The 93,993-nt window shown below is 37.9% G+C and carries 76 protein-coding genes (1 of these 76 only partly in view); 27 read left to right on the forward strand and 49 right to left on the reverse strand.

The annotated features are described in order from the left end of the window. The 13 genes from WG904_RS10450 to WG904_RS10510 all read right to left on the reverse strand — a co-directional run. On the reverse strand, nt 1-623 hold the start of the coding sequence (locus WG904_RS10450; protein WP_339579254.1) for a capsule assembly Wzi family protein. 1,057 nt of this gene lie to the left of the window's left edge; the window shows 623 of its 1,680 coding nt (coding positions 1-623); it begins with the start codon at nt 621-623; the stop codon falls past the left edge of the window. Between the two features lie 50 nt (nt 624-673). After that, on the reverse strand, nt 674-1,270 hold the full coding sequence (locus tag WG904_RS10455; protein WP_339579255.1) for a sugar transferase: 597 nt from the start codon (nt 1,268-1,270) through the stop codon (nt 674-676). Beyond that, nucleotides 1,254-2,483: a DegT/DnrJ/EryC1/StrS family aminotransferase gene (locus WG904_RS10460; RefSeq protein ID WP_339579256.1), complete on the reverse strand. Its 1,230-nt coding sequence runs from the start codon at nt 2,481-2,483 to the stop codon at nt 1,254-1,256. Before WG904_RS10460 ends, WG904_RS10455 begins: the two co-directional genes overlap by 17 nt. A gap of 212 nt (nt 2,484-2,695) precedes the next feature. Further along, nucleotides 2,696-3,304, reverse strand: a complete 609-nt coding sequence (locus WG904_RS10465; RefSeq protein WP_339579257.1) for an acyltransferase — start codon at nt 3,302-3,304, stop codon at nt 2,696-2,698. Continuing rightward, nucleotides 3,301-4,320 carry a 3-oxoacyl-ACP synthase III family protein gene (locus WG904_RS10470; RefSeq protein ID WP_339579258.1) on the reverse strand — a complete coding sequence of 340 codons (1,020 nt, stop codon included), beginning with the start codon at nt 4,318-4,320 and terminating at the stop codon, nt 3,301-3,303. Before WG904_RS10470 ends, WG904_RS10465 begins: the two co-directional genes overlap by 4 nt. Next, nucleotides 4,317-4,550: an acyl carrier protein gene (locus WG904_RS10475; RefSeq protein ID WP_339579259.1), complete on the reverse strand. Its 234-nt coding sequence runs from the start codon at nt 4,548-4,550 to the stop codon at nt 4,317-4,319. Before WG904_RS10475 ends, WG904_RS10470 begins: the two co-directional genes overlap by 4 nt. 63 nt (nt 4,551-4,613) lie before the next feature. Continuing rightward, nucleotides 4,614-5,858 carry a glycosyltransferase gene (locus WG904_RS10480; RefSeq protein ID WP_339579260.1) on the reverse strand — a complete coding sequence of 415 codons (1,245 nt, stop codon included), beginning with the start codon at nt 5,856-5,858 and terminating at the stop codon, nt 4,614-4,616. Beyond that, nucleotides 5,858-6,649, reverse strand: coding sequence for a hypothetical protein (locus tag WG904_RS10485; protein WP_339579261.1), 792 nt, complete (start codon nt 6,647-6,649; stop codon nt 5,858-5,860). Before WG904_RS10485 ends, WG904_RS10480 begins: the two co-directional genes overlap by 1 nt. Further along, nucleotides 6,646-7,839, reverse strand: coding sequence for a hypothetical protein (locus WG904_RS10490; RefSeq protein WP_339579262.1), 1,194 nt, complete (start codon nt 7,837-7,839; stop codon nt 6,646-6,648). Before WG904_RS10490 ends, WG904_RS10485 begins: the two co-directional genes overlap by 4 nt. After that, complete coding sequence (locus tag WG904_RS10495) at nt 7,836-8,564, reverse strand: hypothetical protein (protein WP_339579263.1); 729 nt, start codon at nt 8,562-8,564, stop codon at nt 7,836-7,838. Before WG904_RS10495 ends, WG904_RS10490 begins: the two co-directional genes overlap by 4 nt. Beyond that, nucleotides 8,554-9,852 (reverse strand): O-antigen polymerase, encoded by a 1,299-nt coding sequence (locus WG904_RS10500; RefSeq protein ID WP_339579264.1) that lies wholly within the window; start codon nt 9,850-9,852, stop codon nt 8,554-8,556. Before WG904_RS10500 ends, WG904_RS10495 begins: the two co-directional genes overlap by 11 nt. Beyond that, entirely contained in the window at nt 9,759-10,766 is a 1,008-nt protein-coding gene (locus WG904_RS10505) for a Wzz/FepE/Etk N-terminal domain-containing protein (RefSeq protein ID WP_339579265.1), read from the reverse strand. The genes WG904_RS10500 and WG904_RS10505 overlap by 94 nt, the downstream gene beginning before the upstream one ends. Before the next feature lie 3 nt (nt 10,767-10,769). Further along, on the reverse strand, nt 10,770-13,280 hold the full coding sequence (locus WG904_RS10510) for an SLBB domain-containing protein (protein ID WP_339579266.1): 2,511 nt from the start codon (nt 13,278-13,280) through the stop codon (nt 10,770-10,772). A gap of 401 nt (nt 13,281-13,681) precedes the next feature. Here WG904_RS10510 and WG904_RS10515 point away from each other — a divergent pair, with 401 nt between their 5' ends. Next, nucleotides 13,682-14,407: a tyrosine-protein phosphatase gene (locus WG904_RS10515; protein WP_339579267.1), complete on the forward strand. Its 726-nt coding sequence runs from the start codon at nt 13,682-13,684 to the stop codon at nt 14,405-14,407. A gap of 347 nt (nt 14,408-14,754) precedes the next feature. On the opposite strand, the gene gmd is transcribed toward WG904_RS10515, so the two are convergent. The 25 genes from gmd to WG904_RS10640 all read right to left on the reverse strand — a co-directional run bounded on the left by gmd (nt 14,755) and on the right by WG904_RS10640 (nt 41,558). Then, nucleotides 14,755-15,891 (reverse strand): GDP-mannose 4,6-dehydratase, encoded by a 1,137-nt coding sequence (gmd, locus tag WG904_RS10520; RefSeq protein WP_339579268.1) that lies wholly within the window; start codon nt 15,889-15,891, stop codon nt 14,755-14,757. A 46-nt stretch (nt 15,892-15,937) separates the two neighbouring features. Then, nucleotides 15,938-16,639, reverse strand: coding sequence for an outer membrane beta-barrel protein (locus WG904_RS10525; RefSeq protein WP_339579269.1), 702 nt, complete (start codon nt 16,637-16,639; stop codon nt 15,938-15,940). A gap of 97 nt (nt 16,640-16,736) precedes the next feature. Continuing rightward, nucleotides 16,737-17,597 (reverse strand): glucose-1-phosphate thymidylyltransferase RfbA, encoded by an 861-nt coding sequence (gene rfbA, locus WG904_RS10530; protein ID WP_339579270.1) that lies wholly within the window; start codon nt 17,595-17,597, stop codon nt 16,737-16,739. Beyond that, nucleotides 17,594-18,472: a dTDP-4-dehydrorhamnose reductase gene (gene rfbD / locus WG904_RS10535; protein WP_339579271.1), complete on the reverse strand. Its 879-nt coding sequence runs from the start codon at nt 18,470-18,472 to the stop codon at nt 17,594-17,596. Before rfbD ends, rfbA begins: the two co-directional genes overlap by 4 nt. Next, nucleotides 18,465-19,013, reverse strand: a complete 549-nt coding sequence (rfbC, locus tag WG904_RS10540; RefSeq protein ID WP_339579272.1) for a dTDP-4-dehydrorhamnose 3,5-epimerase — start codon at nt 19,011-19,013, stop codon at nt 18,465-18,467. Before rfbC ends, rfbD begins: the two co-directional genes overlap by 8 nt. A 10-nt stretch (nt 19,014-19,023) precedes the next feature. Then, nucleotides 19,024-19,587: a DUF3109 family protein gene (locus WG904_RS10545; RefSeq protein ID WP_339579273.1), complete on the reverse strand. Its 564-nt coding sequence runs from the start codon at nt 19,585-19,587 to the stop codon at nt 19,024-19,026. A 92-nt stretch (nt 19,588-19,679) separates the two neighbouring features. Then, on the reverse strand, nt 19,680-20,453 hold the full coding sequence (locus tag WG904_RS10550) for a DUF3108 domain-containing protein (protein ID WP_339579274.1): 774 nt from the start codon (nt 20,451-20,453) through the stop codon (nt 19,680-19,682). A 129-nt stretch (nt 20,454-20,582) separates the two neighbouring features. Continuing rightward, a complete protein-coding gene (locus WG904_RS10555; protein ID WP_339579275.1) occupies nt 20,583-21,098 on the reverse strand; it encodes a DUF2480 family protein in 516 nt (171 codons plus the stop codon). A gap of 9 nt (nt 21,099-21,107) precedes the next feature. Beyond that, the gene (locus WG904_RS10560) at nt 21,108-21,428 is read right to left on the reverse strand and encodes a type II toxin-antitoxin system PemK/MazF family toxin (protein ID WP_339579276.1); all 321 of its coding nucleotides are present in this window, start codon (nt 21,426-21,428) and stop codon (nt 21,108-21,110) included. Further along, the gene (locus WG904_RS10565) at nt 21,422-21,673 is read right to left on the reverse strand and encodes an AbrB/MazE/SpoVT family DNA-binding domain-containing protein (protein WP_339579277.1); all 252 of its coding nucleotides are present in this window, start codon (nt 21,671-21,673) and stop codon (nt 21,422-21,424) included. Before WG904_RS10565 ends, WG904_RS10560 begins: the two co-directional genes overlap by 7 nt. A gap of 196 nt (nt 21,674-21,869) precedes the next feature. Then, nucleotides 21,870-23,966, reverse strand: a complete 2,097-nt coding sequence (locus WG904_RS10570) for a peptidylprolyl isomerase (protein ID WP_339579278.1) — start codon at nt 23,964-23,966, stop codon at nt 21,870-21,872. 217 nt (nt 23,967-24,183) lie between these two features. Beyond that, nucleotides 24,184-24,744: an LPS export ABC transporter periplasmic protein LptC gene (locus WG904_RS10575; RefSeq protein WP_339579279.1), complete on the reverse strand. Its 561-nt coding sequence runs from the start codon at nt 24,742-24,744 to the stop codon at nt 24,184-24,186. Next, on the reverse strand, nt 24,744-26,075 hold the full coding sequence (gene bamG / locus WG904_RS10580) for a BamG family beta-barrel-assembly machinery protein (RefSeq protein WP_339579280.1): 1,332 nt from the start codon (nt 26,073-26,075) through the stop codon (nt 24,744-24,746). The genes WG904_RS10575 and bamG overlap by 1 nt, the downstream gene beginning before the upstream one ends. Further along, nucleotides 26,056-26,790, reverse strand: coding sequence for a type III pantothenate kinase (locus WG904_RS10585; RefSeq protein WP_339579281.1), 735 nt, complete (start codon nt 26,788-26,790; stop codon nt 26,056-26,058). Before WG904_RS10585 ends, bamG begins: the two co-directional genes overlap by 20 nt. 843 nt (nt 26,791-27,633) lie before the next feature. Next, nucleotides 27,634-28,614: a DUF6427 family protein gene (locus WG904_RS10590; protein WP_339579282.1), complete on the reverse strand. Its 981-nt coding sequence runs from the start codon at nt 28,612-28,614 to the stop codon at nt 27,634-27,636. A gap of 431 nt (nt 28,615-29,045) precedes the next feature. Continuing rightward, nucleotides 29,046-30,032 carry a glycosyltransferase family protein gene (locus tag WG904_RS10595; protein ID WP_339579283.1) on the reverse strand — a complete coding sequence of 329 codons (987 nt, stop codon included), beginning with the start codon at nt 30,030-30,032 and terminating at the stop codon, nt 29,046-29,048. Between the two features lie 27 nt (nt 30,033-30,059). Continuing rightward, nucleotides 30,060-30,911: a UDP-2,3-diacylglucosamine diphosphatase gene (locus WG904_RS10600; protein WP_339579284.1), complete on the reverse strand. Its 852-nt coding sequence runs from the start codon at nt 30,909-30,911 to the stop codon at nt 30,060-30,062. A gap of 212 nt (nt 30,912-31,123) precedes the next feature. Further along, nucleotides 31,124-33,610, reverse strand: a complete 2,487-nt coding sequence (locus WG904_RS10605; RefSeq protein WP_339579285.1) for a YfhO family protein — start codon at nt 33,608-33,610, stop codon at nt 31,124-31,126. A gap of 184 nt (nt 33,611-33,794) precedes the next feature. After that, nucleotides 33,795-34,502: a DUF4397 domain-containing protein gene (locus tag WG904_RS10610; protein ID WP_339579286.1), complete on the reverse strand. Its 708-nt coding sequence runs from the start codon at nt 34,500-34,502 to the stop codon at nt 33,795-33,797. A 122-nt stretch (nt 34,503-34,624) separates the two neighbouring features. After that, nucleotides 34,625-34,876 (reverse strand): DUF4834 family protein, encoded by a 252-nt coding sequence (locus WG904_RS10615; RefSeq protein WP_339579287.1) that lies wholly within the window; start codon nt 34,874-34,876, stop codon nt 34,625-34,627. A gap of 83 nt (nt 34,877-34,959) precedes the next feature. Next, complete coding sequence (locus WG904_RS10620; RefSeq protein ID WP_339579288.1) at nt 34,960-35,157, reverse strand: YwbE family protein; 198 nt, start codon at nt 35,155-35,157, stop codon at nt 34,960-34,962. Beyond that, the gene (locus tag WG904_RS10625) at nt 35,154-36,419 is read right to left on the reverse strand and encodes a DUF3472 domain-containing protein (RefSeq protein ID WP_339579289.1); all 1,266 of its coding nucleotides are present in this window, start codon (nt 36,417-36,419) and stop codon (nt 35,154-35,156) included. Before WG904_RS10625 ends, WG904_RS10620 begins: the two co-directional genes overlap by 4 nt. Nucleotides 36,420-36,465: 46 nt before the next feature. After that, on the reverse strand, nt 36,466-38,502 hold the full coding sequence (uvrB, locus tag WG904_RS10630; protein WP_339579290.1) for an excinuclease ABC subunit UvrB: 2,037 nt from the start codon (nt 38,500-38,502) through the stop codon (nt 36,466-36,468). Between the two features lie 40 nt (nt 38,503-38,542). Next, nucleotides 38,543-40,960 (reverse strand): M1 family metallopeptidase, encoded by a 2,418-nt coding sequence (locus tag WG904_RS10635; protein ID WP_339579291.1) that lies wholly within the window; start codon nt 40,958-40,960, stop codon nt 38,543-38,545. 13 nt (nt 40,961-40,973) lie between these two features. Continuing rightward, nucleotides 40,974-41,558, reverse strand: coding sequence for a HupE/UreJ family protein (locus tag WG904_RS10640; RefSeq protein WP_339579292.1), 585 nt, complete (start codon nt 41,556-41,558; stop codon nt 40,974-40,976). A gap of 67 nt (nt 41,559-41,625) precedes the next feature. Between WG904_RS10640 and WG904_RS10645 the strand changes: the two genes are divergently transcribed. The 3 genes from WG904_RS10645 to purD all read left to right on the forward strand — a co-directional run bounded on the left by WG904_RS10645 (nt 41,626) and on the right by purD (nt 45,275). Continuing rightward, a complete protein-coding gene (locus WG904_RS10645) occupies nt 41,626-42,138 on the forward strand; it encodes a DUF6702 family protein (protein ID WP_339579293.1) in 513 nt (170 codons plus the stop codon). Between the two features lie 9 nt (nt 42,139-42,147). Then, the gene (locus tag WG904_RS10650) at nt 42,148-43,455 is read left to right on the forward strand and encodes a polysaccharide deacetylase family protein (RefSeq protein ID WP_339579294.1); all 1,308 of its coding nucleotides are present in this window, start codon (nt 42,148-42,150) and stop codon (nt 43,453-43,455) included. Between the two features lie 545 nt (nt 43,456-44,000). Then, nucleotides 44,001-45,275, forward strand: coding sequence for a phosphoribosylamine--glycine ligase (purD, locus tag WG904_RS10655; RefSeq protein WP_339579295.1), 1,275 nt, complete (start codon nt 44,001-44,003; stop codon nt 45,273-45,275). A 69-nt stretch (nt 45,276-45,344) separates the two neighbouring features. On the opposite strand, the gene WG904_RS10660 is transcribed toward purD, so the two are convergent. The 3 genes from WG904_RS10660 to WG904_RS10670 form a co-directional block, all read right to left on the reverse strand. Then, nucleotides 45,345-46,499: a DUF4369 domain-containing protein gene (locus tag WG904_RS10660; RefSeq protein WP_339579296.1), complete on the reverse strand. Its 1,155-nt coding sequence runs from the start codon at nt 46,497-46,499 to the stop codon at nt 45,345-45,347. Between the two features lie 2 nt (nt 46,500-46,501). Continuing rightward, the gene (locus WG904_RS10665; protein ID WP_339579297.1) at nt 46,502-47,659 is read right to left on the reverse strand and encodes a redoxin domain-containing protein; all 1,158 of its coding nucleotides are present in this window, start codon (nt 47,657-47,659) and stop codon (nt 46,502-46,504) included. 207 nt (nt 47,660-47,866) lie between these two features. After that, the gene (locus tag WG904_RS10670; protein WP_339579298.1) at nt 47,867-49,048 is read right to left on the reverse strand and encodes a formimidoylglutamase; all 1,182 of its coding nucleotides are present in this window, start codon (nt 49,046-49,048) and stop codon (nt 47,867-47,869) included. A 67-nt stretch (nt 49,049-49,115) separates the two neighbouring features. On the opposite strand from WG904_RS10670, the gene WG904_RS10675 reads away from it, so the two are divergent. The 4 genes from WG904_RS10675 (at nt 49,116) to WG904_RS10690 (ending at nt 53,498) form a co-directional block, all read left to right on the forward strand. Continuing rightward, nucleotides 49,116-50,078, forward strand: a complete 963-nt coding sequence (locus WG904_RS10675) for an NAD-dependent epimerase/dehydratase family protein (protein ID WP_339579299.1) — start codon at nt 49,116-49,118, stop codon at nt 50,076-50,078. Between the two features lie 3 nt (nt 50,079-50,081). Continuing rightward, nucleotides 50,082-51,380 (forward strand): HAD-IB family phosphatase, encoded by a 1,299-nt coding sequence (locus WG904_RS10680; RefSeq protein ID WP_339579300.1) that lies wholly within the window; start codon nt 50,082-50,084, stop codon nt 51,378-51,380. Nucleotides 51,381-51,393: 13 nt separating this feature from the next. Continuing rightward, on the forward strand, nt 51,394-52,347 hold the full coding sequence (locus tag WG904_RS10685) for a tryptophan 2,3-dioxygenase family protein (RefSeq protein WP_339579301.1): 954 nt from the start codon (nt 51,394-51,396) through the stop codon (nt 52,345-52,347). Between the two features lie 86 nt (nt 52,348-52,433). Continuing rightward, complete coding sequence (locus WG904_RS10690) at nt 52,434-53,498, forward strand: branched-chain amino acid aminotransferase (protein WP_339579302.1); 1,065 nt, start codon at nt 52,434-52,436, stop codon at nt 53,496-53,498. Here WG904_RS10690 and WG904_RS10695 read toward each other — a convergent pair. The 3 genes from WG904_RS10695 to WG904_RS10705 form a co-directional block, all read right to left on the reverse strand. Further along, nucleotides 53,495-55,288 (reverse strand): hypothetical protein, encoded by a 1,794-nt coding sequence (locus WG904_RS10695; protein WP_339579303.1) that lies wholly within the window; start codon nt 55,286-55,288, stop codon nt 53,495-53,497. The two genes, WG904_RS10690 and WG904_RS10695, sit on opposite strands and share 4 nt — an antisense overlap. An 80-nt stretch (nt 55,289-55,368) precedes the next feature. Next, nucleotides 55,369-57,111, reverse strand: a complete 1,743-nt coding sequence (locus WG904_RS10700) for a hypothetical protein (RefSeq protein WP_339579304.1) — start codon at nt 57,109-57,111, stop codon at nt 55,369-55,371. Between the two features lie 24 nt (nt 57,112-57,135). Beyond that, nucleotides 57,136-58,179 (reverse strand): redoxin domain-containing protein, encoded by a 1,044-nt coding sequence (locus WG904_RS10705; protein WP_339579305.1) that lies wholly within the window; start codon nt 58,177-58,179, stop codon nt 57,136-57,138. 177 nt (nt 58,180-58,356) lie between these two features. Here WG904_RS10705 and WG904_RS10710 point away from each other — a divergent pair, with 177 nt between their 5' ends. The 8 genes from WG904_RS10710 (at nt 58,357) to WG904_RS10745 (ending at nt 66,599) form a co-directional block, all read left to right on the forward strand. Beyond that, nucleotides 58,357-59,892: a MiaB/RimO family radical SAM methylthiotransferase gene (locus tag WG904_RS10710; RefSeq protein ID WP_339579306.1), complete on the forward strand. Its 1,536-nt coding sequence runs from the start codon at nt 58,357-58,359 to the stop codon at nt 59,890-59,892. Between the two features lie 101 nt (nt 59,893-59,993). Then, a complete protein-coding gene (locus tag WG904_RS10715; RefSeq protein ID WP_339579307.1) occupies nt 59,994-61,226 on the forward strand; it encodes a sigma-54 interaction domain-containing protein in 1,233 nt (410 codons plus the stop codon). Nucleotides 61,227-61,457: 231 nt separating this feature from the next. Further along, nucleotides 61,458-61,967 carry an LptE family protein gene (locus WG904_RS10720; protein WP_339579308.1) on the forward strand — a complete coding sequence of 170 codons (510 nt, stop codon included), beginning with the start codon at nt 61,458-61,460 and terminating at the stop codon, nt 61,965-61,967. A 35-nt stretch (nt 61,968-62,002) separates the two neighbouring features. Continuing rightward, nucleotides 62,003-63,106, forward strand: coding sequence for a DUF8458 domain-containing protein (locus WG904_RS10725; protein WP_339579309.1), 1,104 nt, complete (start codon nt 62,003-62,005; stop codon nt 63,104-63,106). A 13-nt stretch (nt 63,107-63,119) separates the two neighbouring features. Then, a complete protein-coding gene (secG, locus tag WG904_RS10730; RefSeq protein WP_339579310.1) occupies nt 63,120-63,470 on the forward strand; it encodes a preprotein translocase subunit SecG in 351 nt (116 codons plus the stop codon). Between the two features lie 330 nt (nt 63,471-63,800). Next, complete coding sequence (gene groES, locus WG904_RS10735) at nt 63,801-64,094, forward strand: co-chaperone GroES (RefSeq protein WP_048907794.1); 294 nt, start codon at nt 63,801-63,803, stop codon at nt 64,092-64,094. A 106-nt stretch (nt 64,095-64,200) separates the two neighbouring features. After that, nucleotides 64,201-65,841, forward strand: coding sequence for a chaperonin GroEL (gene groL / locus WG904_RS10740; RefSeq protein WP_339579311.1), 1,641 nt, complete (start codon nt 64,201-64,203; stop codon nt 65,839-65,841). An 89-nt stretch (nt 65,842-65,930) separates the two neighbouring features. Continuing rightward, the gene (locus WG904_RS10745) at nt 65,931-66,599 is read left to right on the forward strand and encodes an MgtC/SapB family protein (protein ID WP_339579312.1); all 669 of its coding nucleotides are present in this window, start codon (nt 65,931-65,933) and stop codon (nt 66,597-66,599) included. On the opposite strand, the gene WG904_RS10750 is transcribed toward WG904_RS10745, so the two are convergent. Further along, the gene (locus tag WG904_RS10750) at nt 66,596-67,993 is read right to left on the reverse strand and encodes an alpha-L-fucosidase (RefSeq protein WP_339579313.1); all 1,398 of its coding nucleotides are present in this window, start codon (nt 67,991-67,993) and stop codon (nt 66,596-66,598) included. The two genes, WG904_RS10745 and WG904_RS10750, sit on opposite strands and share 4 nt — an antisense overlap. Then, a complete protein-coding gene (locus WG904_RS10755; protein ID WP_339579314.1) occupies nt 67,990-68,988 on the reverse strand; it encodes a TonB family protein in 999 nt (332 codons plus the stop codon). The genes WG904_RS10750 and WG904_RS10755 overlap by 4 nt, the downstream gene beginning before the upstream one ends. A gap of 76 nt (nt 68,989-69,064) precedes the next feature. Here WG904_RS10755 and WG904_RS10760 point away from each other — a divergent pair, with 76 nt between their 5' ends. Continuing rightward, nucleotides 69,065-70,492, forward strand: a complete 1,428-nt coding sequence (locus WG904_RS10760; protein WP_339579315.1) for an L-serine ammonia-lyase — start codon at nt 69,065-69,067, stop codon at nt 70,490-70,492. A gap of 70 nt (nt 70,493-70,562) precedes the next feature. On the opposite strand, the gene WG904_RS10765 is transcribed toward WG904_RS10760, so the two are convergent. The 3 genes from WG904_RS10765 to WG904_RS10775 form a co-directional block, all read right to left on the reverse strand. After that, complete coding sequence (locus tag WG904_RS10765) at nt 70,563-71,189, reverse strand: SGNH/GDSL hydrolase family protein (RefSeq protein ID WP_339579316.1); 627 nt, start codon at nt 71,187-71,189, stop codon at nt 70,563-70,565. An 84-nt stretch (nt 71,190-71,273) separates the two neighbouring features. Beyond that, the gene (gene lipB, locus WG904_RS10770; RefSeq protein ID WP_339579317.1) at nt 71,274-71,966 is read right to left on the reverse strand and encodes a lipoyl(octanoyl) transferase LipB; all 693 of its coding nucleotides are present in this window, start codon (nt 71,964-71,966) and stop codon (nt 71,274-71,276) included. Nucleotides 71,967-72,085: 119 nt separating this feature from the next. Continuing rightward, nucleotides 72,086-72,730, reverse strand: a complete 645-nt coding sequence (locus WG904_RS10775) for a 4'-phosphopantetheinyl transferase family protein (RefSeq protein WP_339579318.1) — start codon at nt 72,728-72,730, stop codon at nt 72,086-72,088. A 67-nt stretch (nt 72,731-72,797) separates the two neighbouring features. Between WG904_RS10775 and dcd the strand changes: the two genes are divergently transcribed. From dcd to WG904_RS10825, 10 genes are all read left to right on the forward strand, one after another. Beyond that, nucleotides 72,798-73,334: a dCTP deaminase gene (dcd, locus tag WG904_RS10780; RefSeq protein WP_339579319.1), complete on the forward strand. Its 537-nt coding sequence runs from the start codon at nt 72,798-72,800 to the stop codon at nt 73,332-73,334. Between the two features lie 83 nt (nt 73,335-73,417). Continuing rightward, nucleotides 73,418-76,099, forward strand: a complete 2,682-nt coding sequence (locus WG904_RS10785) for a TonB-dependent receptor plug domain-containing protein (protein ID WP_339579320.1) — start codon at nt 73,418-73,420, stop codon at nt 76,097-76,099. Next, the gene (locus tag WG904_RS10790) at nt 76,086-78,761 is read left to right on the forward strand and encodes a TonB-dependent receptor plug domain-containing protein (protein WP_339579321.1); all 2,676 of its coding nucleotides are present in this window, start codon (nt 76,086-76,088) and stop codon (nt 78,759-78,761) included. The genes WG904_RS10785 and WG904_RS10790 overlap by 14 nt, the downstream gene beginning before the upstream one ends. 14 nt (nt 78,762-78,775) lie before the next feature. Then, nucleotides 78,776-81,202 (forward strand): TonB-dependent receptor plug domain-containing protein, encoded by a 2,427-nt coding sequence (locus WG904_RS10795; protein ID WP_339579322.1) that lies wholly within the window; start codon nt 78,776-78,778, stop codon nt 81,200-81,202. Beyond that, nucleotides 81,203-83,638, forward strand: coding sequence for a hypothetical protein (locus tag WG904_RS10800; protein WP_339579323.1), 2,436 nt, complete (start codon nt 81,203-81,205; stop codon nt 83,636-83,638). Between the two features lie 2 nt (nt 83,639-83,640). Then, entirely contained in the window at nt 83,641-86,034 is a 2,394-nt protein-coding gene (locus WG904_RS10805; RefSeq protein WP_339579324.1) for a TonB-dependent receptor, read from the forward strand. A 6-nt stretch (nt 86,035-86,040) separates the two neighbouring features. Next, nucleotides 86,041-86,805, forward strand: a complete 765-nt coding sequence (locus WG904_RS10810; protein ID WP_339579325.1) for an enoyl-CoA hydratase/isomerase family protein — start codon at nt 86,041-86,043, stop codon at nt 86,803-86,805. Between the two features lie 68 nt (nt 86,806-86,873). Further along, complete coding sequence (locus WG904_RS10815; protein ID WP_339579326.1) at nt 86,874-87,749, forward strand: SDR family oxidoreductase; 876 nt, start codon at nt 86,874-86,876, stop codon at nt 87,747-87,749. A gap of 95 nt (nt 87,750-87,844) precedes the next feature. Beyond that, the gene (locus WG904_RS10820) at nt 87,845-90,634 is read left to right on the forward strand and encodes a hypothetical protein (RefSeq protein ID WP_339579327.1); all 2,790 of its coding nucleotides are present in this window, start codon (nt 87,845-87,847) and stop codon (nt 90,632-90,634) included. A gap of 260 nt (nt 90,635-90,894) precedes the next feature. Beyond that, a complete protein-coding gene (locus tag WG904_RS10825; RefSeq protein WP_339579328.1) occupies nt 90,895-93,753 on the forward strand; it encodes a hypothetical protein in 2,859 nt (952 codons plus the stop codon). Nucleotides 93,754-93,993: the final 240 nt, after the last annotated feature.

Genomic DNA, 93,993 nt, shown 5'->3' on the forward strand with positions numbered 1-93,993 from the left:
TTAGAAATCCCTATAGCTGCCGATCCAAAAGTTAATTTAGCAGAGCTTTGTCCCCAATTTAGTTCGTTATAACTACCCTCTGAATAGTTTGTTGGCGCATCTACTCTATTTTGATAGCCATAATAATTAGTTACCAAATTTGCGGGTTGATTATAATCCGTCAAAACAGGATATTTACTGTCTTGGGCAAAAACATATTCCGGTCTAAATTGCACCGTTAATGGCCCTGCTTTTAAAAATACACCAGCAGAAAACATCGTTTCGTATCCTTTAGATGGAATCATTGCTCCATCGTTTATTCCATAAGGATGATGACTATTAAATTGTTGCTGCCAAGCAATAGGCAAAGCATACAGCTTAAACTTATCGTTGTTACTCGCCCAAAGCTGTGTGCGTAACTTAATAGAAGATGCCGAATCACCATAATTCAAATCGTCAGTCTCACTCATGTATAATGGCCTAACCATAAACGACCGCTTCGAAGTATCATTACCTAATAATTGCTGGCGTCTAAAGTTATCTTCAAGATTTGGCAACAGCCCCAAGGGTAAGGTCTGTGCGGCTAAAAAAGTAGCCTTTAAGCCAAATAATAGCGCGAAAACTAAAATTTTCAATAATTTCATAATTCAGGTAATTTGGTTTATGTACGAAAGCAATATAAATATAGTTTTAATTACTTCCTTTGCAAAATAGACGTTATGGTAAATCCAATAATCTTTATAGAACCCCATGCCGACTGGCTTAAGCCTGCTGATTCGATGTTAATCTTAATCTTATCGGGCATAATCACATCAATATAAGCTTGCTCTGGATTTTCGTATCGTGCTAAAATAACATTCTCGTCTACATATTTAATTGAAGCCATATCGGTAATTCCTGGCTTTAGGTCTAATACTTTCAATTGCTCATCACTATAAAGCGCCACGTATTTACGCACCTCTGGTCTTGGCCCAACTAAACTCATTTCGCCTTTTACCACATTTATCAGCTGTGGCAGTTCATCAAGCTTAAACTTACGTAAAAAAGCACCAACCGGAGTAATACGGGAATCGTTTTCCCCCAAAGTAAGCAAACCCGCTCTATCGGCGTTTGCATACATGGTTCTAAATTTTAACAACTTAAAATCTCGGTTATATTGCCCTACCCGAACTTGTTTATAAAAAACACTCCCTTTAGTGCCAAAAAAAAGCAGGCCATAAATGAGAATAAAAAAAGGAAGCAAAAGCAGTAGGCCAAAAAATGCAATTAAAAAATCAAGCAATCTTTTCACTCGTCTTCACAATATGGTAGGCTTGTTCTACAGTACTACAAATAAAATCAACCTGTTTAGTAGTTAACTGGGGGTAAATGGGCAACGAAATCTCTCGAGCATAATTATCATAAGCAATTGGAAAGTCGTCAATAGAAATCCCCTTATTAATGAAAGTGGTTAACATAGGTAATGGCAAGAAATGCACATTGACGCCAATTTCCATCGCAGTAATACATTCTATCATGGCATCACGTTCTGCCTCGCTAATATTGTTAATGCGCAGGGCATAAATATGATAACACGATTCCCTGTCATCATCCAGTAAAATAGGCATTTGTGCCCAAATTTTATTTTTAAAAAAATCTTGATAGTGTAAGGCAATTCGCTTCCTGTGTTGAAGCAATTGCTGATCATATTTTCTAATCTGTGCAAGCCCAATGGCCGCACAAATATCGGGCATGTTTACTTTTAAGCCGTCGAACAAAATATCGTAACGCCAACCACCTCCTGTACTTTTGCTAAAGGCATCTTTGGTTTGCCCGTTTAACGACCATAAACGCATCAACTCATATACTTCTCTTGGATTAAAGCTAATCGGCAAGTTTAAACTAATGGCACCTCCCTCTGCTGTAGTAATGTTTTTAACAGCATGCATCGAGAATATGTTCACATCAGCACATACGCCAGAGTTACGCCCCTTGTAAGTAGCGCCAATAGAATGGGCAGCATCGGCAATAATTAGTATTCTGCCCATCTTTACCTGCACCTCGCTCTCGGCAATAAATTTCGATAATACCGAAGGCTCAATAACCAGTCTTCTTAATTGATCGTAATGGCACATTAAGCCAGCCACATCTACCCCAATAATGGCCTTCGTTTTTGAAGTAATTACCTTAGCAACCGCCAATGGGTCGATCGTAAAATCTTCTAACACATCTACAAGAACAGGCGTTGCGCCACATTGAATTACGCACAGAGCTGTTGCGGCATAAGTATAAGCTGGTATAATTACTTCATCTCCTGCTTTTACACCCAACCATTTAAGGGTAAGAATAGCCCCAGACGTCCACGAATTTACACATAGCGTTTGTTGACAACCCGTAAGTTTAGTAATCTCTTGCTCTAAAGCTTTAACTTTTGGACCAGTGGTAATCCAACCAGACCGTAAAGTATCGGCCACTTCGTTGAGCACGTCATCATCTACATATGGAGGCGAAAAGGGTATTCTCATAGGGTTAATTGCTTGTGATATAAATTCATTTCTCGCTTACCTTGCAAAGATTTACAAAGATATAATTGTTATATTGATAAAACCGATTTACCGGAATATTATTATGTGCATCTGTAAACAATATTAACGATTTGCGACCTAATATTAATAGTCCATCTTCAAAAATCTTCAGCAAATAGCCAAAAGTAGGAGAGCATTTGTAAAAAAAGAGCTTAAGGATTATAATAATTCTCGTTATCCGATACTTCTCTTAAAAAAAACTTATCAATTTTTTGGGTATTGCCAGTAACTACAGCTGGATTCCCAGAAATCACACTGAAATCAGGAAATGACTTATTTACTACAGAACCTGCCGCTACAATACAACCCTTACCCAATTTAACGCCTGGCAGTATAATCGAAGATGCACCAATGAATGTATATGCACCAATTTCGACCCCTTCAATTGCGTAGCCCAAACGCTCATTTACGGATTGTTCGAAGTATTTACTGCCATTTAATCGAATTGCATTATGACTGCTATGTGTAAATATCCCAACCCAAGCACCTATCTGCGCTCCTTCACCAATAACAACCCCTCCAGTAGCATCAATGATAGAATAATGCCAAATCCATACATTATCACTAATATCTGCAGCACCCTTATTTAATAGTTTTACAGTATTGGATATCCTAGTTTTATAGTTAAACGTTTTCTTAACCTTGTTATAATATCCATAAACCATAAACGGCCTATTAATAGCCCCAATTAGCCTCATCAATGACGAACCCATTCTGCCAAACCAAGTAAGATATAATTTTAATAGGATCGATTTTTTCAATCTTGTTCAATGTTTATTATTGTTGCACCATAGGATAAGCCAACACCAAAACCAGCTAAAACTATTACCTCACCATTTGAAATGTCCTTATTCTCTATTAATTTTTTTAGAGAAATGGGAAGGGTTGAAGAAACAGTATTACCCACCTCTGCCGAATTAAAAATAAACTTTTCTTCGGGAATAGCTAGTTTGGCTCTTATTTTTTCCAACATAAATTTATTGGCTTGATGAAAAACAAATTTGCTTATTTCTTCAATTGATAAACCCTGCTTATCTAAAATAGCATGAATTAATTTTGGCACAACCGTATTCGTAAACTGAAAAACTGCTCTACCATCCATAAACAAATGGTTGTCGTTCCTTACAAAATCTTCTCCATCATAGATATCAACGTCCTTTGTTAATTTATTTCTTACACCACCATTTTTTACAATTAAACTTTCGTAACCAGCACCATCAGTGCCATATACAAAATCATTTACTTTAGCACCCAGTCCAATTGCCTCGTTGGTTACTAACACGGCAGCTCCACCATCTCCAAATAGGGTTTTATTACTTTTATCTTTCGGATGAATGTATTTGGTATACGTATCAGCAGTGATAACCAGAACTTTTTTTGATTGACCTGAAGCGATTAATCCTTTAGCTAGACCTAAGGAATAGATAAAACCAGAACAGCCCTGGTTTACATCTATTGCTCCTGTAGAATTTGGAAGACCTAAACGATCTTGCACGATACATGCGGTGGTAGGCAAAAAATAATCGGGGCTCTGGGTACAAAGAATAAGATAATCAATCTCACTCCTATTTATAGCATTTTCAGTAAAAAGCATTTCTGCTGCTTTAATGGCCATATCACTAGCAAATTCATCTGTAGCAGACAGGTGCCTGTTATGAATTCCTGTTTTGGAGGCAATCTTCTCTATTGTCCATTCGGGATGCTCACGGCCAATATCTGCATTTGATAAAGTTTGGCTCGGCAAATAATAACTTATATAATTAATATAGGCATTCATATCCCTTTTTGTTCTTTGATATAGTTGAAAATATCAGAAAAGGTAGCAAAAGATTTAAAGGCTTTATCACTTATTGAAACATCGTAATTTTCCTCCAATAAAACTACGATAGACATTCCCGCTAGCGAATCCCATTCTTCTAATTGTCTAAAATTTGTATCTGCAGTTATTAAATCCTTCGATTCGGGTAATTCTGTCTTAACCAGTTCCAATAAATCTTCGATTAGCATATGTCAAATATATTTATTTAAAGCTTTCCTTCAATGTTTTTATTTCCTCACTGCGCTTCTATCTCAAACTAAGTGCCAAATTTGTTCAGCAACCTGTACCACTTTCTGATATTGAATTTTTGCGTCAAACTGATCAGACAAAGCTAAAGCATTACCACCCATTTTGTGTCTTAATTCGCTATCTGTTGCTAATGTTAGAATTGAGGCTGCCATCGAATTTACATCTTCAGCAAGATACGGTAAACCCACCACTTCTTGCACCACAAATGTTCCTAAATCGCGCCCCAAAGAATTAATTAAAGGTAAACCAGAAGCCAAGTAATCATAGGCCTTGATTGGCATCGATACCGTAGACGCACCTACATAACTAGAAAGGGCCATATCACATTTGGTGTACAATAAACTTACATCGGCACTAGTTAAACTTCCAACATATATAAGATTTGCTTGGGAGTGGCTTACCAAATTACGCAAAGGGCCGTCGCCAGCAACGATAATTTTAACATGGGGGGCAGTTTTAGCCAAAAGCTTTGCACAAGCAACAATGGTTTTAATATCGTAGTTAGGCCCTAATGTACCTGCATACACTACCCAAATCTCGTTCTCTTGCTTCTGTAGCTGCTGCAATAATGGGCTTACAAAAGCATTGCTAGTTAAACTTTTTACTTCACTCACCTCTAAACCCCAATATACTACATCGTTAGGCACCTGAGGATTTGCTTTTAAGGCTAGTTTTAAATAATCTTTCGCAACTGCAATAATACCGTCAGCCTTTTTTAAAAGTTGCCTTCTTCTATAATACAAAGGAAAGAACAAAATTTTATCTATAAAAGTAAACCGCTTTGGTAATAAAATTGAAAAGAGTTCTGGCCAAAGATCAATTATATCAACAAGCAATTTACATTTTTTTTGCTTTACCACATCGAGTATAATGTCTGATAAAAATAATGCTGGCTCGGCCAAAATAATTAAATCAGGTTCATCCAGATGCGCATTTCTCCACTCACCCAAACCAAGCGCCCTTTCCCTTAAATTCTTTGCATAGGTACGCTCATATTGAATTCGCGCAAATGAAATATGGCTTGAATACGGTACAGATGGAACTATTTTAATTAAATAATTTGGATTTACTTGTACATCTTTCCAGGTTTCGGCTCGTCTTTCTTTAGAACGATGTTGGATATTCGATACCCACGAAACCACCTGATGCCCATTTTCAACAAAAGCATTAGCAATCAACGTTGTGCGATAAGTTCGCCAACCCTCGCCCGGAATGTTACCATAAGGATTAATGATCCAAATTTTCATTATTTACCTCTCATCCCTCTATAAAACACGTATGGATTCTTAACCAGTTTTAATCCTGTTTCTAATTTACGCAGTAAATAAGGCTTTTCTTTATAAATACCTCTTTTGGTAAAATCCATTTCAATTTTATGTGCTTCAAATAAAGCTGGCATCGCGGGATGCCATTTGCCTTTAATTATACCCGTGTGGGTATACAAAAGTGCCGGCGCATGCTTTCTATGCACTGTTAAAAATAAATCATCGCGACGTTTGGCGCGTTGCGTACCAAAAATTTCGAACATCCAGCCATTTTCTTCTGGCTTAAGGTAGCTTAGCAACGTCTCTTTTCGCCAGATGCCAGCTTGGGTTGATACCCGATATCGTGTGTTGAGCACCTTTTGTAGCCTACGGTCGCCATCCCAGGCACCGAAAGGCGGAAAATTGCCCAAATGAGTGAGCCCAATATATTTGATACTTTTATCGGCTAACATGGTATTCACCATATCGTTTACCAGTTCGGCACAGACTTCTTTCTCCAAAAAATAATCTTCCTGCATATACAATACCAAATCGGTATCAATTTTATGTAAGGCATTTATTAAACATTCACTCCAGGTAAGCCTCCGATCGGGATTTCGGGCGTTGGCTGCGCTACACCGAATGGGTAAATGGCCATAGGTGTAGTCGGTTTTGAACTCAGTATTGAGCACGATCGGCAGGTTTGCTGAACTCCAGTATTCGGTATACAGCTTAAAAAAAGGATCCCAACAATCTTCAAAATTATCAGATGAATTTACTAATAGTGTTATCATTTATCGAGTGCTAAGCTGGCATTTGGTAAAACTACCCCAGCCACAGTTAAAAGTAAACCAAAGCCAATAGCCGTTAAAAAGAAATAACTTACGCTTACGAAAAAAGGCATCGCTACAAAAGCAAGGCCAGCAGCAGCCATAAGTAGCAAGGTAGGTAATAATTTATACTTAGTATAGTCGAACCGCTTTTGGTAAATTAAGCACGCCAAATATATAGCATTGGCAAAACCATAATACAAAATGGCATTTCTATTTAAGTCGTTTAGCAGTTTAAAGTCGCTGAAGGCCCAGGTACACGCATAAATAGGGAGAGTAATTCCAATGCCACCCAACAACGTTAACCAAGTATAGGTGTTAAGCTGGCGATGAAATTTTTTAATTTCATTACTCCTAATTAAGCCACCAAGCTCGCTCGAAACTTTGGTGTTTAATGGAAATAGTACACCATTACCCACCTTGGTCAACTGATCAGCAGTGTAGGCAATATTAGCGCTTTGCGGGCTAGCTTGAGATACAATCATGCTCCTATCGTTAGCAATCACAAATTGTGCCAACGCATTAAATGATCCAAAACTAAAGCCAAAAGCTAAGTCAGGCCGTAACCTAGCATGCAAATACTCAACAATACCAAGCTGCTTACCTGGGTAGGTTAATAACATTACCCGAATAAAGTAAAAAATACCAATTACGTTGCCAAAGGTTAAAAGTAACATTACGGTATTAACGCTTAATGACGTAAAGCCAATGGCTAGTATAAGTAAAGGAATTAAGGTACGGCTAATTTCGACACCCGCCATTTGAGTAAAAGCTTGCTTTAATTGAAGATGTACCAACACCACTGCACACAACAAATGGCTAAACATGAATAGATACACCGTAAACCGCGTAAGCTGGGAAAAGGCATTGATATAAAAGGCTACCTCGATAGGAATTATCATTAACACCCCAAAAAAGGCGGTATAAAAATAAACCAAACGATGATGAGCGGTACCGAATTGAAAGGCATTCTTTAAAAGTAATCCTGCCAGCACACCCCCTGCAAAGGCAGAAAGCAAGGTAAGGTTGGCATAACTGCTCGAAAAAAGATCGTATCTGTTATTATCGATTACTTTTTTAAGTAATAGAAACAACAAAAGACCAAAAACGCCATTTATTAATCTACTTCCAATTAAGATAACGATATTCTTCATCCTTTAAATTGATACGCATAAAAGCCAAATTTAGCGATAAATTTAAATACACTTTCTTTTAATCGATAGTCGAAATCGGCAGTACTGCGGCCTGATGATAAAAAGTCGGCATCGAGCCTAGGATAAGGTACCTTAATAAAGCGATGAGGAACCTGTTGTACAAAGCAATACAGATAATATTCTAAAGGCTTTGTATTTGACATATCGGCTAAGTTATCTAAAAAAAAATCACACATGTTAGCAAAATGAGTAACCGGTAAAATGTAAAAGCTAGTTAAACAAAATTTAATCTTTGTACGAAAAGGGTTTCCCATTCTAAAAACTACCCCGTTTTGTGCCTTTGCTAAAATAGGTTGAAGGTTTTTAACTTCATAACCCGCACTAAGTTTAAGTATATGCGTAAACTTAACTAATAGCGGCTTTAGGTAAGCAAGGCTTTGACCTAAAAGCACAGTCTCTAATCGTGAGGGACCATTTAATTCAAACTCATTATCTGCAAAAGAAATTGGGCTAGTACTTAATGTGGCAATCTTTACAAAATCTAGTTTAAATGTAGCTGGAATGGTATTATCCAATACTCTAATGTGATCGAAGCCTAATTGAGTAACAGCCGATATTGTTTTATGTAGGCGTTTTAATCGATGAGCCGCTGGCGCTGTTAATATTTCACCTTTAGGTCCAATAAAAAGTGCCGAAGTAATTAGAACTAAGGTCTTATCTTTCATCAGCATTTAATTTGTCTTGATCGAGTTTAAACATAAAATGAAAAAATAAGCAAATCCAAGTACCTATCATATAAAAGAAAATATCAGTAAATAAACTATAGCAACTAAATAAAAAGAAAACACCAAATAAGAAGGGTGCCTTATCAATGCGATCTATTAGTCCTACAATAACACCAATTAACAGATAATAGATAAGTGACCCTATATAACCAAAAGCAGCTAGTGAATCGGCAAATGCCGTAAAAACATTAAATGGATGAGGAATATTTACAATCTGCTGATCGATAGTGCGTGGAATAGTAATGCCACCTATGCTCGCAAATTCTCTTACAATAGAAAGTTGATCAATATTAAAATCAACCCATTGCACATTGTTAATCTCTATCCATTGGGAAAATGACGGAATTGAACTCGCGAAATATCTGTTAATAAGCTCCACCGAATCCAACAACGAAAAACCATCCTTAGCTTCGGAACGGGTAGCTCCTATCAGGTAAAAAAAGCCAACAAGTACGACTACGAGTAAGATAACTGATCCCTTTAAAACAAGTGGAACAGCATGCCCTTCGCGAATACACATATAAGTTACACCCCCAACTAAGAGTATAACTACAATTAACAAATTACCTTTACCACCATTAGAGAAAGAGAGTAGTGCCCCTAATACTACCACCACAATTAAAATAAGAATGTTGCGATTTTTTCTGAAAAAATAAACAGGGGCAATAACTGCCAATGGATACACCATATTACCCATTATTTTATAATATTTATTGACCACAATTTTTTGACCTAACAAGTCTCCACGTAATTCGGCTAATTGGTTTTGTATGTAAAATGTTAACACATCGGTTGTGTACAGCATCATTAAAATTCCAAAACCTGCAATAATTAAGCAACCATAAAATAAATACTTACTGGGAATAGAAATCCATTGAAAACTGAAAGATTTTTCAAAAAAAGAATAGGCAAACATTGCGCCCGCTACTAAGCAAAAAAAATGTCCATAAATTACTGCAATACTCTTATAAGTCATAAAAGGCAATGAAAGTGGACTTAGAATAGCTAAAAGATAAATGGTAATTCCCCACACCGAACAATAAAGTGTAGCTGAAAACCCCATTAATTTGTTAAGCTTTAAAAGGATAACAAAGCCAAGGAATAGGGTATTGATGACTACAATCTCCATTTTACCTAACGTAATTTCTCCAGCACTGTTTTTCGAAGCAGTAAAATAAGAGTCATAAATGCCAATGTACCCAAAAAGGCCCCTAGGCCATATGCCCATAAATAAATTTTTTCTCGTTCTAAGGGAAACACGGGCTCGTCGATAACCTGTATTAAGGGGGTTTCTTTATTTAAATTAATTTTCGAGAGTTCGAGATTCTTTAACAACTCTTCCAGTACCGCTTTATTGGCTTCGGCAGTAAATTGAGCACGTTGTACAGGCGCCATGCGTTGCGTTTGCCGGGTAGGATTTAAGTTTGGGGTAGCATCGTTTACCTGAGCAACGCTAGAAATAGCTCCATTCATTACCGCCCTTACCGAATCTGTTTTATGTTGTAAGATCTTTACATTAGCTAGCGCCTTTTTGGTCTTGGTTTGAACATAAAAATCGTTTACATTTTTTACCATCTGGTTGTTAAACTCTTTGGCAAAAAGTTCGTCTTTTGAGCTCACATCTACCCTTATTACATCTAAACGTTGATTGGGCTTACCCACTCTTAAATTGTACTTGTTAATTTTTAACACCACTTCGCTTAGGATGCTATCCTGCAAACGACTTAAACTTGGCGTTTTAAAAGATACATCTGCACCCTTAATTTTGGTGAATTGCAGATAACGATCAATCAGTAGCTGGGTGCTATCTGCCTGTAATTTACTTAGCAGTGCCTTTTGAATCATCTGCCTCGATTTATACAATTCGAAAATGTTATCGCCATTAAAAACGCCACCACCACCGCCAACATCGATACCAATCATGGAGGCAATACCAAGGTACTGTCCTAAACCACCTCCTTCACTACCACCATTTTCGAGCACAAAAGAAGTAGACGCCGTATACATCGGCTTTTTAAAATAACCATATACCAAGGCCAATAGAGCTGCAACAATGGCAACCAATAAAATGGTTTTAAACCTGGCCTTTAAATAAGTGGCCCAATCGCTAAAAATAAGTAGGGTTCCCTTTAATGAGCTCATAACTTATCTGAACAAAGTAATAATAAGCGCTGCCATTGAGGCAACAGCTGTACTTATTGCAATCCATGCTTGCGTGGTCATGGGTTCGCGCTCGGCACGCTTAGGCACAAAAATCTCGGCCCCCGGTTTAATATCTGGATAACTTCTAAAAAACAAAAACCGGTTCGCCGCTTCTGCCGAGCCGTTGGCATATTTAATGTAGACGTTTCTTTTTAGTGCATTGGTCGTAAACCCACCTGCACCATGGATATATTGTTTTAAGCCTTTTCCTTTTCGATAAACAATGCCATTGGGGTTAAGCACCTCACCGGTAACCTTAACAATTTGAAGCATTTTAGGCACCCGAATTACATCTCCATCTTCCACAATCAAATCCCAAGTGCCCAAAGGTTGCATTAAAATCTTCTTTAAATCTATCCCCACTAAATCAGACTGGAGCAATTCTTTCTCTACCGCCAACGAAAGGGTATCTTTTACACCTGACTGTTGAACACGCTTTAAGTTCAATAGTCTCTTGTCTTCCTCTTCCTTATTGTTGATGGCATTTTTATTGGTTGCACTGTTATTCTCGTTACCCGGCCTTTTTAACGAAGCCCCATCGGCATAAGCCAAACTGGTTAAGCCTCCAGCCCGTTTAATCAGGTCAGAGATCCGCTCGTCTTTACGACTAATGGTGTAAAAGCCCGGTGTTAAAACCTCTCCCTCCAGCTTTACCTGTTGTTGTATCGCATAGCCCTCTGCATTGCGAACCGATACAATATCAAAGGGTTCTAACACAAACTTTTGATCGAGCACCTTTAGATTTTGATCTACATTAACAATAAAGATTTCGGCAGTACGTGCACCCCTTGCATTTGCATCACTATTTTTTACCCTTCTTGATATTTCAACACGATTTGGTGTTGCCCCTTCTTTAAAACCACCAGCCATCTGAATAAGATCTTCTAATTTCATCTGCCTAGAAAAATCGTAATCTCCTGGCTCGCGTACTTCGCCCTGAATGGCCACCTTGTACTCGTCGCGCAAATCGAAAATAGACGAAATAATTACCTTGTCTTCTCGTTTCAAAGGAATATCGCTAACGCTACCCTCTAAGATTTTCGAAACATCGAAAGAAATTAAACCTGCACTATTATCTGCATTTAACCTGTTAATATACCCCCTGTATAAAAAAGCATCTTCGGTTAAACCCTCTGCCTTTTTTATAAGCTGCTTTAAGGTTAAGCCCTTATCGAGTTCAAATGATCCTGGCCTAAATACTGCTCCTTCAATACTTACACGGTTCTCGAACCGATTTAAAATAGGCTCAATCACAAACTTATCGCCATTAGTAGGCTTAAACTTCTCGAAGGTACTGGCATCTATATCTACAATGCGACGTTCAGTATTCGTATTTTGCAACACTTTAACCTTTGCACGATAAGCCTCACTACTAAAACCACCTGCAAAATTTAAAACATCAGCAAAGGTTTCTCCTTCTACCAACTCATAAAGTGCAAATCGCTTTACCTCACCAGTAACCTCAACGCGCGTTTTAAAAACTGGAATATGAATAACATCTTGATCCTGCAAACGGATATTTCCCTTCTGAATTCCATTGATCAAAAAATCATAGGTATCGATGCTACGAATAACTTCATTATTACGAATAACCTGTATGTTACGAAAAGTACCATTTTCGCTTGGCCCACCGGCGGCATACAAAGCATTAAAAACGGTAGCTAATGAAGGTAATGTATAAGTGCCTGGCTTTACCACTGCGCCCGTTAGAATTACGTTGATACTCCTGATGTTACCCAGATTAATAGAAACCTGGGTTCTACCGGTACGCATGGCAGGGTAAGTTGCCATCATTTCTCGCTTAATTTTAGCTGCAGCCTGCTCTACCGAAAGCCCGCCTACCGCAATTAAACCAACATACTCCATGCGTATGCGCCCATCCGGACTAACCTTTAATTGATAGTCCTTTTCGTTGTCGCCGGTAAGATCGATCAATAACTCGTCGTCTGGGCCGATAATATAATTCTTTGGTGTAGCCATTCTTAAATTAGGCTCGAACGTAATGTTGCCATTTTTAAACAAATCTGACCCAAAAATTTTAGGCTTTAAACCCTCAAACAATTCTTGAATTTCTAGGCGAAACTCGTCTTTTGGCGAGGTTAACTTTTCCTTTTCACCCTTTTTGGTGGTATCTGATTGATTGTTGTATGTTCGCGAACGATCGGGGGCTTTATTTGTTGTTGGAGCGCCTTGATCGCCCTCCATTTTTCTTATTTTCTCTACCCTAATGCGTAATTTCTTGATTTCCGAATCTTTCATGCCCTGCGCAGCAGCCATCTGCTCTAATTGCGCGTCATCATAACCGATAGACTCGGCACGTTGCATCAGCTGTTTAATCTGGGAATCAGTTAAATCATCTACTTTAACATCGGCATAATTAGTTTGAGCCAAGGCCGGTTTAACTACGAAAAAAGTGATGAAACAAAGAAATAGATATAATTTTTTAAACTTCATGTAATGGCAGCTATCGTGTATAAACAAAGATACGGAATTATTTGCTTATCCAAACGTACCTGTTTGTTGTACAACGAGGACACCAATAAATGCGAATAGGTAAAAAGCTGAACACAGTCTTTAACAGAAACCCTCGAGGAACCTGATAGTGAAAATCACTTTTACATCTCCGACATTTATTATCTTTATAACTCATATTTAATTTGTATGTTCTTTGAACAAAAATCACTCCAATTATGTTTACGAGAATTATTTGCAAATGGTTTCTTCCGCTACGCATTTTATTTCTGTGTTAAAATAACTATCTTGCATATAATTCCGATAAATAATTATCGGCTGAGACTAATAAGCGGGGTACAATTTCCCCATAATTACCTAAATATCGCCTTACAAACTTTAAAATGTTATTTTTTCGAAAGCGAAGCAAAAATTCAGATTTTTCGGCCATTGGTACCGATATGCATTCGCATTTAGTACCCGGTGTAGACGATGGCGCAAAAGATATTGCCGATAGCATTAACCTCGTTACGGGCTTAAAAGAACTTGGTTTTGCACAGTTGTATACCACTCCACACACTTTACAAGACATCCATCCAAATACTGCCGAAACCTTGCAACAAGGTTTTTCGCTGCTGAACGGCAAATTGCCTGAGGGAATTTCCATCAACCTATCTTCAGAATATTATTTAGACGAGCAGTTTCAGGGCCAGGTGGCTGCTGGTGCAGTGTTGCCATTGCCGGGCAATCGCTTGTTAATAGAATTTAGCCAGATTGCCAGGCCGCACGACCTTGAAGAGCAGATTTTCGATCTCGGCATAAAGGGATATCAAATCATATTGGCACACCCAGAACGCTATTTATTTTTTCACAAACAGTTTAATTACTACACCCGCATCAAAGAAATGGGCGTAGAGCTACAAGTAAACGCACTCTCGCTAACCGATCATTACGGAAAAAACATCAGAGCAATTGCCGAAAAATTAATCGAGAAAGACATGATCGATTTCATTGGCACGGATATTCATCATGTAAAACACTTAGAAACCTTAAAACAAGTTCCATCGAGTAAGTTCTTTACACGATTGGCAGAAAGTGGATTACTGAAAAATGAAAATTTAATACGATAAGCTAATAGGCTTTCGTAAAATTCCAAGCCCAGAAATAACTTTTAGAATCGCACTTATGGCACCAATAAATTTGGATGGCTGCCACTTTAAGAATTAGACTGGTGGGCATTTGATAATACAGATTATCGTTACCACATTGTTTGCAAGTAGAAAGCTTATTGCTCATGGTCGGTGAGGGTTAGGTACGATTTAGCTACGCAAACTTTAATCCAAAGAAAAAAATTCAAGTCGCTAATTCTAATTTGCTTTCGGAAATATAGATATTAATACTAGCATTAACGATAAATTCATCGGCCAATTGAAAATAAATTTTTAGCCCTGGGGAAAATTGAGAAAAAGAAGCACAATTACTCGAAATAATTCAACGTTTTATATCCCCCATCTTTCAAATACTCATCCTTTTTCATCAGGTTTAAATCGGATAGAATCATATCCTTAACCAAAGCCGCTAGATCATATTTTGGCACCCAACCCAACTGGGTTTTCGATTTTGTTGGATCGCCCAAGAGTAAATCTACCTCCGTAGGTCTAAAATACTTAGGATCTACTTTTACCACAGTTGTTCCCAATTTAAAATTCTCGGCATTAAGCCCCAAGCGTTGTAAGCATTCCTTATCGATATCGATAATTACTCCTTTTTCATTTTCGTCCTTACCCGAAAACTCTACCTCAATACCCAATTCGGCAAATGTCATTTTTACAAAATCGCGTACAGTAGTAGTTACTCCAGTAGCAATTACAAAATCTTCGGCTTTTTCTTGTTGTAAAATTAACCACATGGCTTCGATATAATCTTTTGCATGACCCCAATCGCGCTGTGCTGAAAGGTTACCCAAATAAAGGCACCCTTGCAAGCCCAACGCTATTTTAGCTACTGCTCTGGTAATTTTACGGGTTACAAAAGTTTCCCCCCTTAACGGACTTTCGTGATTGAATAAAATTCCATTACAGGCAAACATACCATAGGCTTCTCTATAATTTACAGTAATCCAATAGCCATAAATTTTAGCTACCGCATAAGGGGAGCGTGGATAAAAAGGGGTTGTTTCACTCTGGGGTACGGCCTGTACCAAGCCATAAAGTTCGGATGTAGAAGCTTGGTATATCTTTGTCTTTTTTTGTAGGCCTAAAATGCGAACAGCCTCTAATAAACGTAATGTACCTATGCCATCGGCATTTGCCGTATATTCTGGCATTTCGAAACTCACCTGTACGTGGCTCATTGCCGCTAAATTATAAATTTCGTCTGGCTGTGTTTCTTGAATAATCCGAATCAGATTCGTAGAATCGGTTAAATCCCCATAATGCAAGGTAAACTTCACATCATTTTCGTGTTGATCTTGATATAGGTGATCGATACGATCGGTATTAAAAAGAGAGCTTCTTCTTTTAATGCCATGTACAATATAGCCTTTTTTCAAAAGAAATTCAGCTAAATAGGCACCGTCTTGGCCAGTAACTCCAGTTATAAGGGCAACTTTCATTGATTAATGTTAATATACCCAAAGTTACACAATAAATCTTAATTTGCTACCTAACCCGTTGCCTTCGCTGATCTAAGCCAATGGACCCAAATTTATAACGAATACCCGACGAAAAATAGTTATAAACATCATTATAATTACTTCTCGGGTTAAGATCTCCATCTAACTTATCGGCCATCATGGCTACGTATTGCATATTAAAATTGAGCTCCCAGCGGTCGCGTCCATGAAAATCTCGGAAATAAAAATTAAGACCAACGTGGAAGGGAAAAATAAGATCACTGTTTACACTTTCTATTTTTAGACCATCAGGATTGTCTTGATCAAACAAGTAAGCCTCTACATTATTTTGAATAACGCCTACCCCAACACCTGCATATAAACCCCTCATCAAAGAGGTAAGTACGGTTAACCGATCGTATCGATCGTAAAATTGCCCAAGTTGCATTTTAGCATTCCAAGAAATTAACTGAAAGTTATTGGTAAAATGACTCCGATCATATAAACCACCACGCATGTTCCCAAATTGGAATTCGACACCCGTTTGAATGTAAGGCGTAAAATAATAATCGACAATGAGCTGGTTTGCAAAAGAATAATTAGCGTTTCTGGTATCAGAAAAGGGATATGTTATACCTGCACCAGCCCCAACACTAAACTTGTAAAAATTGTATTGTGCCGCACATGGCATGCAAAAAACAAAAAGCAAAAAAATCTTTAAAAATAATAAACGGGAGTATCTTCTCAAAGGTGTTGGATATATTCTTGTTACAAAAAACAAAGATAGACAATATTTGTTTAGAGGAATTTTAAATGCTTATTATTTACTTTAACGGCAGCAGGTGTTACTTTATTATCCTCAACAAATATTCTCCGTACCCACTTTTTACCAAGGGAGTAGCAATAGCTCTTAACTGATCAGCCGTGATAAAACCCATTCTGTAGGCAATTTCTTCGATACACCCGATTTTTAAGCCTTGACGATCTTCTATAATCTGTACAAACTGCCCTGCTTGCATTAATGAAGTAAATGTGCCGGTATCTAACCAAGCTGTACCCCGATTAAGCACACCTACCTTCAGCTTACCTTGCGCTAAATAGGCCTTATTTACATCAGTAATCTCGTATTCGCCACGAGAGGATGGCTTGATGTTCTTTGCAATTTCGACTACCGAATTATCGTAAAAATACAGACCTGGTACCGCGTAATCTGATTTAGGATGTAATGGCTTTTCTTCGATCGAAATCGCATTTTGATACTCATCGAATTCCACAACACCATATCGTTCGGGATCAGAAACTTGATAGGCAAATACTACCCCACCGTCGGGATCCGAGCACGCTTGTAGTAACTTCGCCATTCCATCACCATAAAAAATATTATCGCCTAAAACTAGGGCTACTTTTTCCTTCCCAATAAAATCTGCTCCAATTACAAAAGCTTGAGCTAATCCATTTGGTTCATGCTGAACGGCATAAGAAAATGTACAACCTATGGAGCTTCCATCGCCCAAAAGCTTCTCGAAATTTGGCAAATCATGTGGTGTAGAAATGATTAAAACTTCTTTAATACCCGCCAACATTAGCGTAGACAAGGGATAATAAATCATGGGTTTATCGTAAACCGGCATCATTTGCTTACTACACGCCAAGGTTAATGGATGTAAACGGGTTCCGCTGCCTCCAGCTAAGATAATACCTTTCATATTTTTGGTTGGTTGGTTTTTTGGGTTTTTAACCTTTCGATGCACATTGCTAAGCTATCTCTCCAATAGGGAATAGTTAGGTTAAAGGTACTTTTTATTTTGCTTTTATCCATTACTGAAAAAGGTGGTCGTTTAGCCTTTGTTGGATAAGCAGCACTTGGAATAGGATTAAGCTTTATGGTAATATCGCTAAGTTGGAAAATAGCCGTAGCAAAATCGTACCACGAAACTACACCCTCATTGCTGTAATGATAGGTTCCGTATGCTTTGTTACCAGATAGAATAATATCGAAAATAGCATTTGATAAATCGATAGCATAAGTCGGACTTCCCACTTGATCGGCAATGATGTCAAGTTCATCGCTTTCGGCCCCCAATTTTAACATCGTTTTCACGAAATTATTAGCATATTCAGAATATAGCCAACTGGTTCGTAAAATATAAAACTCTTTTAAAATAGTGGCAATTGCCAACTCGCCGTCTAATTTAGTTTGTCCGTATACACTAATAGGTTTAGCTAGGTCATCTTCTTTTAACAATTTTACCACATCACCAGCAAACACAAAATCTGTAGAAACATGAACCAAGGTTGCGCCAATGCGCTTGCATGCTTCAGCTAAATTAGCAGCACCTGTTTCGTTAATTGCTTTCGCCAATTCATATTCATCTTCTGCCTTATCAACTGCAGTATAGGCTGCACAGTTAATGACATGGCTGGGCATTTCTTTTGCAAAAAGTGAAGCCAGAAGAGCGGGCTTAAGTAGGTTTGCCTCTTGCTCAGAAGGTAGTAAAAGGGAAATTCGTCTTTTATCGGCAACCGCTTTTAAGCACTGGCCGAGTTGACCAGCGGCGCCAATAATTAGTAGGTTAGCCATTGGTTAAGGATGCAAAAGAGTGTAAAAGTAAATCCTTTTCTGATATGGCAGCGTGTGCTGCAGGTACTTCCCAATTGATATTAAGCATAGGGTCGTTATACCTTACACCCACTTCTGATGCTTTATGGTAAAAATTATCACATTTATAGAAAAAAACTGCCGTTTCGCTCAAAACAGAAAACCCATGCAAAAATCCTCTTGGTATGTATAATTGTAAATTATTTTCAGCACTTAACCGTATTGAAATATGTTTGCCATAGGTTGGCGAACCGGGCCTTACATCAACAGCAACATCTAAAACCTCGCCCTGCAGTACACGGACCAACTTTGCCTGCGCATACTCACCAACCTGTGCATGTAAGCCCCTTATCACTCCATAAGAAGAATAAGATTGATTGTCTTGTACAAATTTGCCCGAAAGGCCAGTACTTTCTTCAAAGGTTTTTTGATTAAAACTTTCGAAGAAGTATCCTCTGGCATCATTGAACACCGTAGGTTTTATGATAAGGCAGTCTTTAAGGCCAGTTTCTTGTATTTCCATTACTACTAAATTATCTGTTTTTCACCGAATCTTCCAACTCAGTATACCACTCTAATCCATACTTACGAATTAGAGGCTCTTTTAAAAACTGGTAAACAGGCACCTTTAATTCTCTTCCAAAAGTACATGCATCGCTGCAAATATGCCAACGATCATAATTAAGAATATCGAATTCAGGGTAACTGGTAATCCTGATGGGGTACAAATGGCAAGAAATTGGCTTTTTCCAATCTACTAACCCCTGTTCATATGCCTTTTCTATTGCACATTTTGTAATTCCATTTTCGAAGGTTACATATGCACATTCCTTATTCCCATCTACACATGGGGTAGTTAAATCGCCATCGGCATCGATAACCGATGTGCCCTGCTCTTCAATTGCGCGTATTCCTCTTGGCGCTAATAAATGCTTAATTTTGGGGTAAATTTCGGCCAAAATAGCCGTTTCTGCAACTTCCAAGGGTGCACCAGCATCGCCTTCTATACAGCAAATTCCCTTGCATTTATTTAAATTACACACAAAACTTTCGCTAATTACTTCTTCGTGCACAAGGGTATGTTGAACTTCGATCATTGTAGCGCAAAATTAACGGTTTAAGAGGGAATTACCTAATTAGTATATAGCATCCAATTTAACTACCCAATACTAACTACTAAAATACCCCTTTACCCCTTCCCTATCGGATATTTCAACCCAGATGCAGATTTTATCTCCATGGTTACCGAGCCCACCAAGATCTCTACTTCTGCTTTTACAGGTACCCGATTACCGTCGTCCGTAATCCAGAGATATAACCTGCTATCTTTTTTAAAGATACGCCCTGGTTTAATTGAGGGGCTAAATTTAAGACAATTTAAATTACCTAATTTACTCTTTATCATTTCCTTACCTACATACTGAATTTCCAACGCCGAAATCTCGTCTCCCAAGAAATAATTAAGTTTAAACTTATCTCCAACCTTTAATTTAGAAATGTCTAAGCTTCTAGAGAAATAATATGCCGATACCAAATCGAAAGTTTGTGTTGTTGGTGTAGCGAAGGTGCCCTTAGTAGCCACTACTTTCTTGTTATCTTGATAAAATCGAGCTTTATCTTGGCGGCGATAACTAGCCTCCCTAATATTTTCTTGATAGAAATAAGGGGTTAAATCAGTTTTGTCTATGTACGAATCGTAATGGTCTCTAATTTTATAAAAAAAATCAAAGGTTCCTGAAGTTTGTGCGTCTACCACCAATCTATAGGTTGGTCTATTATCAAATTTTAAATCTGTAGCCAATACTTTAATTGTTGCCTCGGCAGCAGTTATAAATCCATATTTTAATTTATATTCCAAAACCTCTCCTTCATTAAATATGGGCTCTTTTTTTTGAGGTAATAGCTGCCCATAACTAGCTAGGCTAACCAAACCTAGCACCAGTACAATCATTTGTGTTCTCATACGAGTTAGCTATGCAAAAAGTAAACCAATTCTATAGTACATAGTAGTTATTATTTAGACAGGACGCCTACCTTACTAAGAGTTTAAGCACCCAAACCCGCAATCCACAACTCAAAACCCACAACTCAACTAATCTTTCCTCTTAAAAATTGGCACCGTAGAACACGGTTCGCCATACATGATGCTTTTTACTACAGGTGTAAGTAAAGCTGTAATTTCTACATAAGCCGAAACAGGCACATCAATATCGGCACATCCTTTAACCACCACTCTAGCTCCCGCATAGGCAGTTAAATCTATTTTAGCTAATGCTTTCGTGTACAATACAGCCTCCAAAATTTCTAGTCCCCCAAATACCACTTCATTAGCAAAGGGCTTCATTTTATTGGCTAACAACATATATGCCCAGGTAGGCACAATGGCATCTGCACTACAAATAATCGCTATATTTTTATCTTGATACTGCGACCAATCGTGCTCTTTAATAAAGGCCCTAAAATCTTGCTCCTTTAAAATAAGGCCATGAAATAGATTGTCTTTAATATCATACACTACCCGTTCACCTTTATGAAAATATTCTTCAAGGTTTAAGGTAACTAAACCACTATTCGCTACTTTATTAATGATGTTTTCTTGAATTTCCATAGTATTAAATTAACTAAACATTTCGATAAGGTTTTCTATAATCCTTTTACCTGTGCTTGGATCAAGTAGAGCAATTTTACGCGATAACCTTTTCTTATCTATCGTCCTAACTTGATCAAGGGCCACTTGCCCACTTTTACCATCAACAAAGCAATTTATTCGAGTTGGATAATTCCGAAGGGTTGAAGTTAATGGGGCAACCATTACTGTATTTAATGACCGATTTAACTCCTTTGCAGAAACTATTACACAAGGTCTTACCTTACTGATTTCGTTACCTATCGTAGGATCTAATTGCACAAAATATACTTCAAATCTATTTACTACCATGTCCATTCCTCATCATCAAAATTATTGCTAATATTTGAAATAATGATAGATTGATCAGTTAATGACCCTGCTTTGATAAAACTTTCTTCCCAGTTTTCTCTTGGTTTTTTTTGTACCGGTCTGATGATAATAGAATCTCCTTTAACTTCAATTTTTACTTCTTCTTTAATAGCACATTGTTCAATTATGCTCTTAGAAAGTATAATCCCTGTAGAGTTTCCGATTTTACGAACCTTGATAATCATATTTAAAGTTAACACAAAGTTATAACATTTGCAAATACAAAAACTTATTGTACCACACGATGTAATCAATAATAAATATTCATAAAAGATTGCTTCATAGCTCGCAATAACGGATTTCAAAACAAAAAAAGCAATGAAACTAATCATTGCTTTCTACAGACAAACTTAAAAAATTTGTCAAAGTGTCAAATAGTTGTTAATAAAACTTAACTCTGTTATCTTTTATATCCGCCTTTTCTTGTAAAGCTTGGAATGCAGAGCCTAACGAACGTTGAGCAATGCCTTCGATCATGGTTTGTTTCTGCTTAAAGGTATTGCCAAGTGGCGCAGGATTAGCAAAAGCATCAACTACAAAAGCATAAACTCCAGTAGCACCTTCTATTGCTTTCGATAGTTTTCCTACTTGTGAACCAAAAATAGCACCCACTAATTTATTTTCTTGAGCTACGCCAGGAATAACCGGATTAGCAAAAACGATATTTTGAAGTGGGGTAACTGGCTGACCTACCTTCTGCGCTACTTGGTCGATGCTAGATGCTCCAGCTAGTGCCTTGTTAAGTTTTTCGCTTAAAAGCTTACCTTTCATCGTGGTAATTACAGCACCTTCAATTTGCTTTCTAACATCTTCTAATGATAATTGACCTTTGGGTTGTACGCTAGTTACATGAGCAACCACAAAACCATTGTCCATTGTAAATACTTCAGGAAGTACATCACCTTTTTTAGCATCGTATGCTGCTCGAATTAACTGGCGTGGATTATCCAACCCAGAAGCATAACCTTGTGAAGCGGTAACTTTCTCTGCTACACTCACAACATAACCGTATTTTTTTGCTAAATCACTAAAATTATCTGCCTTTACTTCGTTTAAGAATGCTGTTGCTTTTTTATAAGCCGCATCTCTTGTTTTAGAACTAGGGGACAATGATTTTTCTATATAAGCCAGTTTAGCTACTTTAGAGGAACCAACTTGCTTCATAATATTTAACAAATGGATACCGAATTGTGATTTTACGATTTTATAATCGCCCGATTTGCCGTTAAATGCAGCATCTTCAAATTCTGGAACCATAGCGCCACGTGCAAATGTACCTAAGTCGCCGCCTGTATCTTTTGAGCCATCTACGCTGAATTTTTTTGCTAAGGCGCTAAAATCTCCACCCTTTAAGATTAGGGTTTTTAATGAGTCAGCCAATTTAAAGGCAACATCATCACCGCCAACTTTAGCTGGATCAATTAAGATATGTCTAGCTTTTACCGAGTCTGGTGAAAAGCGCGTATCAATAACTTTAATCAATTTATAGGAGTTACCTGATAATGTTGGGCCATAATAACTTCCTGCTGGATAGTTAAAAATTACAGAATCGATAGCTGGATCTAATTTACCTTTTGAAATGTAGCTGTAAGGAACTTTTACATCAGAGTTATTTACAGCGAACAATGAATCGTTAGGGGTAATTTTAAAATCTGCGGCCAATTTAGCCACTTGAGCTTTAACCGCAGCAGAATCAGCTGCAGTTGGTTGCACACTAAAATTAACAAACTCAAATCCTCGTGTTTCTATTTTGTTATCAAACACTGATTTATGCTCATCATAATACGACTGGAAATCGGCATCGCTAGGTTTTACCGCTGCATCTAAAATAGAATTGTAGTTTAAGCTTACATACCTAAAGTTTGCTAACTTATTGCGGTTAATATACTCGTCATTGGCTTCGAGTGAAGTTACATATACAGAGTTACGAATTAAATTTGCATATTTCTGCTGCAAAGCTTGCTTTTCGACTTCCATCTGCAATAAATCCCACTGCTCTTTTAACTTAGGATCTTTAGCTTGTGCTTTTAACGAGCTAATTACAGCTGCACGATCAAACTGACCAGTTTGTTGGTTGCCAAAATATTGAAGAATGAGGGGGCTTGGATTTTTTCCTTGTAATAAATCAAATAATTCATCACCAGAAATGGTTAGGCCTAACTTTGCATATTCCTTCTTCAAAAGAACATTTGCTACCTCAGCTTGCCAAGCATTATCAACTGCCATAGCCTGCATTTGTGGATTTACTGCTCCACCGTATTGTTGTTTAAATTGCGCAACGCTTTGATCCACCTTTGGTGTAAATTGATCAATACTCACATCCTCGCCATCAATGGTTCCAACTACCCTTTGTGAAGCTGCCCAAAATGGCTTACCAGTGTTGATTACATCACCAACTATAAATGCAATAATTGCAAAAGCAATCGCTCCAACTAGAATATAGCCAGCTCGGTTGCGCAAAAATGTCATTAATCCCATAGTATTATTACTTTTTTATTTTTTTTTAGAGGGCGCAAGATACAAATTTGCAGGTAAATAGAAAATTTAAATAAAAAATAGAAAATGGCCAATGTTGAAACGTTGTAAAGTTGAAAGGTTGAAAAGTTTTTGATCACTAATCATCAAGTTTAAGAGTAACTACCTGGTGCAACCAGAACATTACAACTTTACAACTCTTAAAACTTAACAACCTGAATTAAGGCCCAATATCTCCCTTTACATACCCTTGGCCCACACCCCCAACGATTTCATAACTACTAAAATCTTCAGGTGCAGAAAATTGAGCTCCTGTTAAAACATTCCCATCTTTAGATACTGTTCCTGAGGGCGAAAAATAACGTTTCTTCTTTTGATCGTAAGTTAACTCCTCTGTAGTGAATGTCATTCTATCTTGCACCACAACCACGTTTTTTCTGAAAATCGTTCGCTGCTCTGTTTCGTTATTAATAGCATAATCTGAGGTAATGGTTCCAGTGACCTGCATATAGGCATCAAAAAACTCAATTTTAACCCCTTCTGGCATTTCGTTGTATTGTGAACCCTGAGTAGGTACAACTTTATCATAAACGGGTGCATACAATTTAGCCTTTACAACAGCCGAGTCACTATAGGTAACCGTCATTCCTAATGTACGATCGTTTGTTAAGGTAACTTTTTTTGCAGAAATGGAGCTTGCATTTTTAAGATCATCATCTGTACATGCACTTAGCACACAAATTAATAGTGCTAAAAGGCCAATTATGCCATAAGATTTCATTAATCAAATTTAAATCTACGGAACCAAGAGCTATCGTTTAGCGTAAACCCTAGATGAAAAGTAACGTATCTTTCTTGCAATAGACCATTGTCTATAGAACCGCGTTTACCAATTTCTGCAGCAATATTTGCTTTATAAAAGAAACCCCTAGTATAGGCTGCCATTGGCAAGCCCAGCCCCAAGGTAATTGCCGATTGTTTAATATCTTGATTATTCATCTGGATATAGGTTTTGTCGTATTGGAAACCTAAACGATACTCTACTCTTTTAAAATAGGCATTGATAGCGGAAAAATCGGGCACATATTGTCCGCCAATAGAGAAACCATAGGTGTCTTGTAAGTTTTGGTTTATATTACCAATGGTTAATTCAGACCATTTCCCCATTCTATAATCGGCACCAATTAACCATCTATCTGCTTTTTGTAGTACAATACCAAAATTATGAACCAAGGGTAATTTGAGATTGGTCTTGCTATTTTCGGTTGAGAATAAGGTATCTAAAGCTGGATTTTCTACTCCCGTAGCGTCTATTTTATATTGGGTAACATAATTGCTTATTCTTGAATTTACTTTAGAGGCCGACGAACCTGAATAGCCAAACACCAACGATGTTTTACTGTCAATCCTAATATCATATTGTGCGCCATAAGAAAATGCAACACCACCTACGCTATTTCTGTCTTGCATTCTGGAACTCATTGCCCCAGGATCATTTACAAACTGTGTTGAACGGCTTTCTGAAAGATTACCGAATAAGTACTCGATATTTGCGCCAACGCGGAGATGGTCGCCTAATCCGATACCATAACCAATATACGATTTTGTTAAACCACCCTCTCCAGTGTATAAGAAATCTACATCTCTCTGGTTTGCGGTAGTGTTTCCAATTTTAACCGTATTTTTAAAGTTATAACCTAATTCTGAATAGGGAAGAATACCAAAGCTCAATCCTGATCTTTTAGTAATGTTAAAACCAAGCGCAACATGGCTTAGCGTAGCATTAAAACTATTCTCAGATAAATTACTATTCCTTAATTCATTAAAACCACCACTCAAACCCACATCAATGGTTACCGCATTAATACCTGCATAGCTGGCAGGATTTTGCATATTGATGTTGTTAAAGTAAGAGTTTTTCAAAATCGCGGTAGAAATACCACCCATTGCTCTTAACTGTGGAAGCAGGGACCCTTTAATATTTCCTACACCAAATTTCGAATAAGGCGACTGAACAGTAACTTGTGCATTTACGGCAACACTAACAATAAATAGGCATGCCGTAAGTGTGTATTTTATTTTTTGGTACATATTATAATGTAATAACTTCATTTAATCCTTTTAAAACCAAATACGGATCGAGTGTAATTTGGCTTGCAAAGATGCTATTTTTTAATTGCTCCATCAAAAAATCGGCATCACCTCCTGTTAATAGTACCAAAAGGGCTTCATTTTTATTGTTTTCTGAGGCGATAAAACCTTCTATTTCATTCACCATTCCTTGTAAAACGCCATTTTTAATCGCATTTTCCGTGCTTGTTCCTTCAGGAATAGGCATTTTTTGGTTCCATTTAATTAACGGTAACTTCCCAGTAAAATGATGTAAGGCTTCGAAACGCATCGTTATTCCTAAACTTATGCTGCCTCCAAAATACGTTCCACCAGCCGTTAATACATCGTAGGTTATACACGTACCTGCATCAATAATTAAACAATTTCTGTTGGTATAAAGCTTATTCGCAGCTATTACCTTTGCCCATCTGTCTAATCCTAATGTATCTAGTGTTTGATACCTATTTACTATTCCAACATTCAATTTAGTCGAAAAAGGAAAATAATTTAACTCATTCTTTAAATAATTAACCAGTACATTAATTTCTGCATTTACACTAGAAATGGTAAAATTTTCTACTTGATAAGCAGCAAGCACTTCTTTTAATTTAGCTACTTGTAACGATTCTACCCGCTGATAATATAACAGCTCTCGCTCGTTAAAAACAGCTAACTTGGTGTTTGTATTTCCAATATCAATAACTAGGTTATGCATTAATGCTATTCGTGGCACAAATCTATTAATCTTTAGCTAGTTTTAAGTCTTGTTTTTGTTAAAAAAGGTTAAAGAGTTACTTTCTTTTTGTCTTGATACAAAAAGAAACAAAAAAATCAAGGCTGCACCGGCTTCGCTAAAAATCAAAGTTCAGAACCGGAAATAAAAGAACTCGCTGCGCTCAAACAGCTTTTATTTCTTTCGGCTCTTCTCAATGATTTTCTTAACGCTCATCCGATGAGGCCGTATAGCATGGCGCATAACCCATAGTTCATAGTTTACGGATAAGACTCTCTACAACCATGCACGAACAGTGGGTTATGCATCCAATGGAACGGCCTCGAAGCTTTAGGAAGGAGAGTAGTTAATTGTTGCTCAGAAATAATATTGAGCGTTAGCAAATATCCTTAATTAAACAAGACGGCCAAATGGAGCCCTTGAGGCGAAACGGCCCTCTTGTGGTAAGCCCCGAAAGTTATGCACCATGCAAAAGCACAGCCCCCCGTTAAACGCTGGGCCCGGCATTCTAGACTTTCGGGATGCACCAATTAGCCAAAGCAAAAACAATAATAGAAAGGATAGCAGCCGGCAATTTTGCTTCTTTTGTTGACAAAAGAAGGAGCCCCGCGGCGAGGAGCAACCCTTTAAACAAACAGATGTTATGCCCCAAAAGTTATGCACCATGCAAAAGCACAGCCCCCCCGTTAAGCGCTGGGCCCGGCATTCTAGACTTTCGGGATGCACCAATTAGCCAAAGCAAAAACAATAATAGAAAGGATAGCAGCCGGCAATTTTGCTTCTTTTGTTGACAAAAGAAGGAGCCCTGCGGCGAGGAGCAACCCTTTAAACAAACAAAAAATACTGAATACTGATAATCAGTATCGCAAATAATGATTCATAAAACCATCGCTTTTTTGCATTGCAAAAATAGTAAGCTAAAAGCACAGCGCCCGGGGGCACACTAAGTAAGAAATGATACACTCTAAAATCAGGCTTAGTATAGAAACTAATAATCGCCACAACAAACATAAAGAAAAGTAGTTGGAAGGCCTTCCGAGTACTGATAAAGCTTCTGAAAAAATTCTCTCTCAATTGCAAAGTCGCCAGCACAATAATTAGTGCAACTGGTAAAAGAACAACATAATTGTTATAATTTATTTTTAGCACAGACGGAAACTTGTTAACTAATGGCTTCCAAATTTGGTAAAACTGATTAATATTATCGTTCCAAAAATAAAACACGGCAATAAAAAAGAAAATGGTTAAAAACCCAATCAAGCCCGACACCCATTCTCTCCAATTAAACGAACGATACAATAACAAACCTAGCCAAAGCATCACTAAAAACACAATAAAAGGAAAATAGATCAAGGTGCCAAGGGCGATCAACATCCCAATATCGAACATCATCATAAGTGCATTTGCCGATTTCCCTAACTTTAAGAATTTATCCATTATCCATATCAAGAGGAAATTACAAATGAGTGGTGGACTAACGATTAAAAACTGTAAAAAGAGGCTCGAACCCGTTACATATAATAATGCAGGTAAATAGGTGGGCTTATTTAATAAACTATGCCGGTTTACAACCGTATTGAAAAGAATGGCTTGAGCGATCACTAATACTGCAGCAAAAAAAACATTCGTTAGCGGCGAAAACGAACTTACCGAGGGAATTTGAATAAGTAGCTTAGCATAAGGCTCAAGAAATTCGAAATCAAGCCGTTCAGGTAAATGAACAAATATAGCCAAGCGCATAAAAAATGTAAAGGCTACAAGTAGCACGAGGTTTATAGGACTTAAATTTCTAAACTGGTTTATCATGTTTGCTTATGCCAAAGTAAAGAAATTTATTTGGCAAAATTAGTTCTAGTATTTTTCTGTCGGCTCACCGCCGAAGGGCATTCTAAACTTTTTTCAGGAGTTTATATATTTTCATTTGTCTTCAAGCTTGCTCCGCAGGTTTCTTGATAAAAAGTTTAACAATCTCGAGCCTTGCGAGAGCATGAATACCCATGAAAATATAAAGGTTAATGAATAAATCAAGGCCTCACCGCATTCGCTAAAAATTAAAGGTCAAAGCCGAAAATAAAAAGCATCCTGTTACATGCCTCCTGTTGATCGGCCTCGAATCTTAAGGAAGAGAACCGTTAATTGTGTTTCCGAAAACCCCTCTTAACCTTAATTAAACAAGATGGGCAAGTGAAGCCCCTGAGGCGAAAAAAGTATGAATTATCGGCTGCAAGCCGATTAATTTATCTCGCAAAATCCCTCACTACTTTTGCCACAATATGTGCCGTCTCATCGGGGAAATTAAATTGATGTGTTTGAGGTGCTGTAATAAATTGCTGTATAAGTGGCAACCAATTTACCGTACTTCCCCAAATAATCGGAATACCAAATTGCTTTAGCGCAAAGGCATTACACTGTTGTTCATATTGAAATTTCATCGGAGCAATTAATAGCTTCTTACCTAAATGCAATGCCTCGGCAGGGCCTTCAAAGCCGCCCCCGGTAAACAAGCCTTCGCAGCTGGCCAAGCTAGCATTAAATTTCTCGTTGTGGATAGGTTGTACAAATACATTCCCAACCGAATAGCTATGTTGGCTATGCTTAGAAAAAACTTCCCATCTTACTTGAGGAAACTGTTGAAGTAACTTCATCAAATTTTGATCAGACAAAGCAGGCAAATAAACGGTGTAATGCCCCAAATTAACTACTTTCAAAGCTCTAATTTCGCTTCTAATTACGGGTGTATAGATATAATCGTCGTATCGGTCGAAATGAAATCCTACATGATGTGTGGTAGGAGCATAATGACTAAGGATTAATTTTCCCCAATCGATGCTCTTTGGACGGGGAACTTTTTTTGATTTGAATGAGGCTTGGTGACTTAACGACACACTTTCTATTTTTTGTGCTCTACACGCCCAGGCTGTAATAGGCTCGAAATCGTTAATGATAAGGTTATAATCACTTAGCGGAAGTCTGTTCATGTCTCGTTTAAATTGGAACAGGTTCATATTCTCCCATGTTTTATAATGATGCACCCCACCATTTTTACCAAAAATAAAGCTAAATCCATGCAATTGATACTTTATATCTTGACTAAGCTTAACATCGGCCTGAGTGCCAGAAATTAAAATATCAAGATCACCATGAGTTTGCAATAAGGGAATGATTTCTCTTGCCCTACTAATATGCCCGTTGCCCGTACCCTGTATGGCATAAAGTATCTTCATTTTTCTAATATCTGTATTTCTGCTGCTTTAACCAACTTCTAATTTTATTTTCTGTAACAAAAAATTAACATCAAGTTTATGTTGTAAATTATCGCCATCAGATAGAACACCATCTTCTACCAAATCGTTTTCAAAACTTTTGGCCTCATAACGAAATATTTCCCAGCTTTGGTTAACGTATTCGAGCGCGGTTAAGCTTTCTACCCAATCGCCACTGTTTAGATAGGTAACTCCACCCTTTTCGGTAATCACTTCTCTCATCTCGGCATGATGGATGTGTCCGCACACTACATAATCGTATCCCTTCTCTACAGCCAATTCGGCAGCTGTTTGCTCAAAACTATTGATGAATTTCACGGCATCTTTAAATTTTGACTTAATTTTTTGAGAAAAACTCATCTTTTCTCTACCCATCTTGGTTAAAAACCAATTTACGAAACTATTAATCAGGATTAAACTATCGTATCCCACTGCACCTAGCTTAGCCAGCCATTTCGAATGTTGCATCGTTACATCAAACACGTCACCATGAAAAAACCACGCCTTTTTCCCGTCTAACTCCAACACCAATTTATCTTGTAAATGAAAGGAAGCTAATTGCATGCCCGAAAATTTACGTAGCAACTCATCATGGTTGCCCGTTAAATAATAAACCGTGACTCCTTCTACCATGAACTTCATCAATTTACGAAGAATTTTCATGTGGGTTTCGGGCCAATAGTTCTTGCTAAACTGCCAAATGTCTACAATATCTCCATTAAGGATAATTACTTTAGGGTTAATACTTTTAAGATATTTTAGCAACTCTCTAGCGTGGCAGCCATAGGTCCCTAGGTGAACGTCTGAAATAACAACCGTATCTAGCTCTCTTTTTCCCATATATCGTCTTCACCTTGGTGCATTTTCAGCTCATATGGACTAAAGAAGAACGCGATAATCGCGATAACACAGGCAATAAAAAGCAATTCAGGCATTTTGATCAATTTTATAGACGCAAAATTGCAACAGAAAGATTAGTAGAGTGTTAAGGGAAGGTTATTTTTTTTACACCTTGCAGGTTGTCTAAAACCTGCAAGGTGTAAAAGAAGACATTAAACTTTCTTCTTCTTATTGTCTGTATAAAATCCTAATCCCAAAAATGCGAATAAAAGAATAGAACCGGCTAGCGATATTTTCTCGCCGGTATAATACGATTTTGGCTCGAACTTAAATTCTACTTTATGATTACCAGCAGTTAATTGCGCCGCACGAAGCACATAATCTGCTCTAAAATAAGGTTTTTGAACACCATCGATATACATGTTCCACCCCTTATCATAATAAATCTCAGAGAATACTGCAATTACGTCCCTTGGTGCGCTATACGAATATTCGATATGATCTGGATGATATTTTTCCATTTTTATGAACGCCGTAGGGTCTGCCCCTAACCGGGTAGTATCCAACTGGTTTTTAAATTTCTCATCCACAATTGCTTCTAATTTCGGATCGAAGCTGCTAATGGCCTTCATTTCTTCGTCTGAATTTTTTACAAATTGAACGCCTTTTACCAACCAAACATTTCCGAGAGCGGTAGCATTTCTAGACATTTTATAGGAACCTGTTTTTTGATCCTGTGTAATAAAATACTTGGCGTTAAGCATATCCAATACATCTTGATTGATACTTGTAGATAATTGATTGCTGATTAACTCATCATAACGTTTTAATTTGGCAGCGTGGTAACCTCCAATTGTTTTATGGAAGGATGTAGTACTGGCATCGTTAAAGGTTGAGATGCTTTGATCATATACCCTAAAATTCGGATCCTTATCTGCTGAAATAAAAGTATCGACATCGCGGGGAGTAAACGTATTTTCTAATTCCAATTTGCTTTTAAACTTGTCGTTGTTTAAATAGCGTTTATCTACTTGCCACATGTCAATTAAAATGGCAAAGCCTAGTAAGCCATAAGCCAATTGCATGCTCATTTTTTTGGTGATTAATGCCCATAAGATCCCAAAAGCAACGGCAATGAATAAAAAAGCGCGGAAAGCATCGGCTTTTGCAAATGCTATTCGATCTGCAACTAAAGCATCGGTAATTTTCTGTGCAATGCCCCCATTATTCTGAAGCGCTTGAGTTAAAGCTTGCAGAATTTGAGGGTGGATTTCAGTTTTAAAGCTAAAGAATAAAGTAGGTAAAATGGCTACTATAAGTGCAAAACCACCTGTTATACCTGCAGACCATGTTAATTTTTTAATTAATACTTTTTGGTCTATATTTCCTTCTTGGGCCTCCTTTACCGCTAAAAATGCCAGTATTGGAACCATTAGGCCTACCACCGCTAAAATCGACTCAACAGCTCTAAATTTATTATACAATGGAAAATAATCGAAGAAAAGATCAGAAACAAATGGAAAATTCTTACCTAAAGAAAGGAGAATAAATAAAACGGTAACTGATAAAATCCACCATTTTAATCGACTTCGAACAATAAAAAGACCAAACACAAATAAGAAACAAATAATGGCTCCAAAATAATAACCACCCTGGGTACTCGGTTTTCCGCCCCAATATTCTACCATATTGTATTGTCCTGCTAATGTGCCAATGGCTTGTTGCGTGTTAGCCGGATCACCGCCCGTTAGGTTTTCGGATACTGCTTTATATAAATTGCTCTCGGGTTTTACCAATCTATCGATACTCGTGGTGCCTCCATATAAATCTGGAATTAATAACGTTAAGGTTTCTCCTACGCCTTGGCTCCAGCCATATGCATATTCCTTGCTCATGCTTTCGGTTTTACCTGCTGCATTAGTTAGGTTTGATTTACCTCTATTGGTTTCCTTAGCGTATTCTGAAGTAGTCCATAATAAACTGGCATTAACCATAACACTCAGCAATACCGCAACTGCTAAAAAGCCTACCGCTTTGCCCAATGCTGGCAACGTTTTATTTTTATAGGCTTGATAAAGCTCGATACCCATATAAATTAAAATGGCCAAGAACAAATAATAGGTCATTTGAATATGGTTCGCTCTAATTTCTAGCGCTAAAAATAAAGCGGTTAAACTTGCACCTACTAGATATCTACCACGAAGGGTTAAAATAATACTGGCTAAAATAGGCGCAAAAAATCCGATTGCTAAAGCCTTATTGGCATGTCCAGTGGCTATAAGTACAAAATTATAAGTGGTAAATGAAAAGGCAATGGCTCCCGCAGCGGCTAACCAGGGATTTAATTTCAATACTACAAATAAGAAATAGGCCCCTATTAATAATAACAATACGGTACCTACTGGATTAGGAAAGGCTTTGGTAACTAATGCAATACCATAGGTTGCGACGTTATAAGAATACTGCACCCAAATCTGATAAGCAGGCATCCCGCCAAACATCTGGTTTGTCCAAAGTGGCCCCTTTCCATCCTTTTCTTTGTACTCCATGATTTCTTTTTGCATGGCTTTAGATTGGAGCACATCACTTTGTGCAGGTCTTTTACCTTGCAATACTGGACTAAAATAAACGAAGCATAATACAACGAAGAAAGCAATAATGGCTAAATGAGTGCCATTTTGTTTAAACCAATTATTCATTTGGGTCAATTAAAATAAAATGTAAGTCCAAAAATAGAATTTTTTTTGGTTTTTTGGATGGTTAGTTTTTTGGGCGTTTTGTTAGCTGATGACTAATAGTTAATAGTTAATTGCTTGAACGCATCTGCATGATAGTTAGTGCAACCAAGCCATTAGCCATGGGCCATTTACCCTAACCAACAAACTACTGGTTAACGATACTTTGTGCGCCAAAAGGTTGGTCGTTTACTCCAGGCGTTAATAATCCTCTAGAAATGATGGTATAAAACCGGCCGGCAGCCATTTCGACACCCGTTAAAGAGGTCTTTACTGTTCCAGTTGCCGAATCTTTTATGTCGAAATCGTAAGTCTTGGGATCAACTTGGAGATATGGACTAGCGGTTTTATAGGGTTTGTCTTTAACTACGTTTGCCCCCCCTTTAATATCGAGGTTAAGTGCAGGCGCATCCGGACTTAGATTAATAAACTTAACAAATGCCTTTGTAGTAGACGTTAAACTAGCATCGTCTACATCCACTAGCAGGTCTAAATTCGCTTCCTTGTCGATTAAATATACCGAATGAATTTTATTAGCCGTTAACGAAATTTGCTTTGTTAGTACAGCATTTGCATTTGTTGCGGTGGTATACTTTACGGTATGATTTCCACTAGCATAATTTGCAAATGATATAGTACCTCCAAATGGGAGAGCTGCAGTACTAACCTTATTATCATCAAAATATACATTAAATGTGCCTAAAGTTGGCGAAGCATTAATAAACCGAATGTAAGCGCCTGTAGGAGCAGTGGTTTCTTCTTTTTTACAAGAACTTAAACTTACTATCGCTAAAATTACAATGCATGAAAAAAAACGAATGGTTTTTGCAGAAAGAGAAGATATAAATGTGATCATAAACTATTTTTTTGATAATACGAAAGCTACCCTTATTTCGTTACCGCAAATATTAAATTTATTTGCATAACAAATCGTTAAACTTTGTTAAATTGCTTGGTGTCTCGCAATCACGAATATAGCTATTTAATTTCTTCGTAATCTACAAAATCGCCCAATTTATCGGCATTACCCTTTTTTTCTTTTTTGGGCATGTAGTCAATAGAAATAGAACCTTCTGGTTTAGAAGGGCGCTGTGGTTGGCCTGTATTTGTTGCTTGTTGCTGCATAGTGCCAAACATATTTTTAAGCATTATAGGAAATAAGAGGCGGATTAATACACGAATAATCCAAAGAATTGCAACGGTTATGAAAAGGAATTTTATTAAAAACATTCTTTACTTGTTTAATATTAAACACAAATATAGACGAGCAGTTTAAAATTTTGTTACTTTTTTGCCAGATAATTGCAATTGCATTACAAAAGTTTAATTTCAACAACTCTTCCAATTTGGCCATCTTCTAGCCTAACTTTAATCCCACGTGAGTGAAAGGCCGAAGAAGTTAATAAATCTTTTACTACACCGTAAGTAATATTTCCACTTCGCTGATCTTTCTTTAAGATTATACCCACTTCTAAACCTGGGTAAATGTCTTTTCTATTTTGACCTTTCATGGAAGGTAATTAAAATTTATCATCGGTTTCGTTTCCGTTAGTTTTCTTTTGAGCATTGTTTTTGGCGTAGTAAAATCATCAAAGAACCCACAATTTTTAAGATAAAACGAACTTCCACTTACTCCACCGCCATAGTCCATTCTATACCCCTTGTTACCCGTATTATCAGTGGTAAATCGGGCCATATTAAGCGCTGTCCACACACCCCTTGAATCGCAAACCCATTGATTGCTAAACATTACTTTTCTGACGTAGCTGCCATATTCGGGAATAAAATTCTCTAAAAAAGAATGTGGTCTTTTTAAATACGTTTGTGTTTGTGGTCGTTTAAACGAAGCAATCAACATCCATTTGCCTTCTTCGGGAGCAAAAAAATAACTGGTATAGGTAGTGTAATTATCGCTCGATGGACTAATGTGCGTTAAAAAACTATAGGTTTGTGCCGCTTTCCAATTGTATTTTAAATAGCTCTGTCCACCCGAACCCTCATTCCCAAACTCCCCTGTATATACATGCTTACCCTTTTTTAATAACTTAATCTTTTGGCTTTCAGGAATTTCTTTAGGATTATCGGTTTGAAATGGACTCCATACCGAAAACAATACTCTTCTTTCGGTTGGCGAGTTTACTTGAATGCCAAAATACCCCTCAGCAAAACCGTTTGCCATGAAATACGAACCTTGCACATCTTCGCCCTTTGGTACCGTAACCTCATTATAAAACCATTCTATATCTGTTTTTTCGGGTAATTGATAATTTAAATGCACCGATGGACCTCTGCGACCCCAATAAAAGAAATTACCTTCATTATCCTTTACAAAAGCAGTTTTTGCATCTATCGCAGTGCCAGATAGCAATAAACTTCCAATTGCCGGGAATTCGTGGCCAGATTTTCTCAAGCCTTTAAGTTGGATGGCAACATAACCGCTATCTTTAATCGTCCATTCGCCAACAGATAATGATTCACTGGTTTGAGCGACAAGCACTTTTTTTACTCTATTGTTAATAGAAACACTTAATTCGCTTTTTCCATTAATTTTGCTCAATTGATTTAAGGTAACCGCCAATGTTCCTTTTTTCGCCACACGAACGTATACCTTAAAAGAGGTTTGCGGATCGCTCCAATTTTCAATTCCATTCTTGGTAATGAACGTACTTTGGGGTTTACTCGCAAAGGCGTTACCACCTAATGGAACCGTAATTTGGGCCAAAGCTTGATTACCTAAAATGGCGAGTAGGATGAATAAAAATTGCAGGCGCATGGTATTTCATTTGTATGAAGATAAAACTAGAGAATTTTTTTAGATTCTATTTCTTAAACCTTTCCTCGAATATTTTCTCAAGCGCGAACATCTCATCGCGCATGCGGGCGGCCATTAAGAAATCCATTTCCTTGGCTGCCTTTTGCATGTCTTTCCGGGTTTTATCAATCGCTTTCTCCATTTCTGGTTTGGTCATGTATTGTACAATTGGATCGGCAGCCATGCTTACTTCATCAATTTCTACATAGGCCTTTTTGCGTGCACCATTTTCAGAAAAATCCAATACAGAGCTTTGTTCGATAATTTCTTCGCGTGTTTTGCCCACTGTTTTTGGGCTAATCCCATGTGCTAAATTATAGGCAATCTGTTTATCTCTACGGCGATTGGTTTCATCAATGGTTCTTTCCATAGACTGAGTAATGTTATCGGCGTACATAATAACGCGACCCCTATCATTACGGGCGGCACGGCCAATGGTTTGAATAAGTGCTCTATCCGATCGTAAAAAACCTTCTTTATCGGCATCAAGAATAGCAACCAAACTTACTTCGGGCAAATCCAAACCCTCACGTAACAAGTTTATCCCAACTAAAACATCAAATTCACCTAAACGCAAGCCCCTTAATATTTCTACACGCTCTAAAGTTTTTACTTCGGAATGGATGTATCTACATTTTATATTTAGCCTATCCATATACTTGGTTAACTCTTCGGCCATGCGCTTCGTAAGCGTGGTTACCAATACACGGTCGCCCATTTTTATGGTTTTATCAATCTCATCTAATAGATCATCCACCTGGTTAATGGCTGGTCTAACTTCTATAACGGGGTCTAACAGACCGGTCGGTCTAATTACTTGTTCGATCACAATCCCATCCGATTTTTCTAGTTCATAATCGGCAGGGGTAGCACTCACATATATCGTTTGAGGGGCTAAACGCTCAAATTCATCAAAATTTAATGGACGATTATCTAATGCCGAAGGTAAGCGAAAACCATATTCCACGAGCGACATTTTCCGCGACCGGTCGCCACCATACATGGCACGTATTTGCGGAACGGTAACATGGCTCTCATCAATTACCATTAAATAATCATCTGGAAAATAATCCAATAAACAGAAAGGCCGCATACCGGGCGAGCGGCCATCAAAAAATCGAGAATAGTTCTCAATACCCGAACAATACCCGAGTTCTTTCATCATCTCGATGTCGAAATTCACTCTTTCTTCTAATCTTTTCGCTTCCAGTAGTTGCTTATCATTTAATAATTGGTTCTTACGCAACTCCAGTTCTTCCTGTATCCCCCAAATCGACGAATTAAATTTTTCTTTCGGGGTAACAAACAAGTTGGCGGGATAAATCGCCATGTCTTCCAATTTCTCTAAGGTTTTGCCTGTAATTGGATCAATAACCGATAATTCTTCAATATCATCACCAAAAAAAGAAATCCTGTAGGCATTGTCTAAGTACGCAGGAAAAATATCTACCGTATCGCCTTTTACTCTAAATGTTCCCCGCTTAAAGTCGTTAATGGTACGCGCATATAAAATTTCGACCAAACTGTGTAAAAATGAATTTCTACTTATCCGTGTCCCTACTCCAAAGCGAAAAACCGAGCGTGAAAAATCTTCAGGATTTCCCATACCATATATACACGAAATTGAGGAAACTACAATTACATCTCTGCGCCCCGACATTAAGGCAGAAGTGGTACGAAGTCTTAATTTTTCAATTTCCTCGTTAATACTTAAATCTTTCTCGATATAAGTATTTGTAGTGGGCATATAGGCTTCTGGCTGGTAATAATCGTAATAGGAAACGAAATAATTAACCGCATTCTCTGGGAAAAATTGCTTAAATTCTCCATAAAGTTGGGCTGCCAAGGTTTTGTTGTGACTTAAAATCAAAGTTGGCTTTTGCGTTTGCTCAATTACATTGGCAACAGTAAAAGTTTTGCCCGATCCAGTTACGCCTAATAAAGTTTGATAATGTTCATCGGCATTTACACCTTCAACTAATTGTTGTATGGCTGTTGGCTGATCGCCAGTTGGTTTATAATCGGAAATAAGTTTGAATTTCATTAGGAGTAAAGATAATGAAATTCAAACTCATCACTAGAAGCTACTTTCCTTTTTTCTCTAATTGCATTGGGTTCGCACCTACCGACTGCCCACGAGCAGGAGCCATACCACCAGTACGTGCTTTAAATAATTGGAATTTAGAAGGCTTTTCGCTGCCACCCCAAGTATTGTTGCTTTCGTTAATATCTGCTGTTTCGCGCATAGGATCGAGTTTAATGCTAGCAACTTCTTTATCGTGAACATAAAATTTCGATGCTTTTAGCTCATTTAGCCTCCAAATTTGGACTGGAATTCGGTCGACCATTTTTGTGCCATCCTTAAAGGTAAACTCAACAATAATTGGCATTACCAATCCCCCTTTATTGCTAAAGTTTAATTCATAAAAGAATTTGTTGCCGTATTTAGCTTTCTCATCTGCAGTAAATTCTTCCATTGGCAACCGAGCAGGTTGAGGTGCAGGTTTAGGGACTAAATTGGTATCAATTTGAACCAATCCTCTATCGTATTTCCAATAAAAATCTCTTGCCGCTAAATCTTTATCGGTATAGAATTTCTTATTATTATCTTCCCTATTTCTGATTTTCGAGATGTCTTCGAATGCATTTACCGCTGGTGGATCTACTCTAATTCCTCCTCTATTACCTCCTCCAAATCTATTTCCTCCACCCGTGTTATTAGCCGAAGCGTAATCTGGTTTTGCGTATTTCACACTGTCCAAAGAAATATCAACTGGGTCTGTTCCATAAAACCAACCTCTCCAAAACCAATCTAAATCTTCACCGCTGGCATCTTCCATGGTCCTAAACAAATCGGCCGGAGTAGGATGCTTAAATGCCCATCTTCTCGAATATTCTTTAAACGCATAGTCAAATAACTCACGACCCATAATGGTTTCACGTAGAATATTAAGACCGGTTGCGGGTTTTGAATAGGCATTTGGTCCAAAATTTACAATATTCTCTGAATTAGACATGATGGGCTCCAACAAGTCTTTCGATAACTTCATGTAAGGAACAATGGTATATGCTGGTCCTTTTTTGCTTGGGAATTTGTTGTCCCAAAGTTCTTCAGTTAGGTATTCTACGAATGAATTTAATCCTTCATCCATCCACGTCCATTGGCGTTCATCGCTATTGATGATCATTGGGAAGAAGTTATGCCCAACTTCGTGGATTACCACGCCGAGCATTCCGTTCTTGGTACTTTCGCTATACGTGCCATCTGCATCAGTACGACCGTAGTTAAAGCAAATCATTGGATACTCCATACCATTCGCAGCTTCGATACTTTGAGCCACAGGATAGGGATAAGGAATAGTAAAATCTGAATAGGTTTTAATGGTATGGGCTACTGCACGAGAAGAGAATTTGCTATATAAATGATAAGCTTCTTTTCCATAAAAACTCATGCACATTACATTTTTACCGTTAATGGGTTGTGCCATGGCATCCCAAATAAACTTACGTGATGAAGTCCATGCGAAATCACGTACATTATTAGCTTGGAACACCCACGTTTTTTTAGCTGTTGATTTTTTAGTTTCTGCAGCTTTGGCTTCTGCTAAGGTTACTATTTCTACTGGCGCTACCGTACTTGTTTTTGCTTTGGTATAGCGCGCCAATTGAGTGGGAGTAAGCACCGCACTATAATTGATACATTCTCCTGTTGAACCTATCATATGGTCGGCTGGAACGGTCATTTGCACCTTAAAATTACCGAAAGTTAAAGCGAATTCGCCTCTTCCCGTAAATTGATGGTTTTGCCACCCTTGGAAATCACTATACACACATAAACGAGGGTACCATTGCGCCATGGTAAATAAATAGTTCCCATCTTGAGGGAAAAATTCATAACCACCCCGGCCACCAACGGTTAATCGATCAGATATTTTATAGTTCCAATCCACATTGAAAACAAATTGGGCCCCTGATTTTAATGGCGGTATTTCTATACGCATCATTGTTTTATTGATGGTATACGTTAATTTTCTACCGGTTGCATCGGTAAGCTTGGTAATTTTAATTCCTAGGCCATTATCTTTTGGCGTTGCGGTAAAGCCTGGGTTATCCAATTGGGTTGAGCTTGCACCAGCTGGCATTCTCGAACTACTCTGGTAGTTCGCATTCGTAAGATTATTATGCTCATTTTCATCGAGTTGAATCCAAATATAGGTAAGCACATCTGGCGAGTTATTAAAGTAGGTGATGGTTTCACTTCCTTTTAACATAAGATTTTTTTCATCTAACTCGCATTTAATGTTATAATCTGCTCTTTGTTGCCAATATTTCACACCCGGAGCACCACTTGCTGTACGTTGCTCATTCGGTGTATTTAAAATGGTGCCTAGCTGCTCAAACTTATTTCCATGGTTACTGCCAGGGTTGTTTAAAATGTTTTGGGCGAACGAAAGTTGGCTCAATAACACAAAAAAAGCGAAGTATTTGTAAAATCTATTCATATGATGATAAAACTTAAAAAGGAATTCTTTCTATAGCCATTTGTAAAGCCAGGCTAAATACGGCTGCCGATAAAAATATAACCCATTCTCGTTGTTTAATTTTAAAAACGTATAGAGAAAGCCAAGTTAGCGATAAAATTGCAATCACAAAAATGATTTGACCAACTTCGAGCCCAATATTAAAACCAAATAAACCCCAACCTATATATTGGTCCTTTGCCAACATCATCCGTACTGAATTCGCAAAGCCCATGCCATGCACCAAACCGAATACTAAAGCCAGATAATAATTGGTATTTATTGCTTTTGAAGAAAAATTTCTTTTGAAGAAATTACTTGTCGCTGTAATAACAATGGTACAAGGTATCAGAAATTCTATCCATTTGCTCGAAAACCTGATGACATCTAATGTACTTAATAATAGGGTTAAGGAATGGCCAATGGTGAATGCCGTTACCAGGATTAACACCTGTTTTATATTTTTTGCAGTGTATAGTGCTACAAGTGCCAAAATAAATAATTGATGATCTAACGCATCTAAACTAACAATGTGCGACCAACCTAGCTTAAAATAAAAGAGAAAATCGGTTATCGGCATAAGATGTGTGGCTAAATCCAAATAGCTTGTTAACTTTGTATAGGTAAAATAAATCCTTTTAATTCAAATGCTAGCTATCTATTCAAAATTGTTACTTGCCTTCTATTGCTTGGGATCGCTTCCAACTACATCTACAACTTTACATCCGCTGCATGTGAGTACAACAGAAATAAGCTTTAACTCAAAAGAAAAGAGTTTAGAAATAAGCTGTAGGCTTTATACAGACGATTTCGAGCATATTTTAGCGAAAAACTACAAAACCAAAACCGATTTAACTAAAGCCGACATGAGCAAGGCGATGGATGTGCTGATTAAGAAATATTTATCTACTAATTTAAAGTACGTAGTAAATGGCAAGTCGGTTACTGCCAACTACATTGGCTTTGAAATAGACCATGAAGCCACAAATGTGTATTTAGAAATCGACAATATACCTTCTTTACAAAGTTTGAACCTAAAAAATAGTCTACTTTATGATTTATTCGACGATCAGATGAACATTCTACATGTAGAGCAGGGTAATTTAAGGAAAAGTGCAAGAATAAATTTTCCATCAACCAATTTAAGCATAACATTTTAACTGTATTCTATGCATTTGTTAATTTATTCGCCTAAAGTTTCGCCAAGAATAAAGTACATCTTTAACTTCATTTTTAGGGAAATATTAAAATGCGAATTTGAATTTACGAGCATCAGTGCTGATTTTGAAAAAAGTACGGCTCCAAAAATAAGCTATGGGGAAAAAGCACTTAATGATGAGCTGTTTTTCTGTTGTTCGCCCCTATTAATGCAGCACAACATTGGGCAGATTGAAATTACAACCACAACATTTGGCGATCAGGAGATTCCTTTTGCCGTAAAAAATGGCGCACTGCCTTTTGATATTTTTGCAGCTTCATTTTACTTTATAAGCAGATACGAAGAGTATTTGCCGTTTCAGGCCGATGAACATGGACGTTATCCTGCAGAGCGAAGTTTGCAATACCGATTAAATTTATTAGACACTCCAATAATAGATCACTGGGCATTAATTTTAAAGAACATTTTATTAAAAAAGTTTCCCCACTTAACCTTTGGAAAAAGAAAGTTTAAATTTATTCCAACCATTGATGTAGATCGAGCTTACCATTTTAGATCGAGTGGTTTAGTAAAAAATACCGCACGCATTTTAAAAGCAGCCGTAAAATTAAACACTGAGAAAGTTGTAGATATTATCTTAACCGGATTAGGGCAAGATGATCCTTTCGATACTTATGATTATTTAGCGGATATTCATAAGCGTTATCAGTTAAAGCCAATTTATTTCTTTCTTTTGGCTAGGCAAGGGCACGAAGAGTATGATCAGAATATAAATCCAGAAGATGAATCATTTACCGCACTGATTAGTAAAATTGCTTCAACGGCTAATATTGGCCTTCACCCCTCCTACGCTTCCAATACCGAAACAAAAAAGATTGCCGAAGAGTTGGTTTCCTTACAAGCGATTACCAACCAGAGAATTGATGCATCGAGGCAACATTTTTTAAAGCTACATTTACCACACACCTATTTAAAGTTAATTAAAGTGGGGATAAATCACGATTATTCGATGGGTTATGCCTCTCAAATTGGCTTTAAAGCAGGAACCTGTACACCTTTCTTTTGGTACGATTTACAATTAGAAAAGCAATCTCATTTAACCATCCATCCCTTTGCAGCGATGGATGTGACGTTGCAGCACTATCTAAATTTAAATCCTGAGCAGGCGATTGCCAAAATTGAACAATTAATTGCCTCGGTTAAGCTGGTTGATGGCACACTGTATAGCTTATGGCATAACGAATCGGTTTCTGAAACCGGACGTTGGAAAGGCTGGAAAGTAGTATATGAGGAGATGGTGAAGAATGCTGTGAGTTAGATCGGTGTGCCACCGATTATCTTTCTTTTCCCTTGATGGAAAAGAAACAAAAGATCAAGGCTTCACAGCATTTGCTAAAAATAAAAGTTCGAGACCGGAAATAAAAGAACTCGCTGCGCTCAAACAGCTTTTATTTCTTTCGGTCTCTCTCATTGATTTTTTTACGCGAATCCAGTGAGGCCGAATAGCAGGATGCCTATATCATGATGCTTAACTCATTACATAAACATATCAAATTATACGTTATACTAAAAATTGCGAGGGGTAGGCGCCCAATGGAACGGCCTCGAGGTTTAAGGAGAAGAGTAGTTAATTGTCCTTACTAATCCCCCCTCTTAACCATAGTTAAACAAGCTGGGCAAGCGAAGCCTCTTCGGCGAAGCGACTTCAGCTTGTGAATAAACACAACTGACGTACTATTCGAACTTAAACCTCGGAGCCTTGGATTTTTTGTTACTTTTTCATCCAAAGGAAAAAGTAAAAAGTCTCTCGGCAGCATGCCGAAAAAGCTAGTTTTTATAAACATAAACCAATATCTTTGCTCAATGTATTCAATCTTACTATTAGGTTCTGGCGGAAGAGAATGTGCCTTTGCATGGAAAATGAGCCAATCTCCTTTATGCACTCAGTTATTTATTGCTCCCGGAAACGCAGGAACGGGTGCTTACGGCAAAAATGTAAATCTAAATCCGAACGATTTCGAAGCAGTAAAAGCATTAGTATTAAAAGAAACAATTAACTTAGTAGTAGTTGGTCCAGAAGAGCCTTTAGTAAATGGTATCCACGATTTTTTTGCAAACGACGAAGCCTTAGCACATATCCCGGTAATTGGCCCTAAAAAAGAAGGTGCAATTTTAGAGGGTAGTAAAGATTTTTCGAAACAATTTATGGATCGACATGGCATTCCCACCGCTAAATCTAAATCATTTTCGAATGCGAATTTAGCTGATGGACTAACCTATCTTCAAAACCATGACATGCCAGTGGTGTTAAAGGCCGATGGCTTAGCTGCAGGTAAGGGTGTTCTGATTATAGATAATGTGAGCGAAGCACAAGAAGAACTTAAATTGATGTTGGGTGGTAAATTTGGCAATGCGGGTTCTACTGTAGTTATTGAAGAGTTTTTAAACGGAATCGAATTATCCGTTTTTGTACTTAGTGATGGCAAAAATTATGTGATTTTACCAGAAGCTAAAGATTATAAACGAATAGGGCAAGGCGATACAGGCTTAAATACAGGCGGAATGGGTTCAGTTTCTCCAGTTCCCTTTGCTGATGAGACCTTTTTAGCAAAAATCAAAACAACTATTATCCAACCCACAATAGATGGCTTGCTAAAAGACAACATCGATTATACCGGTTTTATTTTCTTCGGCTTAATAAAAGTTGGCACCGAACCTTACGTAATCGAATACAATTGCCGCATGGGCGATCCCGAAACGGAAAGTGTAATTCCCCGAATAGAAAATGATTTGGTAGAGTTATTTATCGCTTGTGCGGATAAAAAATTAGAAACATATACGCTCAATATTAGCAAGAAAAATGCAGCCACAGTGATGATTGTTGCAGGGGGTTATCCAGGAGATTATGAAAAAGGAAAAGCCATATCGGGCATTGAAAATATGCGAAGCTCTCTTGCCTTTCACGCCGGAACGACCGTAGAAGGTGGTGTAGTTAAAACAAATGGCGGTAGAGTATTAGCTGTAACCAGCATTCAAGATACCCAATTCGAAGCCTTGCAATCGGCAACGGCCGATGCTGCACGTGTGTACTTCGATGGTAAATACTTTAGAGAAGATATCGGGTTTGACCTTATGTAAATAAACTCCATAGAAAAACCCCAATTGCTCAAAAAACAATTGGGGTTTTTAATAGATTTATTAGTTATGTTATTTTGTTTTATCACCAAGAATTTCTTGAAGTTTAGCTTGTAAAGCTTCGCCTCTTAAATTTTTCCCAATAATTTTCCCAGAAGGATCAATTAAAAAATTTGCAGGAATGCCTTGAATACCATACGCATATCTGGCATCGTTTTCCCAACCCTTCAATTCAGAAACATGGGTCCAGGTTAACTTATCCTTTTCGACCGCCTCTAACCACTGTGCCTTTGTTGTTCCTGTGCTGCCACCGTCAAACGATACCCCAAAAACGGTAAAGTTTTTATCTTTATATTTATTGTAAGCCACAACTACATTTGGATTTTCAGCCCTGCAAGGACCACACCATGCCGCCCAAAAATCGAGTAACACATATTTACCTCTAAGATCTGATAATTTCACAACCTTTCCTTCTGGATCGTGTTGCGCAAAATCGATTGCCATTACCCCAACAGCCGTTTTCCGAGCAGCCGCAATTGCATCTTCTATGCTCTTCCCAACACTCGATGCTCTAGCTTCTGCTGAATATTTCAAATATTCTGGCTCAATCAACGCTGGGTCTATCTCATAAGGCATAGAAGCTTTATAGGCAACCAATCCAATTACTGAATTAAGATTTTCTTCAGCAAACTTCTTAGTTAAAGGCCCCCTATCTTTATTTGCCTCATTATATTTAGCCATAAAGGGCTTCATAAATTCTTTATCATTTTTCTGTTCAGCAGTATAGGCATTGTATTCTTTCATATATTCGGCCACCTTATCATTCATCGGTTTAAACAAGGCTAAATATCTTGCATTATCATCATTAACCTTCGAGCCTGTAATTTTAGCATACTTAACTGAATCTGCTGCTGCGACATTAATAGTTGCTTTTTCAAGATAAATAGAGAGCGCATCTACAGGAACACGTTTTTTTGGATCAGCAGGAGTTGCATCATGCTTTATTTTAATCAAAGCCGAAGTTGGCCCATCTATAGACCCTTTGAATTCGAATTTACCTCCTTTAAGCTCAGTAGAATCGATAACTGTTGTTTTCCCTACTTTATAGGTTAAGAATGCTTTAGCTGGTGCATTCAATGTTCCCACTTTGCCTTTAACGGTGAAAGGTTGTTGCGCCATTACTGCTAAGGGCAATAAGCATAGCGCGGATAAAATTAATTTTTTCATCTTTATTTAGTTTTCTCGCTTAATAATTTTGCCAATGTACTTTGTAATTCCTCACCTCTTAACCCTTTCCCAATAATTTTACCGTTGGGGTCGATTAAAAAGTTAGCAGGAATAGAACGGATTCCATATTGTACACCAACTGCATTTTGCCATCCGTTTAAATCAGAGACGTGAGTCCAATCCAATTTATCATCAGCAACTGCTTTTAACCAATCTTCTTTTTTGGTATTGGTTGTACCTCCATCAAAAGAAACACCTAATACAGTAAAGTTTTTATCTTTAAACTTGTTGTAAGCAACAACTACGTTAGGATTTTCAGCTCTGCAAGGACCACACCATGCCGCCCAAAAATCTACCAATACATATTTGCCTTTAAAATCAGATAAACTAACCGGTTTACCATTTGGATCATTCTGTGTAAAATTCATTGCCATTACGCCTACAGCTGTTTTCTTTGCTGCTTCGAAGGCCAACGTTAAGTTTTTACCTACTTTGCTCTCTTTTAAATCATTACTTAAGGTTGCAAAAATAGCTTCGGCTTGAGAAGCGAATTCAGCATTGGTTGCAAAGCTCGCCAATGTAGTTAAGCTGATATATGAAGCTGGGTTTTCTTTTGCGAAAGCCAAATAAGCTGGGCTCATTTCTTTAGAAATGGCAAGCGATCTTTCCATATAAGGCTCCATTACCGCTTTATCTTTTCGTTGCTCTGGTGTTAATTTTGCAATCTCCTCACTTAAAGCTTTTCTTTTATCAATATAGGGCTTAAGTTTTAAAGCCAATTTTGCATTGTCATTATTTACTGGAGTACCCGTTGCTGTAGAAGAAGCAATAGAATCTATAGAGTTTACTGCAATATTTCCTGGTTCAACATATAACATCGTGTAATCCATGAAGCGCGTATTTGCACCCTTTACATATGGATTAATATTTTTGAATAAATTTCCTCCAATTGGATCTGTACCTTTTAAAGTTCCTTTAAATTCGTAGGTACCATTTACTACCATAGCCGAATCGGTAACGCGTTGCCCTGTTTCTGCATAAACTAAGTAAATTTTGTCGCCAGCCTTTAAATTTTTTGCACTTCCCTTAATGGTAAAGGGTTGTTGCGCCATTACTGCAATTGGTAATAAGCATAAGGCAGATAAGATTAATTTTTTCATATGTATAAAGTTTGTTTTTTAATGGTTATGAAGCTATCATGATTTATTCATTGGTGTTTGTGATTACCAAAATCATGATGGTTTCATAAAATTTAATGATTTTGTGAGCTTTTTAACTATAAGCTAAGAAGTTTTGTAATTAGTTTTGGGTGTTTAATACTCAAATATAAACATTTACATTAAAAAATAATTAAGTAAATTGTAAAATTAACCTAGCTTTTGGTAAGTGCGCCACCACAAATCTGGCATATCGCCATTAACAGCCGTATTATAATCGTCATAGCGGCAGGGAACAAGGTGATAACGCTCATTTTTTGAAATTCCTATTGGATAAGGCACCTGCATCCACCATCGATCTGAACGTTTACTTTTAACGAAATTCATTTCGCCGGAACCATCCTTTAAGCTTGTTCTATAAATGATATACTGCGACTTTGGAATTAATGGGAAATCCTGTTTTCGATTATAAAATCCATCAATAAAATACCAAACCATTTGTGCCAAAAGCATAGCCGTTTGTCCGTTTTTATCAAAAGCAGGATTGAACTCATAAAAACCAATGGAACTTAATTTATCGTTCATTCCAGCATATCGGGCAATCCTACAGGCATCTTCACCATAAAAACCGTTCGGTCCTGCATTTGCATTCGCAACGGCATCTCCAGAACGAATCGCTCCCATATCGAAGCTAATCATGTTTGCATTGCGAATAATGGGTTCAGTTAACGAAATATCTTGCATAAATTCGCCTAAGCGATGTACATCAAAATACAGCTTATCCATTACTTTTAGGCTTTCTTGGTTAACAAAATACGTTTGATAGCCGATGTTGCTAAAATTGAATAGGTAATTAGGCTGATGTAGAAAAATCTTGCTCAAATACGATGTAGAAGTCGTGGCCAAACCTTCGTGCTCATCTTCATCTAAATCGAATTTCGAGTCGACCACCACTAAATCTACTTTTTGCTCTAAGCCTTCATAGGCCATGTATTGAGCATACGTGAGGTCTTGACCACCTCCAATAATGACAGGTAAAATATTTAACCGCACTAATTCTTCAACCACGGCTTTAACGGCATAGTAAGTATCAGATATTTCGTTACCGGCAATAATATTTCCCAAATCTATGATTTTGCAGGTAAAGGCGCCTTCATTTAACTGATAAAATTGCGACCTAAAGTGTTCCGCAGCCAATGAACAGCCATAATTTGTCGACGAACCACGATCGTCATTCACGCCAAAAATGGCAATATCGTAGGTTTTCTCTTCCAGATCTGGGAAACGATCGATGTAGAAATCGACTTTTAATCCGAGCTGACTGGTTAAAAACCCATTCTTTGGACTAAATTGCTCGGGTTGAGTTGGAGAAAAAAAATCTGATAAAGACATAAAAGCGATATAAATGTTTGACCTCAAATATCTATTTTTGAGCGCATATATTAATGAAAAAAATCATATGATACTGGTAACTGGTGCAACGGGGTTTTTAGGAGCGGAATTAATTCATCAGTTAACCGCTCAAAATCATGCGGTTCGAGCGTTGAAAAGAGCCACCTCCGTAATCCCAAATCTACTGAAAGAAAACACGTTGGTCGAATGGTTTGAAGCTGACATTAATGATTCCGAAACGTTGGCCGACGCCTTCGGATCGGTTACACAGGTGTATCATTGTGCGGCTTTTATTTCATTCGACCCAAAAGACAAGGCAAAACTTTTAAAAATAAATATCGAAGGAACTTCCAATGTAGTTAACCTTTGTTTAGAAAATAACGTTCGCTTAGTACACGTAAGTTCTATCGCTGCATTGGGCAACGCAAAAAAAGGAGTGTTAATTACTGAAGAAGATTATTGGGAATACGATGCCAATGTACACTCTTATGCCATTTCTAAATATGAAGGCGAAATGGAGGTTTGGCGCGGCATAGCCGAAGGCTTAGATGCGGTAATTGTAAATCCAGCTGTAATTATTGGAAAAAATGCAGGTTTTGAGGGGAGTGGGGCAATTTTTAAGTTGGTAAAAGAGGGGTTAAAATTTTATACCGATGGCGCAACCGGTATTGTAGATGTGGAAGATGTGGCCAGATGCATGATTTTATTAATGAACAGCGAAATTAGTGCCGAACGTTATACACTTTCAGCCGATAACTTAACTTATAAGGTATTTTTTGAAGAAATAGCAAGTGGGTTTGGATTAAAATCGCCATCAATAGAAGCTAAACCTTGGATGTTGGGCATTGCCTGGCGGGCAGCCAAACTTGCTTCTTTTTTTACACAGAAGACACCTGCATTAACCAGAGACGCAGCAAGAAGCAGTTTTAATTTGAGCTATTATAGCAATGAAAAAATTAAAACCACAATAAATATTAACTTTAAACCCTTAAAAGAGAGCATTCGAGAAGTTTGCACGGCATTAACCTAAAAAATGGCACAGCAGAATTATTATATCATCGATTTCGACAGTACGTTTACTCAAGTAGAGGCCCTAGACGAGTTAGCGAGAATTTCGCTACGTAAGCATCCCGATAAAGAAGCCATTTTTAAAAAGATTGAAGATTATACCAACTTGGCTATGGAGGGTAAATTATCTTTTTCGGAAAGCTTGGCTAAACGTGTTCAATTATTAGAAGCAAATGAAGATCATTTAAAGCAACTTATAACACGCTTAAAGAAAAAAGTATCCAGCTCTTTTTCTCGTAATGCTGCATTTTTTAAAAAACATGCAGATGAGGTTCTAATTGTTTCGGGTGGATTTAAAGAATTCATCACACCTGTAGTAAGCCAATACCACATAAAAAAGGAAAACATTTACGCAAATACCTTTGTCACCACAGGTGATGGTAATATTATAGATTACGACCATGCAAATCCCTTAAGTGAAGAAGGTGGTAAAGTAAAATTAATGCGCCAAATGAACTTAAATGGTGATTTATATGGCATTGGCGATGGTTATTCAGATTATCAACTGCGCGAGAGCGGATTAATTAAAAAATTCTTTGCCTTTACCGAAAATATAGCAAGAGAAAGCATTGTTTCTAGAGCCGACCACATTACACCTAGTTTTGATGAGTTTTTGTACGTAAATAATCTACCAAGGGCAATATCTTATCCTAAAAACAGAATTTTGTGTTTGGTAATTGGAGATGTTCCTGAAGAAACCATTAGCCTACTTAAAAAGGATGGCTTTTCTATTCGTCATAAAACTTCATTCGAAGAAAAATACATTGCAGATGTAGGTATGTTGATTTTAGCGAATGGCGAAAAAATTGAAGTAGAGCAACTTAAAAGAGCAGTTAAGTTAAAAACGATTGGTTATTTGGGGAGTGCCAAAAATAAACTGTCTTTTCAAACTTGTACCGAAATGGGCATCGTGGTTTTTGACGATCCAAAAGGCAATCCTCGTAGCGCTTCCTTTATTGCTAAAAGAGTAATTGATTTTATGAATAAAGGAACAACATATATGAGTAGTAATTTTCCAAACTTACAACTCCCCGCTATTGATAAATCACATCGCTTAATCCATATCCATAAAAATGTTCCAGGTATTATGGCGCAGATTAATACAATCTTTGCGAAGCATGATATTAACATTGTTGGCCAATTTTTGATGACAAACCAAACCGTTGGCTATGCAATTACCGATATCAATGCGGAGTACGATAAGCAATTGTTTAAATCGTTAAAAAAGATAGATAATACGATTAAGTTTAGGGTGCTGTATTAGTAAATTATACAAAATGGATTTTACCCCACAAATTAAAGACAAGCTCGATAAGCTTCAAGAAAAATACGAAGCTATGGGGCAAGATATGGCCTCTTACTTAGATGGTCTCTTGTATGCAGACTTCCTAACCTACTGGGACTATATTCACTTAGACACGTTGCTAAGTTTGCAAAGCCCAAAAACGCCGTTTCCTGATGAAGAAATCTTTATCATGTATCATCAGATTACGGAACTCTATTTTAAGCTGTCTTTGCACGAATGCAAGCAGATTACCACTCATGAAAATTTAACCGTTCAATTTTTTACCGCGCGTGTGAAGCGTATAAATGCTTATTTCAATGCGTTAACCACTTCGTTCGAGGTAATGGTTAATGGAATGGAAAAAGACCAGTTCTTAAAATTCAGAATGTCGTTATTACCTGCCAGTGGGTTTCAATCAGGCCAATACCGAATGATTGAGATTTACGCGGCAAATTTTAACCAACTGGTTGATAAAAGTAAACGCGACCTATTAAAAGACACAACCATTGACGAAAAATTTGAGTATATATACTGGAAGTTTGGCGCAACTGAATTAGCTAGTGGTAAACAGACCCTTACTTTAAAGCAATTCATTAAAAAATATGCCACTCAATTTTTAGCCCTTGCCAAAGAAAATGAGCATAGCAATTTCGCTTCACTTTATCTTGGATTTAAAGAAAAGGGGGAAGATGTGAACCAATTGGGAGATGAATTAAGAAAATTAGACCTCTATGTGAACGTAGAATGGCCTCTTTCGCATTATAAATCGGCCGTCCGCTACTTAGAACGCGACCCTGTAGACATTGCCGCAACAGGCGGAACTAACTGGCAAAAGTACCTGCCTCCACGCTTCCAAAAAAGAATATTTTATCCATTCTTGTGGACCGACCAGCAGCGAGAAGAGTGGGGGAAAGGATGGGTGCTTAGTGTATTAAAAACACTTTAAAAAGGACAATAAAGGTACATTTTGGAAAAAATAAATTGGGTTTAAGCCCAATTTTCGTACTTTTGTACTTAATTAATATTAAAGCCGTGATAGATACTTTACAAATTCAGATTACCGAGAACACCAATCCAAGATTAGCTTCTACCGAGTTTAAAGACATTCCTTTCGGAAAAATCTTTACCGACCATATGTTCATGGCCGATTTCGAAGATGGTGAATGGAAAAATCTTCAGATTTTACCTTACGGCCCAATACCAATGAGTCCGGCTATTTCTGCTTTGCACTATGGTCAGGCTATTTTTGAAGGGCTGAAAGCGTATCGCTTACCAAATGGTGAGGTAAGTGTGTTCAGGGCGGATAAGAATTTTGAACGCTTTAATATTTCGGCAGACCGTATCGCCATGCCAACTGTATCTGAAGAAGTGTTTATGCAAGGAATTGCCACCTTGATTAACATAGATAAAGGTTGGGTGCCAACACAAGAAAATTATTCGTTGTACTTAAGACCAGTAATGTTCGCAACAGATTCATCATTGGGCGTAAAAGCTAGCGATACCTATAAATTTGTAATTTTAGCAACCCCCACAGGGCCATACTATACTAAAGCCTTAAAAGTTAAAATAGAAACAAAATACACTCGTGCAAACGAAGGTGGTGTTGGCTATGCAAAAACTGCTGGAAATTATGCCCGTTCATTATACCCTTTTGCCCAAGCACAAAAAGAAGGTTTTGATCAGTTAATCTGGACAGATTCGGCAACCCATACTTTAATCGAAGAGTCGGGTGCCGCAAACGTAATGTTTGTTTTAGACGGCAAATTAATTACCGCAGCCGTTAGTGAAACCATTTTAAATGGGGTAACTAGAGATACTATTATTACTTTGGCCAAAGAAAAAGGGATTACTGTAGAAGAAAGAAAAGTTACCATTGCAGAGATTATCGAAGGTGCAAAAAACGGAACCTTAACCGAAGCTTTTGCCGTAGGCACTGCAGCAACCGTAACTCAAATCGGAGAAATTGGCTACAATGGAGAACTTTATACGTTAAGCAACCCGGTTACACGTACGGTGTCTACAAGTATTGCAAAAGAGTTAAATGATATACGTAACGGTTTAGCGGAAGATAGATTTGGTTGGAACTGGGTGATCTAGGGTTTTTTATTATCCTTTCTTAACTGCCTACGGTACCTACGTTCATCCCGATCCGCTTTCATCTTTTCAAATTTAGCAATTTGAGCTCTAATCTCAGCTTCTTTTTGAGGGGTAACTCCCACGCTATATTGGATGCCCTGAAATAAGGTTTTCCAGATATAATTAAAAAATGAAGCCGTAATTTCTCTTTTATAATGAATTTTGGCCGAGGTAAACTTCCCCTCAGCACTTGGATTATCCGAATAAATTACCAAATTATTCGCTAAAAAAGAAATTAGTCCTTTCTTAACCAGGCGTTGTTTACCCTCTTCTTTCTTCAAAATGGCAACGGAAAGATCATTATAGGTAAAATCTAACTTTCCTCGAGCAACATTCTCGTCTGCTTTTATCGAAAAGGCCAATTTTCTAACCTCACCCCTATTTACTTGTATCATGCCTAATGGCTTGGTGATTTTATTTAAGGTTTTTCCATCCAAATTAGTTAATTCACCCGCATAACTAAATGCTCCAATTGAAGAATTCAAATCAAACGCAAAATCGACAACAAGCTTTCCTTGTCCCATCATATAGCTTTGCAAATTGGCAGTCATTATCGGATCAATGAGTTTCTCTTTCGGCATATTGGTCGCATTCGAAATTATGCCACTCGTTTTTTCAAATGTTAGTTTGCCAATTTGCTTACTGTCTCTATCAAACTCCGCAAAACTAACATCAATATTGCTTAGATTAATTTTTTTTACTTTCAGCTTAGCTTTAAGTAGTTGTAATAATTGATGAGGAAATTTACCTGTCTTATCAATTTTTCGCTTTGGATAGCTATTGTCATTATACACAGCTACTATTCCATCGGTAATGTGTAATTGTTCAGCAATTAATTCTTGCTTTTGAACATAGGCGGGTAAATTTAAGCCGTCCATTGCCAAGTTGTTTAATTGAATGGTAAATCGATCGCGTGCATAACCATTTACTTTAGCAAATGCGGCTTCACTGTATCTTGGTAAAAATCCAAATTGCTTAATATTTAATTTCCCAGTCGACGAAGCAAAGTCGAGCTGGTCTACCTTAATGTAATACATGCTATCTGGCGTAGCGTAACTATAGTTGTTTACATTAATGACAATATCTTTCAATAAATATAAACGGCTTTTATCATCAGCTGAATTTTTATCGATTAACCAATCTTTTAACCTTACGTTAAGATTGGCAACCGAATCGATCTCGGGTATCGAATCATTATTGTTTACATATTTAAAATTAGCATCTTTAAAATCGACCACCTCTATCTGTAACGACTTAAAAAGCTTAGTAATATAATCGTAGGGCGATTTTCGTGGACGAGGAGGCCGATTTTCATTAAACTCAAAATGTTTGTTCACCATAGTAACATTTGGTTTATCAAACAGTAATAAATCGATTCTTGCCTCCTTGTTAAAATACATCGCCCAAGGGTGAAAGTGCTGAACAGAAAGTTTCTTTAAAGTAATATAATAGAGATTGTTTGGTGCCTTTTGCTGTGCAATGAGTTGCTTAAAAACTGTTGTGTCAGGTATTATTTTTACATCAGCAATAGCGGCCAAACCCGTAATAAAATTCGTATGAATGGTGCTGAATTCGATGCGGTACAAACCATTGGTAGATTTTTTTACCAATTCTGTAATTTCCTTTCTAATAAAAGGTTTAAGTTTTACACTTATATACCACGATGCTCCAACTAAGGTTAAAGAAATAAAAAGAAAAATACTTAATCCCCATTTTAAAATTTTAATCTTTTTTGAAGGTTTTTCGCTCATGTTAACTCAAGATTCATTTGTTGCTCCAATATACAATTTTTTTATTTTGCTCATCAGATCAGCAAAAGATGAGCAAAAAATTAACGTTCTTCCTTTTTACTGGCCTTTGGCTTTTCCATGGCTTTAATCGGAACTACCCCAATTCCCACAATCTCTCTTATTCCAACGAATACACTCTTCCACATCAAGTTAAAGAACGAAGCTTGTGGAACCCTGCTCCATGTGATGTTAGCTACCCTCGCCGCCTCACCTTTTGAAGGATTATCGTCTTTGATCAAAATCGTATTAGCTAAAAACGATAACAATTTTTTCTTTTCCTTCTTTCCATCCTCTCCCTCTTCTAATAGCTTAACTTTTAAATCGGTGTATTTAAACGAAACTCGACCCTTTGAACTGTTTTGGTTCGCGTAAATATTAAAATCGACACTCTTCACCTTACCACTTTCAATTTCTACCTCACCTAACGACTTCGAAAGTGGATTTAAAACTTTAAGGTTAAACGGACTTACATGGCCTATATAGCTAAAGGAAGCTGCAGCATCGGTAAGGTTAAAATCGATTTTTACATTCATTTTAGCAACCCCTAAAATGTAGGCTGTTAAATCAGCCTTGGCATGATTATTTTTCGACAAACGCAACGAATCATTCGTTAAATTTAAAATACTTCCGGTTAAGTTATCCAGTTTTAATGTCCCTCTTTCTTTTGTTTTAGGATTATACTCCGTATAGGCAATATCTACCTTGCTTAAACTTAATGTATCAAGAATTGTTTCTATAGGTAATCTTTTTAATGCGATATGGGGAAAATTTCTCCCCTTATTAAAATCAGGAGGAGGCAGTTCCCGATTTAGGAAAACGGCAACTTTAGCTGGACCAATTTCTAAATGCGAGGCTTTTAAACTCCCTTCTGTATTCAACTTAATAAAATCTACCCCAGTTAAATCTATTGTTGCAAAACTTAAATCGTATCGATCTTTTTGAACGGTAGATTTTCTACTAAAAGTTAAATCGTTGTACATCGGAATCATTTTCAAGCCTCTTATCTTTAACGTGCGACTATTAATCGAACCACTAACCGAATCGATTTTTACCGTATACATTTTATCTTTAGTTAAAGACCGATAACCATTTAAGTTAAACCCTATATTTTTAGAATGCAAAACACGAGTGCTATCGTATTGCGAAAGTGAATCAACCAAAATATCTTTAACGTTAATGTTTAAGTGCTTTACCGCATTTAATTTTTTCAACCCATTATAATAATCAAAATCTGCATCCACCACTTTAATGGTTCCAATTCGAATAGATCTTAGTGATTTTGAAATTTGTTGGTAAAGAGTTTGTTCATCCTTAAGGGTATCTATTCGCTTAGGTACGCGATAAAAAACCATATCTATAGAAGGTTTGGTAAGAACTATTGAGTTCAAATTAATTTTTTTATCAAAATATGCAGCTAATATCTTTATCCTACTCAACTTCAAATAGCTAGCCTTAATTCTAAATAAATGGCTAGGCGCCTTCTTTCTGGCAACAAGAAGTTTAAAAGCATTGGTATCAGGTGTTAGCTTTAAGCTATCTAAGACCACACTGCCAGTAACTAAATTTAAATGAATATTTTTAAAATCGATTAGATATAGCCCATTCGAAGCAGTATAAACTCCCTCTTTAATTTTTTCGGTTAATAATGGTTTCCATTGAGAGCTTAAATACAATGCCGCTATACTTAAACTTAAAATTAGTATACCAATAATACTTCCAATCCAAACCCAAACTCTTCCTTTTTTTTGCAACGCCATAAATTGTTTATCTGTAAGGTTAAACATTCTTGGCTAAGAAAAGTTTGATTGTTAATTCACGCTAAAAATCGCGGCAAGCCTTTCGTTTAAAAACTTCCCTTTTAAATCTTTGGCAATTATTTTTCCGGCTGGATCAATTAATACATTAGCGGGTATGGAAGTTATTCCATATAAGATTGCAACCTCATTTTTCCATCCTTTTAAGTCAGAAACCTGCATCCAGGTTAATCCATCATCTTTAATGGCTTTCAACCATGCTACTTTTCCCTTTTCATCATCTAATGAAACGCCTAGAACAGTAAAACCATTCGCTTTATATCGCTCATAAGCAGCAATTACATTTGGGTTTTCATCCCTACATGGTAAACACCACGATGCCCAAAAATCGACCAATACGTACTTACCCCTATAATTTGATAATTTAACCATTTTTCCTTTTGCATCTTGCTGACTAAAATCTTTCGCCATCATACCAACATTTATTTTTTTAGCAAAGCTTATTCGCTCCAAGATCTTTTTCCCGATGGGATCTGCCTTTAGTTCGTTGCTTAACACTGGAAATAACGCTTCAACTTTGGGCAATAGCTTTTTATTTGTAGATAGCTCACCAAGTGTTACCAAGCTCACATAAGAATGAGGATGTTGCTTGATAAAAGCAAATTTAACAGATTGCATTTGGTCATCTGCAAGATTTGGCTTTATCATAAGTGATTTTCTGAGCTTATTGTAATCAACATTTAACGGAGTTCCCGAGAGGATAGCGCCCATCAATGTATCGGCAGATTGTAATATAATGTTGCCAGGTTCTACATAAAAGTTGATTGCATCTTCAATATCATTGTTATATACCGGGTTTGTATTCCGATAAATCCCTCCCTTAACTACACTTTTTATGGAACCTTTAAACTCGAACCTACCATGCGCTACAAGGGTTGAGTCTGCCGTTGAAACAGTTTTGCCTGGCTCCCTGTAAAGTAAAAATATTTTATCTCCTTCCTTAAATCTTTTTCCATAACCCTTAATGGTATAGGTTAATTGAGCATAAGTACCTAGTGGAAACAATAACATGAAAAGCAATACGATTTTATTTCCCATAACTAAAAATTAGATTCAAAGTGAATATACTACTAATTAATTAGTATTACAACTAATCGATTAGTTTTTTTCTATTTAGCGATATATTTCCATTTATTGACAGGAATATGGCTTATGACAATTTGTCATTTCTCAATTAAATTTATTACTTTTGAAGCCCAATATTATTGAAGATTGATGATTGATTTACAGCTTACGGATAAGATCCACGATGAAGAACGCCAAGGTGAGGCCTTAGTGATTGATGCACCTAAAAAAAGTGATGGAAGAAAACTTTACATCGAAAGTTACGGTTGCCAAATGAACTTTGCCGATAGCGAAATTGTAGCATCGATTTTAGCCGATACAGGGTTCGAAACTACGGGCGACTATCATCAGGCCGATGTCATTTTCATCAACACTTGTTCTATCCGCGAGAATGCCGAGCAACGCGTTCGAAATCGCCTTTCGCAATTTGGGGTCGAAAAAAGAAGAAATCCGAAGTTAATTGTGGGCGTTTTAGGCTGTATGGCCGAACGATTGAAAGCTAAATTTCTGGAAGAAGAGAAATTAGTAGATGTGGTAGTTGGCCCAGATGCGTATCGCGATCTACCCGGATTAATTAGTCAGGTAGAAGAGGGGCATAAAGCCGTTAACGTAATTTTATCGCGCGAAGAAACCTATGCAGATATTAGTCCCGTACGGTTAAACGGCAATGGCATTACGGCATTTGTAACCATTATGCGTGGCTGTGATAACATGTGCTCTTTTTGCGTAGTGCCTTTTACCAGAGGAAGAGAACGCAGTAGAGATCCGCTTTCTATAGTTCGCGAATCGAGAGAATTATTCGAAAATGGATACCGTGAGGTTACTTTGCTCGGTCAAAATGTAGATTCATACTTGTGGAATGCCCCTGAAGCCAATCATGTTGCGGTTGATGACCTTAAAGACGAGATGAATACCCTAACCGGTGATGCATTATTAGATGCACTAAGTAACAAAGCCGATTTACCAGAAAAGATTACGCAAAAAACAGCAGAAAATGGTTCGGTTAATTTTGCTCAATTACTAAGTTTAGTGGCCGAGATTAGTCCAGAATTGCGAATCCGTTTTTCTACTTCGCATCCAAAAGACATTACCGACGAAGTTTTATATACCATTGCCAAATACGATAATATTTGCAATTACATTCATTTACCCGTCCAATCTGGAAATTCGAGAATTTTAGCCTTAATGAATCGCACCTATACTCGCGAATGGTATATGAATAGAATTGATGCCATTCGCCGCATTATACCTGGTTGCGCCATTTCGGCTGATATTATTGCAGGTTTTTGTTCAGAAACCGAAGAAGAGCATCAAGATACCTTAAGTATAATGGATTATGCGCGCTATAATTTCGCATATACATTTTCATATTCTGAGCGACCAGGAACTTTAGCCGCTAGAAAATATGCAGATGATGTTCCTGAAGAGGTGAAGGCCAGAAGATTAGCCGAAATCTTTAAAAAACAACAGGAAGATTCGTTGGCCTGCCTCGAAGATTTTGTGGGTAAAACGGTTAAAGTGTTAATCGAAGGATTTTCTAAAAAATCGGATAAAGAATACAGAGGGCGTAATGACGAAAATGCAATGGTTGTTTTCCCGGTTACCGATTCGGTAAAACCAGGAGAGTATGCCTACGTTTACATAGAGAAATGTACATCAGCTACGCTGATTGGAAGGATAGTTTAAAAACAGTTTTGAGTTGTGAGTTACGAGTTGTGAGCTTGGATGCATAAATCTACCACCAAACAGGCAACACGCAACACACAACAGGCAACGCGCAACAAAAAATGGATATACAAGATATTAAAAATAGGTTCGGGATTATTGGGGGTTCACCGCTATTAAATCGAGCTATTGACACGGCAAGGCAAGTGGCACCAACCGATATGTCGGTACTTATTACCGGCGAAAGCGGAAGTGGAAAAGAGGTTTTTTCTCACATCATCCACCAAATGAGTGCGCGCAAGCATGGTGCTTTTATTGCCGTAAACTGTGGTGCAATTCCAGAAGGAACCATCGATTCAGAGTTATTCGGGCACGAAAAGGGCTCGTTTACCGGCGCTCATGAAGCTAGAAAGGGCTATTTTGAAGTAGCCAATGGTGGAACCATCTTTTTAGACGAGGTTGCCGAACTTCCACTAGGCACACAGGCACGATTATTACGTATTTTAGAGAGCGGCGAATATTTACGTGTAGGTTCTTCGAAAGTTCAAAAAACAGATGTACGTATTATTGCAGCCACCAATGTTGACGTATACAACCGCGTTAAATCGGGCAAATTTAGAGAAGATTTGTATTACCGATTAAATACGGTCCCACTACGAATCCCTTCACTAAAAGAACGCAAAGAAGATATCTACTTACTTTTCCGCAAGTTTGCAGCCGATTTTAGCGATAAATATCGTAGTCCGGGCATAAACCTAGAGCCCGATGCCATCCAACTTTTAAGCAATTATAGCTGGCCAGGAAACGTTAGGCAGTTAAAGAATATTGCCGAGCAAATTTGTGTGCTCGAAAAAGATAGGAATGTGAGCGCACAAGCCTTACTTAATTATATCCCTAACGAATCAGGAAGTAATTTACCGATGACAATTAATGGAAATAGTAAGGAAGATTTTTCTGAACGCGACATTCTTTACAAAGTGCTCTTCGATATGAAAAAAGACATGATGGAATTAAAGAAATTGGTGGCCGAGATAATACAAAATGGTGGAAATACCTCTCATATCATGGCAGATAATCCGCAGTTTATTAACCAGCTTTATCAAGAAGTAGACTTACCGAACCATAACGACGCTACCTTAACCATCAAACACCCTTCGCAAAGCCTACCAAACGAATATAATTTTGCGCACGATGCCGAAGAAATCGAAGAATCATTATCTTTAATTGATAAAGAGTCTGACTTAATTAAAAAAGCGTTAAAAAAACATAAGGGCAAACGTAAATTTGCCGCACAAGAATTAGGAATTTCAGAACGTACCTTATATCGTAAAATAAAAGAGCTCAATCTGAGTTAAAGTATGTGATGTTGGTTTAGCCATTATGCAAAACCACAGCACCCTCGTTTCGCTCTTAAACCGGCCTTTTATTTTCAGGATGCACCGATTAGCCAATGCACCCACTTTAATAGAACCTTGAGCGAAGCGAAAGCATGAAGACCAATAAAAACATAAATTAAAACTGAATAAAAGAAGTAGCCAATCGGTGGCGATGAACCAAAAAAACTAAGTTTTTTAATAAATTCACAAATGAAGAAATTACCAATTGCCCTTTTCGTTCTCATACTTAGCAGCTGTAGCTATAAATTTAATGGTGCTTCTATACCTAACGAGATGAAAACCGTGAGTGTTCCTTTGTTCGAGAACGTGGCTGCATTAGTAGATCCTCCATTAGCCAATAAGCTTACCGATGCATTCAAAGAACGCATTCGCACACAGAGCAAACTTAACATTATAGTAAGCGGAGCACAGGGGAAATTCGAAGGCAAAATTCTCGATTACGATGTGAAACCCATTTCCATTCAAGATAATACGAAGCCTGTGGCAGGAGCCAATCGCTTAACCATAACGGTTGAAATTACGTACACAAATTATGTAAAAGGATACGAAAACCAAGGTTTTAGCAAACAGACGTTCACGGCATTTACCGACTTTTCGCTAGCCGGACAACCCTTTGCTCCTCAACAGGAAGCCTTAAATAAAAAGGTAATCGATCAGCTTACCGAAAATATTTTTAACCGTGCATTTGCACAATGGTAGAGAATTGCATTTTCATTTGTTAACTTAGCCACAAAATGGAACTGGATATCGAAACTAAACAACAATTAACAGATTTACTCGCAAAACCATCAATGGTTTCGGATGCGCATATCGATCTGTTAGCCGATTTGGTCGAAAAATATCCTTATTACGAGCCATTGCATTTGCTGCTCGCAAAAGCAAACCAAGGCAAACCTAACTTCGACAAGACATTAACTTTAGCTAGTCTTTACAATGGCGGGTACTTAGCCTATCAAATGGCAAATAACCTTGGTATTTTTGGTGATGAGGATGAGGTATTAGCAAGCGAAACAGCAAGGAATACAGCAACTGATGAACAAGAAACTTTCGAAGAAATAGCAGATATTCAGCATATACTTGTTGAAGACAACGTGAATGACCATGCTGTTTTTGAGGAAATATCAGAAGTAGATACCTCAGCTTTCGCCCCTACCTCTGCGCTAGCTGAGGAACTTGAAAAGGAAGAAGAAGCGACTACAGTGCCGAACGAATTGGCAATCGAAAGCATCGTGGCTTCCGACTTTTTCGCATTCGAGCAACATTTAAGTGCCGAACCCGTTGCCAATGAAAGTGAAGTAGTTGTACAACCCGAAGAATACAATCAAGAAGCAGAAGCACAAACGGTTAGTAAATATAATGATGACAAGTTGCCCTATACTTTTTTATGGTGGTTGGCCAAAACCCGTAAAGAACATGAGCAAATTTTTCAACCTTATGTTAGTACGAAGCAAAATCCACCTGTTCAGCAAGGCGATTTACAACATCAGTATGTGGAACATATTTTCCATCTTCAGAGTCCTTTTAACCTTGCCGACGAGGCCAAAAAAGGACCGCTAAACGTCAATGTAAAACCAAAGGGCATTGAGATCATCGATTCATTTATTAAAAATGATCCCCAAATTAAAGCGCCAAAAGCAGAACAGATCAACACCGAAAACAAAGCAAAGAAAAGTGCTGAAGATAATTACGACTTAGTTTCCGAAACTTTGGCAGCTATTTACATTGAACAAATGCTTTATCACAAGGCGATAGATACTTATCAAAAATTAAGTTTGAAATTTCCAGAAAAAAGCCGTTACTTTGCCGACCTTATTCAATCTCTAGAAAAGAAAATTTAACAACATAAATAGCATGATAACCTTATTGATTATTTTATTAATTATTTTTTGCATAGCCCTTGGCTTATTTGTACTTATTCAAAACCCTAAGGGGGGTGGTTTAGCTACTGGCGGATCGGGCAGTAATATGTTTGGCGTACAGCGTACAGGCGATGTACTCGAAAAAGGAACTTGGGTATTATTAACCCTTATTGTAATTGTTTCATTAGCCATTACAACGGTTGGAAAATCTGGAAGTTCATCTGTGGGTGGTTCGAAAATCGACGATCAAATTAACAAAGCTGCAACACCTTCTCCAATTGGAGGCAACATGGCAAGTCCAAGTGCTACACCTGCTAAAACTGGCGATACCGCTAAAAAATAAGTTTTAAAACGAAATTGTAAAACTCCCTCGCTTTGGTTAGGGAGTTTTTTTTGTACCATTAAGTTTTAGCTTGTTGGTATCTGCGCTAGGGATTGAAGTGAAAAGCCCACAGCGTAGCGAGAACTTGCAACGTAAAGCCCGCTCGAGCGCCCAAATCCTTTAGACCTGTCAGACTGACACCTGCATTTTCTGTATCTAAACCATTAACTGACAGCTAATGCAAATTTGGCAAGCAAAACAGGCTTGGCATAAAAACTGTTAAAACAATTATATCGTATAAAGAACAATACGAATCAATTCAATTATTAAAACTAAAAATAAAGAGTATTTATGGCTTTGAACTTTAAACCTAATGCAGACAGAGTAGTTGTTGAAGCTGCAGCTGCAGAAGAAAAAACAGCTTCTGGTATCTACATTCCTGATACCGCAAAAGAAAAACCTCAGCAAGGTATTGTTGTAGCTGTTGGACCAGGAAAATATGCTGACCAAACTGGAAATTTAATTCCTTTAAGTGTAAAAGTTGGCGATCAGGTTTTATACAGCAAATATGGTGGTACCGAAGTAACCATCGAAGGCACAGAATATTTAATTATGAGAGATTCTGACATTTTAGGAACATTATAAAAGTTTAAACGTTGCAACGTTTAAATGTTGTAAAGTTCTGGATTTAAATTGCGTTAGAAAGTAACATTTCAACTTTCTAACATTAAACATTAAAACAATATTAAAAATGGCAAAACAAGTAAAATATAACGTTGAAGCAAGAGACGCTCTGAAAAGAGGTGTTGATATTTTAGCGAATGCAGTAAAAGTAACTTTAGGCCCAAAAGGTCGTAACGTAATTATCGATAAAAAATTCGGTTCGCCAGCAATCACTAAAGATGGGGTAACGGTAGCTAAAGAAATCGAATTAAAAGACCCAATCGAAAACATGGGTGCTCAAATGGTAAAAGAAGTAGCCTCTAAAACTGCTGATATTGCAGGTGATGGAACAACTACTGCTACCGTTTTAGCACAAGCTATTGTAACCGCTGGTATTAAAAATGTTGCCGCTGGTGCAAATCCGATGGATTTAAAACGCGGTATTGACAAAGCAGTTGCTGCTGTTGTAGCTAACCTGCAAGAGCAATCTCAAGCAGTTGGTGATGATAACAACAAAATTAAACAAGTAGCATCGATCTCTGCTAATAATGATGAAGTTATTGGCGCTTTAATTGCTGAGGCAATGAAAAAAGTAGGCAAAGATGGTGTAATTACTGTTGAAGAAGCAAAAGGTACTGAAACTGAAGTTAAAACTGTTGAAGGTATGCAATTCGATAGAGGTTATTTATCTCCATATTTTGTAACCAATGCCGATAAAATGGAAGCGGAATTAGAAAGTCCTTACATTTTAATCTACGATAAAAAAATTAGCAACATGAAAGAATTGTTGCCTGTTTTAGAAAAAACGGTACAAACTGGCAAACCATTGGTAATCATTTCAGAAGATTTAGATGGCGAAGCTTTAGCTACATTGGTAGTGAACAAAATTCGTGGTTCACTGAAAGTTGTTGCGGTTAAAGCCCCAGGTTTTGGCGATAGAAGAAAAGCAATGCTTGAAGATATTGCCATCTTAACTGGAGGTATCGTAATTTCTGAAGAAAGAGGGTATAAATTAGAAAATGCTGATTTAACGTATTTAGGTACTGCAGAAAAAGTTGTGGTTGATAAAGACAATACAACTGTTATTAACGGTGCTGGTAAATCTGAGGATATTAAAGCACGCGTAAATCAAATCAGAGCTCAAATCGAAACGACAACTTCTGATTATGACAAAGAAAAATTGCAAGAGCGTTTAGCTAAACTTTCGGGTGGTGTTGCAGTACTTTATGTTGGTGCAGCAAGTGAAGTGGAGATGAAAGAGAAAAAAGATCGTGTTGATGATGCGTTACACGCAACTCGTGCTGCTGTTGAAGAAGGTATTGTTGCTGGTGGTGGCGTAGCTTTCATCCGTGCAGTTGAAGCTTTAGCAGGCTTAAAAGGAATTAACGACGACGAGAGTACTGGAATTCAGATTATTCGCCGTGCTATCGAAGAGCCATTACGTCAAATCTGCGAAAATGCAGGTATCGAAGGTTCTATCGTAGTGCAAAAAGTAAAAGAAGGTAAAGCAGATTTTGGTTATAATGCTCGTACGGATGTGTATGAAAACTTAATCGGCGCTGGTGTTATTGATCCAACTAAAGTGGGTCGCGTAGCGCTAGAAAATGCCGCATCTATTGCAGCCATGCTGTTAACTACCGAAGTGGTATTAGCCGATGAGCCAGAAACTGCAGAGGCAGGCCATGCTCACCCTCCTATGGGTGGCGGCGGAATGGGCGGCATGATGTAATATAAAGCTTAAATTGAATTAACTTTCAACTGATAAAAATCCCTCGAGACTAAAACGTTTTGAGGGATTTTTCGTTATATTAGTATTATATGCTACTACTCATCCAAAATTATCTCGACAGCACTCATTTTATCACGCAAAGTGAAGTGAATAAATTCCTGTTGGCAACCTTACTATGCGGATTAATTGGTGCTGAAAGAGAATTTAGAGGTAAGCAAGCGGGATTAAAAACCATGATTATGATTGGGTTGGGCGCAACGCTCTTTACAGTGCTCTCTGTAAAAATAGGATTGGGAAGCCAAGATCGTATTGCTTCTAATATCGTTACTGGAATTGGATTTTTAGGTGCAGGCGTAATCTTTAAAGAAGACAATAAAATAAACGGGTTAACTACTGCTTGTGTAATTTGGATCGTAGCAGCTATTGGAATGGCAATTGGCGGAGGATTTTACCTACAAGCCATAGGGGTAACTGGTGTGGTATTAACCGCACTTCTTCTCTTCCCTTTCGTAGAACGCTTTGTCGAAATTAGTTGGACAACACGAACCTACCGCATCGTAAAAAAATATGAAAATGAAAGCCTAGATCGATACGAAGAATCTATCAGAAGCTCAAAATTGAAATTGCATAGAGGGAAACAAGAACTCGCAAATGGCACCATTAGTGGCTCGTGGACTGCCGTTGGAAGCCCAAAAAACCACAAAAAATTCGTGGATAAAATGCTGAGAGATCACAAAATATTGGAATTCGACTTTTAATCCATTTTAAAAACCAAAGCATGTTTCAAACCCTTTGCATTTTGAGGTAATGAAATCTGTAACTCATCCCCAAATTTTTTCCATTTAATGGCTGTCTTAATTCCCAGCAAATTGATTTTTTTAGGCATCTTCGGTGGCGATTTAATTGTAATGGGCTGTACAAATTCAGCATTTTCCGCTATCAAATACAGCGCATAGGTACTCCCGTTTTTACTTTTCGTAAAACAGACATTATCCGTTTTATAAGGCGCCACCGGTTCTGTTTCATAAATAGCTTCTTTATTCACATCCATCCAATTGCCAATTTCAGTGAGGCGCTGCAAAGCCGGTTCTGGAAACGTACCATCGGGCTTTGGACCTACATCCAATAAAAAATTACCTCCCTTGGCCACAATATCTATTAATAAATGTACCAAGGTATTCGTGCTTTTATAGTTATCATTCGGCACATAACCCCAGGCATCGCCCATAGTCATGCAGGTTTCCCAAGGATAAGACAAAGGCTTTTCTGGAATTTTTTGCTCTGGAGTTTGATAATTTTCGTATTCGCCATGCACCGTTCGGTCGACCATTATTAGCCCCGGTTGTTTTGCACGTGCCATTTTTGCGATGTTTGGCATATTAAGATCTTGATCCCATGCAGGGATTGGCGCACCCCACGATAATACTTCTGCATTAATCGTAGCTTTTGGCCTCACCCAACCCCCATCTAACCATAAAATATCAACTGGCCCATAATCGCTCATCAACTCTTCTAGCTGATTATAGGTAAACTGTTTAAATTTTTTCCATCGATCGGGATGTAAGCGAATGTCATAATTGTTATTTCGATCGGGAGTAGCATACCTAGGCCACCAATAATTTTCATTATGCCAGTCGGGTTTCGAAAAATACGCTCCGATCATGAATCCTTCTTCCCTAAACGCCGAAAAAATCTCCTTTGTAACATTGGCTTTTGGATGCACAGAAAAAGGAACATCCTTACCTGTAATTTTATAATCAGACTGCTTCGTATCGAACATCGCAAAACCATCGTGATGCTTAGTTGTAAAAACCACATACTGCATTCCAGCCCTTTTTGCATACGAAGCCCAAATTTTAGGGTCGAAGTTGATCGGATTAAATTGCTTATTCAAGTCGAAATACCAACGCTTATAATCTTCATAGTTCTTGGTGCTGTCTCTCGGTATCCAAGAAGCGTCTTCAGAATTAATACTCCACGATTCTACGATTCCTGGAATACTATAAATACCCCAATGCATAAATAAACCAAACTTCTTATCGCTCCATTGCGACAATTTAGCAACCACTTTTTGGTCGCTCGGTGCTTGATAGGTTTGGGCACTTGTACCTAATGAAGTCGCAAGTAAAAAAACACATAAAATTTTTCTCATCGCGTCGAAAATTTAAGCGGTATGCTATATCTTACACGAACCGGAACTCCTCTCATCGTTCCAGGTATCCATTTTGGCGAAGACAGAACCACACGTTTTGCCTCCTCATCAATGGATGAAAAAACAGACCGCTCTACTTTTACTTCACTTGTACTGCCATCCTTCTCAACGGCAAAACTTAAAACAACAGTACCAGAAATTCTATCTTTCGCAGCATCGCTAGGGTACTTTGTCGAATACCCTACATATTCATAAAACTTCCTAATCCCGCCTTTAAAACTAGGAGGTGCACCATAGGTAGTATAGGGATACTTAACACCCTCTCGAATGCTCTCCCCTCCTACCAATTTTCCCATGTCATAGCTTTCTATAAAACTTGTTGCAGAGGCACTCGAACTTCCCTTCCAAACCCCGTGTTTAACCCCATTAGTATACCCACCTTCTTCTGTCTGTTCATCCTTTCCAAAAACATTATAATTCCTTACATATCCATTTCCATCCTTAACGAACTCAACACCTAGTGAATCGGCTAAATAAATTAACTTCGACTCTCGATTTGAAGGACCCATTGCCGTAAAGGTAAAAGGTGCAGAGTTGCCTTGCGGTACAAATGCTAGATATTCAGTTTGCCTATGCATTTTTCCATTGCTAAAATATTCATAAGACATGCCTAAAGGAGAACCTTTTTCGTAAGTGGTAATTTCCTTTCTTTTTCCTTCCTTGTCAAACCTCATAATCACACCTTCGTAAACCAAATAGGGTTCAAAAGCAGAAACCTTCCCTGTCGTTTTACGCTTCTCATTTGAAAAAAATTCTCTTAAGATGAAATTGGTCTCTCCTGAGTCAGGCTCTTGAATAACCCTAATATAATCTGCGCTGTCTTTAGTGTTAACTTCTTTGTCGTTATTCTTAAAATAATACACATTTTGTTTCTTTTGTGCGCTCGCCCTGCCTAACACAAAACATAAAAAAAATAGGATGATGATTTTTTTCATAAGGAGTTTTACTAAACGAAGATAATCGATAAAATAGATATGTCAATATTTCTTAAAAACTATCGTAAATTTGCATATGCCAAATGAACAAATCTCCGTTTTTGATATTTTTAAAATAGGTATTGGACCCTCGAGTTCCCATACCCTCGGCCCTTGGCGTGCTGCTCAACAATTTACAAATTCGTTAACGCAACAAAACTTACTAAACGAAGTAATTCAAGTTAAAATATTACTGTACGGTTCTTTAGCAAAAACCGGGAAAGGACACGGAACTGATATTGCTATTTTATTAGGCTTAACTGGAGCAGACCCCGTTACGTTCGACGTAAATGCCATTGATAGTACGATTGAAGATATAAAACAAACACAGCAACTAAATTTAGGTGCCTCACAAATTCTTCAATTTTCGTATACAGATGATCTAATTTTCCTTTTTACAGAAAGCTTGCCTTTCCACCCAAATGCAGTCACATTTCAGGCATTTTTGGCCTCTGGCAAAGCTTTTTCAGCAACATATTACTCTATTGGTGGGGGCTTTGTTGTTAAAGAAGGAGAAAACGGTAGCGAAAAGGAACAAGTAGACCTTCCATTCCCTGTAGAAAAAGCAAGTGAATTATTGCATTGGTGCTTATCTACCGGCCTAAAAGTAAGTGAAGTGGTGATGGAAAATGAAGCGGCCTGGCGAACAGAAACTGAAACCAAAAAAGGCATTCTCCAACACTTTACGGTAATGAAAGAATGCACCTATAGGGGTTGCCATACGGTTGGCTTTTTACCTGGTGGACTAGAGGTAGCGCGAAGAGCAGCAACCCTGAATAAAAAATTACTTTCTGCAAAAGAGTATAACAATTACGATAGTTGGATCGAAGCGATTAAAAATGGTGGAAATGGGTTTAACTACATTTTAGATTGGGTAAGCTGCTTTGCGCTTGCTGTTAATGAAGAAAATGCAGCTTTCGGCCGTGTAGTAACTGCCCCAACCAACGGAGCAGCTGGCGTAATTCCTGCTGTGCTGCATTATTTCATTACCTTTTGTGATGGTTACAAACATGATAAAATTATTCAGTTCATAGCGTGCGCATCAGAAGTAGGCAGCATATTTAAAAAGGGCGCTACCATTTCGGCAGCAATGGGAGGATGCCAAGCAGAAATTGGCGTTTCTTCAGCAATGGCCGCAGCAGCCCTAACAGAGTGCTTGGGAGGCTCTCAGCGACAAGTTCTCATGGCAGCAGAGATTGCGATGGAACACCATTTGGGTTTAACCTGCGACCCTATAGGTGGTTTGGTTCAGATTCCATGCATTGAACGCAACACCATGGGGGCCATAAAAGCGATTACTGCTAGCCAGCTTGCCTTGCAAAGCAATCCAGATAAAGCTAAAGTGAGTTTAGACGCTGTGGTAAATACTATGTGGGAGACGGCTTTAGACATGAATTCTAAATACAAGGAGACTTCTGACGGCGGCTTGGCAACAAATATTCCGATTAGTTTGCCAGAGTGTTAGCGAGTAGCAAGAGCAAGAGGTATGATACGCAATTCAAGTTAGGCAACCCAGTCTTGATACTCGATACCAACTATTTAATACTCGGTATACTCATCGCCCACTGTAAGTGCATCTTTCCAGAATAATGTAGGCCATCTTTTGCAACCAAGGATAAATCTGTGGCGGCATTTCTCGAAGCCGGTGTAATGTCAGTATAACTTACTTCTTGTGCCAAAGTTTCCTCCTTATTTATGGCATTAAAAGCGTCGATATCGGCGGCAATTGCTTTCGTACTTTTTCCACTTGATAAACCGAAGGGCGTAACCCCCCAGTCGGGGATAGAAAGCACAAATACACGTTTTTTATTTCCTCCAGCAAAGCTGATGGCCGTATGTAATAATTCTTTAAACTCTTTGCGATAAGTTACTTTCGAATAGCCTCTATACTGATTATTTACACCAATTAGCAAGGTCACAAAATCAAAAGTCTCGCTTAACTTTTCAGCCTTTATGGCAACTTGCAATTCGTCTGTTGTCCACCCTGTTTTGGCTATTATTTTCGGGTTAGCAACGTTTAAACCCTGAACGCTTAACTGCCCAGCAAACTGGTATGGAAAAGATTCGCTAGCGGCAACCGACTCGCCAATGGTATACGAATCGCCTAAAGCTAAATAGGTTAATACAGGTTTGTCGAGATTCAAGATTGTTGGTTCTTCCATTTTTTTTGTACAACCCAATAATACGAATAATGACAAGAAAAGTAGGTTAACGTTCATACAATTACCTACGAGTTTTATCGAAAATTAGATTTCCATTTTAAAAAGCGCAGCAATATGCCCCTTTAACTTCTCTTTCACCTCTTCCATCACCAAAGGCTTGCCCAACTCCCTTTCCATCGAAGTTACATCCTTATCATCTATCCCGCAAGGTACAATGTTCTTAAAATAATCTAAATCTGTATTTACGTTAAAAGCAAAGCCGTGCATGGTTACCCAGCGACTGCAGCGCACCCCTAGTGCGCAAATTTTCCTTGCTTTTGAATGATCTGCATCTAACCAAACCCCAGTGTAGCCTTCGTATCTGCCTCCCACAATACCATACTCTGCCAAAGTTAAAATCACTGCCTCTTCGAGCGTTCGCAAGTATAAATGAATGTCGGTAAAAAAATTATCCAGATCTAAAATCGGATAGCCCACAATTTGCCCAGGTCCGTGATACGTGATATCACCACCCCTATTAATTTTATAATAGGTAGCCTGTTTTTCTGCTAGCCCCTTCTCATCTAATAATAAATTTTCGGGCCGCCCACTTTTACCCAAGGTATATACATGCGGGTGTTCGCAAAAAACAAGATAGTTAGGAGTGGGTATAGCGGTGTTTTCAGTACGATTTTTGCCTTTTAAAGCAACCGTATCATTAAACAAGAGGTCTTGCTTTTCCCATGCGGCTTGATAATCAATCAGCCCCCAATCTATAAATTCAGTTACTTTGTTCATATACTAATTTACAGTTTATTTGCGCTTAGAAAACGTGCCAAAATTATATGGCCTTATAATCCTTATAGGGTAAAAATATAGCCCAATTAAAGCAACTCCGTGAGCTATGTTTTTATCGACTAATTGCCCGCAACATAACCCAACATATAGCCATCTTTCGTTTTAAAGTAATTTACATCCAATGCTTTTGTACCTTCTGGCAATTCTACCAATGCTTGTAAAACACCTTCATCTTTTAACTTAAACGGTCTAATGTGGATATGTTGTTTAAATTCTAGGCCTTTACGACCATTCCATTTATAAATGGCTTCTTTGGCACACCAACTTACATAAAGGCCATTGGTATTATCGCCGATCTGCTTTTGCGCCAGCTCTAGATCTGATAAGAATTTATGCTTAATGCTTTTTATTTTATGCTTTATCAACTCAATATCAACACCAACCTTTTTATCCTTACTAATAATTACGGCCGCATAATCATACGAGTGGCTTAAAGAGATGTAGGTGTCGCTATTTACCAAATAGGGTTTGCCATGATCGTCCATCCGGCAGTCGATATAATCGCTCGTATTTAGCATTTTTCTCAGCAATAAACGCGTACTTAGCCAATGTAATGCACGCTTTCCATTACTTAAGGAAGCAATTACATCAAGCTCATGCTGCTTTAACTGCAAACCTGAAAGTAATTGTTCTTCAGTTTCTTCAATTTTCCAAACCGCAAGACTGGTTTGCTCGTCAATATCTTTTTGATAAACTATCGGCATCTCTTATTTAAAAAAGTAATGCAAAAGTATCTTAAAATAATTATAATTTAGTCCAAAATACTCAAAAATGATACTATCCGACAAACACATCCTGCAAGAAATAGATAAAGGGACAATAATTATTGAACCTTTTAGATTAGATTGCTTAGGTACAAACTCGTATGATGTACATTTAGGAAAATATTTAGCCACCTATAAAGACCGTGTCTTAGATGCCAAAGCACATAACAAAATTGAGCATTTCGAAATCCCTAAAGATGGTTTTGTACTGCAACCTGGCACTTTATATTTAGGTGTAACCTTAGAATATACCGAGACACATGCTCATGTACCATTTTTAGAAGGCAAAAGTAGCACAGGCAGGCTCGGCATTGATATTCATGCTACAGCTGGAAAAGGCGATGTAGGTTTCTGTAATACCTGGACGTTAGAAATTTCTTGTGCGCAACCTGTTCGCATTTATGCAGGTATGCCTATCGGGCAATTAATTTATTTTGCGGTTGATGGCGATATTACCACCATGTATAATACAAAAGATAATGCCAAATACAACCATAAAACCACAAAACCTGTTGAAAGCATGATGTGGAAAAACACATTCTAAACAAATCAACTAACTTTTTAATATATTTATTTTTTATAAGCCTTAGGTTTTGTAACTTAAGGCTTTATTATTCATACACACCTATGAAGACAAAGCTGTTTACCCTTTGCTTGGCGCTTGTTAGTTTGCTTGGCCTATCTGCTTTTGTAATCGCTGATGATCCATTTGCAGCTTTACTAAAGAGGCTAGAAGAATTTACTAAAAAGTATCCTCAAGAAAAAGTATATCTTCATCTCGATAAGCCTTATTATGCCATTGGCGACGATATTTGGTTCAAAGCTTATGTGCTCGATGCTCGAACTTCGGCACCAACCACGCTTAGTAAAATTTTGTATGTAGAACTTTTCGACGAAAAGGATTCACTGAGGAAACAACTTAAAGTACCCATGCAAATTGGAATTAGCTGGGGCAATTTTAAACTAGCTGATACGCTTAGCGAAGGAAATTATCGAATTAGAGCGTATACCCAACTGATGCGCAATGCTGGTCCCGATTTCTTTTTCGATAAAACCATAAAAATTGGCAACTCATGGGCAAATAAAGTATTTGTAAAAACAGATTATATTTTTATTCAAGACGGTACCACTGAAAAAGTAAAGAGTACCCTTAATTTTTCAGATAATGACGGCAAACCCTATGCAAACATCGATGTTAACTATGTGGTTGAGCTGAGCGCTCGCACCATAACCAAAGGAAAAACCACTACAAATGAAAATGGAGAAATTAGTATCCCCATTGTAAACACGCAACCTAACCTTTACAAATCGGGAAAAATAACAGCTATATTAACCCTGCCCAATAAGCAGCAAATCACGAAAATTATACCCCTTAAAACTACTTCAACCACTATTGATGTACAATTCTTCCCAGAAAGCGGAAGTTTTATACAGGGGCTACCCAATAAAGTTGCCTTTAAAGCTGTAAATGCGCAAGGCAAAGGCGAAGATATTAAAGGAGTTATTATAGATAATGAGGGTACTGAAATTACAGATTTCGAAAGTTCGTATCTAGGAATGGGCAGTTTCTATTTAAATCCCCTCGCAAATAAACCCTATCAAGCTAAAATAAAATTCAAAAATGGAAGTGAGAAAATCATCAACCTCCCAAAAACTGAAAGTAGTGGGTATGTTTTAAGTATTAATACTAACGACACGGCTAAAGTTGCCATCAAAATATTACTTACCGACGATTTAATTGGAAAGGGAACACTTAACCTATTGGCCCAAAAAAATGGAAACATCTATTTTTCCATGAAAGTACCTACTGCAAAAAATATCGCGATAGCAAGTCTCCCTAAAGCCGAACTCCCATCGGGTATCGTTACGCTAACCCTTTTTAATGCAGAAAATATACCCGTTGCCGAACGCTTAGTGTTTATAGACAACGCACTCGACAAAATCAATATTAGCGGAAGCAATCTTAGCGAATCGTACTCCAAAAGAGAATTAATGAATCTCGATTTTTTAGGCACAAACAATAACAAACCAACGCAGGCAAGTTTTTCAGTCGCCGTAACCAATGCTTCGATCGTAGCGCCCGACCTAGAAAATGAAAGTAATATTTTTACAAGTTTGCTTTTAACTTCTGATCTGAAAGGGTATGTTGAAAAACCGAACCATTATTTTATGAATAATGATGCTAAAACAAGAACAGCACTCGATCATCTTTTACTCACGCAAGGTTGGCGAAAGATAAATTGGCAGGCGGTTAACAGTTCTCAGATGGTTAACAATTTTAAGCCCGAAACTTCACTTCGGATTAGTGGCACCATAACTACAAATGGAGGTAAACCGGTACCTAATGGAAAAGTTTCCCTTTTTTCTTCATCCAAAGGGCTTTTTGCTATCGATACACTAACTGATGCTAATGGTCGATTTAATTTCGACAATCTCGAATTCCCCGACAGTGTGCGATTTATTGTTCAAGCCCGAAATCAAAAAGGAAAGAGAGACGTACTTATCAAACTCGATGTAGTACCCGGGCAACTTATTACCCCCAACAAAAACATGGCCGACATAGAAGTTAACGTAAACGACGAGTTAAAGAATTACCTAGCCGGAAGCGATGATTATTTTAACGAGCTTACTAAACGTGGGATGCTTAATCGTACCATACAACTAAAAAAAGTTGAAATTATTGGCCAAAAAAAACAAGTTGAAAATTCTTCAAACCTAAACGGTGCTGGGCATGCAGATGCCGTTATCACGGCAAAAGATTTGGAGAACGTGACACTCCTTTCTACGTATTTAATGGGCCGAATTGCGGGAATTACTGTTCGCAATGGGCAGGCCTATTCTCGACAATCTGCTAATCCTATGGCTATTGTTTTAGATGGGATGAATATGCAAGATTTTACATTAGATGATATTAACGTTTTTGATATAGAAAGCGTTGAAGTATTGAAAAGCATAGGAAATACGGCAATTTATGGCGCTCGAGGAGGTAATGGCGTACTCGTAATTAACACAAAACGTGGTGGGGGCTCCTTAACCTCGGTTTACTCGCCAGGCATTATCACCTATAGTCCGAAAGGTTATGCACCAAGCAAACTATTTTATTCTCCCCGCTATGACATCAAACCTGACCCAAAACCCGATTTAAGAACCACTATATATTGGAATCCCTCTATCGTATCAGACAAAGATGGCAAGTTTAAATTCGATTATTTTAATGCTGATAGTCCGGGTTTATACCGTGTAGTAATCGAAGGAATAGACTTGTTTGGCAACCTTGCCCGAAAAACTTTTACCTATGACGTTAAATAAAATGAAAAAAACAACACTTTTATGGCTAAGCCTAATCTCTATGGTTTCACTTAGTGCTTTTGCAATGCAAGAAGACCCCTTTGCAGACCTACTTAAAAAACTCGAAGAGTTTACAAAAAAATACCCCACAGAGAAAGTACACTTGCATTTAGATAAACCATATTATAGCATTGGCGACGATATATGGTTTAAAGCTTATGTAGTGAACGGTAAAACCAATGAGCCTTCGGCACTTAGCAACATTTTGTATGTAGAGCTTATAAATGGAAGAGATTCGGTGCAAAAGCAAATTAAACTGGCCATGAAAGGTGGGATTGCTTGGGGCGATTTTAAACTTACCGATTCATTAGAGGAAGGAAATTATCGAATTCGCGCCTATACACAATGGATGAGAAATGCAGGACCATCCTTCTTTTTCGATAAAACCATAAAAATTGGCAACGGTTGGACAAATAAAGTATTTACCAAAACCTCGTTTAAAAACAACATTACTACCATTGTTTTTGCCGACAAAAATGGCGCCCCGTATGTCAACCATCAAGTTAACTTCGATGTCATGCTTAATGGAAAAAGCACTGCAAAAGGAATGGTGATGACTTCTGCTGCTGGTGAAGCTAAATTGACCCTTCCAAATACACAAAAATCAGGATTAATAAAGGCCACCATCACGTTTATCGATGGCAATAAGATTACAAAACAGATTCCAATTAAATCTACGGCCACAGATATGGATGTACAATTCTTTCCTGAAGGGGGTACATTGGTAGATGGACTTCCATCAAAAGTAGCTGTTAAAGTGGTGAATGCCAATGGGCTTGGCGAAAATATAAGTGGAAAAATTATTGACAACGACGGCACAGAAATTTTGGATTTCGAAACCACTTATCTAGGAATGGGTTCGTTTTCACTTACTTCTGTACCAGGGAAAACCTATACCGCAAAAGTGAAATTTGCAAATGGAAGCACCAAATCCATCGCCTTGCCAAAATCGCAGACTAGCGGATATGCGATTAGCGTAAATAATATCGATAGTAGCAAAACAACCATAAGGATAATGATTAGTCCAGACCTCTTAAATAAGGGCGATCTTAATTTATTAGCACACCACAATGGCGTGGTCTTATTTGCAGCAAAAGTACCTACCGTAAAACAGATTGCAGTAGTTACAATCCAAAAATCCGGCTTTCCTTCTGGCATTATGTCTATAAACTTATTCTCTCCAGATAACTTACCCGTTGCTGAGCGAATTGCCTTTGTAAACAACACCAATAATAAGATAGAACTAAACATGAAAGGGCTCAAAGAAAGCTATAGCAAGAGAGAAAACGTAGTGATGGATATAACGGCCACCAATGCAGATAAGCCCACTCAGGGCAGCTTTTCGGTATCCATTACCAACACCTCTATCATTAATCCCGATCCCGAGAACGAAACCAACTTACTAACCAGCTTATTGTTAACTTCAGACTTAAAGGGATATATAGAAAAGCCGAACCATTATTTCATGAATAATGAGTTAACTACTCGTATCGAACTCGATCACCTTTTATTAACGCAGGGATGGAGAAAAATTGATTGGAAACTTACAGTCCCTACTTTAATTTATCCTATCGAAAAAGGAATTAAAATTAGCGGCACGGTAACTATGGCCGGCAAACCCGTTGCAAAAGGAAAAGTAGGTCTTTTATCATCCACGGCTGGGCTATTTGCAATCGACACCTTAACCGATGACGATGGAAAATTCACATTCGATCAAATTGCTTTTAACGATGGCACCCAGTTTGCCATCAAAGCCACTTCGGCTACCAACAAAAAAAATGTAAAAATTGTAATGGACGATTTACCAGGACAAGTGGTAACCTTAAATCCAAATTCGGCCGACGTAGAAGTGAACGTAAATGAAGCGCTGAAAAATTATTTGACACAAAGCACAGCCTACTTGGATGAGCAGGAAAAAAGAGGATTTCTAAATCGAGTAAACAAACTGAAAGCAGTAGAGATTGTTGGAGAAAAGCCAAATAAAGCACCCAATTCGGCCAACTTAAATGGCCCTGGTGTTGCCGATGCTATTTTTGATGCTAACGACCTTAAAAACTCAGTCACATTAACACAGTTTTTAAACGGAAGAGTAGCAGGATTGAATGTTAGCAACGAAGGGCTTCCCTCTAATATGCGCAACGGGGGCAATATGAGCGTATTTGTAGACGGCGTTGTATTTATAGATGCTGGCAGCGAAGAGGCTCCAAGTGGCAGTTTAAACGACCTTACCTTATTAGATATAGAAAGTATTGAAATTTTAAAAACAATAGGCACAACAACCATCTATGGCCACGCAGGCGCAAACGGAGTTATTGTAATTACCACTAAAACCGGAAAAGGAAAAGGCATTTCAAATTATGCCCCCGGTATGTTATCCTACTATCCAAAAGGACTATTCGCCAACCGTCAGTTCTATTCACCGAAATACGATACCAACCCCGATCCTAAGCCAGATTTTAGATCTACCGTATATTGGAACCCCCATTTAGTATCCGATACAAATGGAAAAACGAACATCAATTTTTTTAATACCGATCAGGCCGGTACTTATAGAATGGTAATAGAAGGCATAGATGGATTTGGAAATCTAGCTAGAAAAGTATTAACCTATCAAGTGAAATAAACTCCTATCTACCAATGAAACGTCTAATCCCAGCATTTTTCTTAAGCTTACTCATTGTGCTATGCTCAAGCTTTAGAGCAGATGAAACCCCATTAGAAAAGCTCTTAAAACAGCTCGCCAAAATTACCGCAGCTTATCCCCAAGAAAAAGTGCATTTACAAATAGATAAACCTTATTATGCCATTGGCGAAGACATTTGGATAAAAGCCTACCTTGTAAACGCCGAGAAAAATGAACCATCACTGTTAAGTAAGGTACTTTATGTAGATCTGGTCGACCAAAAGAATGAAATTAAGGCAACCATAAAGCTCGAAGTAACAAATGGATTAGCAAATGGTAATATTAGCCTAATTGAATCGCTACAGCCTGGGAATTATCGCATCCGAGCGTACACCAATTACATGCGCAACTACGATGAAAGCTTCTTTTTCGAAAAAAGAATAACCATTGGCAATGTAATGGACAAAACAGAAACGGTTACTAAGAAGGAAGATAAACCAACCTTTAATGTGCAATTTTTTCCAGAAGGAGGTAACATGGTAGCAGGAATTAGAGGCAAAATTGGCGTAAAAGCAGTTAGTAGCGATGGGTATGGTGCAAATTTAACCGGACAAATTGTAAACCAGAAAAAAGAAAAAGTTGCGCTATTTAATACAGAATATGCGGGAATGGGTGCTTTTGCACTTCTGCCTCAACCTGGAGAAAAATATACCGCCATCGTTACATTACCAAATGGAGAGGAGAGATCATTTAAACTTCCAGATGCGCTAGAAAGTGGTTTTTCATTTGCCGTAAATACTGTGAACGACAACCTAACGGTACGTATCGGTGCCAGCAAGGACAACGTTGGTGGTAAAGAAATGTTCGTGGTTGCTCAAACCAATGGCATAGTGTATGCTTCATTTGCATTTTCACCTAATCAACAAAATAATGCCGCAAGCATTCCGCTTAAAAACTTCCCAACCGGAATGGCTCAGTTTACGTTATTCAACAGCGAAAGCCAGCCTATTGCAGAGCGATTGGTATTTGTTAATCATCACGACCAGCTAAATATCTATACGAGCAATGCTGCAAATGCTACGGTTAAAGGAAAAACAGAGATTAACTTAAAAGTTGTTCAAAATGATGGAAATCTGGTGGATGGAAATTTTTCTGTAGCAATAACAGACATGGGCAAAGTACCCCTTGATGAAGATGATCAAGTAACGATACTTTCGAACCTATTATTAAGTTCCGATCTTAAAGGGTACATAGAAAAGCCTAATTACTATTTTAACGACACAAACTCAGACAAAGCTAGACAATTAGACAACCTTTTACTTACGCAAGGCTGGAGAAGATTTAAGTGGCAAGACATCATCACCTCTAAAGAACCCGATATTACGTTTAGGCCCGAGCTTAGTTTAGAATTGAGCGGTAAAATAACTGACGAATTTAAAAAACCATTGCCGGGTGCACGCATTACTCTTGTTTCCTTAACACCCGGAATGCTCTTAAAATTGGATACCATTTCTGATGCCAAAGGCAATTTCGTATTCGACCGATTAGACCTACCTGATAGCACAAGTGTAATGATGCAGGCTAAAACAGAGAAAGGCTCAAAGGCGATAAATTTGATATTAAATAATAGCCCGAAACCAACGGCCGCACCATTTTTTGGAAACTCGATTAATATCGCTACCTACCTCGAAAATACAAAAGCTAGATTTGAAGAGCTAGATAAATTAAATATGATTGATAAAGGGATTCTGTTAAATACAGTTACCATTACCAAACAAAGGAATTTAGAATCGCCTTTAAATGTAAAAAACTCTGCAAACTCAAGTGGAGCGGTTGATCACTTGGTAAAACAAGAACAATTGGAGAAAGAGTTTAACATTTACACTGTATTTTCTAAAATTCCAGGTGTAATGGTGAAAGGAGGAAAATACATCTACCGAATTCGAGCCCCAAGATCCATAATGGGAGGCAATCCTCCTATGCTATTAATTATTGATGGTGTGCAGGTTAATCAGACTGATATGCCAGATTATTTAGGGATGATTAACCCGAGAGATCTTGCTGGTATCGAAGTATTAACTAGCGATTATAATACCAGTGTTTTAGGTCCCGATGCAGTTGGGGGTGCAGTTTACATCACCACTAAAAATGGGATGGGTGCGCCTAGTCCAGCTACAAATACAGGAAAAGTGAAAAATGCTGGCTTTACCACTAAAAAGGAATTTTATATGCCAAATTACGACGACCCGAAAACGGATAAACAACTGTTGGATTTGAGAAGTACCATATACTGGAATCCCAATGTAATTACCAATGAGAAAGGAATAGCTAAATTTAGTTTCTTCAATGCCGGTACACCAGGAAAATACCAAGTTACGATAGAAGGGTTAGATACTTTTGGAAACTTGGGAAGAAAGATTTATACATACGAAGTTAAATAGATGAACACTAGATTAAAAACATGCGTTTTAGGGGTAATCGCCTGCTTATGCCTTGGTTTTAAGGCTGAAGAAACCCCTTTAGAAAAACTATTGAAACAACTGTCCAAAATCACAAAAAGCTACCCTCAAGAAAAGGTGCACTTACATCTCGATAAGCCCTATTACGCAATTGGTGAAGACATTTGGATGAAGGCTTATCTCGTAACCGCTGAGAGCAATGAACCGTCTCTTTTAAGTAACGTACTTTATGTAGATCTTATCGATCAAAACAACGCCATACAAAAAACAGCAAAACTCAAAGTAACAGATGGATTGGCAAATGGCAACATTAGTTTAACAGACTCTTTACAAGCCGGGAACTACCGTATTCGTGCCTACACTAATTATATGCGGAATTACGATGCTGACTTCTTTTTCGAAAGGAAATTAACCATTGGCAATGTGATGGAAAAAACGGCAAACCTTAACAAAAAGGAAGACAAGCCTACTCTAGGTATACAATTTTTTCCGGAGGGTGGGAATATGTTGATAGGCATCAGGTGCAAAATTGGCGTAAAAGCTGTACGTAGTGATGGCTTTGGCGCAAACTTAACAGGCAAAATTGTAAACCAGAAAAAAGAGAAAGTAGCGGTTTTTAGTACAGAACACGCAGGAATGGGCGCTTTTGCACTAGTACCTCAAGCAGGGGAAAAATATACCGCAATTGTTACCTTATCCAATGGTGAAGAAAAATCGTTTAAACTTCCAGAGGCGCTAGAAAGTGGATTTTCATTTGCGGCCAATGTTGCAAATGATGACATAAATGTTCGTGTTGGTGCTAGCAAAGATAAAGTTGGAGGAAAAGAAATGTTTGTGGTTGCACAGTCTAATGGCGTAGTGTGTGCATCTTTTACATTTTCCCCTAATCAGCAAAATAGTGCCGCAGCCCTTCCGCTTAAAAACTTCCCCACAGGAATTGTTCAGCTTACCTTATTCAATAGTGAATGCCAACCTCTTGCAGAGCGATTGATTTTTGTAAATCATCACGATCAGCTAAAAATTGAAGTTAGTGGCGGCACAAATGCTACCGTTAAACATAAAACTGCGCTCGACATAAAAGTTGCTGAAGCCGGCGGAAGTCCTATTGCTGGAAATTTTTCAGTAGCTATAACAGATATGGGCAAAGTACCGCTTGATGAAGATGATCAAATAACCATCCTTTCGAATCTATTATTAACCTCCGATCTTAAAGGATACATTGAAAAGCCCAATTACTACTTCAATAACAGCACTCTTGATAAAGAACGACAACTCGATCAACTTTTACTTACACAAGGTTGGAGAAGATTTATCTGGGAAGATATTGCTATGGAAAAAGAACCAACTATAACGTTCAGACCCGAACTCGGCTTGGAATTAAGTGGTAAAATAACCAACGAATTTAACAAACCATTGGCCGGGGCCCGAGTTAACCTGTTTTCAGTTACACCTGGTCTACTTTTAAAATTAGATACCGTTTCTGATAGTAAGGGGAATTTTATATTTGATGGCTTAGACCTGCCCGATAGCACGAATTTAATTATACAAGCTAAAACAGACAAGGGCCTAAAGGCGATTAAGGTTGCGTTAACTAAAAGTCCGCAAGTAACGGCAGCACCATTTTTCGGAAGCAGCATTAATATTTCTACGTATTTAGAAAGTACAAAAGCGAGATTTGAGGAATTGGAAAAATTAAACATGATAAGCAAGGGTATATTATTAAATACGGTTTCTATTAGCAAGCAAAGAAATGTAGCGTCTTCCTTAAATGTAAAAAATTCTGCCAATACTAGCGGAGTGGCAAATCAGCTAATTAAAGCTGAACAGTTAGCGAAAGAGTTTAATATTTTTACTGTTTTTTCAAAGGTTCCAGGTGTAATGGTAAAAATGATAAAAGATAAAAGATATGTTTTTCGTACCATGGCTAGAAGATCAATAATGTCAAGCAACCTCCCTATGTTGTTAATAGTGGATGGTGTACAGATTAATCAATTAGAAATGCCAGAGTTTTTAGAAAGCATTAATCCTAGAGATTTAGCGGGCATTGAAGTGCTAACTAGCGATTATTTTACAAGTGTTTTAGGACCCGATGCTTCTAGTGGTGCAATTTATATCACCACAAAAAAAGGTTCCGACACCCTTATTCCGGCCACCAATACAGCAAAAGTTAAAAATGGAGGTTATACCACTAAAAAAGAGTTTTACGTTCCAAACTACGACGACCCCACTACCAATAAAGAACTGCCTGATTTGAGAAGCACAATTTACTGGAATCCAAATGTGATTACAGATGAAAACGGAGTCGCTAAATTTAATTTTTTTAATGCAGGCACCCCGGGGAAATATCAAGTTAGCATAGAAGGTCTTGATCCCTTTGGCGCTTTGGGAAGAAAAATCTTCACTTACGAAGTAAAGTAACCATGAATAACCAAGTTAAAATATGCATTATAGGATTAATTGTTAGCATAAGCCTTGGGTTTAAGGCAGATGAAACGCCATTAGAGAAACTGCTTAAACAGCTCGCTAAAATAACCGCTAACTACCCACAAGAGAAGGTGCATTTGCATCTCGATAAGCCCTATTACGCCATTGGCGAAGATATGTGGATAAAAGGTTATGTGGTAACAGCCGAAAAAAATGAACCCTCATTGTTGAGTGCTGTACTGTATGTAGATCTGATCGACCAATACAATACCATTAAGAAAACGGCAAAACTGGAGGTCGTTAAGGGGTTAGCGTATGGTAATATTACCCTCATCGACTCCTTAAGCCCCGGGAATTACCACATCCGTGCCTATACCAATTACATGCGTAATTATGATGCCAGATTTTTCTTTCAAAAGGACATAATTATTGGAAGTTTAATCGAAAAAATGCCAGCTTCTTCTAAAAAAGAGGAGAAAATTGAGCTAGACCTTCAGTTCTTTCCAGAAGGGGGAAATATGTTAGCTGGAGTAAGAGGCAAAGTGGGCATTAAAGCAGTTACAAACGATGGATTAGGCGCCAACCTTTCGGGCTACATCGAAAATCATAATGGCGAAAAAGTGGCTGTTTTTACAACAGAGCATGCAGGTATGGGCTCTTTTGCATTTAGGCCAGAAAAAAATGAAAAATATACTGCAATCGTAACCTTGGCCGATGGGCAAGCGCGAGCGTTTAAACTTCCAGATGTGAAAGAGAACGGGTATGCATTAGGATTAACGGCTACGAGTGAGGCCATAAACGTAAAAATTGCGACTACTCCGGCATTGATTGGAAATAAAGAAGTGTTGGTGATTGCTCAAGCCAATGGGGTAGTATGTGCCTCATTTCCCTTTACACCTATTAAAGAGGTTACCATAACGCCAATTAAACTAGAGAATTTTCCCACCGGCATCGTACAATTTACAGCGTTTGATGCAGAGGGTAAACCGCTTAGCGAGCGACTAATTTTTGTAAACCATAACGACGCACTCGATATAAATGTAAATACAAATTCAGTAGCCTTAACAAAAGGCAAAACAGAAATGAAATTAGCCACGCTAAATAGCAATAAAAAACCGGTTGAGGCTAGTTTTTCTGTTTCTATTACCGATTTAAAACAAATCGCACAAAATGAAGATGATGAAACCACCATCCTCTCCAATCTTTTGCTTACCTCAGACCTTAAAGGTTTTGTAGAGCAACCTAATTACTATTTTAGCAAAGTTGATGAGAATAAAATCAGACAATTAGATAATCTTTTACTTACCCAAGGCTGGCGACGATTTGTTTGGGAAGATATTATGGCCGAAAAAGAACCTGAAATTAGTTTCAGACCAGAAATTACCTTAGAGGTAAGCGGCAAAATTACCGGTGCTAATGACATAGACCTGCCAAAAGCAAACGTTACCCTCATTTCTACTACGCCTGGTTTTTTTCTAAAACTAGATACCGTATCGGATGCTAGGGGAAATTTTGTGTTCGATAGATTGGAAGTGCCCGATAGCGTAAATTTTATGCTTAAATCGGTTTACGGTAAAGGGCAGAACAAAGACATTAAGCTTACACTCAATCAACGCCCGAAAGTTACACCTTACAAAACCATTCGTAAAACTGTAGACCTTGCCCCTTATCTCGAAATCACCAAAAAATCATTTCAAGAGCTGGGGAAATTTAAAGGTGAAGGTATTGCCTTAAATACGGTAACGATTACCAAACAACGAGAAATGAAATCTCCCTTAAATGTGCCTAACTCGGCAAATGCGAGTGGATCGGTAGATTACCTGATTACAAGAAAAATGCTTGAAGTAGAGAATAACGTAATGATGGTATTTCATAGAGCGCCTGGAATTAGGGTTGCTGGGGATGGAATTGTTGTTGATACCAGAAAAAATAAAGTAATGAGACTCATTGTAGACGGTACCGAAATTGACCAGAGCGCACAGCCCTATTTTTTAAAATCTATCAATCCGAAAGATTTGGAAGGCATTGAAATACTAACCAGTTCGTATAATACATCAGTGTTAGGTGGCGGTGGTACCATTTACGTCACTACAAAAAGAGGCGCTGGCGCCATCAGTTCTGCCACCAATACCGCAAAAATTACCAATGCGGGTTTTAGCGTTAGAAAAGAATTTTACGTTCCAAATTACGACGACCCAAAAACGAACAACCAATTGCAAGATTTAAGAAGCACCGTATATTGGAATCCAAAGATTACCACAGATGAGAAAGGCTTAGCTAGCTTTAGCTTTTTTAATGCAGGCACACCCGGAAAATACCAAGTTACCATAGAAGGTTTAGACACCTTTGGAAACTTGGGAAGAAAAGTTTATACTTACGAAGTAAAATAACGAAATATGAACACAATTGCTGTTACCATAAAGGATAGACTTGCCATTATCACGCTTAATCGAGGAAAATCGAATGCATTAAACAGAGAAATGGTTACCGAGCTAACCGATATCTTACATAACATCGAAAACGACCAAAATATTGGTGGCGCAATCATCACTGGCAAGGAAAATTTCTTCTCGGCAGGCTTAGATCTCATCGAATTATATAATTACAATGAAGAAGAAGCCGAAAGTTTTTGGCATCTTTTCTTAAATTTTGTGGCAAAGATTACCGCATTTAAAAAACCTTTAGTGTGTGCAATTAATGGGCATAGTCCGGCAGGTGGTTGCGTAATTGCCCTAGCTTGCGATGTCCGCATCATGGCTGAAGGCAAATTTATTATTGGTCTAAACGAGGTGCCTGTGGGGATCATTGTACCCAATAGTATTTTTAACTTGTATTCTTACTGGCTAGGTAATGCCAATGCAAGTAGAAGTCTATTAGAAGGAAAATTATTTAATCCTGAAGATGCGTTAGCAATCGGCTTAGTAGACGAACTAGTGAAACAAGAAAGTATTTTAACTGCTGCCGAACGCGCTGCCAGAAAATATATGGCTTTCGAGAGTACCACTTGGCAGCAAAGTAAATTAAACATTAGAAGCGCATTAATTGCCAATACCAGTGCCGATCAAAGCACCGATTTAGCCATTATGCTTAAGCAGTGGTGGTCGCCCAGCACAAGAGCTATTTTGAAAACGATAATTGATAGCTTGCAACGGAAGAATTAGCGAATTCGTAAATTGGTTAATTTGACAATGCCCAACCAACCAAAAAATTAAAACAACCAACCAACTCAATGTACAACGAACCGATGTTAAAAGACAACGCTTTAAAAGGCAAAACCATAGTCGTAACTGGCGGTGGTACGGGCCTAGGCAAAGCAATGGGAACCTATTTTCTAAAACTTGGTGCCAATTTAGTCATCACCAGCAGAAAATTAGAAGTGATCCAAAAAACGGCCGATGAAATGATGTCTGCAACAGGTGGACAAGTTTTAGCCGTTGCTTGCGACGTTAGAGACCCCGAACAAGTGGAAAATGTATTAGCAAAAACCATCGAGAAATTTGGTAAAGTAGATGGCTTGGTAAACAATGCAGCAGGAAATTTTATTTCTCCAACAGAGCGCTTATCGGCAAATGCCTTTTCTAGCATTATCGATATTGTACTAAAAGGATCGGTAAATTGTACTTTAGCATTTGGAAAACATTGGATTGCCGCAAAACAACAGGCAAGTGTTTTAAATATCGTAACTACCTACGCCTTTACGGGCTCTGCCTACGTAGTTCCGTCGGCGTGCGCTAAAGGTGGTGTTTTGGCATTAACGCGCTCCTTGGCCGTAGAATGGGGCAAATATGGCATCCGAACCAATGCCATTGCTCCAGGACCATTTCCCACTAAAGGGGCGTGGGATCGGTTATTACCGGGTGATTTAGCAGAAAAATTCGATTTCAAAAAACGAGTACCCCTTAAACGTGTTGGCGAAAATCAAGAGTTGGCTAATCTGGCTGCATTTTTAATTAGCGATTTTTCAGGATACATCAACGGCGAAGTGATTACTATTGATGGTGGCGAATGGTTACAGGGCGCGGGCCAAATGAACGGACTTGAAGCCATTCCCACCGAGATGTGGGATATGTTAGAACAAATGACAAGGTCGGCAAAAGGCAGTTAACTAAACATTTCGTTAAAAATTAACTAAATATTTCGTTAGTTTTTGTTTTTTTTGTGAATTAATTGTTATTTTTAATTCACACAAATGAAAACCACATGAAATCAAGCATTTACCTATGCCTAATCCTTATCGCTTCATCCTTCAAGATAAATGCGCAAACCAATTCTTTGGTTCAAAAAATTGATAATTACCAAAAGATTTTCCCTAAAGAAATAATTTATTTATCCTTTGATAAACCTAACTACAAAGCGGGTGATACCCTTTGGTTTAAGAGTTTTTTGCTAAATGCCGACCATACTGCCAGTCTAAGAACAGATAAAATATATGTAGAACTCTTCAATGATAGCAGCCAATTTGTTGGAGGTAGAGCTATTGCACTCAACTACGGCCTTGGCTATGGAGATTTTGCCCTTAAAAAGGATCTTCCAAATGGCACCTATACCATAAGGGCGTACAGTAATTGGCAGCAGAACTTCGAAAGTGATTATTTCTTCCAGAAGAGTTTTAGCATCGGCAATGTAGGAGAACATACTTGGCTACTCAATGCTTACCAAAAAGTGAAAACGATTAACAAAAAACAAGTTTTGGATCTGAAAGTTAGGCTTTCGAATATGCAAAATGAATCTGCCGGACTTCGAGATGTAGAAATCTATTTAATGGATAATAGAAACATCCTTACAAAAGCCGAATTTCAGACTTCTCAAAACGGGCTTATTGAAACACAGATTCCTCTACCCGACTTTACAGCAAATAGCAATTACAGCCTTTACTTTGTCGATAAAAAAGACAAGAACAAAAAGGCCACCTTGCCCATTATACTTGATGAAGTAGATAAGCTAGACCTTCAATTTATGCCAGAAGGCGGTTATATGGTAAATGGAATTTATGGCAGAGTAGCATTTAAAGCCATTGGAGCTAACGGGGTGGGCGTTAAGATAAGTGGAAAAGTGATCAACAGCAAAAACGAAACCGTTGCCCATTTAAGTACTACGCATAACGGAATGGGTAGTTTTTACCTTCTTCCACAAAAAGACGAAACCTATGCGGTAAGCTACACCTTTAATGGGAAAAAAGAAGAGCGTGTAGATTTACCTGCCCAAAAAAATGAAGGCACTACCCTAAGGATAGATCATTTGTCTAAACCCGATTCGCTCCTAATCTATGTTAAAGCAAGCGAATCTAAAAGAGAAGAGCAAAATTATCAGCTTATTGCGCAAACTACAGGAGGATATACATCAACCCTGCCCGTTAATTTGAAGAATGGGTTTGCTACATTTAAATTGCCTAAAAACAACTATCCAGATGGCATTGTACATTTTACACTTTTCTCACCAAAAGAAGAAGCGCTGAATGAACGTCAGGCTTTTTTAAACTTCAACAAGAAACTAGCTATTCAAGTGAAGACAGAAAATGATGAATACAACCCGAGAGATAGTATCGCATTAACCCTTTCTGCATTTGCAGAAAATGCATTGCCTGTAAGTAGCACATTTAGCATTTCGGTTACCGACGATCAGCAGGTTAAGCAAAACACAAATGACAACACGATCTTAAGCTATTTCTTACTGCAAAGCGAAATTAAGGGAAATATCGAAGATGCGGCTTGGTATTTTGACCATCCTGATTCAGCTAAATTTTCAGCTCTAGACCATCTACTATTAACCCAAGGTTGGGTGGGCTATAAGTGGAATGATATCCTAAAAACAAAATCAACCCCCGCTTTTAAAGCAGAAAAAGGTAATTTAATTGAAGGGAAGGTATTGGGTTTTCTCAACAAGCCACTTCCTAACATGAACCTTAAATTATTGGCCTTGGGCAAAACGATGTATGTGGCTGATACGGTAACGAATAAAGAAGGAAAATTCCTTTTCAAGGATCTCCCAATTTTAGATAGCGTGGCGTATTCTATTAAAATCAAGAACGCAAAGGGCAATACAACAGATGCAACCATCATTGTCGACGAATTTACGGCGGCGAAAGATAACATCACATTTAAACCCCTAACGCCTTGGTACGTAAATTCAGATAGCACTACGTTATTGAACTACTTTAAATTGGCCAATCAACGAAAACTACTAGATCAATCGAGCCCCAAAATGGATGGGAATATGCTGAAAGAAGTGGAAATACAAAGCAAGGCCAGGGAAAGTGAATTTGTTTCTAAAACGGCTTGGGATGCTAGATTTTATAAAAAAATAAGCAAAGAAGAACTTGAAAAAAATCCAAGAAAAAAATTAATCGACTTACTAAAAGAGCAACTTCCAGGCTTTGGAATAGGCGTTTCATGGAGTTCTTCTTGCGTAGGGAGATATACCGCACACAAGTTTTATAATTATGTAGTTGGGAGTAGGCTAGTTTCTCATGTAATGATTGATAAGGTCAACACGCACATGGTTGCTACAGGCATAGACGATAACTTTAATCAAGACATGAAACAAAGAAGTATGACCGATTCAATTCCTGATGTATTTCCTATCAATCAATTCATATTCACCACCTTAAACGCCGAAGATGTTGTAGACATTGTGGTATATAAGGGTTGCTCTTATTTCTATTTAGACATCACCACCCGTAGCGGAAAAGGCCCTTGGATTGCTCCTGCTAAAGGAATATATGTGCATAAACCCTTGCCTATATATATGGCAAAGGAATTTTATAGTCCAAAATATAGTGTTACTAATCATTCGTCAACCCCAGATTTACGTTCAACGCTATTTTGGGATGCCAATGTGGTAGCAGATGAAAACGGCAAAGCTAAACTATCTTTTTATGCGGCAGATAAACCCGGCACCTATACCATAAGGGTCGAAGGTACAGACATGTTGGGACGGTTTGGATATTATAAGGGTAAGATAACGATTAAAAATAAAACGGAATCGAAATGATTTTAATATCATGCGTCATTGCGAGGAGGAACGACGAAGCAATCTACTTGCTCAAATTCACGAGGAGATTGCTTCGTACCTCGCAATGACGGTGCAAAAACAACTTAATTCGTCATATCGAGCGAGCGCAACATCGTCATATCGAGCGAGCGACAAAGGAGCGACGAGATATCTATAGGCGTATTCCAATAGCTCTCCTTGCGTCGAGGTGACGAAAGAGCGTTCGAGGTGACGCTTAAAACAAGAAAAAAAATTAACCTATGAAAAAGCTCTTCATCTATGTATTGCTCTGCTGTTTATCTTATGGCTTAAAAGCCCAGCAGAAAACCACGGTATCTGATAAAATCGAAGCCTACAACAGTGCCTTCCCAAAAGAAAAACTATACCTTTCTTTTGATAAACCTTATTACAATACAGGCGACACCCTTTGGTTTAAAAGTGTGCTACTCGAATCAAATCACACCATAAATAACCGCACAGATAAAATCTATGTTGAACTTTTTAACGACAGTAGCGAGGTTGTAGACAAAAGGGCAATTTCATTAAACAATGGCTTAGGTTATGGCGATTTCACCTTAAAAAAATTAACTGAAGGAACATATACCATCAGGGCATATAGCAATTGGCAACAGAACTTTGGAAACGATTATTTTTTTCAAAAAAGCATCTATATCGGCAATGTTGGTAATCATACCCTACTTGTCGATTCGTATCAAAAATTGAACACTTCAACTACAAAAAGAACTTTAGACCTTAAAATCAGGCTTACGAACATCAAAAATGAGGCCGCTGGTCTACGAGATGTTGAAGTGTATTTAATGAAAGACAAAGATAGAATAATGCGAGCCGACCTTCAAACTAGTCAAGCCGGACTCATTGAAACACAAATCCCACTAGGCGATAACAAGATTACCGGGAATTACAGTTTTTATATTATCGATAAGAAAGATAGAAACAGAAAAGCCGTGGTACCTATATTATTGCAAGACATTGATGAGATAGATTTACAATTTATGCCCGAAGGCGGATATATGGTAAATGGCATTTATGGAAAGGTAGCTTTTAAAGCCCTCGGAGCAGATGGCCTGGGCAAAAATGTTAAGTTTAAGATTATAAATACTAAAAATGAAGTGCTCACTGAAGCGGCAAGTTTACACAGGGGAATGGGTAGTTTCTACCTACTCCCACAAAAAGGCGAAAATTATGCTGCCATTTTCACGCTTAATGGGAAAGAACAAAAACTAATGCTTCCAAGTGCCAAAGATGAGGGTACCACATTAAAAATCGATCATTTATCTAAACCTGATTCTTTGCTTATTTATATCAAGGCCAGCGAAACCAAAAGAATCGACCAACCCTATCAGCTAGTTGCGCAAGCAGCAGATGAAAATATAATGACCATTGCAATAAATCTAAAAAATGGTTTTTCTAACTTAAAGCTCGCCAAAAGCAATTTCCCCGATGGGATTATCCACTTCACCCTATTTTCTCCTGAGCAATTGCCATTGAACGAACGTCAGGCTTTTATTAATCACAAACAAAAAATTAAGCTGACACTACAGACAGCTCAACATACCTTTCAGCCGAGAGATAGCATCTCGATCGAGATCAGTGCAAGCAAAGAAGATGGATCGCCATTGAGCGGCACCTTTGCCTTATCGGTAACGGATAACACACAGGTAAAGCAAACTGAAAACGAAAACAATATGGCTAGCTACTTTTTGCTACAGAGTAATTTAAAAGGGAATATTGAAGAAGCGTATTGGTATTTTACTAATGAAGAACCATCAACTTCAGCAGCGCTAGACCAGCTGCTATTAACGCAATCTTGGGTGGGTTACCAGTGGAAGGAAATCTTAAAACCCCTAGAAACCCCTAAATTTAAGGCCGAAAAAGGAAATTTAATCGAAGGAAAGGTAACCGGACTGCTCAACAAACCCATGCCAAACATCGATTTAAAATTACTTTCGCTCGGCAAGAGTATTTTCTTTGCCGATACCCTTACCAATGCCGAAGGCAAGTTTACGTTCAAGAACATCCCTTTTTTGGATAGCGCGGCATACAGCATCAAAATTAAAAATGCAAAGGGTAAAACGGCAGGCGGCGTGATTAGTGTTGATGAATTTATGCCATCAAAAGAACTGGTAAATGCTATCTCCATTAAGCCTTGGTATGTAAATGCTGATAGCATTTCTTTAAATTATTTTAAGACCGTAGAAAAGCAGAAAAAACCGATCGATACAGCGCAACTGAAACTCGAAGGTAATAAACTCAAAGAAGTGGAGATTATGGGCAACATAAAAGAAAAGAATTTCATCCAAAAGACGGCCTGGGACGCAACCTTATTTAAAAAAATAACGGAAGAAGAACTTAAGAAAAAACCTAGGCAAACCTTATTTGATCTTTTGTACGAGCGAATAGACGGATTTACTACTGGCAGTTTTTACGCCGATGGTTGTTTTGGCACAGAAGCATGGGGATTGGATGAAGTAACTGGAAAACCCTTCCCTCCGGCCGGAAAACCCCGTAATCATAGGTCGCCCACTTATATGATCGGACAAAAACCAATCGCTATTGTAACCATCGATAAAATTAACACCGTTATAGTGGAAGGGCGGGAGGAGGCTTATCAGGGTAGTTCGGCTGGAAACTTAACAAATATGTATAACGTAAGTACATCTAATGCATTGCCTGATTTTATGCACCCTACAAATACCTATATTTTTAATGCCTTAAGTGCTGAGGATATTAAAGACATTACCGTTTACAAAGGATGCAACTCTTTTTTTCTAGACATCACTACACGTAGTGGAAAAGGGCCGTGGATAGCCCCCACGAAGGGTGGATATGTCTATCGGCCGCAGCCATCATATGTGCCGAAAGAATTTTACTCACCAAAATATGGTGTAAATAAAAGCTTAGGCTTGCCCGATTTACGCTCCACCATTTTTTGGGATGCCAACGTAGTAACCGACGAAAACGGAAAAGCTAAGCTGTCATTTTATGCGGCAGATTTACCGGGTTCATACACCATAAAAATTGAAGGAACTGATTTGCAAGGCAGATTTGGCTATCAGAAAAGCACAATAACGATTAAAAATAAAACGGAATCGAAATAAGTTAAATAGCGCGTCATTGCGAGGAGGAACCAAACAACCGTCATTGCGAGGTACGAAGCAATCTCTTAGAGAATTAAGTAAGAGATTGCTTCGTACCTCGCAATGACGGTGCAAAAACAACTTAATTCGTCATATCGAGTGAGCGCAACATCGTCATATCGAGCGAGCGACAAAGGAGCGACGAGATATCTATAGGCGTATTCCAATAGACCTCTCTGTTCGTCAAGGTGACGAAAGAAC

Origin of the sequence: Pedobacter anseongensis (assembly GCF_037482965.1) — a bacterium.
Classification (GTDB): Bacteria; Bacteroidota; Bacteroidia; order Sphingobacteriales; family Sphingobacteriaceae; genus Pedobacter; species Pedobacter anseongensis.

Bases quoted from the DNA above. Each gene is read 5' to 3' on its own strand.
- WG904_RS10460 (WP_339579256.1), bottom strand. From the start codon at position 2,483: ATGAGAATACCCTTTTCGCCTCCATATGTAGATGATGACGTGCTCAAC.
- WG904_RS10470 (WP_339579258.1), bottom strand. From the start codon at position 4,320: ATGAATGCCTATATTAATTATATAAGTTATTATTTGCCGAGCCAAACT.
- WG904_RS10475 (WP_339579259.1), bottom strand. From the start codon at position 4,550: ATGCTAATCGAAGATTTATTGGAACTGGTTAAGACAGAATTACCCGAA.
- WG904_RS10480 (WP_339579260.1), bottom strand. From the start codon at position 5,858: ATGAAAATTTGGATCATTAATCCTTATGGTAACATTCCGGGCGAGGGT.
- WG904_RS10485 (WP_339579261.1), bottom strand. From the start codon at position 6,649: ATGATAACACTATTAGTAAATTCATCTGATAATTTTGAAGATTGTTGG.
- WG904_RS10490 (WP_339579262.1), bottom strand. From the start codon at position 7,839: ATGAAGAATATCGTTATCTTAATTGGAAGTAGATTAATAAATGGCGTT.
- WG904_RS10495 (WP_339579263.1), bottom strand. From the start codon at position 8,564: ATGAAAGATAAGACCTTAGTTCTAATTACTTCGGCACTTTTTATTGGA.
- WG904_RS10500 (WP_339579264.1), bottom strand. From the start codon at position 9,852: ATGGGCATATGGCCTAGGGGCCTTTTTGGGTACATTGGCATTTATGAC.
- WG904_RS10505 (WP_339579265.1), bottom strand. From the start codon at position 10,766: ATGAGCTCATTAAAGGGAACCCTACTTATTTTTAGCGATTGGGCCACT.
- WG904_RS10510 (WP_339579266.1), bottom strand. From the start codon at position 13,280: ATGAAGTTTAAAAAATTATATCTATTTCTTTGTTTCATCACTTTTTTC.
- WG904_RS10515 (WP_339579267.1), top strand. From the start codon at position 13,682: ATGTTATTTTTTCGAAAGCGAAGCAAAAATTCAGATTTTTCGGCCATT.
- gmd (WP_339579268.1), bottom strand. From the start codon at position 15,891: ATGAAAGTTGCCCTTATAACTGGAGTTACTGGCCAAGACGGTGCCTAT.
- rfbA (WP_339579270.1), bottom strand. From the start codon at position 17,597: ATGAAAGGTATTATCTTAGCTGGAGGCAGCGGAACCCGTTTACATCCA.
- rfbD (WP_339579271.1), bottom strand. From the start codon at position 18,472: ATGGCTAACCTACTAATTATTGGCGCCGCTGGTCAACTCGGCCAGTGC.
- rfbC (WP_339579272.1), bottom strand. From the start codon at position 19,013: ATGGAAATACAAGAAACTGGCCTTAAAGACTGCCTTATCATAAAACCT.
- WG904_RS10545 (WP_339579273.1), bottom strand. From the start codon at position 19,587: ATGATCGAAGTTCAACATACCCTTGTGCACGAAGAAGTAATTAGCGAA.
- WG904_RS10550 (WP_339579274.1), bottom strand. From the start codon at position 20,453: ATGAGAACACAAATGATTGTACTGGTGCTAGGTTTGGTTAGCCTAGCT.
- WG904_RS10555 (WP_339579275.1), bottom strand. From the start codon at position 21,098: ATGGAAATTCAAGAAAACATCATTAATAAAGTAGCGAATAGTGGTTTA.
- WG904_RS10560 (WP_339579276.1), bottom strand. From the start codon at position 21,428: ATGGTAGTAAATAGATTTGAAGTATATTTTGTGCAATTAGATCCTACG.
- WG904_RS10565 (WP_339579277.1), bottom strand. From the start codon at position 21,673: ATGATTATCAAGGTTCGTAAAATCGGAAACTCTACAGGGATTATACTT.
- WG904_RS10570 (WP_339579278.1), bottom strand. From the start codon at position 23,966: ATGGGATTAATGACATTTTTGCGCAACCGAGCTGGCTATATTCTAGTT.
- WG904_RS10575 (WP_339579279.1), bottom strand. From the start codon at position 24,744: ATGAAATCTTATGGCATAATTGGCCTTTTAGCACTATTAATTTGTGTG.
- bamG (WP_339579280.1), bottom strand. From the start codon at position 26,075: ATGAAGTTATTACATTATAATATGTACCAAAAAATAAAATACACACTT.
- WG904_RS10585 (WP_339579281.1), bottom strand. From the start codon at position 26,790: ATGCATAACCTAGTTATTGATATTGGAAATACAAACACCAAGTTAGCT.
- WG904_RS10590 (WP_339579282.1), bottom strand. From the start codon at position 28,614: ATGATAAACCAGTTTAGAAATTTAAGTCCTATAAACCTCGTGCTACTT.
- WG904_RS10595 (WP_339579283.1), bottom strand. From the start codon at position 30,032: ATGAAGATACTTTATGCCATACAGGGTACGGGCAACGGGCATATTAGT.
- WG904_RS10600 (WP_339579284.1), bottom strand. From the start codon at position 30,911: ATGGGAAAAAGAGAGCTAGATACGGTTGTTATTTCAGACGTTCACCTA.
- WG904_RS10605 (WP_339579285.1), bottom strand. From the start codon at position 33,610: ATGAATAATTGGTTTAAACAAAATGGCACTCATTTAGCCATTATTGCT.
- WG904_RS10610 (WP_339579286.1), bottom strand. From the start codon at position 34,502: ATGATCACATTTATATCTTCTCTTTCTGCAAAAACCATTCGTTTTTTT.
- WG904_RS10615 (WP_339579287.1), bottom strand. From the start codon at position 34,876: ATGTTTTTAATAAAATTCCTTTTCATAACCGTTGCAATTCTTTGGATT.
- WG904_RS10620 (WP_339579288.1), bottom strand. From the start codon at position 35,157: ATGAAAGGTCAAAATAGAAAAGACATTTACCCAGGTTTAGAAGTGGGT.
- WG904_RS10625 (WP_339579289.1), bottom strand. From the start codon at position 36,419: ATGCGCCTGCAATTTTTATTCATCCTACTCGCCATTTTAGGTAATCAA.
- uvrB (WP_339579290.1), bottom strand. From the start codon at position 38,502: ATGAAATTCAAACTTATTTCCGATTATAAACCAACTGGCGATCAGCCA.
- WG904_RS10635 (WP_339579291.1), bottom strand. From the start codon at position 40,960: ATGAATAGATTTTACAAATACTTCGCTTTTTTTGTGTTATTGAGCCAA.
- WG904_RS10640 (WP_339579292.1), bottom strand. From the start codon at position 41,558: ATGCCGATAACCGATTTTCTCTTTTATTTTAAGCTAGGTTGGTCGCAC.
- WG904_RS10645 (WP_339579293.1), top strand. From the start codon at position 41,626: ATGCTAGCTATCTATTCAAAATTGTTACTTGCCTTCTATTGCTTGGGA.
- WG904_RS10650 (WP_339579294.1), top strand. From the start codon at position 42,148: ATGCATTTGTTAATTTATTCGCCTAAAGTTTCGCCAAGAATAAAGTAC.
- purD (WP_339579295.1), top strand. From the start codon at position 44,001: ATGTATTCAATCTTACTATTAGGTTCTGGCGGAAGAGAATGTGCCTTT.
- WG904_RS10660 (WP_339579296.1), bottom strand. From the start codon at position 46,499: ATGAAAAAATTAATTTTATCCGCGCTATGCTTATTGCCCTTAGCAGTA.
- WG904_RS10665 (WP_339579297.1), bottom strand. From the start codon at position 47,659: ATGAAAAAATTAATCTTATCTGCCTTATGCTTATTACCAATTGCAGTA.
- WG904_RS10670 (WP_339579298.1), bottom strand. From the start codon at position 49,048: ATGTCTTTATCAGATTTTTTTTCTCCAACTCAACCCGAGCAATTTAGT.
- WG904_RS10675 (WP_339579299.1), top strand. From the start codon at position 49,116: ATGATACTGGTAACTGGTGCAACGGGGTTTTTAGGAGCGGAATTAATT.
- WG904_RS10680 (WP_339579300.1), top strand. From the start codon at position 50,082: ATGGCACAGCAGAATTATTATATCATCGATTTCGACAGTACGTTTACT.
- WG904_RS10685 (WP_339579301.1), top strand. From the start codon at position 51,394: ATGGATTTTACCCCACAAATTAAAGACAAGCTCGATAAGCTTCAAGAA.
- WG904_RS10695 (WP_339579303.1), bottom strand. From the start codon at position 55,288: ATGAGCGAAAAACCTTCAAAAAAGATTAAAATTTTAAAATGGGGATTA.
- WG904_RS10700 (WP_339579304.1), bottom strand. From the start codon at position 57,111: ATGTTTAACCTTACAGATAAACAATTTATGGCGTTGCAAAAAAAAGGA.
- WG904_RS10705 (WP_339579305.1), bottom strand. From the start codon at position 58,179: ATGGGAAATAAAATCGTATTGCTTTTCATGTTATTGTTTCCACTAGGT.
- WG904_RS10710 (WP_339579306.1), top strand. From the start codon at position 58,357: ATGATTGATTTACAGCTTACGGATAAGATCCACGATGAAGAACGCCAA.
- WG904_RS10715 (WP_339579307.1), top strand. From the start codon at position 59,994: ATGGATATACAAGATATTAAAAATAGGTTCGGGATTATTGGGGGTTCA.
- WG904_RS10720 (WP_339579308.1), top strand. From the start codon at position 61,458: ATGAAGAAATTACCAATTGCCCTTTTCGTTCTCATACTTAGCAGCTGT.
- WG904_RS10725 (WP_339579309.1), top strand. From the start codon at position 62,003: ATGGAACTGGATATCGAAACTAAACAACAATTAACAGATTTACTCGCA.
- secG (WP_339579310.1), top strand. From the start codon at position 63,120: ATGATAACCTTATTGATTATTTTATTAATTATTTTTTGCATAGCCCTT.
- groES (WP_048907794.1), top strand. From the start codon at position 63,801: ATGGCTTTGAACTTTAAACCTAATGCAGACAGAGTAGTTGTTGAAGCT.
- groL (WP_339579311.1), top strand. From the start codon at position 64,201: ATGGCAAAACAAGTAAAATATAACGTTGAAGCAAGAGACGCTCTGAAA.
- WG904_RS10745 (WP_339579312.1), top strand. From the start codon at position 65,931: ATGCTACTACTCATCCAAAATTATCTCGACAGCACTCATTTTATCACG.
- WG904_RS10750 (WP_339579313.1), bottom strand. From the start codon at position 67,993: ATGAGAAAAATTTTATGTGTTTTTTTACTTGCGACTTCATTAGGTACA.
- WG904_RS10755 (WP_339579314.1), bottom strand. From the start codon at position 68,988: ATGAAAAAAATCATCATCCTATTTTTTTTATGTTTTGTGTTAGGCAGG.
- WG904_RS10760 (WP_339579315.1), top strand. From the start codon at position 69,065: ATGCCAAATGAACAAATCTCCGTTTTTGATATTTTTAAAATAGGTATT.
- WG904_RS10765 (WP_339579316.1), bottom strand. From the start codon at position 71,189: ATGGAAGAACCAACAATCTTGAATCTCGACAAACCTGTATTAACCTAT.
- lipB (WP_339579317.1), bottom strand. From the start codon at position 71,966: ATGAACAAAGTAACTGAATTTATAGATTGGGGGCTGATTGATTATCAA.
- WG904_RS10775 (WP_339579318.1), bottom strand. From the start codon at position 72,730: ATGCCGATAGTTTATCAAAAAGATATTGACGAGCAAACCAGTCTTGCG.
- dcd (WP_339579319.1), top strand. From the start codon at position 72,798: ATGATACTATCCGACAAACACATCCTGCAAGAAATAGATAAAGGGACA.
- WG904_RS10785 (WP_339579320.1), top strand. From the start codon at position 73,418: ATGAAGACAAAGCTGTTTACCCTTTGCTTGGCGCTTGTTAGTTTGCTT.
- WG904_RS10790 (WP_339579321.1), top strand. From the start codon at position 76,086: ATGACGTTAAATAAAATGAAAAAAACAACACTTTTATGGCTAAGCCTA.
- WG904_RS10795 (WP_339579322.1), top strand. From the start codon at position 78,776: ATGAAACGTCTAATCCCAGCATTTTTCTTAAGCTTACTCATTGTGCTA.
- WG904_RS10800 (WP_339579323.1), top strand. From the start codon at position 81,203: ATGAACACTAGATTAAAAACATGCGTTTTAGGGGTAATCGCCTGCTTA.
- WG904_RS10805 (WP_339579324.1), top strand. From the start codon at position 83,641: ATGAATAACCAAGTTAAAATATGCATTATAGGATTAATTGTTAGCATA.
- WG904_RS10810 (WP_339579325.1), top strand. From the start codon at position 86,041: ATGAACACAATTGCTGTTACCATAAAGGATAGACTTGCCATTATCACG.
- WG904_RS10815 (WP_339579326.1), top strand. From the start codon at position 86,874: ATGTACAACGAACCGATGTTAAAAGACAACGCTTTAAAAGGCAAAACC.
- WG904_RS10820 (WP_339579327.1), top strand. From the start codon at position 87,845: ATGAAATCAAGCATTTACCTATGCCTAATCCTTATCGCTTCATCCTTC.
- WG904_RS10825 (WP_339579328.1), top strand. From the start codon at position 90,895: ATGAAAAAGCTCTTCATCTATGTATTGCTCTGCTGTTTATCTTATGGC.